The sequence below is a fragment of the Burkholderia sp. AU33423 genome (assembly GCF_002223135.1).
GTDB classification, from domain to species: Bacteria; Pseudomonadota; Gammaproteobacteria; order Burkholderiales; family Burkholderiaceae; genus Burkholderia; species Burkholderia lata_D.
The window spans coordinates 171,372-284,044 of record NZ_NKFH01000002.1 but is presented as its reverse complement, the minus strand read 5'-3'; the positions used below and the strand labels follow the sequence as shown (position 1 = coordinate 284,044).

At 67.6% G+C, this 112,673-nt stretch carries 115 protein-coding genes, 1 tRNA gene and 1 riboswitch (2 of these 117 cut by a window edge); of the genes, 63 read left to right on the top strand and 53 right to left on the bottom strand.

Features of this window, described 5'->3' with window-relative positions; translation table 11 throughout:
* Positions 1-934: the 5' portion of an NAD(P)-dependent oxidoreductase gene (locus CFB50_RS01380; RefSeq protein WP_256978690.1), read on the bottom strand. 23 nt of this gene lie to the left of the window's left edge; the window shows 934 of its 957 coding nt (coding positions 1-934); it begins with the start codon at positions 932-934; its stop codon lies beyond the left edge, outside the window.
* A 9-nt stretch (positions 935-943) separates the two neighbouring features.
* Between CFB50_RS01380 and CFB50_RS01375 the strand changes: the two genes are divergently transcribed.
* Positions 944-1,714, top strand: coding sequence for a Mut7-C RNAse domain-containing protein (locus tag CFB50_RS01375; RefSeq protein ID WP_089444779.1), 771 nt, complete (start codon positions 944-946; stop codon positions 1,712-1,714).
* Between the two features lie 81 nt (positions 1,715-1,795).
* On the opposite strand, the gene CFB50_RS01370 is transcribed toward CFB50_RS01375, so the two are convergent.
* A complete protein-coding gene (locus CFB50_RS01370; RefSeq protein ID WP_069246900.1) occupies positions 1,796-2,029 on the bottom strand; it encodes a hypothetical protein in 234 nt (77 codons plus the stop codon).
* Between the two features lie 347 nt (positions 2,030-2,376).
* Here CFB50_RS01370 and CFB50_RS01365 point away from each other — a divergent pair, with 347 nt between their 5' ends.
* From CFB50_RS01365 to CFB50_RS01350, 4 genes are read left to right on the top strand one after another with little or no spacing between them, the layout of a single operon-like run.
* Complete coding sequence (locus tag CFB50_RS01365; RefSeq protein WP_089444778.1) at positions 2,377-3,582, top strand: efflux RND transporter periplasmic adaptor subunit; 1,206 nt, start codon at positions 2,377-2,379, stop codon at positions 3,580-3,582.
* Between the two features lie 7 nt (positions 3,583-3,589).
* Complete coding sequence (locus CFB50_RS01360) at positions 3,590-4,288, top strand: ABC transporter ATP-binding protein (protein ID WP_089444777.1); 699 nt, start codon at positions 3,590-3,592, stop codon at positions 4,286-4,288.
* Between the two features lie 21 nt (positions 4,289-4,309).
* The gene (locus CFB50_RS01355) at positions 4,310-5,464 is read left to right on the top strand and encodes an ABC transporter permease (protein ID WP_089444776.1); all 1,155 of its coding nucleotides are present in this window, start codon (positions 4,310-4,312) and stop codon (positions 5,462-5,464) included.
* Positions 5,465-5,472: 8 nt separating this feature from the next.
* Positions 5,473-6,639, top strand: coding sequence for an ABC transporter permease (locus tag CFB50_RS01350; RefSeq protein ID WP_089444775.1), 1,167 nt, complete (start codon positions 5,473-5,475; stop codon positions 6,637-6,639).
* A 19-nt stretch (positions 6,640-6,658) separates the two neighbouring features.
* Here CFB50_RS01350 and CFB50_RS01345 read toward each other — a convergent pair whose 3' ends face one another.
* From CFB50_RS01345 to CFB50_RS01335, 3 genes are all read right to left on the bottom strand, one after another.
* Positions 6,659-7,990 carry a carotenoid oxygenase family protein gene (locus tag CFB50_RS01345; protein ID WP_089444774.1) on the bottom strand — a complete coding sequence of 444 codons (1,332 nt, stop codon included), beginning with the start codon at positions 7,988-7,990 and terminating at the stop codon, positions 6,659-6,661.
* Positions 7,991-8,007: 17 nt separating this feature from the next.
* Positions 8,008-8,619, bottom strand: coding sequence for a DUF2239 family protein (locus CFB50_RS01340; RefSeq protein ID WP_089444773.1), 612 nt, complete (start codon positions 8,617-8,619; stop codon positions 8,008-8,010).
* A gap of 128 nt (positions 8,620-8,747) precedes the next feature.
* Positions 8,748-9,479: a glutathione S-transferase family protein gene (locus CFB50_RS01335; protein WP_089444772.1), complete on the bottom strand. Its 732-nt coding sequence runs from the start codon at positions 9,477-9,479 to the stop codon at positions 8,748-8,750.
* A 39-nt stretch (positions 9,480-9,518) separates the two neighbouring features.
* Here CFB50_RS01335 and CFB50_RS01330 point away from each other — a divergent pair, with 39 nt between their 5' ends.
* The 11 genes from CFB50_RS01330 (at position 9,519) to CFB50_RS01285 (ending at position 20,724) form a co-directional block, all read left to right on the top strand.
* A complete protein-coding gene (locus CFB50_RS01330) occupies positions 9,519-10,505 on the top strand; it encodes a LysR substrate-binding domain-containing protein (protein ID WP_089444771.1) in 987 nt (328 codons plus the stop codon).
* 194 nt (positions 10,506-10,699) lie between these two features.
* Positions 10,700-12,040, top strand: coding sequence for an MFS transporter (locus CFB50_RS01325; protein ID WP_089444770.1), 1,341 nt, complete (start codon positions 10,700-10,702; stop codon positions 12,038-12,040).
* A gap of 63 nt (positions 12,041-12,103) precedes the next feature.
* Positions 12,104-13,501, top strand: a complete 1,398-nt coding sequence (locus CFB50_RS01320) for an enolase C-terminal domain-like protein (RefSeq protein ID WP_089444769.1) — start codon at positions 12,104-12,106, stop codon at positions 13,499-13,501.
* A 78-nt stretch (positions 13,502-13,579) separates the two neighbouring features.
* The gene (locus CFB50_RS01315) at positions 13,580-13,939 is read left to right on the top strand and encodes a hypothetical protein (protein WP_256978685.1); all 360 of its coding nucleotides are present in this window, start codon (positions 13,580-13,582) and stop codon (positions 13,937-13,939) included.
* 380 nt (positions 13,940-14,319) lie between these two features.
* The gene (locus tag CFB50_RS01310) at positions 14,320-14,712 is read left to right on the top strand and encodes a hypothetical protein (RefSeq protein WP_179254139.1); all 393 of its coding nucleotides are present in this window, start codon (positions 14,320-14,322) and stop codon (positions 14,710-14,712) included.
* Positions 14,713-15,492: 780 nt separating this feature from the next.
* The gene (locus tag CFB50_RS38475) at positions 15,493-15,816 is read left to right on the top strand and encodes a hypothetical protein (protein WP_144020620.1); all 324 of its coding nucleotides are present in this window, start codon (positions 15,493-15,495) and stop codon (positions 15,814-15,816) included.
* Positions 15,817-15,934: 118 nt separating this feature from the next.
* Positions 15,935-17,413, top strand: a complete 1,479-nt coding sequence (gene istA, locus CFB50_RS01305; RefSeq protein WP_373452940.1) for an IS21 family transposase — start codon at positions 15,935-15,937, stop codon at positions 17,411-17,413.
* Complete coding sequence (istB, locus tag CFB50_RS01300; RefSeq protein ID WP_060091270.1) at positions 17,406-18,203, top strand: IS21-like element helper ATPase IstB; 798 nt, start codon at positions 17,406-17,408, stop codon at positions 18,201-18,203. Before istA ends, istB begins: the two co-directional genes overlap by 8 nt.
* Positions 18,204-18,352: 149 nt before the next feature.
* The gene (locus CFB50_RS01295) at positions 18,353-18,850 is read left to right on the top strand and encodes a DUF4365 domain-containing protein (protein ID WP_089444767.1); all 498 of its coding nucleotides are present in this window, start codon (positions 18,353-18,355) and stop codon (positions 18,848-18,850) included.
* A complete protein-coding gene (locus CFB50_RS01290; protein WP_256978680.1) occupies positions 18,847-19,992 on the top strand; it encodes a hypothetical protein in 1,146 nt (381 codons plus the stop codon). The genes CFB50_RS01295 and CFB50_RS01290 overlap by 4 nt, the downstream gene beginning before the upstream one ends.
* Before the next feature lie 45 nt (positions 19,993-20,037).
* Complete coding sequence (locus CFB50_RS01285; RefSeq protein WP_144020619.1) at positions 20,038-20,724, top strand: DUF6988 family protein; 687 nt, start codon at positions 20,038-20,040, stop codon at positions 20,722-20,724.
* 266 nt (positions 20,725-20,990) lie between these two features.
* On the opposite strand, the gene CFB50_RS01280 is transcribed toward CFB50_RS01285, so the two are convergent.
* The 5 genes from CFB50_RS01280 to CFB50_RS01260 form a co-directional block, all read right to left on the bottom strand.
* Positions 20,991-21,066 (bottom strand) — tRNA-Ala (locus CFB50_RS01280).
* A gap of 66 nt (positions 21,067-21,132) precedes the next feature.
* Positions 21,133-21,495 (bottom strand): c-type cytochrome, encoded by a 363-nt coding sequence (locus CFB50_RS01275; protein WP_089444765.1) that lies wholly within the window; start codon positions 21,493-21,495, stop codon positions 21,133-21,135.
* Complete coding sequence (locus CFB50_RS01270; protein ID WP_089444764.1) at positions 21,492-22,289, bottom strand: BON domain-containing protein; 798 nt, start codon at positions 22,287-22,289, stop codon at positions 21,492-21,494. Before CFB50_RS01270 ends, CFB50_RS01275 begins: the two co-directional genes overlap by 4 nt.
* 17 nt (positions 22,290-22,306) lie before the next feature.
* Positions 22,307-22,891 carry an SIS domain-containing protein gene (locus CFB50_RS01265; protein ID WP_069246887.1) on the bottom strand — a complete coding sequence of 195 codons (585 nt, stop codon included), beginning with the start codon at positions 22,889-22,891 and terminating at the stop codon, positions 22,307-22,309.
* A 126-nt stretch (positions 22,892-23,017) separates the two neighbouring features.
* On the bottom strand, positions 23,018-23,446 hold the full coding sequence (locus CFB50_RS01260; RefSeq protein ID WP_179254141.1) for a YraN family protein: 429 nt from the start codon (positions 23,444-23,446) through the stop codon (positions 23,018-23,020).
* 46 nt (positions 23,447-23,492) lie between these two features.
* On the opposite strand from CFB50_RS01260, the gene rsmI reads away from it, so the two are divergent.
* Positions 23,493-24,374, top strand: coding sequence for a 16S rRNA (cytidine(1402)-2'-O)-methyltransferase (gene rsmI, locus CFB50_RS01255; RefSeq protein ID WP_089444762.1), 882 nt, complete (start codon positions 23,493-23,495; stop codon positions 24,372-24,374).
* Positions 24,375-24,482: 108 nt separating this feature from the next.
* Here the strand turns inward: rsmI and CFB50_RS01250 are convergent, their stop codons facing one another.
* Complete coding sequence (locus CFB50_RS01250; RefSeq protein ID WP_089444797.1) at positions 24,483-25,094, bottom strand: septal ring lytic transglycosylase RlpA family protein; 612 nt, start codon at positions 25,092-25,094, stop codon at positions 24,483-24,485.
* Between the two features lie 656 nt (positions 25,095-25,750).
* Between CFB50_RS01250 and CFB50_RS01245 the strand changes: the two genes are divergently transcribed.
* From CFB50_RS01245 to CFB50_RS01235, 3 genes are all read left to right on the top strand, one after another.
* Positions 25,751-26,395, top strand: coding sequence for an MBL fold metallo-hydrolase (locus CFB50_RS01245; RefSeq protein WP_069246884.1), 645 nt, complete (start codon positions 25,751-25,753; stop codon positions 26,393-26,395).
* The gene (locus CFB50_RS01240) at positions 26,392-27,051 is read left to right on the top strand and encodes an exonuclease (protein WP_069246883.1); all 660 of its coding nucleotides are present in this window, start codon (positions 26,392-26,394) and stop codon (positions 27,049-27,051) included. The genes CFB50_RS01245 and CFB50_RS01240 overlap by 4 nt, the downstream gene beginning before the upstream one ends.
* Positions 27,052-27,130: 79 nt before the next feature.
* Entirely contained in the window at positions 27,131-27,601 is a 471-nt protein-coding gene (locus CFB50_RS01235) for an Lrp/AsnC family transcriptional regulator (RefSeq protein ID WP_011882933.1), read from the top strand.
* A gap of 48 nt (positions 27,602-27,649) precedes the next feature.
* Here CFB50_RS01235 and CFB50_RS01230 read toward each other — a convergent pair whose 3' ends face one another.
* From CFB50_RS01230 to CFB50_RS01220, 3 genes are all read right to left on the bottom strand, one after another.
* Positions 27,650-28,807: a cation diffusion facilitator family transporter gene (locus tag CFB50_RS01230; protein WP_089444761.1), complete on the bottom strand. Its 1,158-nt coding sequence runs from the start codon at positions 28,805-28,807 to the stop codon at positions 27,650-27,652.
* Between the two features lie 241 nt (positions 28,808-29,048).
* Positions 29,049-29,342, bottom strand: a complete 294-nt coding sequence (locus CFB50_RS01225) for an H-NS histone family protein (protein WP_006491875.1) — start codon at positions 29,340-29,342, stop codon at positions 29,049-29,051.
* Between the two features lie 364 nt (positions 29,343-29,706).
* Positions 29,707-30,366: a HugZ family pyridoxamine 5'-phosphate oxidase gene (locus tag CFB50_RS01220; RefSeq protein ID WP_089444760.1), complete on the bottom strand. Its 660-nt coding sequence runs from the start codon at positions 30,364-30,366 to the stop codon at positions 29,707-29,709.
* A 237-nt stretch (positions 30,367-30,603) separates the two neighbouring features.
* Between CFB50_RS01220 and CFB50_RS01215 the strand changes: the two genes are divergently transcribed.
* Entirely contained in the window at positions 30,604-31,833 is a 1,230-nt protein-coding gene (locus CFB50_RS01215; RefSeq protein WP_069246880.1) for an MFS transporter, read from the top strand.
* Between the two features lie 89 nt (positions 31,834-31,922).
* Here the strand turns inward: CFB50_RS01215 and CFB50_RS01210 are convergent, their stop codons facing one another.
* The gene (locus tag CFB50_RS01210) at positions 31,923-33,065 is read right to left on the bottom strand and encodes a branched-chain amino acid ABC transporter substrate-binding protein (RefSeq protein WP_089444759.1); all 1,143 of its coding nucleotides are present in this window, start codon (positions 33,063-33,065) and stop codon (positions 31,923-31,925) included.
* Between the two features lie 417 nt (positions 33,066-33,482).
* Entirely contained in the window at positions 33,483-34,565 is a 1,083-nt protein-coding gene (locus tag CFB50_RS01205; protein ID WP_089444758.1) for an NAD(P)H-dependent flavin oxidoreductase, read from the bottom strand.
* Positions 34,566-34,788: 223 nt separating this feature from the next.
* Here CFB50_RS01205 and CFB50_RS01200 point away from each other — a divergent pair, with 223 nt between their 5' ends.
* Both CFB50_RS01200 and CFB50_RS01195 read left to right on the top strand, forming a co-directional pair.
* Complete coding sequence (locus tag CFB50_RS01200; RefSeq protein ID WP_089444757.1) at positions 34,789-35,481, top strand: dienelactone hydrolase family protein; 693 nt, start codon at positions 34,789-34,791, stop codon at positions 35,479-35,481.
* 81 nt (positions 35,482-35,562) lie between these two features.
* Positions 35,563-37,041 carry an amidase gene (locus tag CFB50_RS01195; RefSeq protein ID WP_089444796.1) on the top strand — a complete coding sequence of 493 codons (1,479 nt, stop codon included), beginning with the start codon at positions 35,563-35,565 and terminating at the stop codon, positions 37,039-37,041.
* An 88-nt stretch (positions 37,042-37,129) separates the two neighbouring features.
* Here CFB50_RS01195 and metF read toward each other — a convergent pair whose 3' ends face one another.
* The 9 genes from metF to CFB50_RS01150 form a co-directional block, all read right to left on the bottom strand.
* Positions 37,130-37,960 (bottom strand): methylenetetrahydrofolate reductase [NAD(P)H], encoded by an 831-nt coding sequence (metF, locus tag CFB50_RS01190; protein ID WP_069246875.1) that lies wholly within the window; start codon positions 37,958-37,960, stop codon positions 37,130-37,132.
* Positions 37,961-37,985: 25 nt separating this feature from the next.
* The gene (locus CFB50_RS01185) at positions 37,986-38,339 is read right to left on the bottom strand and encodes a phage holin family protein (protein WP_006477367.1); all 354 of its coding nucleotides are present in this window, start codon (positions 38,337-38,339) and stop codon (positions 37,986-37,988) included.
* Between the two features lie 162 nt (positions 38,340-38,501).
* On the bottom strand, positions 38,502-39,920 hold the full coding sequence (gene ahcY / locus CFB50_RS01180) for an adenosylhomocysteinase (protein ID WP_089444756.1): 1,419 nt from the start codon (positions 39,918-39,920) through the stop codon (positions 38,502-38,504).
* 32 nt (positions 39,921-39,952) lie between these two features.
* Positions 39,953-40,067, bottom strand: a riboswitch (S-adenosyl-L-homocysteine riboswitch).
* A gap of 108 nt (positions 40,068-40,175) precedes the next feature.
* A complete protein-coding gene (locus tag CFB50_RS01175; RefSeq protein WP_089444755.1) occupies positions 40,176-40,910 on the bottom strand; it encodes an RNA polymerase sigma factor FliA in 735 nt (244 codons plus the stop codon).
* A gap of 22 nt (positions 40,911-40,932) precedes the next feature.
* A complete protein-coding gene (locus tag CFB50_RS01170; protein WP_069246873.1) occupies positions 40,933-41,751 on the bottom strand; it encodes a nucleotide-binding protein in 819 nt (272 codons plus the stop codon).
* The gene (gene flhF, locus CFB50_RS01165) at positions 41,744-43,489 is read right to left on the bottom strand and encodes a flagellar biosynthesis protein FlhF (protein WP_089444754.1); all 1,746 of its coding nucleotides are present in this window, start codon (positions 43,487-43,489) and stop codon (positions 41,744-41,746) included. The genes CFB50_RS01170 and flhF overlap by 8 nt, the downstream gene beginning before the upstream one ends.
* A complete protein-coding gene (flhA, locus tag CFB50_RS01160; RefSeq protein WP_089444753.1) occupies positions 43,486-45,588 on the bottom strand; it encodes a flagellar biosynthesis protein FlhA in 2,103 nt (700 codons plus the stop codon). Before flhA ends, flhF begins: the two co-directional genes overlap by 4 nt.
* On the bottom strand, positions 45,585-46,784 hold the full coding sequence (flhB, locus tag CFB50_RS01155) for a flagellar biosynthesis protein FlhB (RefSeq protein WP_069246870.1): 1,200 nt from the start codon (positions 46,782-46,784) through the stop codon (positions 45,585-45,587). The genes flhA and flhB overlap by 4 nt, the downstream gene beginning before the upstream one ends.
* Before the next feature lie 343 nt (positions 46,785-47,127).
* Entirely contained in the window at positions 47,128-47,508 is a 381-nt protein-coding gene (locus CFB50_RS01150) for a DUF805 domain-containing protein (protein WP_069246869.1), read from the bottom strand.
* A gap of 57 nt (positions 47,509-47,565) precedes the next feature.
* On the opposite strand from CFB50_RS01150, the gene CFB50_RS38470 reads away from it, so the two are divergent.
* Positions 47,566-48,303, top strand: a complete 738-nt coding sequence (locus tag CFB50_RS38470) for a hypothetical protein (protein WP_144020618.1) — start codon at positions 47,566-47,568, stop codon at positions 48,301-48,303.
* Between the two features lie 81 nt (positions 48,304-48,384).
* Here CFB50_RS38470 and CFB50_RS01140 read toward each other — a convergent pair whose 3' ends face one another.
* The 16 genes from CFB50_RS01140 to flhD form a co-directional block, all read right to left on the bottom strand.
* On the bottom strand, positions 48,385-48,882 hold the full coding sequence (locus tag CFB50_RS01140) for a VOC family protein (protein WP_069246867.1): 498 nt from the start codon (positions 48,880-48,882) through the stop codon (positions 48,385-48,387).
* 167 nt (positions 48,883-49,049) lie between these two features.
* A complete protein-coding gene (locus CFB50_RS01135) occupies positions 49,050-50,288 on the bottom strand; it encodes a DUF3443 family protein (RefSeq protein ID WP_069246866.1) in 1,239 nt (412 codons plus the stop codon).
* A gap of 16 nt (positions 50,289-50,304) precedes the next feature.
* Positions 50,305-50,808 (bottom strand): DUF2844 domain-containing protein, encoded by a 504-nt coding sequence (locus tag CFB50_RS01130; protein ID WP_069246865.1) that lies wholly within the window; start codon positions 50,806-50,808, stop codon positions 50,305-50,307.
* A 260-nt stretch (positions 50,809-51,068) separates the two neighbouring features.
* Complete coding sequence (cheZ, locus tag CFB50_RS01125) at positions 51,069-51,800, bottom strand: protein phosphatase CheZ (protein ID WP_069246864.1); 732 nt, start codon at positions 51,798-51,800, stop codon at positions 51,069-51,071.
* 1 nt (position 51,801) lies between these two features.
* Entirely contained in the window at positions 51,802-52,197 is a 396-nt protein-coding gene (gene cheY, locus CFB50_RS01120; protein ID WP_039346818.1) for a chemotaxis response regulator CheY, read from the bottom strand.
* A gap of 67 nt (positions 52,198-52,264) precedes the next feature.
* On the bottom strand, positions 52,265-53,356 hold the full coding sequence (locus tag CFB50_RS01115) for a protein-glutamate methylesterase/protein-glutamine glutaminase (protein WP_069246863.1): 1,092 nt from the start codon (positions 53,354-53,356) through the stop codon (positions 52,265-52,267).
* Positions 53,353-54,078 (bottom strand): chemoreceptor glutamine deamidase CheD, encoded by a 726-nt coding sequence (gene cheD / locus CFB50_RS01110; RefSeq protein ID WP_069246862.1) that lies wholly within the window; start codon positions 54,076-54,078, stop codon positions 53,353-53,355. The genes CFB50_RS01115 and cheD overlap by 4 nt, the downstream gene beginning before the upstream one ends.
* Positions 54,075-55,058 (bottom strand): CheR family methyltransferase, encoded by a 984-nt coding sequence (locus CFB50_RS01105; RefSeq protein ID WP_069246861.1) that lies wholly within the window; start codon positions 55,056-55,058, stop codon positions 54,075-54,077. The genes cheD and CFB50_RS01105 overlap by 4 nt, the downstream gene beginning before the upstream one ends.
* 3 nt (positions 55,059-55,061) lie before the next feature.
* Positions 55,062-57,029 carry a methyl-accepting chemotaxis protein gene (locus CFB50_RS01100; protein WP_089444751.1) on the bottom strand — a complete coding sequence of 656 codons (1,968 nt, stop codon included), beginning with the start codon at positions 57,027-57,029 and terminating at the stop codon, positions 55,062-55,064.
* A gap of 37 nt (positions 57,030-57,066) precedes the next feature.
* Positions 57,067-57,582 (bottom strand): chemotaxis protein CheW, encoded by a 516-nt coding sequence (gene cheW, locus CFB50_RS01095; RefSeq protein ID WP_043185043.1) that lies wholly within the window; start codon positions 57,580-57,582, stop codon positions 57,067-57,069.
* A gap of 51 nt (positions 57,583-57,633) precedes the next feature.
* On the bottom strand, positions 57,634-59,844 hold the full coding sequence (gene cheA / locus CFB50_RS01090) for a chemotaxis protein CheA (protein ID WP_089444750.1): 2,211 nt from the start codon (positions 59,842-59,844) through the stop codon (positions 57,634-57,636).
* A gap of 33 nt (positions 59,845-59,877) precedes the next feature.
* Positions 59,878-60,255, bottom strand: a complete 378-nt coding sequence (locus tag CFB50_RS01085) for a response regulator (RefSeq protein ID WP_011350594.1) — start codon at positions 60,253-60,255, stop codon at positions 59,878-59,880.
* A gap of 24 nt (positions 60,256-60,279) precedes the next feature.
* A complete protein-coding gene (motB, locus tag CFB50_RS01080; RefSeq protein WP_069246858.1) occupies positions 60,280-61,305 on the bottom strand; it encodes a flagellar motor protein MotB in 1,026 nt (341 codons plus the stop codon).
* Between the two features lie 13 nt (positions 61,306-61,318).
* The gene (gene motA, locus CFB50_RS01075) at positions 61,319-62,179 is read right to left on the bottom strand and encodes a flagellar motor stator protein MotA (RefSeq protein WP_069246857.1); all 861 of its coding nucleotides are present in this window, start codon (positions 62,177-62,179) and stop codon (positions 61,319-61,321) included.
* 180 nt (positions 62,180-62,359) lie between these two features.
* Positions 62,360-62,914, bottom strand: coding sequence for a flagellar transcriptional regulator FlhC (gene flhC, locus CFB50_RS01070; RefSeq protein ID WP_011350591.1), 555 nt, complete (start codon positions 62,912-62,914; stop codon positions 62,360-62,362).
* A 92-nt stretch (positions 62,915-63,006) separates the two neighbouring features.
* Positions 63,007-63,327, bottom strand: coding sequence for a flagellar transcriptional regulator FlhD (gene flhD, locus CFB50_RS01065; protein ID WP_027788649.1), 321 nt, complete (start codon positions 63,325-63,327; stop codon positions 63,007-63,009).
* Between the two features lie 647 nt (positions 63,328-63,974).
* Between flhD and CFB50_RS01055 the strand changes: the two genes are divergently transcribed.
* Entirely contained in the window at positions 63,975-65,039 is a 1,065-nt protein-coding gene (locus CFB50_RS01055; protein WP_089444749.1) for a glycosyltransferase family 4 protein, read from the top strand.
* Positions 65,040-65,144: 105 nt separating this feature from the next.
* Here CFB50_RS01055 and CFB50_RS01050 read toward each other — a convergent pair whose 3' ends face one another.
* Positions 65,145-65,441 carry an H-NS histone family protein gene (locus CFB50_RS01050; RefSeq protein WP_021162849.1) on the bottom strand — a complete coding sequence of 99 codons (297 nt, stop codon included), beginning with the start codon at positions 65,439-65,441 and terminating at the stop codon, positions 65,145-65,147.
* A gap of 300 nt (positions 65,442-65,741) precedes the next feature.
* On the opposite strand from CFB50_RS01050, the gene aqpZ reads away from it, so the two are divergent.
* Positions 65,742-66,485 (top strand): aquaporin Z, encoded by a 744-nt coding sequence (gene aqpZ, locus CFB50_RS01045; protein ID WP_069246855.1) that lies wholly within the window; start codon positions 65,742-65,744, stop codon positions 66,483-66,485.
* Positions 66,486-66,603: 118 nt separating this feature from the next.
* Here aqpZ and CFB50_RS01040 read toward each other — a convergent pair whose 3' ends face one another.
* Together CFB50_RS01040 and CFB50_RS01035 are read right to left on the bottom strand one after the other, a co-directional pair.
* Entirely contained in the window at positions 66,604-67,428 is an 825-nt protein-coding gene (locus tag CFB50_RS01040; RefSeq protein ID WP_069246854.1) for a Cof-type HAD-IIB family hydrolase, read from the bottom strand.
* 136 nt (positions 67,429-67,564) lie between these two features.
* Positions 67,565-68,446 carry a BadF/BadG/BcrA/BcrD ATPase family protein gene (locus CFB50_RS01035; RefSeq protein WP_069246853.1) on the bottom strand — a complete coding sequence of 294 codons (882 nt, stop codon included), beginning with the start codon at positions 68,444-68,446 and terminating at the stop codon, positions 67,565-67,567.
* A gap of 142 nt (positions 68,447-68,588) precedes the next feature.
* On the opposite strand from CFB50_RS01035, the gene CFB50_RS01030 reads away from it, so the two are divergent.
* A complete protein-coding gene (locus CFB50_RS01030) occupies positions 68,589-69,191 on the top strand; it encodes a DNA-3-methyladenine glycosylase I (protein WP_069246852.1) in 603 nt (200 codons plus the stop codon).
* Between the two features lie 121 nt (positions 69,192-69,312).
* Here the strand turns inward: CFB50_RS01030 and rpsU are convergent, their stop codons facing one another.
* The gene (gene rpsU / locus CFB50_RS01025) at positions 69,313-69,525 is read right to left on the bottom strand and encodes a 30S ribosomal protein S21 (protein ID WP_006401410.1); all 213 of its coding nucleotides are present in this window, start codon (positions 69,523-69,525) and stop codon (positions 69,313-69,315) included.
* Between the two features lie 545 nt (positions 69,526-70,070).
* Here rpsU and CFB50_RS01020 point away from each other — a divergent pair.
* The 3 genes from CFB50_RS01020 to CFB50_RS01010 all read left to right on the top strand — a co-directional run bounded on the left by CFB50_RS01020 (position 70,071) and on the right by CFB50_RS01010 (position 72,831).
* Positions 70,071-70,889 (top strand): flagellin domain-containing protein, encoded by an 819-nt coding sequence (locus CFB50_RS01020; RefSeq protein ID WP_069246851.1) that lies wholly within the window; start codon positions 70,071-70,073, stop codon positions 70,887-70,889.
* A 193-nt stretch (positions 70,890-71,082) separates the two neighbouring features.
* Positions 71,083-72,501 carry a flagellar filament capping protein FliD gene (gene fliD / locus CFB50_RS01015; protein WP_069246850.1) on the top strand — a complete coding sequence of 473 codons (1,419 nt, stop codon included), beginning with the start codon at positions 71,083-71,085 and terminating at the stop codon, positions 72,499-72,501.
* A 33-nt stretch (positions 72,502-72,534) separates the two neighbouring features.
* Entirely contained in the window at positions 72,535-72,831 is a 297-nt protein-coding gene (locus tag CFB50_RS01010; RefSeq protein ID WP_069246849.1) for a flagellar protein FliT, read from the top strand.
* A gap of 240 nt (positions 72,832-73,071) precedes the next feature.
* On the opposite strand, the gene CFB50_RS01005 is transcribed toward CFB50_RS01010, so the two are convergent.
* From CFB50_RS01005 to CFB50_RS00995, 3 genes are all read right to left on the bottom strand, one after another.
* On the bottom strand, positions 73,072-75,558 hold the full coding sequence (locus tag CFB50_RS01005; RefSeq protein WP_069246848.1) for a tetratricopeptide repeat protein: 2,487 nt from the start codon (positions 75,556-75,558) through the stop codon (positions 73,072-73,074).
* Entirely contained in the window at positions 75,555-77,753 is a 2,199-nt protein-coding gene (locus CFB50_RS01000) for a tetratricopeptide repeat protein (protein ID WP_089444748.1), read from the bottom strand. Before CFB50_RS01000 ends, CFB50_RS01005 begins: the two co-directional genes overlap by 4 nt.
* Positions 77,754-77,994: 241 nt before the next feature.
* Positions 77,995-79,782: an O-linked N-acetylglucosamine transferase, SPINDLY family protein gene (locus CFB50_RS00995; protein ID WP_069246846.1), complete on the bottom strand. Its 1,788-nt coding sequence runs from the start codon at positions 79,780-79,782 to the stop codon at positions 77,995-77,997.
* Between CFB50_RS00995 and CFB50_RS38465 the strand changes: the two genes are divergently transcribed.
* From CFB50_RS38465 to CFB50_RS00965, 7 genes are all read left to right on the top strand, one after another.
* The gene (locus CFB50_RS38465) at positions 79,781-80,044 is read left to right on the top strand and encodes a hypothetical protein (protein ID WP_143750862.1); all 264 of its coding nucleotides are present in this window, start codon (positions 79,781-79,783) and stop codon (positions 80,042-80,044) included. The two genes, CFB50_RS00995 and CFB50_RS38465, sit on opposite strands and share 2 nt — an antisense overlap.
* Before the next feature lie 144 nt (positions 80,045-80,188).
* Positions 80,189-80,974 carry a class I SAM-dependent methyltransferase gene (locus tag CFB50_RS00990; protein ID WP_069246845.1) on the top strand — a complete coding sequence of 262 codons (786 nt, stop codon included), beginning with the start codon at positions 80,189-80,191 and terminating at the stop codon, positions 80,972-80,974.
* Positions 80,971-82,356, top strand: coding sequence for an NAD(P)/FAD-dependent oxidoreductase (locus CFB50_RS00985; RefSeq protein WP_069246844.1), 1,386 nt, complete (start codon positions 80,971-80,973; stop codon positions 82,354-82,356). The genes CFB50_RS00990 and CFB50_RS00985 overlap by 4 nt, the downstream gene beginning before the upstream one ends.
* A complete protein-coding gene (locus CFB50_RS00980; RefSeq protein WP_089444747.1) occupies positions 82,353-83,075 on the top strand; it encodes a WbqC family protein in 723 nt (240 codons plus the stop codon). The genes CFB50_RS00985 and CFB50_RS00980 overlap by 4 nt, the downstream gene beginning before the upstream one ends.
* 10 nt (positions 83,076-83,085) lie before the next feature.
* Positions 83,086-83,733: a class I SAM-dependent methyltransferase gene (locus CFB50_RS00975; RefSeq protein ID WP_069246842.1), complete on the top strand. Its 648-nt coding sequence runs from the start codon at positions 83,086-83,088 to the stop codon at positions 83,731-83,733.
* A gap of 56 nt (positions 83,734-83,789) precedes the next feature.
* Positions 83,790-84,947, top strand: a complete 1,158-nt coding sequence (gene rffA, locus CFB50_RS00970; protein WP_069246841.1) for a dTDP-4-amino-4,6-dideoxygalactose transaminase — start codon at positions 83,790-83,792, stop codon at positions 84,945-84,947.
* 2 nt (positions 84,948-84,949) lie between these two features.
* Positions 84,950-88,315, top strand: a complete 3,366-nt coding sequence (locus tag CFB50_RS00965) for a glycosyltransferase family protein (protein ID WP_089444746.1) — start codon at positions 84,950-84,952, stop codon at positions 88,313-88,315.
* 70 nt (positions 88,316-88,385) lie between these two features.
* Here CFB50_RS00965 and CFB50_RS00960 read toward each other — a convergent pair whose 3' ends face one another.
* Positions 88,386-89,933 (bottom strand): TIGR04222 domain-containing membrane protein, encoded by a 1,548-nt coding sequence (locus CFB50_RS00960; RefSeq protein ID WP_069246839.1) that lies wholly within the window; start codon positions 89,931-89,933, stop codon positions 88,386-88,388.
* 140 nt (positions 89,934-90,073) lie between these two features.
* The gene (locus CFB50_RS00955) at positions 90,074-90,259 is read right to left on the bottom strand and encodes a DNA-binding protein (RefSeq protein ID WP_179254137.1); all 186 of its coding nucleotides are present in this window, start codon (positions 90,257-90,259) and stop codon (positions 90,074-90,076) included.
* A gap of 374 nt (positions 90,260-90,633) precedes the next feature.
* Between CFB50_RS00955 and CFB50_RS00950 the strand changes: the two genes are divergently transcribed.
* The 20 genes from CFB50_RS00950 to CFB50_RS00855 all read left to right on the top strand — a co-directional run bounded on the left by CFB50_RS00950 (position 90,634) and on the right by CFB50_RS00855 (position 106,129).
* The gene (locus CFB50_RS00950; protein ID WP_069246838.1) at positions 90,634-90,840 is read left to right on the top strand and encodes a tail protein X; all 207 of its coding nucleotides are present in this window, start codon (positions 90,634-90,636) and stop codon (positions 90,838-90,840) included.
* A 16-nt stretch (positions 90,841-90,856) separates the two neighbouring features.
* A complete protein-coding gene (locus CFB50_RS00945; protein ID WP_069246837.1) occupies positions 90,857-91,201 on the top strand; it encodes a putative holin in 345 nt (114 codons plus the stop codon).
* Position 91,202: 1 nt separating this feature from the next.
* The gene (locus CFB50_RS00940; RefSeq protein WP_069246836.1) at positions 91,203-91,469 is read left to right on the top strand and encodes a phage holin family protein; all 267 of its coding nucleotides are present in this window, start codon (positions 91,203-91,205) and stop codon (positions 91,467-91,469) included.
* 3 nt (positions 91,470-91,472) lie between these two features.
* Positions 91,473-92,318 carry an N-acetylmuramidase domain-containing protein gene (locus CFB50_RS00935; RefSeq protein WP_069246835.1) on the top strand — a complete coding sequence of 282 codons (846 nt, stop codon included), beginning with the start codon at positions 91,473-91,475 and terminating at the stop codon, positions 92,316-92,318.
* Positions 92,315-92,755, top strand: coding sequence for an Rz-like lysis system protein LysB (lysB, locus tag CFB50_RS39855; RefSeq protein ID WP_083265822.1), 441 nt, complete (start codon positions 92,315-92,317; stop codon positions 92,753-92,755). Before CFB50_RS00935 ends, lysB begins: the two co-directional genes overlap by 4 nt.
* Entirely contained in the window at positions 92,643-92,879 is a 237-nt protein-coding gene (gene lysC, locus CFB50_RS39795) for an Rz1-like lysis system protein LysC (RefSeq protein WP_226207559.1), read from the top strand. The genes lysB and lysC overlap by 113 nt, the downstream gene beginning before the upstream one ends.
* A complete protein-coding gene (locus tag CFB50_RS00920) occupies positions 92,872-93,321 on the top strand; it encodes a phage tail protein (RefSeq protein ID WP_069246833.1) in 450 nt (149 codons plus the stop codon). The genes lysC and CFB50_RS00920 overlap by 8 nt, the downstream gene beginning before the upstream one ends.
* A gap of 581 nt (positions 93,322-93,902) precedes the next feature.
* Positions 93,903-94,589: a phage baseplate assembly protein V gene (locus tag CFB50_RS00915; RefSeq protein WP_069246832.1), complete on the top strand. Its 687-nt coding sequence runs from the start codon at positions 93,903-93,905 to the stop codon at positions 94,587-94,589.
* Positions 94,586-94,948, top strand: a complete 363-nt coding sequence (locus CFB50_RS00910) for a GPW/gp25 family protein (protein ID WP_069246831.1) — start codon at positions 94,586-94,588, stop codon at positions 94,946-94,948. Before CFB50_RS00915 ends, CFB50_RS00910 begins: the two co-directional genes overlap by 4 nt.
* Positions 94,945-95,859: a baseplate J/gp47 family protein gene (locus CFB50_RS00905; protein ID WP_069246830.1), complete on the top strand. Its 915-nt coding sequence runs from the start codon at positions 94,945-94,947 to the stop codon at positions 95,857-95,859. The genes CFB50_RS00910 and CFB50_RS00905 overlap by 4 nt, the downstream gene beginning before the upstream one ends.
* A complete protein-coding gene (locus tag CFB50_RS00900; RefSeq protein WP_069246829.1) occupies positions 95,852-96,394 on the top strand; it encodes a phage tail protein I in 543 nt (180 codons plus the stop codon). The genes CFB50_RS00905 and CFB50_RS00900 overlap by 8 nt, the downstream gene beginning before the upstream one ends.
* A 6-nt stretch (positions 96,395-96,400) precedes the next feature.
* Positions 96,401-98,965, top strand: coding sequence for a phage tail protein (locus CFB50_RS00895; protein WP_069246828.1), 2,565 nt, complete (start codon positions 96,401-96,403; stop codon positions 98,963-98,965).
* A gap of 17 nt (positions 98,966-98,982) precedes the next feature.
* Positions 98,983-99,681, top strand: a complete 699-nt coding sequence (locus tag CFB50_RS00890) for a tail fiber assembly protein (RefSeq protein ID WP_069246827.1) — start codon at positions 98,983-98,985, stop codon at positions 99,679-99,681.
* Positions 99,682-99,741: 60 nt separating this feature from the next.
* Positions 99,742-100,914, top strand: coding sequence for a phage tail sheath protein (locus tag CFB50_RS00885; protein WP_069246826.1), 1,173 nt, complete (start codon positions 99,742-99,744; stop codon positions 100,912-100,914).
* Between the two features lie 28 nt (positions 100,915-100,942).
* The gene (locus CFB50_RS00880) at positions 100,943-101,452 is read left to right on the top strand and encodes a phage major tail tube protein (protein WP_048251463.1); all 510 of its coding nucleotides are present in this window, start codon (positions 100,943-100,945) and stop codon (positions 101,450-101,452) included.
* Positions 101,453-101,526: 74 nt separating this feature from the next.
* Positions 101,527-101,907, top strand: coding sequence for a phage tail assembly protein (locus CFB50_RS00875; RefSeq protein ID WP_069246825.1), 381 nt, complete (start codon positions 101,527-101,529; stop codon positions 101,905-101,907).
* An 8-nt stretch (positions 101,908-101,915) separates the two neighbouring features.
* Entirely contained in the window at positions 101,916-102,029 is a 114-nt protein-coding gene (locus CFB50_RS00870; RefSeq protein ID WP_006484104.1) for a GpE family phage tail protein, read from the top strand.
* 15 nt (positions 102,030-102,044) lie between these two features.
* Positions 102,045-104,606, top strand: coding sequence for a phage tail tape measure protein (locus CFB50_RS00865; protein WP_069246824.1), 2,562 nt, complete (start codon positions 102,045-102,047; stop codon positions 104,604-104,606).
* A gap of 24 nt (positions 104,607-104,630) precedes the next feature.
* Positions 104,631-105,062 (top strand): phage tail protein, encoded by a 432-nt coding sequence (locus CFB50_RS00860; protein ID WP_069246823.1) that lies wholly within the window; start codon positions 104,631-104,633, stop codon positions 105,060-105,062.
* Positions 105,059-106,129, top strand: a complete 1,071-nt coding sequence (locus CFB50_RS00855; protein WP_069246822.1) for a phage late control D family protein — start codon at positions 105,059-105,061, stop codon at positions 106,127-106,129. The genes CFB50_RS00860 and CFB50_RS00855 overlap by 4 nt, the downstream gene beginning before the upstream one ends.
* Before the next feature lie 159 nt (positions 106,130-106,288).
* Here CFB50_RS00855 and CFB50_RS00850 read toward each other — a convergent pair whose 3' ends face one another.
* Positions 106,289-106,585 carry a hypothetical protein gene (locus tag CFB50_RS00850; RefSeq protein ID WP_069246821.1) on the bottom strand — a complete coding sequence of 99 codons (297 nt, stop codon included), beginning with the start codon at positions 106,583-106,585 and terminating at the stop codon, positions 106,289-106,291.
* 312 nt (positions 106,586-106,897) lie between these two features.
* Complete coding sequence (locus CFB50_RS00845) at positions 106,898-107,317, bottom strand: XRE family transcriptional regulator (RefSeq protein WP_069249199.1); 420 nt, start codon at positions 107,315-107,317, stop codon at positions 106,898-106,900.
* 162 nt (positions 107,318-107,479) lie between these two features.
* On the opposite strand from CFB50_RS00845, the gene CFB50_RS00840 reads away from it, so the two are divergent.
* The 4 genes from CFB50_RS00840 to CFB50_RS00825 all read left to right on the top strand — a co-directional run bounded on the left by CFB50_RS00840 (position 107,480) and on the right by CFB50_RS00825 (position 111,380).
* A complete protein-coding gene (locus CFB50_RS00840) occupies positions 107,480-107,695 on the top strand; it encodes a hypothetical protein (RefSeq protein ID WP_089444745.1) in 216 nt (71 codons plus the stop codon).
* Positions 107,696-107,875: 180 nt separating this feature from the next.
* A complete protein-coding gene (locus tag CFB50_RS00835) occupies positions 107,876-108,124 on the top strand; it encodes an ogr/Delta-like zinc finger family protein (RefSeq protein ID WP_048251455.1) in 249 nt (82 codons plus the stop codon).
* A gap of 189 nt (positions 108,125-108,313) precedes the next feature.
* Positions 108,314-108,580 (top strand): hypothetical protein, encoded by a 267-nt coding sequence (locus CFB50_RS00830; RefSeq protein WP_069246819.1) that lies wholly within the window; start codon positions 108,314-108,316, stop codon positions 108,578-108,580.
* Between the two features lie 7 nt (positions 108,581-108,587).
* Positions 108,588-111,380: a toprim domain-containing protein gene (locus tag CFB50_RS00825; protein ID WP_069246818.1), complete on the top strand. Its 2,793-nt coding sequence runs from the start codon at positions 108,588-108,590 to the stop codon at positions 111,378-111,380.
* Between the two features lie 419 nt (positions 111,381-111,799).
* Here the strand turns inward: CFB50_RS00825 and CFB50_RS39790 are convergent, their stop codons facing one another.
* On the bottom strand, positions 111,800-112,060 hold the full coding sequence (locus CFB50_RS39790; protein WP_069246817.1) for a hypothetical protein: 261 nt from the start codon (positions 112,058-112,060) through the stop codon (positions 111,800-111,802).
* Between CFB50_RS39790 and CFB50_RS39850 the strand changes: the two genes are divergently transcribed.
* A complete protein-coding gene (locus CFB50_RS39850) occupies positions 111,956-112,207 on the top strand; it encodes a DNA-binding protein (protein ID WP_231937762.1) in 252 nt (83 codons plus the stop codon). The two genes, CFB50_RS39790 and CFB50_RS39850, sit on opposite strands and share 105 nt — an antisense overlap.
* On the top strand, positions 112,120-112,673 hold the 5' portion of the coding sequence (locus tag CFB50_RS00810) for a tyrosine-type recombinase/integrase (protein WP_231937761.1). It continues 523 nt past the right edge of the window; only the first 554 of its 1,077 coding nucleotides appear in the window; the start codon lies at positions 112,120-112,122; the stop codon falls past the right edge of the window. The genes CFB50_RS39850 and CFB50_RS00810 overlap by 88 nt, the downstream gene beginning before the upstream one ends.

Below are 112,673 nucleotides of genomic sequence, written 5' to 3'. Positions count from 1 at the left end.
CGACTTCGCCGAGCACCGCGAAATCCTGCTCGCCGCCGCCGTGCGCAAGCGCGTCGAGCAGGTTGTCGCGCACGACGCTTGCCACCGGCAGCGGCACCGACACGGCGTCGCCGGCTTCCAGCGCGAGGCGAACGTCCTTCAGCCCGAGGCGGGCCTTGAAGCGCGCGGGCTCGTAGCGCCGCTCGGCGATCATCGAGCCGTAGCCTTCGTAGACGGGGCCCGGAAATACGCTGCCGGTGATCACGTCGAGGAAGTCGCGCATCGCGACGCCGTGTGCGCCCAGCAATGCAGAGGCTTCGCCGAGCGTCTCGATCGCCGACGCGAGCGTGAAGTTCGCGGCAATCTTCGCGACGTTCGCATGCTGCGGCAACGATCCGAACCGCCAGGTCTTCTGGCCGATCGCGTCGAACAGCGGCTGCACGCGGTCGATCGCCTCGGCCGGGCCGCCCGCCATGATCGTCAGGCGCGCGGCGGCCGCGACGTCCGGCCGGCCCATCACCGGCGCGGCGACATAATGGATGCCGCGCGACGCATGCGCGTGCGCGAGCGATTCGGCCAGCGCGACCGACACCGTCGCCATGTTGACGTGGATCAGGCCGCGCGGCGCCTGGGCGAGCAGCGCATCGTCGAAGATCGCGCGCGCCGCGGCGTCGTCGGCCAGCATCGAGAACACCGCGTCGCCGCGAAACGCGTCGGCCGGCGTGTCGACGATCTGCGCGCCGACGGCCGCGAGCGGCTCGGCGCGCTCGCGCGACCGGTTCCAGACCCGCACCGTGTGCCCGGCCTTCAGCAGGTTCGTCGCGATTGCCTGCCCCATTTCACCCAGCCCGATAAATCCGAGATCCATTTCCCGCTCCTTCGCTCCGTGAAGCGGGGAGTTAAACACAGATGCGTGGCGTCTGCAGGGCACACGGCCGGCCGAGCGCGGTGCCATACTGCCCGCATGGCGACCGCGACCTTCCGCTTCCACGACGAACTGAACGCCTTTCTCCCGCGCGCACGGCGCGACCGCGCGTTCGCGCACGCGTGTGCGCGCGACGCGACGGTGAAGCACGCGATCGAGGCGCTCGGCGTCCCGCATACCGAAATCGGCCGGCTGTGCGTAAACGATGCGCCGGCCTCGCTCGACCGGCCGCTCGACGACGGCGACCGGATCGAGGCCTTCCCGGAACGCGCGCAGCCGGCTGCGAACGGGGCCACCGCGCCACCACCGGCGCAATGGTGCTTCGTCGCCGACGCGCATCTCGGCGGCCTCGCGCAGCTGCTGCGCCTCGCGGGCTTCGACACCTGCTACGACAACCACTACCGCGACGACGAGCTCGCGGCGCTCGCCGCGCGAGACGGCCGGATCGTGCTGACCCGCGACCGCGAGCTGCTCAAGCGGCGCGCGGTCGAGCGCGGCTGCTACCTGCATGCGCTGCAGCCGGTCGACCAGTTGCGCGAGCTGTTCGAGCGGCTCGATCTCGCGCCGCACATGCGGCCGTTCCGGCTGTGCCTGCGCTGCAATGCGCCGCTGCATCCGCTCGACGCGGCGGCCGCCGCGCCGCGCGTGCCGGCCGGCGTCCGGCTGCGGCACCGGCGCTTCGCCGCGTGCGACGTGTGCCGGCGCGTGTTCTGGGAAGGCTCGCACTGGCGGCGCATGCGCACGGTGGTCGACGCGATGCGCGCGCCGCCGCCACCGCGGACGCCACCGTCCGGCGAACACGAGGCCTGAAAAAACAAAACCCCGCATGCGTGAACATGCGGGGTTTCGCGACCGGCGGCCGGCAATGCCGGCCGCGGCGCAATGCGCTTCTTAGTTCTGCGCGCCTGCGTCGTTCGTGCCGGCGGCCGATGCGGCGTCGGCCTTCGCCTTGCCCTTGGCCGAACCGTGGCGCTTCAGCTGGTGCTTCGGCTTGCTGTGATCCTTCTTGGCCGGTGCCGGAGCGGCAGCCGACGCGTCGGCTGCCGGCGCGGACGCCTGTGCGAATGCCGAAACCGATGCGAGTGCGAATGCTGCGGCGATGATCGAAGCGAGCGTCTTCTTCATTGTTCTTCCTTTAGCGGAGAAAAAATCAAACGTACCGGTAAGTAAAGATGCGAGGCATTCGCATCGGAGCCCCAGGCCGCGAAGCCGGCTTTCACCGTTCCACCGCGACAAAACCTGACGCACTGGTTCCATAACGCACCGTGTTCGCGGAAAGTTGACACGTTGCTTGCGCCCCTCGGGTTTCTCCGGGGGCGCACGCCATGCCCTTGCCTGCCGCCGCCGCGACGGCCGCCCCAACCCGCTCGCGCGCCGTCGGGGCGACGCTTATACTGGCGTCCATCCGTCCCTTTCCCCGGAAACCAGATCGCGGCCGGTCGCCAGACCGCCGCCGTCTCGAGGCGCTCAAATTGCCCGATCACAATCTGGACAAACTGAAGATCGACCGGCGTCCGCTCGCACCGGCGCCCCGTCGCCGCCGGTGGCTGCGCTATGCGGTGGCCGCCGCGCTCGTCATCGGCGCGATCGCCGCCGGCCTCGCGCTCACCGGCCGGCCGGCGGTCGAAACGACCGCCGTCACGTCCGCCTACCCGTACCAGAACGACACGCAACTCAATGCAACCGGCTACGTCGTGCCGCAGCGCAAGGCCGCGGTCGCGTCGAAGGGCCAGGGGCGCGTCGAATGGCTCGGCGTGCTCGAAGGCACGCGCGTGAAGCAGGACGAGATCATCGCGCGGCTCGAAAGCAACGACGTGCGAGCATCGCTCGCGCAGGCGCGCGCGCAGGTGCAGGTGTCCCGCGCGAACCTCGGCGTCGCGCAGGCGGAACTGAAGGATGCGGAGATCGCGTTGCGCCGCACGTCCGCGCTCGCGCCCAAAGGCGCTGTACCGGCCGCGCAACTCGACACCGACACGGCCCGCGTGAACAAGGCGCGCGCGACGCTCAACAGCGACCAGGCCGCGATCGCGTCCGCCGAGGCCAACGCGCAGGCCGCGCAGGTCGCGGTCGACCAGACGGTGATCCGCGCGCCGTTCGACGGCATCGTGCTCGCGAAGCACGCGAACGTCGGCGACAACATCACGCCGTTCTCGTCCGCGTCGGACAGCAAGGGCGCGGTCGTGACGATCGCCGACATGGAGACGCTCGAGGTCGAGGCCGACGTCGCCGAATCGAACATCGCGAAGATCCGCGCCGAGCAGCCGTGCGAGATCCAGCTCGACGCGCTGCCCGACATGCGCTTCGCGGGCCGCGTGTCGCGCATCGTGCCGACCGTCGACCGCTCGAAGGCCACCGTGCTCGTGAAGGTGCGCTTCGTCGACCGCGACGACCGCGTGCTGCCCGACATGAGCGCGAAGATCGCGTTCCTGTCGAAGCCCGTGTCGGCGCAGGACCGGCAGCCCGTGACAGCCGTGCAGGCAAGCGCGGTCGTGGAGCGCGACGGCCGGCCGGTCGTGTTCGTCGTGAAGGACGACGCCGTGCGCGCCGTGCCCGTGACGCGGGGCATGCGGATCGGCGAACTCGTCGCGCTCCGCGGCGTGAAGCCCGGCGACACGGTCGTGCTCGCGCCGGGCGCAAAGCTGAAGGACGGCGCGAAAGTGACCGTCGCGAAGAAGTAGCGCACGCGTGAACGACGCCCCGCCGCCCCTCGTCGAGATCAGCCACGTCGCGAAGTCGTACCGGCGCGGCAACCAGATCGTGCCCGTGCTGACCGACATCACGCTCGATATCCGCGAAGGCGACTTCGTCGCGCTGATGGGGCCGTCCGGCTCCGGCAAGAGCACACTGCTGAACCTGGTGGCCGGCATCGACCGGCCCGACAGCGGCGAGCTGCGCGTGGGCGGGCTCGACATCTCGCTGCTCGCGGAGGCGCAACTGGCCGAATGGCGCGCGGCGAACGTCGGCTTCATCTTCCAGTTCTACAACCTGATGCCGGTGCTCACCGCGTTCGAGAACGTCGAGCTGCCGCTGATGCTCACGCACCTGTCGCGCCGCGAGCGGCGCGAGCGCGTCGAACTCGTGCTCGACATGGTGAACCTCGGCGACCGGACGAGCCATTACCCGTCCGAGCTGTCGGGCGGCCAGCAGCAGCGCGTCGCGATCGCGCGCGCGCTGATCACCGATCCGGTGCTGATCGTCGCCGACGAGCCGACCGGCGACCTCGACCGCACGTCGGCCACCGACGTGCTCGCGATGCTGCAGCGGATGAACGCCGAGCTCGGCAAGACGATCATCATGGTGACCCACGACGCGCATGCGGCGGCCGCCGCGCGCTCGCTCGTGCATCTGGAAAAAGGGGAGCTGATCGATGGGCAGGCCGGCTGACCCGTTGCGGGAGCGCGCGCGATGTACGTGCTGAAGCTGATCGCGCGCAATGCGCTGCGGCACCGGCTGCGCACGCTGCTGACCGTGCTCGGGCTCACCATCGCCGTACTCGCGTTCGGGCTGCTGCACACCGTGGTCGACGCGTGGTACGCAGGCGCGGCCGCCGCGTCCAGCGGGCGGCTCGTCACGCGCAACGCGATCTCGCTCGTGTTTCCGCTGCCCGTGAGCTACGAGAACCGGATCCGCGGCGTCGAAGGCGTGACGGCCGTGGTCCGCTCGAACTGGTTCGGCGGCATCTATCGCGACCCGAAGAACTTCTTCGCGAGCTTCGCGGTGTCAGAGAACTACCTCGACCTGTACCCGGAATTCATCCTGCCGGCGCAGCAGCGCGCCGACTACGACCGCGACCGCCGCGGCTGCCTCGTCGGCCGCCAGCTCGCGACGCAGTTCGGCTTCAAGGTCGGCGACGTGATCCCGCTGAAGGGCACGATCTATCCAGGCACGTGGGACTTCGTCGTCCGCGGCATCCTGGACGGCCGCGACGACTCGACGATCACGCGGCAGCTGGTGTTCCACTGGGATTACCTGAACGAGACGGTGCGCAAGCGCACGCCGAAGCAGGCCGACCAGGTCGGCGTGTTCGTGCTCGGCGTCGCGAACCCCGACGACGGCGCGTCGATCGCGCGCAACGTCGACGCGGTATTCAAGAACTCGCTCGCCGAGACGCTGACCGAAACCGAGCAGGCGTTCCAGCTCGGCTTCGTCGCGATGTCGAACCAGATCATCGCGGCGATCCGCCTCGTGTCGTACGTGGTGATCCTGATCATCATGGCCGTGATGGCCAACGCGATGGCGATGAGCGCGCGCGAACGCACGGCCGAATACGCGACGCTGAAGGCGCTCGGCTTCGGCCCCGGCTTCCTCGCGCTGATCGTGTTCGGCGAATCGGTCGTGATCGCGGTGGCCGGCGGCGGGCTCGGGATCCTCGCGACGCCGCCCGCCGCGAGCCTGTTCAAGCAGGCGGCCGGCGGCATCTTCCCGGTATTCAAGGTGTCGACCGAGACGGTCGTGCTGCAGGCCGCGTGCTCGGTCGCGGTCGGCTTCGCGGCGGCGATCGTGCCGGCGTGGCAGGCGGCGCGCGTGCGCGTCGTCGAAGGCCTCAGGGCAATCGGTTAGGTTTGCACATGGCGATCCCGCTCAACTACATCGCGCGCAACCTGTGGACCCGGCGGCTCACCACCGCGCTGACCGCCGGCGGGATGGCGCTCGTGATCTTCGTGTTCGCGACCGTGCAGATGCTCGACGCGGGGCTCACGAAGACGCTCGTGTCGACCGGCGAACCCGACAACGCGGTGGTGATCCGCAAGGGCGCCGAAACCGAGATCCAGAGCTCGATCGACCACCAGCAGGCCAATGCGCTCGAGATGCACCCGGCCGTCGCGCTCGGCCCCGACGGCCGGCCGCTCGTATCGAAGGAAGCGGTCGTGCTGATCTCGCTGGTGAAGACGTCGTCGGGCAAGCCGTCGAACGTCGTGATCCGCGGCGTGTCGCCGGCCGGCCTCGCGCTGCGCCCGCACGTGAAGCTCACCGCCGGCCGCCTGTTTGCGCCCGGCTCGTCGGAAATCATCGTCGGCAGCGCGATCGCGAAAGGCTTCAGCGGCACGCAGCTTGGCGACAGCCTGCATTTCGCGCAGCGCGACTGGACCATCGTCGGCATCTTCGACGCGGGCGGCAGCGGCTTCGATTCGGAGATCTGGGGCGACGTCGACCAGCTGATGCAGTCGTTCCGGCGCACCAGCTATTCGTCGATGGTGCTGCGCATCCCGAGCGCCGACGGCTTCGCGCGTTTCAAGGCCGACATCGACGTCGACCCGCGCCTCACCGACGAGGCGAAACGCGAACAGACCTTCTACGGCGACCAGTCGAAGGCGCTGTCGACGTTCATCAACATCCTCGGCATCACGCTGTCGACGATCTTCTCGATCGCCGCGATGATCGGCGCGATGATCACGATGTATGCGTCGGTCGCGAACCGCGTCGCCGAGATCGGCACGCTGCGCGCGCTCGGCTTCAGGCGCACCAACGTGCTCGCCGCGTTCCTGCTGGAAGCGCTGCTGCTCGGCTTCGTCGGCGGCGTCGCGGGGCTCGCGTGCGCGTCGCTGATGCAGTTCGCGTCGTTCTCGACGACCAACTTTCAAACCTTCGCCGACCTGTCGTTCCGCTTCGTGCTGACACCCGCGATCGTCGTGAAGACGCTGCTGTTCTCGCTGGTGATGGGGCTCGTCGGCGGATTCCTGCCGGCGATGCGCGCCGCGCGGCTGAAGATCGTCGACGCGCTACGCGCGCAGTGACGCGCGCCGCCGCTCACGTTCAACGTTCGCGGGGCACCCACGCGCCGTGGAACCCGGCCGGCACGCGGCGCGGCAGGTGCACGGTGGCAACCGGCTCCGCATCGATCGCGCGCGCATCGAGGATCACGACGTCGCTCGTATCCGTCGCCGCGCGGTAGACCATCACGAGCAGCCAGCCGTCGTCCTCGTCGGTGCCGCCCGGGCGCGGCACGAACACGGGCTCGCCGTTCTGGTCGCCGGGCGGCACCGCGTAATGCGTCGTCGTGCCGCGCACGTGGTCGAAGCGCATCACGCCGCGCATTTCCGCGTTGTTCGGCTGCTCCACGGCGTACAGATAGCGGTAGCGGCGCCCCGTCCGGCTTTCGTTGATGCGCGGCAGCTCGATGCCGCCGTCGGCGAGCGGCCCTTCGTCGATCAGCCCGTTCGCCGTATCGATCACGTAGCGCCACAGCTCGCCGACCGGGTTGTCGGCGAAGCGGCCCGTGCCCGCGTCGAGCCGCAGGAACGACGGATAGCGCACCGCATCGAGCACGATGCACGACGCATCGCAGTCGTATGCGTTCACGACGTGCAGGATGAAGCACGGCTCGACGCCGAACCAGCGCACCGCGCCGCCGTGGCGCGGGATCACGCCGATGCGCGCGGGCCGGTCGTCGTGCCAGCGCAGCGGCATCCGGTGGCCCAGCTTCAGCAGCGAGAAGTCGTAGCCGACGTTCAGGTCGAGCAGCAGGCTGCGGGTTTCGGTGATCGCGAGGTCGTGCATCATCGACGGCGCGCTCAGGTCAATCTCGAGATCGACGCGCTGCACGCCCTGCGCGTCGGCCACGCCGTAGCGCAGCCACGGTGCGCGCCAGTCCGCGCGGAACGCGATCAGCTCGCCCGTCACCGGATCGACCTTCGGATGCGCGGTCATCCCGCCGCCGAGGCCCGCGTGCCGCGCCGGCACGCCGAGCGACTCGAGCGCGGCCGTGATCGCGAACGGCGCGCCGCCCTCCGACAGCGCGAGCAACTCGCCAGCATGCTGCAGCACGTTCACGTTCGGGTTGGTGTCGGGCAGTTGCGATGCTTCTTCAGGGGCATGCACGGCGGCCCAGCGCTGCGTGCGCGCCCAGCGGTTCCGGTAGCCGGTCGCGCGGCCGCCTTCGAACGTGATCGCGTGCAGCATCGCGGCTTCCGGCCACCACGACAGCATGTCGCTCCCGTCGAAGCGGCCGCCCGGCGGATTCGGGCCGTTGCGCAGCAACGTGCCGGCGAGTTCGTGCGGGATCGCGCCGCTCACGCGCAGGTCGACGAGATCGACCTCGTCGGCAACCGGCGCGAGCGCGCCGCGGTTCAGATCGAATGCGGTCATGGCGTCCGATGCTCCTGTCAGCAGTCTTCGGTGGACGGCGGCAGCTCGCCGCGCGCCAGCGCGAGCGCGTGGTCGCGCACGTCGTCCGGCCAGCCGGCGATCAGCTCGGCGACGCGTGTCAGGTCGTTCGCATACAGCGCACGCGCGGCCTCCTCGAAACCGGGCAGGTCGCCCGCCATCGCCGACATGAAGTGGTAGGTGCGCGCCTGCGCATCGCGTCGCCGGTCGGCTTCCGCGTGTGTGCGTCGTGCGTCCTCGACGAGCTTGCGCAACGCGACCGACGCGCCGCCGGGCTGCGTGGCCAGCCATTCCCAGTGACGCGGCAGCAGCGTCACCTCGCGCGACACGACGCCGAGCTTCGGCCGGCCGCGGCCGCGCTGTTCGCCCGTGCCGGCGCCGGCCGTATCGCCCGGCGGCGGTGCGTAGCGCGCGCGGATTTCGTCCGCCGTGCCGCGCAGGTCGAGGTCGATCGAGCGGCCCGTCGCATCGTCGAAGATCAGGATCGTGCCGGGCATCGCATCGCCGGCGGCCTGCCGGACCGCGAGCGCGACCGTCGCGAGCGGGCCCGACGCGAGCCGCCGGTGGCCGTCGAAGGCCGTGTAGGAAGGGAGCAGTGTGGTGGTGGTCATCGTGATCGCCCGTGGGCTGGAATCGGAATGACGCTATTTTTATCCGGGTATAAATTGGATGTCAATATCATCCGGGTAAAAAATATGACGCCAGCGCATTCCATTCCTTCGGGCGATCACGACGCCAGTCAGATCGCGCGGGCCGGAATCGCGATGCCGCGTGCGCTTGCCAGTGCATCGTCGACCGATACATGCCCTTCGAACGCCGACGACGCGGGCAGCGGCAGGTTTTCCTCGATCGCATGCGCGAACTGCACGCCTGCATCGTCCGCGAGCCGCGCACGCAGCGCGGCAACACGCGGAAACGCTTCGGGCTCGAACACCGCGTGATAGTCGGCCCAGCGCGCGATCCCGGTGAAGTACGCGTCGGCCAGCGTGCGCCGTGCGCCCAGCAGCCACGGGCCTTCACCGCGCTCGAGCATCGCCTCGAGCTGCCGGTGCGCCTTCAGCACCTTGCCGCGGCCGTACGCCTGCAACGCCGCTTTCTCTGCGCCTTCGGTGTCGTGTTCGTACACGTACCAGAGCGCACCGAACGCGTTGAAGAACGTCGTGTTCAGCCACGCCAGCATCCGGTTCAGCCGGTCGAAATCCGCGCTGCCCTGGCGGAACGCAAGGCCGCTGTCGAGCGCCTGCGCGCCGATATGGCCGAGGATCGCGAGGCTTTCGGTCAGCACGTCGCCGTTCGCGGTCACGAACGCCGGCGTCTCGGCGACGGGGTTCAGCGCGAGGAACGCGTCGCTCGTCACGATGCCCGGCATCGTGATGCGCGACAGCCGGTACGGGCGGCCGGTCCATTCGAGCGCAACGATCGAGCCGAACGAGCAGCCGGCGGGAATGCCGTAGAGAAGAATGGGGGACATCGGAGATTCCGCAGAAGTTGAACGAGCAGTCATGCTCCCATGGCGAACGATGACGCAGTAGCCGCTAAAATCGAAACCCATCGTTTCTCCATGTGGACACTGGAAGTGAACCTGAACGATCTCTACCTGTTCGTGCAGGCGGTCGACGCCGGCAGCATGTCGGCCGCCGCGCGCCGGCTGGACCTGCCGAAATCGACGGTCAGCAAACGCGTGGCCGAGCTCGAGCGCACGCTCGGCGCGCGGCTCGTGCATCGCACGTCGCGCAGCTTCCGGCTCACGCCGGTCGGCGCCGAATTCTTCGAACATGCCCGCGCGGCCGTGATCGAGGCCGAAAGCGCGCGCGACGCGGTGCTGCGGCAAGCCGCCGAGCCGGCCGGCGTCGTGCGGATCACGAGCTCGGTGCCGGTCGCGCAGCACATCCTCGCGCCGTGCCTGCCCGCGCTGGCGATCGCGCACCCGAAGCTGCTGCTGCAGATTCACGCGAGCGACCGCCTCGTCGACATCGCGCAGGAAGGCTTCGACATCGCCGTGCGCAGCCATTTCGCGCCGCTGCCCGATTCCGCGCTCGTGCAACGGCCGCTCGCGGCATCGCCGATCGTCGCCGTGGCGTCACCGGCCTATCTCGCGCGTGCCGGCACACCGGCCGCGCCCACCGATCTCGCGCAGCATGACGGGCTGCAACCGGCCCAGCAGCCGTGGCGGCTGCAACGCGGCGAGGACACCGTCGACGTGACGCCGCGCCTGCGCCTGCAGGCCGACGAATCGACGCTGCTGCTGCAGGCGGCGAACGCCGGCCTCGGCATCGCCTGCCTGCCCGACTGGATCGCCGGCGCGGCGCTCGCGTCCGGTGCCCTCGTGCGCGTGTTGCCCGGCTGGCGCGCCGGCACCGTCACGACGACGCTGCTGATGCCGCATCGGCGCGGCCAGTTGCCCGGCGTGCGCGCCGCCGTCGAGTTTCTCGCGCAGCACGTGGCGCACCATCACGGCACCGCCGCGGACGACGCCCGTGCTTGGGCGATCGTCTGACCGATCGATTCAAATCGTGAATCGATCAAGTCAGCAATTGGCATGAAGGCCCAAATTTCGCCATGACAGAATGGCCCGGACGCCCTGCCCTGCGGTAGCGGCGTCCGGCCTCCGGCCGGCAGCACCCACACGAATGGCGCGCATCGACGCGCCCGCCGCACGACGGCACCTTCCGCCCTTCGGAGGAGACAGTCATGAATCCGCTTCAAGCGCTGCCGGCGTCCGCGTCGGCAACGGCCCGGCGCACGCGCGTGCGCTGGCTGGTGCTGGCCGTCCTGTTCGCGGTCACGACGATCAACTACGCGGATCGCGCGGCAATCGCGATCGCCGGCCCGAGCCTCGCCCGCGCGCTGCACCTGAGCCACGTGCAGATGGGCTTCATCTTTTCCGCGTTCGGCTGGTCGTACGTGATCGCGCAACTGCCGGGCGGCTGGCTGCTCGACCGCTTCGGATCGCGCATCGTCTACGCATTCAGCATCTTCTTCTGGTCGCTGTTCACGCTGCTGCAAGGCGGGATCGGCTTCTTCGGCGGCGCGGCCGCGTTCGCGCTGCTGTTCGGGTTGCGCTTCCTGGTCGGCGCGGCCGAGGCGCCGTCGTTCCCGGCCAACAGCCGGATCGTGTCCGCATGGTTCCCTGCGCCCGAGCGCGGCACCGCATCGGCGATCTTCAACGCCGCACAGTACGCGGCGACCGTCGTGTTCGCGCCGCTGATGGGCTGGCTCGTGCACGCGTTCGGCTGGCAGTCGGTGTTCGCGGTGATGGGCGTGCTCGGCTTCGCGTTCGTCCTGGTGTGGAACCGCACGATGTACGACCCGAAGGACCACCCGACCATCAACCGCGCGGAACTCGACTACCTCGCCGACGGCGGCGCGCTCGTCAACATCGACCAGGCGACCGGCGGACGCGACGGCGGCCCGTCGATGCGCCACGTGAAGGCGCTGCTGAAGAACCGGATGCTGATCGGCGTGTACGTCGCGCAGTACTGCATCAACGCGCTCACCTATTTCTTCATCACGTGGTTTCCCGTCTATCTCGTGCAGGCGCGCGGGATGTCGATCCTCAACGCGGGGCTCGTCGCGTCGATCCCGGCCGTGTGCGGGTTCCTCGGCGGGATTCTCGGCGGCGTCGTGTCCGACGGGCTGCTCAAGCAGGGCCGCTCGCTGTCGGTCGCACGCAAGGTGCCGATCGTGTTCGGCATGCTGCTGTCGATGTCGATGATCGTCTGCAACTACACCGATTCGCACGTGCTCGTCGTGCTGTTCATGGCGCTGTCGTTCTTCGGCAAGGGGCTCGGCGCGCTCGGCTGGGCCGTCAACGCCGACACCGCGCCGCGCCAGATCGCGGGCTTGAGCGGCGCGCTGCTCAACACGTGCGGCAACCTCTCCAGCATCACGACGCCGATCGCGATCGGCTACATCGTCGACCGCAGCGGCTCGTTCAACGGCGCGCTGGTCTATGTCGTCGCGCACGCGCTCGTCGCCGTGATCTGCTACCTGTTCGTCGTCGGCGAGATCCGCCGCGTCGAGCTTCAATGAACGTGCACGGGCCGCGCCGGCGCAGCCTGCGGCCCGTGCCCCACCGGAACCAGGAGCGAACCGATGTCCGATTCCCGCCGTGCCGGCACTCCGCACGTCACGCGCATGCAGGTGATTCCCGTCGCCGGCCGCGACAGCATGCTGCTCAACCTGTGCGGCGCGCACGCGCCGTACTTCACGCGCAACCTCGTGATCCTCGACGACAACAGCGGACACACGGGCGTCGGCGAAGTGCCGGGCGGCGAAGGCATCCGCCACGCGCTCGAGCGCATGACGGATCGCGTGGTCGGCCAGCCGATCGGACGCTACCAGGCGACGCTCAACGCGGTGCGCGCGGCGCTGTCCGGCGCGGGTCCGGGTGCGGGCCGCACGATCCGGCACGAGGTGACGTCGGCCGGCGAAGCCGCGGTGCTGCGCCAGCCGCACGAGATCAACCTGCGGCTCGACAACGTGATCACCGCGATCGAAGCCGCCCTGCTCGACCTGCTCGGCCAGCACCTCGACGTGCCGGTCGCGGCGCTGCTCGGCGAAGGCCAGCAGCGCGACGCGGTGCCGATGCTCGCGTACCTGTTCTATATCGGCGATCGCGGCCGCACCGACCTGCCGTATCGCGACGAGGCGAATGCTTCGGATGCCTGGTTCCGGTTGCGCAACGAGGAAGCGCTCACGCCGGCCGCGATCGCGCGGCAGGCCGAAGCCGCGGTCGATCGCCACGGCTTCGCCGATTTCAAGCTGAAGGGTGGCGTGATGGCCGGTGCCGACGAGATGGAAGCGATCGCCGCGATCAAGGCGCGCTTTCCCGATGCGCGCACGACGCTCGACCCGAACGGCGCGTGGTCGCTCGACGAGGCCGTCGCGCTGTGCCGCGGACAAGGCCACCTGCTCGCGTACGCGGAGGATCCGTGCGGGCCGGAAGGCGGCTATTCGGGCCGCGAGGTGATGACCGAATTCCGCCGCGCGACGGGGATCCCGACCGCGACCAACATGATCGCGACCGACTGGCGGCAGATGGATCATGCGGTACGGCTGCAGGCCGTCGACATCCCGCTCGCCGACCCGCATTTCTGGACGATGCAGGGCTCGGTGCGGCTCGCGCAGCTGTGCCGCGACTGGGGGCTCACCTGGGGTTCGCACTCGAACAACCACTTCGACGTGTCACTCGCGATGTTCACGCATGCGGCGGCCGCCGCGCCCGGCACGATCACCGCGATCGACACGCACTGGATCTGGCAGGAAGGCGATGCGCGGCTTACACGCGAGCCGCTGAAGATCGTCGGCGGCCAGGTCGCCGTGCCGGAGCGGCCGGGGCTCGGGATCGAGCTCGACCTGGCGCAGGTCGAGGCCGCGCATGCGCTTTATCGGCAAGTCGGCGGCACGGCGCGCGACGACGCGATCGCGATGCGCTATCTCGTGCCGGGGTGGACGTACGACCCGAAGCGGCCGAGTTTCGGGCGGGGGTAAGGGTGGCGGCGGGCAGCGGCCGGTTGTTGCCAAACACCGGAAACGCCCGCATCCTGCTGGCTGCCTGAACCTGCCCGCGTGGCGACCGGTTCGGCGGCCCGTCCACCCGAAAAAGAACCGCCCGTCATGACGTCTTCCGATCCGACACCGCGACAGCTCATCGTCTACATCCTGTATTCGGTGCTGGGCCTGCCCGCGAGCATGACCGCCGCCGGTTACGGCGCGACTCTGATGACGCGGAACGTGTCGAACTTCGAAGGCGGCGCCGGCTACGCGGCGCTCTGGTGGATCATCCTGCTGACCTGCGCGTTCTACGCGCTGTCGTTCGTCGTCTTCGCGCTGCTGCGGAAGAGAACGGTGATTCTCGCGGTCATTACGGTGGCGTTTGCCGCGTTGGCGGTGCCGACGTTCAGGGTCGCGCACGAACTGCTGACCTGACTGACCGGCCGCCGGTCGACCCACCCCGCCACGTCGAGTGCGGCGCCTGGGTCCGGCCTGCCATCGCTGACCCACAAAAACAAAAAGGCCCGATCTTGTGAGACAGGGAGCAAATCCTTGCACGCACTCGGACTCATCTCTTTGCACTCCAACCGCAGAAATCAATGGCCTCTGTAAAACGAATGTCGAGCAGGTGGAAGCAATTCTCTGCACTTTGTCGTAGCTGCACTGATTTCGTTGCACTTTGTCCACTTGGCGTGGTGGTGGGTATGGCGCGCTTCTGATGCAGGTCCCACTCGATACAGGTATGGTTACGTGGAATGGCAATCAGTCGACACGGGCTGCAGATGTGCATGCAGCGTACCTCTAGGCCAACCGCCATGGATCCCGATACCGCTCCCGCCTCAACGCCGCCGAGTAGCGTCGATCAATTCATCTCGTCCTTGAATGATCGGGGAGGCGCGAATCCACTGATCTCAGCACGACGCTTCGCCGTCGCCTTGCATATCGACATGCCAACGCTCGCGCAGTTGGCCGGCGTAGACCGCAATGCCGTTAGATCTGAGCGTATGCAGAGATTTCTTCAGGACGCGATCAAAGTCATCCAAGCTGCGGCTGATGTCTCCGGAGACGTACAGCGTGCGCTCTTTTGGTATCGCAACGAGCCGCTCTCTACCTTCGACGATAAGACAGCTGAACAGCTCGTGTCAGATGGGCGCACCGGCGATTTACTCCGCTACATCTCAGCGCTTAGGGAAGGAGCCGCCGGGTAGTACGTTGCGCTTCCGCACCTAGCAACCACTCTCACACTAGCGCGGATCCACGCCTGGTGACAGAAAACAGGGAACGGGGCATATCGGTCTGGACGTTGTTCCGCGGTATGTTTCCGTCCCACCTCTTCAGTGCGCTGGCGATAAGTCGGCATTTTCCTTTCCGCCATCACGCCGATAGTCGATCACGGGAAGCTTGCCTGCGCGAGTTGGGCAAGCAATGCCGCTCGACTATGGATGGACCCATTCGCCGCTTAGATCGCCGGTCTCTCGAATCGTCCCCCCAGCTTGCTCTCGAGACCGGGTGCTGCAGTTGCCACTCACGACTACCACCCGCTCTTCTAGGTGGCTCCGCAAGCCCCGCCAAATTATCCTATAGCACACATTACCCAATACAATCAATGACTTAGTTTGACGCCACGAGGTTCTGCACGCTATCGTCTCATCTTCGTGCCTCCTACAACAGCACGACGGCGCAGTCCACGCTACAGCCTGCGCAAGACTCAATTCAATCGGACCCCTAATCAACCAGGAGGAAGCCCAAAGTGGACATTTGACCTCGTGCGGAAACACAAAGGGCCCAGCCGTTGACGCGGCTGAGCCCTTCGAAAAACTGTGCATCCATGAACGGTGGATAGGCACATTCTAGCGGCCGACAGCATGCTGTCAAGGCCACCGGGAGTGTTTTTCTCGTCGTTTCCGCCCCCTTTATTTCATCGAGCCCCTCGCCTTGCATGTCGGCAGGCGAGGCGGGGCAACGCGTCCTCTTCACAGGAGGTTTTCGTGTTCAACGACGACGAACTACAAACGCTGTTTGACGAACTGGGTACACCGGTTCAAGGACAGAAAGCAATCCGCTGGATCCGTTCCAACTCCCCGGTTCGAAGGACAGATGGCGGGAGCATCAGTAATTCGGTGAGGTATTGCAGCTTGAAGATGGGAACAACTGTGGACTGCGAGGCATATCACACCGAATATGCTGCCGCGGTGACGTGGGATCACGACGATGAAACCATCGAATTCTATGGGCAACCCTACCACCTAACCATCGTACAAACCGCACCGAGCGGACGGCGGTCCAGCTTGTTGATGTCCGCGCAGAACTGACCCACTAGAGCTGGAAATTTTCATCGAATTTTGACCCACGTGATTGAATGCTCTGCTCAATCTTTGAGCAGGGGATACAAAGGTGATCACGGTGGGTATATTGGCCAAGATCAGGCGGATGTATTTCCGCGAGAAGGTCCCGTTGCGCGAGATTGCGCGGCATACGGGCCTGTCCCGAAACACGGTGCGCCGCTGGCTGCGGCAGACTGATGCCGTCGAGCCGAAGTATCCGAAGCGCGTCAGCCCGAGCGTCATCGACGACTGGGCCGCACAGCTGACAGGTTGGCTGCGTGCCGACAGTCATCGCCCGAAGCGTGACCGGCGCACCGCCCGGTTCATGTTCGAGGCGATCCGCGCCGAGGGTTACGCCGGCAGCTACGGCCGGGTGAGCGCGTTCGTGAGGCGTTGGCACGAGGAGCAGGCTGAGGCGCCTCGCAGGCAGGCCTTCGTGCCGCTCGCCTTCGAACCCGGCGAAGCCTTCCAGTTTGACTGGAGCTGCGAATACGCTTTTATTGGCGGGCTGCGGCGACGCCTGGAGGTCGCCCACGTCAAACTTAACTCCAGCCGCGCGTTCTGGCTCGTCGCCTATCCCACACAGAGTCACGAGATGCTGTTCGATGCGCACGCCCGCGCGTTCGCCGCGTTCGGCGGCGTGCCGCGGCGCGGCATCTACGACAACATGAAGACCGCCGTGGACAAGGTTGGCCGCGGCAAGGAGCGTGCGGTCAACGCGCGCTTCGAAGCGATGTGCAGTCACTACCTGTTCGAGCCGGAGTTCTGCAACCGGGCTGCAGGCTGGGAGAAAGGCATCGTCGAGAAGAACGTTCAGGACCGGCGACGTCAGATCTGGCACGAAGCAGCGCTACGGCGCTGGGAAACGCTGGAGGTCCTGAACGAATGGGTCGCTGGTCAGTGTCGTGAGGCGTGGCACATGCGGCACCCGCAGTGGCCTGAGCTGACGGTCGAGGATGTGCTGCAGGACGAGCGTACCCGGCTGATGCCCAATCCACGGCCGTTTGACGGCTACATCGAGCAGACCCTGCGAGTCTCGTCGACCAGCCTGATTCACTTCCAGCGCAACCGCTACAGCGTGCCCACCGAGTACACGAACCAGCTGGTGAGCGTGCGCTGCTATCCGGCATATCTCAGCGTCGTCGCCAACGCCCAGGAGATCGCACGCCACGAACGCAGCTTCGAGCGGCACATGACCTTCTACGATTGGCGCCACTACGTCACGTTGGTCGAGCGCAAACCCGGCGCACTGCGCAACGGCGCGCCGTTCATCACGATGCCGCAGCCGCTGCAACTGCTGCAGCGGCATCTGCTGAAACACCCGGGCGGCGATCGCGTCATGACGCAGGTGCTCGCTGCGGTGCGCGAACACGGGCTCGATGCGGTGCTGCTCGCCGTACAGGCTGCGCTGGATTCAGGACGCCCCAGCGCAGAGCACGTCCTGAACGTGCTGAGCCGGCTGAAGGCGCCCGTCACGAATGGCAGCCTCGCCACGACGAAACTCCAGCTCAAGGAAGAGCCCGCGGCCGACGTGAGCCGTTACGAGACGCTGCGCGCCAACCCACCGGAGGATCGTCATGTCTAACGATATCGCGGCCCAGCTCAAGGGTCTTAAACTGCACGGCATGGCGAGCACGTGGCCGGAGCTGCTCGCGCAGTCGCGCCACACGGACTTCGAGCCGGAGCGCTTCATGAAGCAGCTGTTGATGGCTGAAACCGCCGAACGGCAGGTGCGCTCGATCGCCTATCAAATGACCGCTGCGCGCTTCCCGGCCCACCGCGACCTGAAGGGCTTCGACTTCGCGCAGGCACACGTCGACGAAGCGCTGGTGCGCGAACTGAGCGAGCTGTCGTTCCTCGAAAGCGCGCACAACGTCGTGTTCATCGGTGGTCCGGGCACTGGCAAGACGCACCTCGCCTCAGCGATCGGAATCGAAGCCGTACAGCGCCACGGCAAGCGTGTGCGCTACTTCTCGACCGTCGAGCTGACCAACGCCCTGGAGCAGGAGAAGTCCATCGGCAAACAAGGCCAGATCGCCCACAAGCTGATGTACGTCGATCTGGTGATTCTCGATGAGCTGGGCTATCTGCCGTTCAGCCAGACCGGTGGTGCATTGCTGTTCCATCTGCTCTCAAAGCTTTACGAGCACACGAGCGTCGCGATCACGACCAATCTCAGCTTCGGCGAGTGGGCGAGCGTGTTCGGGGATGCAAAGATGACGACAGCGCTGCTGGACCGCGTCACCCATCACTGCCACATCGTTGAAACGGGCAATGAATCGTGGCGCTTCAGGACCAGTTCTGCCAAGGCGAAGACGACAAGAAAGAGAGCAGCAAAACCAGCGGGTAACGAAGAGTTATCCACACCGGAATAGATGTACTACGCTGTCTCGGGGTGGGTCAGATTTAGATGAAATCGGTGGGTTAAGACTCGGTGGAAATCAACAATGCCCCGTTACAATGATAAAAACATTACAGATGCCGCATTTTTTGGCATAGGGCCAACTGAGGGGATCGAGGTCCAATGGACATCGCGAAACAAAAGGAACAATTCAACAAGGCATACGTCCGCGCCATCGCCGCGCAGGCCGGGTTCAACCCTTCCGAACTCGAAGTGGACGACGACAGCGTCGACCTTGAACTAAGCGGACGTGGTTTCACGGGTGTACTTCGCAACCCCAAGGTGCAGTTCCAACTCAAGTGCACGTCGCAAGACTTAGTCTCGGGTAGCGTCATAAAATTTCCGCTGTCGCGCAAAAACTACGACGACCTACGTGGCACCGATGTGGTCTGTCCGCGATATCTAGCCGTGCTGCTTGTTCCAGACGATCCAACTTATTGGGTGGAGCATCATACCGAGCACATGAGCATGCATAACGCATGTTTCTACGTGTCGCTACGCGACCAGCCGAGTACGACGAACAGCACCACTGTGACGGTTGACATACCACTGTCTCAGCGGCTCACGACAGATAGCCTCATGCATCTCATGACGCTTGCCAGCAACCGGGAGAGCGCATGATGAACCGCAACGACTTTCTAAAGCAGCTAGCCGACATCACAACCGATCAACTCGCAGCCTACTTGACACTCACGGGTTGGAGGAAAGACTCGGACCTTGGCGCCCTTGCATCCGTATGGCACAGACCCGAGCCTTCCGCAGTGGATGCCGAAGTGCTACTGCCAACATCAGCTCAGCGAGCAAAGGACTTCAACAACCGCCTAATCGATGCCGTTAACTCCATCGCTGACTTCGAGCGGCGCGCACCGCTGGATATAGTTTCCGACGTGACGGGCCACTTCGCTGATCACATTCGGGTGCGTGTGTTTCACTTCGATGTAGAGGGCGGCACCATCCCGCTCGACGACGGAGTATTGTTGAACGAGCGAGCACGCGACCTAATGGAAGCTGCAGCGTGCGCGTCAATGTCAAAACGCCGCCAGTTCAGTGGGCGCAGGCCAGACGAGGCAACGGCGTACTTGAAGTCACTGCGTCTGGGTCAGACAGAAATAGGCAGTTACATCATCAACATCATCGCTCCCGTACCGCAACATCAGACTACTCAACTGGATCTCGCGTCCGTTCCGATGACCAACCTGGTCACAGCCACATTGTCGTCCGGCCTGCGTGCGCTCGACAACGCGATCGAGACCGTGGCGAACGGCGGCAATCAGATCGTGCTTGACGAAGCCGTAAACAACGGCGCGAGCGCGAACCTGTGCGATGCCTTGGTTGGACTGAGCGGTACTGACAGGAAGCGCGGATTTGAAGTGACGATTGCACCGGCCGGCGGCAATGCAACGCCAACCCCACCGGTAACATTCATATTCGATCGCGATAAGGTGGAGCGCGTGGCAGATGCCGCCGCATACTACAAGCGCGAGGATTACACACTTTACGATCGCACTATCACCGGTTCTGTCGAGAAACTCGATCGCGCGTTGGAGGATGAGAGCGGCACGGTCACGATCGCCGCTACGATCAACGGACAAACGAAACACGTGTCGGTCGAACTCGATAAGGATAACTACCAGCGGGCCATCAACGCTCATGGTGATAAACACCTAGTACAGTGCCGCGGCGACGTGCGGGTCACCGCTCGTACAGCACGTCTCACGAATCTGCGGGACTTCACTGTCATACAGAACGGCGAGTTGCTGTGACGATCGCGGTCGCCGACCACATCCCTTCGAAGCAGGCGACACTAGTTGCCCATCGAACACTGCGTATGTGGATTCGGCGCAACCTCCAACGATCTATCGACTGAATATATGCAAACTGCCTCGGAACACGCGGCGCTAATAGATCTCGTCAGATGGATCGACGCTCAGACAGCCGGACTCACTCTTCCGGCCGATGAGCGATCACAACTCGCCATCGGGTGCCTTGACGTCACACTCGAACATCAAGCGGCTATCGCTCTTTTGCATTCCTCAGAACTCTACGGTTCGATGATGGCGCTGCTGAGAATCCTGTCGGAGTCGCTGGTCAGAGGTCTCTGGCTTCACGCCTGTGCAACCGACACAGAGCTAGCCAATTTCAAGAAAGGCCGTTTGGAAAAGTCGTTCGGCACGCTTATTAAGGAGTACGAATACTCAACTGGAGCATCGGAAGGCGTCTTGTCAGGATTCAAGCTATCCGCGTGGACTCAGATGAACGACTTCACCCATACCGGCTTTCTGCAGGTGAGCCGTCGCCATAAGCCTGGCCGCGTGGAGGGAAACTATCCAGACCACGATCTCAGGGTGGCTCTTGGTGTCGCCGGCGCTCTAGGTTTGGTGGCCGCGGGGCAACTCATTGTGCTCGCAGAACGGCACGACCTCTTACCGCTATTTCTGGAGAAGATGTCCGAATACGCCGGATCAAAGAAATCAGACGTTCCAGAATCGCAGTAAGCCACGCCGGCGGCGAAGTGGTGTGTGCCAACGCTTACAGCTCTCGACACCCCAATTGCACGGCAGTCCGACACGGGTCTAGACCAGATCCAGCAGAGGGTCGCCCCAAGTAGACCATCGCAAGTCGCGTAAAAACAACAAAGCCGGCTCGAGGCCGGCTTTGTACGCGAAGCATAAGGCTGCACTTTGTAAACAGAAGCATATCTTTGCACCCAGTGCAAAATTATCCTTCCTGTCTCACTTGCGATCGGGCCTTCGAATTCCGTTGGTGGAGCGGAGGAGGATCGAACTCCCGACCTTCGCATTGCGAACGCGACGCTCTCCCAGCTGAGCTACCGCCCCAACAGTCAACCATCATACACACGCATTTCCGCGCTTGGCAATAGGGGTTGAATCGTCCCTGAAACCTTATTTTGACGGCGCGCCAGCCAGCACCCATTCGACCACCGAACGCACATCGGCGTCGCTCATGCGCGGGTGCGCGGGCATCGGAATGGCGCCCCAGACGCCCGAGCCGCCCTCCTTCACCTTCTTCGACAGCTTGGCCACGGCCTGCGGATCGGACTTGTAGCGGGCGGCGATATCCTTGAACGACGGGCCCACGAGCTTGCGGTCGACCGCGTGGCAGCCCATGCACGCGTTGCCGCGCGCGACCTTCAGGCCGTCGCCGACATCCGCGTGCGCGACGCCCAGCGCGCCAACCACGAGCACCGCGGCCGCGGCGCCCTGCACCATCCACTGTTTCATCTGCTTCATCTGCATGTTCTTCATTGCGACGGGGCCTTCGCGTTGCCCGGGTGCACGTTCGACGAATTCGAGATCGGTGCGGGCGGCTGCAGCGGCGCGGACTGCACCGACGCGTCGGGCACGGCGCCCACCGTCGCGGTATCCGCCGGCGCGGCGGCCTGCGCACCGGACGCGCCGCTTGCGGGCGACGCGTTCTGCAGCGCCTGCGCGTCCTGCGGCTTCACGTACTGGAACACCTTCACGACCTTCTCGACGCCCGGCACCTGGCTGGCGGCTTCCGCGCCGCGATTGCCCTCGTCGACCGTCACGAGCCCCATCAGATAAAGGTTGCCGCGTTCGGCGACGACCTTGTAGTAGTTCGACGAGATGCCCTTCGTCGCGATCAGCTCGGACTTCACGCGCCCTTCGAGGTACGAGTCGTTCGCGCGCGACGACAGCGACGACGCCGGCTCGACCGACAGCTCGTTGACGATGCCGTTCACGTTGTTGATGCCGCGCACGATTTCCTCGGCGCGCTGCTTCGATGCATCGTTCGGCACTTCGCCCGTCAGCAGCACGCGGCGGTTGAACACCGTCACGTTCACGTGCGACTGGTCGGGCAGCCCGTTATTGATCTGCGTGAGCGACTTGACCTGGATCTCGCGATCTTCCGTCTGCGCGCCGAGCGTCCGGCGATCGGTCGCGATCAGCGCGCCGCCGCCGGCCGCTGCGCCCACGACCCCGAGCACACAACCTTGCAGCGACACGGCGAGACCCGCCGTCAGCGCAGCGAGCAGCGTGGTTCTGACGAGCGTCTGTTTGACGCGGCTTTGATTCATCGACGGCTCTCCTTCGTTCAATCCTCACCCAGCAGCATCGCGTCGATGCCGTCGCACAGGCAGTGGATGGTCAGCAGATGGACTTCGTGGATGCGCGCCGCGCGAACGGCGGGCACGCTGATCGGAATATCGGTATCGGACAGCGCGGCGGCGACCGCATGGCCGTCGCCGCCCGTCAGCGCGACGACGGTCATCTCGCGCTCGTGCGCTTCGTCGATCGCCGCCAGCACGCGCGGCGACGCGCCAGCCGGATCGAGCACCAGCAGGATGTCGCCGGTCTGGCCGAGCACGCGCACCTGCTGCGCGAACAGCTGATCGGCGGACACTGCGCCCGCGAGGCCGCCCTGCGACGCATCGGTGGCCAGCGCGATCGCGGGCAGGCCCGGGCGCTCGCGCTCGAAGCCGCCGACGAGCGACACGGCGAGGTAATGCGCGGCGGCGGCCGACGGGCCGTCACCGCACGCGACGATCTTGTTGCCGTTCGCCAGCGCGGCGAACATCGCATCGACCGCGGCTGCGATCGGCAGCGACAGCGCGTCGGCCGCTTCTGCATGAAGCGCGGCACTGTCGCGGAAATGTTGCTGAATACGTTCGACTGACATCGATTCCTGGTGAACTGGGCGCGTGGCACGCATCGCGCGACATCGTGGGTGCGGCGAGTTTACCGTACTCCGGCACCCTCTCCGGGGGTCCGGCAAGAACTCTTTACATCTCGTCACAGCTCACCGCTACGCATCGTCGGCACGAAATGCGTCGCGCAACCACACGAGCCGGCCGGCCTCGAACGCGACGACGTCGAAGCGGCACGCGGCGCCGGCGCCGTGCCGCGCCCAGAACTGGAGCGCGGCCGCCACCAGGCGACGCCGCTTGCGCCAGCCGACGCTCGCGGCCGCGCCGCCATGCCGGACGCTGCGCCGCGCGCGCACCTCGACGAACACGAGCATGCCGTCGGGCTCGCGCATCACGAGATCGAGCTCGCCACCGCGCATCGTGACGTTCGCCGCGACGAACACGAGGCCACGACGTTCGAGAAACTGCCGCGCACGCAGCTCGAACGCCGCGCCGACCGGTTTGGATCGCGCCGCATCCGAAAAGTTGTCGCCGGCGCGCACCAAACCACGCCCGTCGCCCGGCCGGGCGGGCGCCGCGTGGCACAATGCCGTCCTTGTTCCGCTTGCGCCGCGATTGCGCGCATTGCCTGCCATGACTGCCCTCCTCGAACTCGCGCACACGCAGCACTACCCGGACGCCGCGCTTTACGTGGTCGCCACGCCGATCGGCAACACCGCCGACATCACGCTGCGCGCGCTGCACGTGCTCGGCCTCGCCGACCGCATCGCGGCCGAAGACACCCGCAACACGGGCCAGCTGCTCGCCCGCTACGGGATCTCGAAACCGCTCCTCGCCGTGCACGAGCACAACGAACGCGAAGCCGCGCAACGCGTGATCGAACTGCTGCGCGGCGGCGAACGCGTGGCCTATGTATCGGACGCCGGCACGCCCGGCATCTCGGACCCCGGCGCGCGGCTCGTCGACGCGGTGCGCGCCGCCGGCTTCGCGGTGATCCCGCTGCCGGGCGCGAGCGCGGCGGTGACCGCGCTGAGCGTGGCCGGCGACTGGGCCGGCGCGTTCACGTTCGCGGGCTTCCTGCCGCCGAAGGCGAAGCAACGCGCGACCGCGCTGCAGGCGCTGGTATCGCACCCGTATGCGCTGGTGTTCTACGAGGCCCCGCACCGGATCGCCGAAACCGTCGCCGCGCTCGCCGACGCATTCGGCCCCGCGCGCCGGCTGCTGATCGCGCGCGAGCTCACCAAGCTACACGAGCAGTTGTTCCAGGGCACCCTGGCCGAAGGACAGACCTGGCTCGCCGGCGATGCGAACCGGCAGCGCGGCGAGTTCGTGCTGGTGGTCGAAGGCGCACCGGCGACGAGCGGCGAAGCCGACGACACCGCGCACGACGCGCTGCTCAAGCTGCTGCTGGAAGAGGTGCCGGTGAAGAGCGCGGCCAAGCTCGCGGCCGCGCTGACGGGCGCGTCGCGCAACACGCTGTATGCGCGTGCGCTTGTGCTGAAGGACGAAAGCTGACACGCGAGGCGGCCGGCACCGGGAAGCCGGCGCCGGCATCGCGCCGCGCACGAAAGACAAAGGGCTGCCCTCGGGCAGCCCTTTTGCATGAGCGGTCGAGCCGCTGCGTTACTTCGCCGAGACCGACGCGAACATTTCGTCGCGTGCCTCGCGCGCTTCCTGCGGCGACAGCCCTTCGATCTTCACACGGCCCGTGCCGGCGTGCACGAGGCCGATCAGCTTCGCAGCCGCATACGACAGGTCGAGCACGCGGCCGCGCTTGTACGGCCCGCGATCGTTGACCTTCACGACGACCCACTTGCCGGTCGACGAATTCGTCACCTTGATGTACGACGACAGCGGCAGCGTACGGTGCGCGGCCGTGAGCGCGTTCATGTTGAAGCGCTCGCCGTTCGCGGTGCGGCGGCCGTGGAAATCCCGCCCGTACCACGATGCGCGGCCCGTCTGGCGGAAATCGGACACATCCTTGCCGTCGATCGGCTCGGCGTCCGCCAGCGACGACTTCTTCGCGTCCTTGCTGTCGGCAGCCGGCATCGACGCCAGTGCGGAATCAAAACTGAGTTGCTGCTTGTCGCTATCAGCCTTCGCGGCGGCGGCCGTCTTGTCGACGGCGTTCTTCTGGTTCGCGCTGCTGGTGGTCTGGCTGGGTGGCACCGCACAGCCCGTCAGCGCAAAAAACAATGCAATGGTCCCGAATCGACTCGGAAAACGTAAATTCATCGACGTGTCGCCTTCTGGTTCGGGCCGCTCCTTCATCACGCCGATTCACGGCGCAGACACGCGGCCCGGACGGCAAATGCGTGCACGCCCCGCTCGGATGCGAGCAGGCGGCTAGCATGGGCGCGGCTTTCGTCTAGGCCGCAACCGTCCTGATTAGTTTTCACGTCTGGCGCAACCTGTCCCCAACAGCCTGACCAGACCCCACATGCCGCCATCGAACATGGCTTCACGTTCGCGCGCGTCGAAACGACCGACTCACAGGAACGGCGGCACAGGCCTCATCCGGCGGCGCGGCAGCAGGGCCGCAGGCGGGCGCGCAGCACCCGGCCGGACAAGACGTGAGCACCGAAAGCTCGGTGCCTGGATACACCGCCGGACTCCCCGGCGGCTGATGCTTGACGGTGCCTCCGACGCCCCTTTTTAACGGGGCCGAAACACCAGCGAATTGCGTGAAATTCACGCTCAATGGGGCGCATTATACATAAACCAAAAGGCTGTCTCGAAAAGCACCCTTCGGGGACCATTGATTCTCACTATGGCTGTAACAATCGACATGCTCCGGGAATGCCCGGGGCGTGCACCGCGACGCGCGTCGCGCGACCGGCAAGCGGCACGCGCGACCGGTACAATCGCTCCTTTTAGCCGCCGGTGCCTCCATGAAAGTCACGCTCATTCCGGTCACGCCGTTCCAGCAGAACTGCTCGCTGCTCGTCTGCGAGAAGACGGGCCGCGCCGCCGTCGTCGATCCGGGCGGTGATCTCGACCGGATCGAACAGGAAGTCGCGCGGCAGAACGTGCAGGTCGAGAAGGTGCTGCTCACGCACGGGCACATCGATCACTGCGCGGGCGCGAAGACGCTCGCGACGCATTACGGCGTACCGATCGAGGGGCCGCAGGAAGAAGAGCGCTTCTGGATCGAGAAGCTGCCGATGCAGAGCGAACGCTTCGGCTTTCCGGCCGCCGAAACCTTCGAGCCGGATCACTGGCTGAACGACGGCGACACCGTGCGGTTCGGCGACGAAACGCTCGAGGTCTATCACTGCCCGGGCCATACGCCCGGCCACGTCGTGTTCTTCAGCCGCGCGCATCGCGTCGCGATCGTCGGCGACGTGCTGTTCGCCGGCTCGATCGGCCGCACCGATTTCCCGCGCGGCAACCACGAGGATCTCGTCCGGTCGATCAAGGAGAAGCTGTGGCCGCTCGGCGACGACGTGACGTTCGTGCCGGGCCACGGCCCGGTGTCGACGTTCGGCGACGAGCGCCGCACGAACCCGTTCGTGTCCGACAAGGTATTCGGATGAACCAGACCGCCATCCCGGAAATCTACGTCAGCACCGATGTCGAGGCCGACGGCCCGATTCCCGGCCCGCATTCGATGCTGAGCTTTGCCTCGGCCGCCTATACCGAGGACAAGCAGCTGATCGCGACGTTCTCGGCCAATCTCGAAACGCTGCCGGGCGCGCAGGCGCACCCGGTGCAGGAAGCGTGGTGGAAGACCGAGCCCGAAGCATGGGCCGCGTGCCGAAAGGACCTGCAGGCGCCCGAAGCGGCGCTGCTCGCGTACGTCGACTGGGTCGAGGCGCTGCCCGGCAAGCCGGTGTTCGTCGCGATGCCGGCCGGCTTCGACTTCACGTTCATGTTCTGGTACATGATGCGCTTCGCGGGCCGCTGCCCATTCTCGTGGTCGGCGCTCGACATCAAGACGCTCGCGTTCGCGATGACGGGCCTGCCGTACCGAAAGGCGATCAAGCCGCGCTTTCCGAAGCACTGGTTCGACGACCATCCGCATACGCACGTCGCGCTCGACGACGCGATCGAGCAAGGCGCGCTGTTCTGCAACATGCTGGCCGACCTGCGCCGCCAGCAGGCTGCGCTCGCCGGCCTCGCGGTGTCGGACACCGATCGGTCGGAACACGCAGGCGCGGGACAAAATCCCACGGATCCGCGAGCAAATTAGCGAATCTCGCTCAACAACGCGACGCCAGATTGCCTTTCCTTTCCCGGCCCTCTAACATTCAGCATGTTGTAGCTGCCGCATGGAGGCGCAGGTGACGCTCGATTCCTTTTCGCAAAAAATCCTTCGCCTGTTGCAGCTCGACGCGCGCCGTTCGGTCCAGGAAATCTCGGACCAGGTCGGCCTGTCGAGCACGCCGTGCTGGCGCCGCATCAAGGACATGGAACAGTCGGGCGTGATCCAGCGCTACACGGCGCTGCTCGATCGCGAGAAGCTCGGCCTGCACGTCTGCGCGCTCGCGCACGTGCACCTCACGCGCCACAACGAAGGCGGCGTCGAGCAGTTCGAGCGCGAGATCTCGACCTGCCCGGAAGTCACCGAGTGCTACAGCACGACCGGCGAAGCCGATTACATCCTCAAGATCGTCGCGCCGGACATCAAGGCCTACGACGTGTTCCTGCACGAACGCATCTTCAAGATCCCCGCCGTGTCGCAGGTGCGCACGAGCGTCGTGCTGCGCGAGATCAAGTTCGACACGCAACTGCCGCTGTAACGCGCAAGCGCGCGCCGGCGGCCTTCCATCTCGTGTGCCCGCGGCGGGTCACGCCTGCGCGGGCACCGTGCGCGTGAAGCCGATCCGGCGCGCGCCGAACTCGCGCTTCAGCGCGTCGGCGTCGAGCCGGCCGGCCAGTGCCGCGTCGGTGTCGTGCGGATCGCAGGCAAGCGTCACGTCGATCTCGAGCCCCGTACTCAGGTAATGCAGGTTGATGGCCGCCGCATGCAGCCCGCGCTGCGCGAGCGCGGCCTCGAGCCGGGCCACGATCTCGCCGCGCGGCGGCAGCGCGAGCGCCGGACGGCGCGCCGCGTCGTTCTCCGGATCGACGTGAATCAGCGCGTCGAGCACGCGCGGGTCGGTCAATACGCGCGCACGCGCGGTCTCGGCGATGTAATGCCCTTCGGAGACGGAGATTTTCGGATCGACGAGGATGTGCGCGTCGACGAGCGCGGCATCGCCCATCTTGCGCGTGCGCAGGTCGTGCACGTCGCGCACGCCCGGCGTCGCCGCGAGCAGCGCGCGGATCTCGGCCGTATCGGTCGTATCGAGCGCGCGGTCGGAGAGGTCCTGCAATGCGTCATAGCCGAACGTCCAGCCCATGCGCGCGACCATGAAGCCGACGATCGCCGCCGCGATCGGGTCGAGCAGCCGCACGCCGGCCAGGCTGCCGACGATGCCGATCGCGACGACGAGCGACGATGCGGCATCCGAACGCGCATGCCATGCGTTCGCGACGAGCATCGCCGAGCGGACACGCCGCGCTTCGCGCAGCATGTAGCGAAACAGCGCCTCTTTCGACACGAGCACCGTCAGCGCGACGAGCAGCGCGGAAAAATGGACCGCCGGAATGTTTTCGAGATTAACGAGACGGTCGCCGGCCCGCCATAGCATGCCGACGCCGACCGCAATCAGGATAGCGCCGAGAAACAGCGAGGCGACGGTCTCGTAGCGGCTGTGGCCGTAATTGTGGTCGGCATCCGGCGATGCGCCGCTATGCCGATTCGCAACCAGCACGACAAAATCCGAGATCAAATCGGAAATCGAATGCACCCCGTCGGCAATCAATGCCTGCGAATGTGCAATCGTGCCAACGACGATCTGAAATGTCGCAAGCACGACATTCAGCACAATACTGACGAACGTGCTCTTGCGCGCAACCGCGTGCTTATCTGTGCTCTGCGCGTCGCCGGAAAACGTGGACATGAAATATGAGATATCGGTGTGCGAAACCCGATTCTATCAAGGGCGCCCCGCGAACTCCGCCAATACCCACAAATTTCTTATTCAAATCAATCGCTTATGCGAACGGGTCGCATTTCCATTCACACCGGATCATTACATTTTCATGACGGCGCCATGTGGCTGGCGGCCGCTGAAAACAAAAAAGCCGCGCTCCTCAACGGACACGCGGCTCTTTTGAAGCGCAGGCTACTTAAACGAGCGTTTAAATCGCAAACTGTTCGCGGTTCTTGCCGGCGATCCAGCGCGGCGGCTTGCCGCGGCCCGACCACGTCGCGCCCGTTTCCGGATCGCGATATTTCGCGGCGACGCCTGCGCGCGGACGGCCAACCTTACCTGCCTTCGCGCGGCTGAGACCGAGTTCGGCGAGCGAAAAGCCGTAGTCGGCAATTTTCTGCTTCACGTCATTCAGCACTTCAGCGTATTCACGCGACTTTGCTTCTTCGATTTGCTTCTCCAGCTTCTCCCGCTGGGCCAGCAGGTCCTTGTAAGAAGACATAGTTTCCCTTTCTATCTGACCAATGGCGCCGATCTGCAGCCAGCTCACCATTCTTGAAATATATGTGCCTCGGATTTTCGAAGGCAGAGATTAGCACAAAAAAGATTTGATAGAAGCGAGATTCACGAAAATCCCGAGATCAATTGGAATTCACACGTGTCATTTTGACCGGTCGCGGCCTTTTCTCAAATTTTTACGTTCCTACACAGAGATTAGGACATTAGCGATTGTCTATAAGGTCTATCAACATACGCAATTACCCTGCATTTGAAAATTAGAAGCTTTCATCGGACGACAGTTTTACGAAAATCGGATGGCGCGACTCGCTAAACGGCAAAGCGCGGACCGGCCGGTATCCGCGACGTCACGTCACATCCCGAGCGCACGCAATCAGCCGCTCGCGCAATTCGCCTGCATCGGCCAATGGCGTATCAAACGGCGTACGCACGCGGCGGCCGTCATGTCGCCAGTCGGCGCCGTGGCGATCGACGCCGAGCAATTCGAGCCCGTCTCGGCGCGCAGCGCCGGCATCGTACGCGTCCCATAACGCCTGCTCCTCGTCGAACGCGAGCGGCGGCAGCGCATCGAGATGCGTGCCGTCGACCCAGCCCATGCGCCCGAACCCGCCGATATAGCGCAGCCGCTCGACGTCGAGCGCCCAGAACGTGAAATCGCCGAGCGCGAGATAGCGCGCGGCGTCCGGCTCATAACGACCGTAGCGCGCGGTGACGTGCGGATCGTCGCCGAGCGGCACGAACCGGCCGAGCAGCGTCGCGCGCTCGGCGTTCAGCACGTCGCCGTCGGGCGCGTCGACGACGAGGAAGCCCGCGCGCGGATCGGCGGCCAGGTTGCGCGTGTGCTCCGCGAGGCCGCTCACGAGGATCACGGGACGATGGCTTGCATCGGGTGCAAACGGGACGACCGTCGGATACGGGAAACCCTGCGGATCGCGCGAATGGGTGGCGAGCGTGCCGAGCGCGCAGCGGTGCAGCAGATGCACGGTGAGAGCGGGATCGATGTTCAAGAGGACTCCTGCGGTCGAAAGGCGGCGCGCCGGGCACGCCATGCGCTTCGATGTTACCCGCGGGCGCGGCGCGCCGCGCATCGGTCGAACGGCCTATGCAGTCGATACGGCCGAACGCGGGTCACCGGGAAATCGCCGGATCATCGGCCGAACGGCCAACGCCCGGCAGGATCGTAAGCGGTTCGATAGAATCTGACGGATCCGACGGGCGCCGCGTGCGTCCGTGCATTTCTTTTGATGAGCGTCACCGTGTCCGAATCCTCCTCCCCCGAATCGTCGTCCCCGTTCGCCGCGCCGCCCGACGCGCATCGCGTGCTGTCGCTACCGGCCCGCCAGCGGGCGCGCGCGGCGTCGATGGCGCTGTTCTTCGTCGCCGGCATGATGTTCGCGTCATGGGGCGTGCACGTGCCGACCGTGCGCGACAAGTTCGCGCTGAGCCCCGGGCTGCTGTCGATCGCGCTGTTCGCGGTCGCCGTCGGCTCGATTACCGCGATGCTGACCATCGCGCGCTGGATCGCGCGCGTCGGCTCGCGCACCGCGTGCCTCGCGGGCGGGCTCGTGATGTCGGCCTGCGCGGCGCTGATCCTCGTCGTGCCCGACTATCCGTTGCTGCTGGCCGTGCTCGCGCTGTTCGGCTTCTCGATGGCGACGCTCGACGTCGCGATGAACGCCGAGGCCAGCGCGGTCGAAATTGCGATCGGCAGGCCGATCATGTCGTCGCTGCACGGCATGTTCAGCATCGGCGGGATGGCCGGTGCGGCCGCCGGCGGCGCGCTGCTGTCGGCCGGCATGGCGCCGGCCGTGCATCTCGCGCTCGCGGCGGCGACCAGCGCGACGGTGCTGGTGATCGCCAGCCCGGCCGTGCTGCCGCATGTGCCACACCACGAACATGCGCACGGCGGCGGCAACCGCTGGCGCTCGCCGGCGTTGTGGATGCTCGGCGGCATCGCGCTCGTCGCGCTGATCGCCGAAGGCGCGATGTACGACTGGGCGACGGTCTACATGCGCGACGTCGTCGTGGCGAGCCCCGCGCTCGCCAGCGCCGCCTATGCCGCGTTCTCGGGCGGGATGGCCATCGCGCGCTTCGCGGGCGACGCCGTGCGCGCCCGCTTCGGCGCGCCGCAGCTCGTGTTCGCGAGCGCGTCGCTCGCCTGCGCGGGGATGATCGGCGCGCTGCTGCTGCCGTATTCGGCCACGGTGCTGACCGGCTTCACGCTGATGGGCCTCGGCCTCGCGAACATGATGCCGGTGCTGTTCGCGGCTGCCGCTCGCGTGAAAGGCATCCATGCAGCCGAAGGGCTCGCGCACGTGGCCGGGCTCGCGTATTTCGGCATGCTGTTCGGTCCGGTCGTGATCGGCGCCGTCGCGCAGGCGTCGAACCTGACGATCGGGCTGTCCGTCGTCGCGCTGTGCGCGGCGCTCGTCGCGGCCGTCGCGCCGAAGGTGCTCGCGCGGCTGAAGATCTGACGGGGGCGCGGCAGCCGCCGGCCCCAAAAGAAAGCGCGCATGCGTTGCCGCATGCGCGCTTTCACCCCTTCTGTTGACCGCTTGTATCGTTACATCTTCACTTCGTCGAGCAGCGACTTCTTGCCGCCCTTGTAGTTGTACAGCGAGATCACGCCGTGCTGCAGGTCGCCCTTCGAGTCGAAGGTCGTCGTGCCGATCACGCCCGAGTAGTTCGTCGCCGGCATCGCGGCAAGGATCTTCGCCGGATCCGTCGAGTTCGAGCGCTTCATCGCATCGACGATGATGTACACGGCGTCATACGTGAACGGTGCGTAGATCTGGATCGGCTGGCCGAAGCGCTTCTCGTACTTCGACTTGAACGCCGCGCCGCCCGACATCTTCTCGAGCGAAGCACCGGCTTCCGAACACACCACGTTGTCGGTCGCGTCGCCGGCCAGGTCGGCCAGCTTTTCCGTGCACACGCCGTCGCCCGCGAGGATCTTCGCGCGCAGGCCGAGCTGCTTCGCCTGCTTCGCGAACGGGCCGCCCGTTGCGTCCATGCCGCCGTACATGATCGCGTCCGGATTCTCGCCCTTGATCTTGGTCAGAATCGCGCGGAAGTCGACCGCCTTGTCGTTCGTCGCGTCATGCGACATCACCTTCAGGCCGAGCGCCTTGGCCTTCTTCTCGAACTCGTTCGCGAGACCCTGGCCGTACGCGGTCGAATCGTCGACCACGGCCACGCTCTTGATGCCCTTCGAGTGCGCGTAGTTCGCGAGTGCCGGACCCTGCTGCGCATCGGTGGCCACCACGCGGTACGTGGTCTTGAAGCCCTGCTGCGTGTAGGCCGGGTTGGTCGCCGACGGCGAGATCTGCACGATGCCCGCATCGCTGTAGATCTTCGAGGCCGGGATCGACGTGCCCGAGTTCAGGTGGCCGACCACCGCGACGACCTTGTCGTCGACGAGCTTCTGCGCAACCTGCGTGGCCTGCCGCGGGTCGGCCGCGTCATCCTGCGGGTCGAGTTGCAGCGTGATTTTCTGGCCGCCGACCGTGAGACCCTTGGCGTTGATCTCTTCGACTGCGAGACGTGCGCCGTTTTCGTTGTCCTTGCCCAGGTGTGCAATGCCGCCCGTCAAGGGCGCGACGTGGCCGATCTTGACGACTTGATCGGCCGCTGCGTTGCCCGCAGCTGCAGCGCACAGCATCGCGGCCGCGGTGATCGGCAACAGCTTTTGCATCTTGATATTCATGTAAGTCTCCAGTTTCGGTCCCAATAAAACGCCATCGCCCGGTGCCCCGCTGCCATCCCTGTGTTTGCAATCACTGGACGATTCGCCGGTTGCATCGTTCATGCACTTGGCCTCAAGCACGTGAAAACCGCCGCTTTTAGCGGCCGCCCGTCCGTACTTGCGCGCAAGTGTAGGTGATCAAATTAATTTGTGGGACTTTTTTGGGGTAGTGGTAACACTACCGATATGCACGCTTTGGAATGACGATTCGAATATCGCCGCGAGCCCCGCCGGATAAGGGTTTCCGCTAATTCCAGGTGGCTTGCTGAAAGGTCGTTTTAAAACATTCCGGGGGCATTTCGATTCGGTATTTTGTGCCCGTGATCATTGAATGAAACGCGCGTGACAACGCGCGTTTCGTCGTCCGATATGAACGATTCAGGCAGCCGCCGCACGCCATTCGCCATCGAGCGCGGCGACGAGCTGCGACGTCGTCAGCGCATCGCCGCGCCGTCGTGCGAGCGGTGCGCCCTGCCCGGCCCACAGCGACAGGTAGTCGCCGTCGTTCGCGCGCGCGGCGGCCTGGCGCAGCGGCTGCGTCAGCGCGTTCTGCACCGGGTACGGCGCGGCGTCGGCCACGCGTTCGCCGAGCCGGGCCATCAACGTGTTGCGCAGCCCGCGCGCGTGGCGGCCGGTGATCGCGCGGGTGACCTGCGTCGACGTGTCGGCGCTCGCGAGCAGGCGCGCCTTCCAGTCGGCCGCGATCGCGCTTTCCGTGCAGGTGAGGAACGCGGTGCCGAGCTGTGCGCCCTGCGCGCCGAGCGCCAGCGCGGCCGCGATCCCGCAGCCGTCCATGATGCCGCCCGCGGCGAGCACGGGCAGGCCGGTCGCGTCGACCAGTTGCGGCACGAGCGCGAACGTGCCGATCAGCGCGTCATCGGCGGAACCGATGAAGGTGCCGCGATGGCCGCCCGCCTCGGCGCCCTGCGCGGAGATCGCATCGGCGCCGGCCGCCTGCCACGCAAGCCCTTCGGCGACGTGCGTCGCGGTGCCGATCACATAGGTGCCGGCGGCATGCAGGCGTGCGACGTCGGCCGCGTCGAGCACGCCGAACGTGAAGCTCGCGACCGGTACGCGCAGCGCGACGAGCACATCGAGCTGCGCGCGGAAATCGGGCGCGTAGCGCGCGGGCGCCGTGCCCGGCGGCAGGCCGAGCGTTGCATTCAGCGGGTCGATCGCCGCCAGTGCGCGCGCGACGGTCGCCGCGTCGGGCGCGGCTTCATCGGGCAATACGAACAGGTTGATCGCGAACGGCCGATCGGTCGCCGCACGGATCGCGGAGACTTCGGCCTCGATACGTTCGGGCGCGAGCGCGCCGGCGCCGAGGCTGCCGAGCGCACCGGCATTCGAGGCGGCGGCGACCATCGCGGTCGTGGTCGCGCCGACCATCGGCGCCTGCACGAGCGGCAGGCGCAGACCGAAGCGTTCGGAAAAGGATGTGGAAAACGAGCGGGCAGACATGGCGAATCCTTCGATGACGGTGCGCGAAAGCGCTTTGTAAAGGCCGGCACATCGACTCTATCGAAGCGGCGCAGCGCCGAAAAATGAATAATCGAGATCGAAACGATCGCTGCGCGAGAAGCGCTCGCGTGCGCTGCAGCATCGGACGATCGGTGGCACACTAGGCCGCCCTCTTTTCACCCCCGGGGCGCCTCGCGCACCCCGTTCGCCAGGAGTTCAGAACGTGACTGCCCAATGGATCGACATCCCCGCCGGTAACGACAGCTTCGGCGGCTATCTCGCGCTGCCCAAGCGCGGCAAAGGCCCCGCCGTCATCATCATCCAGGAGATCTTCGGCGTGAACTCGCACATCCGTGCGGTCGCCGACCAGTACGCGTCCGACGGCTTCGTCGCTCTCGCGCCGGACGTGTTCTGGCGCACGCAGCCGCGCGTCGAGCTGACCTACGAAGGCGCGGATCGCGACAAGGGCATCGAGCTGATGAAAAAGACCGACGTGGGTCTCGCGGTCGCGGACATCGGCGCGGCCGCCGATGCCTTGCGCGCGCGCCCCGAAGTGGCCGGCAAGGTCGCCGCGATCGGCTACTGCTTCGGCGGCCAGCTCGCGTACCGTGCGGCCGCGACCGGCAAGATCGACGCGGCCGTGGCCTACTACGGCGGCGGCATCCAGAACGCGCTCGACCTCGCCGGCAAGGTCACGCAGCCGATCCTGTTCCACTACGCGGAAAACGACCACGCGATCCCGCCCGCGGCCGTCGACCAGGTGAAGGCCGCATTCGCCGGCCACGGCAACGCGTCGTTCCACGTGTACCCGGGCGCCGAGCACGGCTTCAACTGCACGGACCGCGCGTCGTACAACCAGCGCGCGTCGGCGCTCGCACACGGCCGCACGCTGACCTTCCTCGCCGAGCACCTCTAAAAACGGCCGGCCGCGGGCCCCGTACACCGGGCCCGCGTTATGCTGCTGTCATCGCCACGAGTCACAACGGGGATGACAGCGATGCACTCGGACTATCTCGCGCACGACGCGATCAGCCTTGCCACACTGGTACGCGAACGCAAGGCGAGCCCGCGCGAACTGCTCGACGCCGCGATCGGCCAGGCCGAAGCCGTGAACGGCGCGATCAACGCGATCGTGCTGCAGGACTACGACGCCGCGCGCCAGCGTGCGGCCGCCACACCCGACGGCGGCGCCGACGCGCCGTTCGCCGGCGTTCCCTATCTCGTGAAGGATCTCGGCGCGGCGGTCGCCGGGCTGCCGCTGTCGATGGGCAGCCGGCACTACCGGTATTTCGTGCCCGCCGACGATTCGCCGGTGATCGCGCGCAGCCGCGCGGCCGGTCTCAACGTGTTCGGCAAGACCAACACGTCGGAGATCGGCCAGATGCCGTACACGGAACCCGAACTGTTCGGCGCGTGCCGCAACCCGTGGAATCTCGATCACACGCCCGGCGGCTCGAGCGGCGGTGCGGCGGCGGCCGTCGCGGCCGGCATCGTGCCGATCGCGCATGCGTCCGACGGCGGCGGCTCGATCCGCATTCCGGCGTCGTGCTGCGGGCTGTTCGGCCTGAAGCCGAGCCGCAACCCGGTACTCGTCGACCTGCCGTCGAACGGCGAGCTGGTCGTCCAGCATGCGGTCACGCGCAGCGTGCGCGACAGCGCGCTGCTGCTCGACGTGACGACCGGCCAGACCTTGCCGGCCGGCGCGCCCGGCACGTTCCTCGGCGAGCTCGACACGCCGCCCGGCCCGCTGCGGATCGGCCTCGTGCTCGACCCGATGCTCGCGCCGGCGCTCGCCGACGACACGCGCGCGGCGCTCGACGACGCGGCCGCGCTGCTCGAATCGCTCGGCCACCATGTCGAGCCGGCGACGCTGCACGTCAACTACGCGCGCGCCGCCGAAACCTTCCTCACGTTGTGGGCGACGATCGCCGAGGAGATGGTGCTCGGCGCGCGTGCGCTGACCGGCCGCACGCCGAAGCGCGGCGAATTCGAAGCCGCGACGTGGGCGATGGCCGTGGTCGGCCGGCGCCTCGCGCGCACGCGCCTGCCGGACGTGCTCGAATGGCAGCGCCAGCTCACCGTGCAGGTAGCCGGCCTCGTGTCGCGCTACGACGCGATCCTGTGCGCGTCGCTCGCGGGCCCGCCGGTGAAGATCGGCGAATTGCAGCCGACGCCGTTCGAAGCGGCGCAGATGAAGGTGCTCGCCGCGCTGCCGGTGAAGCCGCTGCTGAAGGAATTGCTCGCGAAGTCGTCGGAAAAGGCGTTCACGTGGGCCGGCTGCACCGAGCTGTTCAACCTGACCGGCCAGCCGGCGATGTCGGTGCCGCTCTACTGGAACGCGCGCGGGCTGCCGATCGGCGTGCAGTTCGCCGCGCGTCACGCCGACGACGCGCTGCTGCTCCGGCTCGCCCGGCAGCTCGAACAGGCGCGGCCGTGGTTCGAGCGCCGCCCGCCGCTGATGCAGGCGCAGCGCTGACGCACGCGGCCGCGCACCGCCGTCATCGAAAAAAAGCCCCGCCGGCACAACCGGCGGGGCTTTGACGCATGCAATCGCGTGAGCTCGCTTACATGACGAGCCGTTCACAGATCGTCCGCGTCGCGGCCGCCGTGTTCAGCGTATAGAAATGCAGACCCGGCACGCCCGCGTCGACCAGACGCTGGCACAGGCTCGTGACGACGTCCGCGCCGAACGCCCGGATCGACTCGCGATCGTCGCCGAAGCTCTCGAGCCGGCGTGCGATCCAGCGCGGCACTTCGGCGCCGCACATCTCGGAGAAACGCATCAGCTGCGAGAAGTTCGTGATCGGCATGATGCCCGGCACGATCGGCACCTCCACGCCCAGCTTGCGCGCATCGTCGACGAAGCGGAAATACGCATCGGCGTTGAAGAAGTACTGCGTGATCGCGGAATTCGCGCCGGCTTTCACCTTGCGCGCGAAATTCTCGAGATCGGCCTTCGGCGAGCGCGCCTGCGGGTGGTACTCCGGATAGCCGGCAACCTCGATGTGGAACCAGTCACCGTGCTCGGCGCGGATGAAGCTGACGAGCTCCGACGCATAGCGCAGTTCGCCGACTTCGCCCATCCCCGACGGCAGGTCGCCACGCAGCGCGACGATGTGGCGGATGCCGTACGAGCGGTACTGGTCGAGGATCGCGCGCAGGCTGTCGCGCGACGAACCGATGCACGACAGGTGCGGCGCGGCCTCGAGGCCGTCCTTCTGCATGTCGAGCACCGTATCGAGCGTGCCCTGCTGCGTCGAACCGCCGGCGCCGAACGTGCAGGACACGAATTTCGGCTTCAGCGGCAGCAGTTGCGCACGCGTGGCGCGCAGCTTCTCGACGCCTTCCGCCGTCTTCGGCGGGAAGAATTCAAACGAGAGTTCGATCGTTTTCATGATTCTGAGGGACCAAGCCCATGCCTCAGCCGATGTCGCGCTGACCGAAGATCAGGGCGGACAGCAGCCACGACACGATGCTGTACAGGATCGAACCGAAGAACGCGGACCAGAAGCCCGACACCTCGAAGCCCTTCAGCAGCGACGACGCGAACCAGAAGCACAACGCGTTCACGACGAGGATGAACACCCCGAGCGTGACGATCGTGACGGGCAGCGTCAGCAGGATCAGCACCGGGCGGATCACCGTGTTGATCAGGCCGAGCACGACCGCGATGATCAGCGCCGTGCCGAAGCTCTTGATGTGGATCGACGGCACGAGGTACGTGATGATCAGCAGCGCGAGCGCGTTGATGACCCAGGTGAGGATGACGCTCATGGAGTGCTCCGGTTCGGTTGTCGATCGGTACGATCAGTGGCCGCCGCCGGCTGCCGCGGGTGCCCGAAGGCGCGCCGCGGCAGCCGGCGATCCCGCGCCGTGCCGCGGTACCGGGTGCGCGCCAGCGACGCGCGCACGGCACCGCGGCAGCGGCGCAGCGGATCAGTAGCGGTAGTGGTTCGGCTTGAACGGGCCGTCCTTCTGCACACCGATGTACGAAGCCTGCTCGTCCGACAGCACGGACAGGTTCGCGCCGATGCGCGCCAGGTGCAGGCGCGCGACCTTTTCATCGAGGTGCTTCGGCAGCACGTACACCTTGTTCTCGTACTCGTTGCCGCGCACGAACAGCTCGATCTGCGCGAGGGTCTGGTTTGCGAACGAGTTCGACATCACGAACGACGGGTGGCCGGTCGCGCAGCCGAGGTTCACGAGGCGGCCTTCCGCCAGCAGGATCACGCGCTTGCCGTCCGGGAAGATGATGTGGTCGACCTGCGGCTTGATGTTTTCCCACTGGTACTGGCGCGTCGACGCGACGTCGATTTCCGAGTCGAAGTGACCGATGTTGCAGACGATTGCGTTGTGGCGCATCGCCTTCATGTGATCGTGGTTGATCACGTGGTAGTTGCCGGTCGCCGTCACGAAGATGTCGGCCTTGTCGGCCGCGTATTCCATCGTCACGACGCGGTAGCCTTCCATCGCCGCCTGCAGTGCGCAGATCGGGTCGATTTCGGTGACCCACACGGTCGCGCCCAGGCCGCGCAGCGATTGCGCGCAGCCCTTGCCCACGTCGCCGTAGCCCGCGACGACCGCGACCTTGCCCGCGATCATCACGTCGGTCGCACGCTTGATGCCGTCGACCAGCGATTCACGGCAGCCGTACAGGTTGTCGAACTTCGACTTCGTGACCGAATCGTTCACGTTGAACGCCGGGAACGGCAGGCGGCCGTCCTTTTCCATCTGGTACAGGCGGTGCACGCCGGTCGTGGTTTCTTCGGTCACGCCCTTGATGTGCGCGAGGCGCGTCGAGTACCAGGTCGGGTCCGCGTCGAGGTGCTGCGCGATCGACTTGTACAGCGCGACTTCTTCCTCGTTGGTCGGCTTAGCGATCACCGAACGGTCCTTCTCGGCCTTCGCGCCGAGGATCAGCAGCAGCGTTGCGTCGCCGCCGTCGTCCAGGATCATGTTCGCGAATTCACCGTTCGGCCATTCGAAGATGCGGTGCGAGAACTCCCAGTATTCGTCGAGCGATTCGCCCTTGAACGCGAACACCGGCGTGCCGGCTTCGACGATCGCGGCAGCGGCGTGGTCCTGCGTCGAGAAGATGTTGCACGAGGCCCAGCGGACGTCCGCGCCGAGCGCCTTCAGCGTCTCGATCAGCACGCCCGTCTGGATCGTCATGTGCAGCGAACCGGCAATGCGCGCGCCCTTCAGCGGTTGCTGTGCCTTGTATTCGTCACGGATCTGCACGAGGCCCGGCATTTCGGTCTCGGCGATGTTCAGTTCCTTGCGGCCCCAGCCGGCCAGCGCCATGTCGGCGACGACGTAATCGTTGGTAGCTTTGGAATCGATAATGGCGTTCATCACGCCCTCCTTTCTAAAAAGTTTCTAGATTGGTGACGTGAGCGCCGTTCAGGAAGCGGGGCCGACGCGGTTGTGCCGCACGACTGCTTGGTGAAGCCTTCCGAGCCTGGCGGACACAGGAGGTCCGTCGCAACGCTCCTCGGAAAGCGGAGAGGATTGTAGCAAATCGGCGCGCGGAATGCGCAAGCATGCACACATACGGCGCGCACCCGGCACCAGCGCGCGGCGCCGGCGCGCGCGGCCGTCAGGAAAGGGTCAGGACTCCGCGCCGACCCACGCCTGTTCGCGCAGCCGTGCGCGCAGGCGCGCGACCGCCTGGCTGTGCAGCTGGCACACGCGCGATTCGCTCACTTCGAGCACCGCGCCGATCTCGCGCAGATTCAGACCCCGTTCGTAGTACAGCGACATCAGCAGCTTCTCGCGCTCCGGCAGCCGCTCGATCGCCTCGACGAGCGCTTCGCGCAGGTGCTCGTCGAGCAGCGCCGACAGCGGATCGGTGTGATCGACGCGGTAGCGGTCGAGGAACGGTTCGTCGTCGGCCGCGCGGTCGAAATCCTCGTAATAGATCAGCTGGCTGCCGTGCAGGTCCTGCAGCATCCCCTGGTATTCGTCGAGCGGCATGTTCAGGTGCTGCGCGATCTCGGTCTCGCTCGCCGAGCGGCCAAGATGCTGCTCGACCTGGTGCACCGCGTGCTCGACCTCGCGCGACGTCTTGCGCAGGCTGCGCGGCAGCCAGTCGTTGCTGCGCAGCTCGTCGAGCATCGCGCCGCGGATACGCTGCGTCGCGTAGGTCTCGAACTGCGCGCCCTGGTCCTCCTTGTAGCGGCCGGCCGCGTCCATCAGGCCGATCATGCCGGCCTGGATCAGGTCGTCGAGGTCGACGCTCGCCGGCATCTTCGCGACGAGCTGCAGCCCGAGGCGTCGCACGAGCGGCGCATATTGCGCGAGCACGTCGGCCTGGGACATCTTTCCTTGAGCGTTGTACATCATGGCTCTCTCCTTCCGGTGGCGCTCATGCGGCGTGGGCCGCCCCCGCCTCATACGACGGCTTGCCGCCCGCGTGCACGGCGCGGCCCGCACCCGGACGCGGGCGCATCGGCCAGTACAGCAGGTCGGCGGCAATCTGCCGGTAATCGCGCGCGGCGGCCGACGACGGGAACGCGTCGACCGCGGCACGCGTCAGTTCGCGCGCATGCTCGACGAGCGGATCGGCGCTCACGCAGCCCGCGTCGGCGATCGACACCGTCAGGTAGCGGCTCGCGACGCCCGCGAGGTTGTCGAACGCCGTCTTCGCGTCCGCGTGGCTGCCGACGTGATTGGTCAGCACGCGGAACTGCGCGAACGCGTGCGCAAAATGCAGCCGCTTCATGCACGCATACGCCTCGGTGATCGCCTGCGCGGCGACCCGCGTGACGACCAGCACGTCGTGCGCTTCGCGTGCGAGCGCCGAGAACGAACCGTCGGCGCCGAGCTGCGCGTCGACGAGGACGATGTCGGCCGGCCCGTCGATGAAATCGCTCAGCTGCGCGTCGGTGTAGCCGGTGCGCGCGAGCCGCGCCGCGGCGCACAGGCCGAAGCCGGCCGCGACCCGCGCGCGCTCGCCGTCGCGCAGCCACGCGCCCGCCAGCGTCGCGCTGGCCGAATGCACGTCGGCACGCTCGTCGACGACGAGCACATCCTTGCCGAGCGACGCGAGCGCCGCCGCCAGGTTCACGACGGTGGACGTGCAGCCGACACCCGCCGGCCCGCCCGCCACCGCGACGATGCGTGACGCGCGCCCGGCCAGCAGGCGCCGCAGCCCTTCGGCCTGGTCGATGATTTGTTTATCCAAATCGCACCTCGTGCAGCTCGGCGGTGGAACGTGCGGTCAGTGCGGAAAGCAGCGTCGGCATGTCCTCGTCTTGCGGCACGAAGGGCGAGCCGTCGCGCGGTACACAGAACGCGCTCTTCAGCAGGAATTTGGTCGACGCGACGTACAGGTTCTCCGGCACTTTCTGGCCGGTCGACACGTAATGGATCGGCAGCTTGTAGCGGATCACCGTGTCGAGCACGCCGCCGAGGTGGGTCGCCTCGTCGAGCTTCGTGAGGATGCAGCCGGCCAGGTCCGGGTGCTCGCCCGCGCTGCGGTACGCCTGCACGACTTCGTTGAGCGTGTCGCCGTGGCTGGTCGCGTTGAGCAGCAGCAGGCGCTGCACCGGCGCATTCGCCCCGTGCAGCATCGCGATCTGGTCGGATACCGCGCGGTCGCGCTGGCTCATGCCGATCGTGTCGATCAGCACGATGTGCTTGTTGCGCAGCTCGGACAGCGCGAGCGCGAGGTCGCCCGCATCCTTCACCGCGTGCACGGGCACGCCGAGGATCTTGCCGAAGATGCGCAGCTGCTCGTGGCCGCCGATCCGGTAGCTGTCGGTGGTCAGCAGCGCGACCTTGCTCGCGCCGAAGCGCATCACGCAGCGTGCGGCCAGCTTCGCGGTGGTGGTCGTCTTGCCGACGCCCGTCGGCCCCATCAGCGCGAACACGCCGCCGCGCTCCATCAGCGCATCTTCGCTGTCGAGCACCGGCAGGTTCGACGCGAGCACCGACCGCGCCCATTCGGCGGCCTGTTCGAGGGTCTGCGCGCCGTCGCCGGCCGGCATGTTGTCGACCAGCATCCGCACGAGCTGCGCGGAGAAACCGGCCGCGAACAGGTGCTTCGTCAGCGCGCCGTGCACGGCGCTGCGACGCTGGCGGTCGTGCCACATCAGGCTGTCGAACTGCTCTGCCATCATCCCGCGCAGTTCGCCGAGCTCCTGCATCACCGTATCGTTGACGATCCGCTCGATGCGCGACTTCACGGCATCGGCCACCGCGGTGGCCGCGTCGGCGGACAGGCGCGTGCGCTCGGCCGCCATCGCGGCATGCATCGCGCTCGTGTTCGTGTCGGGCGCGCGGGTGGCGGCGGCCGGCATCCGGCGTTCGGCGTCGCGCACGATGTCGCGTGCCCAGTTGGGCGGCGTCGCGCTCGCGGCGGCCTGCGGGGCAGGCGCGCTCGCTTGCGGCGCGGCGGGCGTCGCCTGCGCACGCGCCATCAGCGCGTCGCGCTGCTGCGTCAGGCGCTTCGCGTGCTCGACGAGCCACGGCGCGGGCTCGGAGGCCGCGGCCGGCGTGGGAGCGGCGGAAGACGGCGCTGCCGCAGCCGGCGCGTCCTCATCGAATGCCGAAGGTTGCGCCGTCGCCTCGTCCGCGTCGGCGCTTGCACCGAACACCGACGAGAACACGTCCGGCAGCCCGCCTTCGCCTGCTGCGTACGGATTGACCGTCGGGCGGGCCAGCGCCGCACCCGGGCGCGACACGATGCCCGGCACGGCGGCAGCCGGCACGGATTCCGGCGTGCGCGACGCGGCGATGCGCGGACGCGCCGCGGCCGGCGGCGTCACGGCGGCCAGGTCCGAATCTGCCAGGGCGACGATTTCCACGCTGCCGTCATCGAGCGTGCGGTTCGACAGCACGACCGCGTCGGCGCCGAGCGCCTCGCGCACCAGACGAAGTGCGTCGCGGCTCGTTGCGCCGGTGAATTTGCGAATGTTCAAGCGGAACCCCCGATGACGTTAACGACTTTGATCGTGCGTGTGTCCGGCACTTCGGCATACGACAGCACTTTCAATTGCGGCAGGCTGCGGCGCAGGAAACGCGCGAGCATCGCGCGCAGCGCGTGCTGCACCAGCAGCACGGGCGGCAGCCCGAGATTCTGTTGACGCAGCATCGCCTGTTGCGTGCCGGTCAGAAGGTTGTGCGCGAGGCCGGGTTCGAGGCCCGGGTTCGCGCCGGTGGCGAGCGCCTGCGACAGCACGCGCTCGAGATTCGAGTCGAGACCCATCACCTGCATCTCGCCGGCGCCCGGATACCACTGCTGCGTGATCGCGCGGCCGAGCGACAGCCGCACCGCGGCCGTGATCTCGAACGCATCGCCGCGGCCCGCGTGTTCGGACACCGCTTCGAGGATCGTGCGCATGTCGCGGATCGGCACGCCTTCCTCGAGCAGGTTCTGCAGCACTTTCTGCAGCGTGGTGAGCGAGATCGTCTTCGGCACGAGGTCCTCGACGAGCGACGGCGCATCCTTGCCGGTGCGCTCGACGAGCGACTGCACTTCCTGGCGGCCGAGCAGCTCGGCCGCGTGCTGGACGACCAGATGGTTCAGGTGCGTCGCGACGACCGTGCTCGCGTCGACCACCGTGTAGCCGTACACCTGCGCCTGTTCGCGCATCGCGACGTCGATCCACACGGCCGGCAGCCCGAACGCGGGATCCTGCGTGACGGCGCCGGGCAGCGCGGCAGTCACCTGGCCGGGGTTGATCGCGAGCCACTGGCCCGGGAACACTTCGCCGACGCCGATCTCGACGCCCTTCAGCGCGATCCGGTACGCGTTCGGTCGCAGCTCGAGGTTGTCGCGGATATGGATGACCGGCGGCAGGAAGCCGATTTCCTGCGCGAATTTCTTGCGGATGCTCTTGATGCGCTTGAGGAGTTCGCCGTCGCTGTTCTTGTCGACGAGCGGGATCAGGCGGTAGCCGACTTCCAGCCCGAGCGGGTCGATCAGTTGCACGTCGTCCCAGGTCGCCTCGTGGCTGTCCGACGGCAGCGCTGCGGGCGGCGCGATGTCGGTCAGGTCGCCGGCCGCCTTGCGGGCCGCCGCGCGCTTGGTCTGCGTGCGGGCCAGCCAGATCGCGCCGCCGCCGAGTGCGAGGAACGCGAAGTGCGGCATGCCCGGGATCAGGCCCATCAGCACGATGATCGCGCCGGTGATGTTCAGCACGCGCGGGTTCGTGAACAGCTGGCCGGTGATCTGCGTGCCGATGTCCTCGTCGGTCGCGACGCGCGACACGATCACGCCGGCCGCGGTCGAGATCACGAGCGACGGGATCTGCGCGACGAGGCCGTCGCCGATCGTCAGCAGCGTGTAGTTGGTGCCGGCGGCCGCGAACGTCATGTCGTGCTGGACCATCCCGACGATCAGCCCGCCGATCACGTTGATCGCCATGATGATCAGGCCGGCGATCGCATCGCCGCGCACGAACTTCGACGCGCCGTCCATCGACCCGTAGAACTCGGCTTCCTGCGACACGGCCAGGCGGCGCTTGCGCGCCTGCTCTTCGTTGATGAGGCCCGCGTTCAGGTCGGCGTCGATCGCCATCTGCTTGCCGGGCATCGCGTCGAGCGTGAAGCGCGCGGACACTTCGGCGATCCGCCCCGCGCCCTTCGTGATCACCATGAAGTTGATGATCATCAGGATCACGAACACGACGATGCCGACCGCGAAGTTGCCGCCGACCAGGAAGTGGCCGAACGCCTCGATCACCTGGCCGGCCGCGTCCGGGCCCGTGTGGCCTTCGAGCAGCACGACGCGCGTCGATGCGACGTTCAGCGACAGGCGCAACAGCGTCGAGAACAGCAGCACGCTCGGGAACGCCGCGAAGTCGAGCGGCTTCATCGTGTACATGCTGACGAGCAGCACCATCACGGACAGCGCGATGTTGAACGTGAACAGCAGATCCAGCAGCATCGGCGGCAGCGGCAGGATCATCATCCCCAGGATCATGCAGATGAGGATCGGGCCCGCGAGCGCGCGCAGGTTCGTGCCCGCGAACGGGTTCGGGCGCTTCGCGAACAGGCCGGTGGTCGGGGTGCTCATGCTGCGGTCCCTTGCTTGCCGAGGGTGTCCTCGGCTTCTTCACGTTCGTCGTCGGCGGCGACCGACGTCCCCTTGTCGAGTTCGGCCGGCACCTCCAGATCGACCGGCATCGCCGGGAACGCGCCGCCTTCCGAACGGAAGCGCTTGAGCTGGTAGACCCACGCGAGCACTTCGGCGACGGCCGAGTACAGCGAGCCGGGAATCTCGCGTTCGAGTTCGACGTTGTGATACAGCGCACGCGCGAGCGGCGGCGCTTCGAGCAGCGGCACGTTGTGTTCCGCCGCGAGTTCGCGGATGCGCGCGGCGACGAGGTTCACGCCCTTCGCGACCACCTTCGGCGCGCGCATCTCGCCGTCCGTGTATTGCAGCGCGACGGCGAAGTGCGTCGGGTTCGTCACGACCACGTCGGCCTTCGGCACGGCCGCCATCATCCGGCGGCGCGCGATCGCGCGCTGCTGCTGGCGAATCCGCCCCTTCACGTGCGGATCGCCTTCGTTCTCGCGATGCTCGCGCTTCACTTCTTCCTTCGTCATGCGCAACTTCTTGTCGTACTGCCAGATTTGGTAAGGCACATCGAGTGCGGCCACCACCAGCATCCCGGCGACCGTCGTGCCGCAGCACACGGCGATCAGGTGCAGCGCATCGGGCAGCGCCACGCCGAGCGGCTGCGTCGCGAGGGCGAGCAGCTCGTCCTTGCTGCGCCAGATCGCGATGCCGCCGATGCCGCCGACGACCAGCGTCTTCGCGAACGACATCCCGAGCTGGATCGGCCCCTGGATCGAGAAGATCCGGCCGAGGCCCGAGATCGGGTTCAGGCGGTCGAACTTCAGCTCGAACGTCTTCGACGAGATCAGCCAGCCGCCGAGCGCCATCGGCGCGAGCAGCGCGGCGACGCCGGTGAGCGCGAGGATCGGCAGCAGCGCGGCGAAGCCTTCGAGGCTCGCGCTGCCGGCCGCCGACAGCATCCGGTTCGTGTCGAACGCGGTCGCGCGATCGAACGTGAACGCGCCGCGCAGCATCGCCTGCAGATGCCCGCCCGACGGGCCCGCAAGCAGCCACGCGCCGTAGAACCCGGCCGCGAGCAGCGCGAACGAAGCCAGCTCGCGCGAACGCGCGACCTGCCCCTCCTCGCGCGCCTTCTCGCGGCGCCTGGGAGTGGCGGCTTCGGTCTTGTCGAGATCGCTCTCGTCTGCCACGGGGCCTCCAGTCGGGTACGGCGGAATGCCGCTTTCCAGTGACACCGATTATTCATGGAGGCGTCAAACGCCGATCGGTCGAGCAAAGCCGGGAAAGGGGGGTATTTCGGGGAATCGGGAGAGCCGGCGCGAACGGGGCTGGACGGGAGACGGAACGGTGTGCGGCGCGGCGGAAAAACGTGCCGATCGTTGCGATCGCAAGGTGTCGGCTCCGGACGAAGCGACGACGACGACGTGAAGCGGGGAAAAGGCGAGGAAACGGTGAGGCAGTGAAGCGTTGCCGCGGATGCGACGCGAAATCGGGCCCCGACGCGGCGGCGTCGCGCGTCGGGGCAGGTGTCGGTCAGGCCGCCACGATCGGGTCCGCGCCGAAGCGGTTCGGACCTTCGGTGCCGCGCGAGCACATCCACACGAGCAGCAGGATGGCGCCGACGATCGGGATCAGCGCGAGCAGCAGGAACCAGCCCGAGCGGCCCGTATCGTGCAGCCGGCGCACGCTGACCGCGATGCTCGGAATGATCAGCGCCAGCGAAACCAGGCCGATCACGACGAGCAGCAGCAGCGTGATCAGGCCGGCGTCGCGGCCGGCCGCGCCGATGATCTGCGCGGCGATCGACAGCGCACAGGTCAGCAGCGCGAAATACCAGTATTCGGCACGACGCGCACGGCCTTCGAATGTCGCGTATTTATTGAGTGCGGAACGAACGGCTTCGGAAAAATTCATTTTATTACCCTCCTGTTTTATATAGACGACCCCGGAAACAACGCCGGCATTATATGTTTGAATTTCGCGGGACTCCATCTCTTTTCACGTACTGGCCAGGGCGTACCGGGCCACCTCGCCCGCCCGTACGGCGCCGGCACGGCGCGGGTATGGCTGCAACAGCGGAATGCCGTGCCATCGGCTTGCATGCCGCGTCATTTTAATAATCTTGAAGACCTGACAGAAACGACAGCCCCCGATAATCCAGCATTTGATTACATCCGAATGAAATCGGTTGCAATTGATAATCGGCAGCCCGTGTACCGCATTCGATTACCCGGCCGGCATTACGCGGGCATGCAAAGCGCGCTACGCTTCGCCATGACTTGCCGATTCCGCTCGAACCGCACCATGCTCCGTCATCCGCTCGCTCCGTTGCTGTCGCTTGCCTGCGCGCTGACCGCCGGCTGCGCGGGCACGCCGGCCCTGCCGCCCGGCGCGCAGGCGCCTGACGCGCCGCACCCCGGCACGATCGCCCTGCACCATGCGTGGAACGGATCGACGCAAACCCTGCGCGCGCAGGATTTCCCCGCGAGCTTCACCTTGCGCTGCGTCGACACGCGTGGCGAGCCGGTGGAACGCGCCCGCGCGGCCTGGTGCGTGCCGGTCGTCGAGATGGAATCGATGTCGGTCGATGCCGCCGGGCGCCCGGTCGCGCCAGCCGATGCCGTCCGGATCGAAAGCACCGCGTACGGGCCCGGCCACCGCGTCCTCGACCACACGAGCCTGATGCGCGACGGCCGGCCACCGGCCTAGCGCCCGTTCCGGCCGCTCACGGGTTTGCGCGGCCCCTGGCGCCGGTTCGCCGGTTCACGCCTACAACGGGCTACCCGCCTCCTAGCCGGCCGCCGCGCGCTGCAGCGCGTCGAGATCGAGCTTCTTCATCGTCATCACCTGCGCCATCACGCGCTCCGCACGCGCCGGATCGCCCGTCATCAGCTCGCTCATCTGCGCCGGCACGACCTGCCACGACACGCCGAAGCGGTCGCGCAGCCAGCCGCACTGTTGCGCACGCTCGTCGCCGCCTTCCGACAGGCGCGCCCAGTAGTGGTCGATTTCGTCCTGGTCCCGGCAGTTGACGACGAACGACACGGCCGGCGTGATCTGGAACACGGGGCCGCCGTTCAGCGCGACGAATGCCTGCCCGTCGAGCTCGAACGCGACGGTCATCACCGCGCCCTCCGCGCTGCCGGACGCGTGCGCGCCGGCCTTGCCGTAGCGCGCGACGTGCACGATGCGCGCGTTGTCGAACACCGATACGTAGAAACCGGCGGCCGCCTCGGCGTCGCGGTCGAACCACAGAAACGGCGTGATGCGTTGTATGCGCGGGGTCATGGCGCTGTCTCCTCGATGTCGTGCCGGCACGGGTGCCGGTATTACATCGTAGGCGCTGTGCCCGCGCGCGGTGGCCCGCCGGTCGGACCCGTCGTGCCGCGCACGGCCGTCGAATAAAAAAGGGGGCGATCGCTCGCCCCCTTGGTCCTGCATCCCGCCGTGCCGCGTCAGAACGCGACGAAAGGCGCCGCGCCGCCGCTCGCGGTCTTGTCCATTCCGAAGTAGATCGTCTTGCCGTAGAAGTGCGGCATGCCGATATCGAGCCAGCCGGACGAACCGAACGGGCCCGCGATGTCGTTGAACGCGAACGTCGACGGGTTCGCGAACAGCGAATCCGCGTTCACGACGGGCATCGAGACCGTACCGCTCACGCCGTTCTGGCCGGTCAGCGTCGCCGAGTAGGTGGTCGACGCCGTCGGGCAGTAGAACTGCGTGTTCTTCGAACAGGCCGTCTGCGACGAATCGTTGAAGAAGTAAGCATTCGAACCCGTATCGAAGAACGCGGTCACGTTGCGGCCGAGGAACGTCGCGCTGACGTCGCCCGTCGTGGTCGACGTCATCACGGTCTTCCCGGTCAGGGCGGGCAGGCCGAACGTCAGCGTCCCGGTCGCACTCGCCTGCCCGTTGTTCGAGATGGTCGGCATGCTCACGCTCACCCCGCTGCTGTCGGCGAAGCGATGCACCGGGTTGGCCACCTGCTGCGCCACCGGCACGAGCGCGACCGTGCAGCTCGCGTTGTCGCCGTTCGGGCATGCGTAGTAGTTGTTGTTCGTCGACGTCGACGTGGCGCAGGTCGTGCCGCAGTCGACCGGTGCCGGCCCGATGCCGAGGATCCCGTTCGCGCCGAGCGCGCTCGCCGAGTTGGCCGACGCGCCGCCGTTCGTGCACGAACTCGGCACGTTCGTCGTGCCGAGGTCGCCGATGATCTGCACGGGCAGCGAACTCGCCTGCTCGGAGCCGATCGACAGGTCGACCGTGCGCACGGACCCCCACGTATAGCTCGACACGAACTTGCCGCACTCGGCGACCGGCGCGCCGCCGCTCGTCACCTGCGGGAGGCTGCCGAGCACGCCCGACACGGCGCTGCCGACGAGCCGCAGCCCGTAGGACGCGGTATCGACGAGCACGTTGTTGACCACCTGGCAGTTCGACGTGCCCGGCACGCAGACCTTCAGGCTGACGGTCGGGATGTTGATCACGTTCGCGACGCCGGCGTTGACGGTGATGACGGCCGTGTTCCCGGAATTGCCGTCCGAGCCGCCGTTACCGTTGTTGCCGCCGTTGCCGTTGTTGCCGGAACTGCTGCCGCCGCCGTCTCCGCCGCCGCATGCCGTCACGAGGACGGCCGTCGCCGCCGCGAGGCCCAGCACGCCGAGCCAGCGCTTGAATGTACGAGGAATTTTCAAGATCGCTCTCCCGCTGTCACTGGATGTCGGTGCCGGTCAGGCCGGCTGGCAGCGCCGCCGGCAGCCACGCCTGGCCCGAGAAGGCGCCCATGTGGCCGCCTGTCCGGATCACGAGGCCGCTGGTGTCGACGGACACGGGCGCGCGCCAGCCGCCCGCCTTGTGCGCCACCTGGACGCCTGCGGTGTACTGCGGGAAATAGCTGCCGAGCAGCGACGCGAGATCCGGCATCGTCGGCCCTTGCCACGCGAGGCCGAACACGCTGCCGGCGGCCGACGTGTATTCGTGGATGACGGTGCCCGATCCGAGCGTGATCTCGCGAACGGTATAGGCGGCCGTGCTCGTCTGCATGCCGTCTGCCGAGCGCATCGCGCGCTGCAAGGCGCGCACGGTTGCGGCCCGATCGTCCGCCGGCGGCGACATCGGCGCGCCGCCCAGTTCCGCGTATGCGTGGACGCTCCACAGCACACCCATTGCAGCCGTCGCGTGCGCGACGGCCCAGCCCAAGCGTTTCAGCTTCACGTTCCCCCCCAGGGACTGGCTTCGTTGCCGGCGGTGCGGCCATCGCGCCCGCGCCACCTGCCAACGTATGAAATCGTATGAATGACGCTACGTTGCTGCTGACGCGTAGTATGCCTGCTGCGTGTGCCGAAGTGTCAATTTGACGCAGGATCACCCTGCGCCACGCGGGAGCCGCGTGCGCGTGAAGCAGTGCGGGGGGACGGTGTGATGCGTGCATCGGGCGCCGCCGCGACAGGCGGCGCCCGATGCACGCGGCAGGGTCAGAAGCCCAGGCTGGCGAGCAGGTCGTCCACCTGCCCCTGGTCCTGGACCACGTCGGTTTTGCCTTCCGGCGCGATCTGCGGGCCGTTCAGCAGCGACTCGGGGCTGCCGGTCGAGCTGATCTGCTCGGCCGCGAGCGCGGCCGCGGTGGCCGCGAACTGCTCGCGCCGCTCGGGCGCGATGTTCTCGACGAGCACCGTGAGGAGCTGCTGCTCGATCAGGTAGACCATGTCCATGATCTTCTTGATCACCTGCCCGGTCAGGTCCTGGAAATCCTGCGCGAGCATGATCTCGAGCAGTTGCGCGCTGGTTGCCGAAGCCGACTCGGGCAGCGTGCGCAGGAACGTGCGCGTATCGTCCATCAGCTCGCGCACTTCCGCGTGCTCGATCGGTGCCGCGTACCACTGCGCCCAGCGCGCGTCGAGCGCCTCGGCCTCGTTCTGGATGCGCTCCTGCATCGGCTTCGCGACCTCGATCGCGTTCAGCACGCGCTCGGCGGCCTGCTCGGTCATCGTCGCGACGTAGCGCAGCCGGTCGCGCGCATCGGGCACGGCTTCCGCCGCCCGCTCGACATGCTTGTCGAGCCCGAGCTCGCGCATCGAATCGCGCAGCGCGCGCGTGACATGGCCGATGCGCGCGAGGATGCGGTCGCTCGCGAAATCGGCGCCTTCGGCGTGGCCGTCGGCACTGAACCCGGCGCCGGTCAGCGCGGCATGGATCGGCTCGTTCACGTCAGCTCCCGGTCTTCGCCATCTTGTCGATGATCTTGTTCAGCTTCTCGTCGAGCGTCGCGGCCGTAAACGGTTTCACGACGTAGCCGCTCGCGCCGGCCTGCGCGGCCGCGATGATGTTCTCCTTCTTCGACTCGGCCGTGACCATCAGCACCGGCAGGTGCGTGAGCGTCGCGTCCGCGCGGATTTCCTTCAGCATCGCGAGGCCGTCGAGGTTCGGCATGTTCCAGTCGGAGATCACGAAGTCGAAACCGCCGCCGCGCAGCCGCGCCAGGCCGGCCGCGCCGTCCTCGGCCTCGTCGACGTTCGAATAGCCCAGTTCCTTGAGCAGGTTGCGGACGATCCGGCGCATCGTCGGGAAATCGTCCACCACCAGGATTTTCATGCTCTTGTCCATCGTCGTTCCTTTCCAGATTCGTTTCCGTCGGGACGCGTATCGTGGCACGCGCCCCGTGACATTCCATTCAAACGCGCTGCACGCGGTCGCCCATCGTCGCCAGGCGCGCCATCACGCGACGGCTCATCTCGGCGAGCGGCACGATCTCGTCCGCGCCGCCGAGCGCGATCGCCTCGCGCGGCATCCCGAACACGATGCAGCTTGCTTCATCCTGCGCGAACGTGTGAGCGCCCGCGCGTTTCATTTCCAGCAGGCCGGCCGCCCCGTCGCGGCCCATCCCGGTCAGGATCACCCCGAGCGCGTTCTTGCCCGCGTGCGTCGCCGCCGAGCGGAACAGCACGTCCACCGACGGACGGTGCCGGTTCACCGGCGGCTCGTCCGACAGTTGCGCAATATAGTTCGCCCCGCTTCTCGCCAGCAACAGGTGCGCGTGGCCCGGTGCAATATACGCGTGGCCCGGCAGCACGCGCTCGCCGTGCTCGGCTTCCTTCACCGCGATCCGGCACAGGCCGTTCAGCCGCTGCGCGAACGACTTCGTGAAGCCCGGCGGCATGTGCTGCGCGATCAGCACGGCCGGCGCATCCGGCGGCAGCGGCGTCAGCACTTCGCGGATCGCCTCGGTGCCGCCCGTCGACGCGCCGATGATGATCAGCTTCTCGGTACTGACGAGCGGGTTGTTGATCATCGGCGCGGCCGGGTGGCTGTCCGCCGTGCGCGCGACGGCCTGCGGCTGCGGCGCCTGGCGCACGCGCGCCCGCGACGCCGCGCGGATCTTGTCGGCGAGCTTTTCCGCGTAGTCGAGCATCCCGTCGCGAATCCCGACGCGCGGCTTCGTGACGAAATCGACCGCGCCGAGTTCGAGCGCACGCAGCGTGATTTCCGAGCCGCGCTCGGTCAGCGACGACACCATCACGACCGGCATCGGCCGCAGGCGCATCAGCTTCTCGAGGAAGTCGAGCCCGTCCATGCGCGGCATTTCGACGTCGAGCGTGAGCACGTCGGGGTTGTGCTGCTTGATGAGCTCGCGTGCGACGAGCGGATCGGGCGCGGTCGCGCACACCGTCATGTCGGGCTGGCTGTTGATGATCTCGGTCATCAGGCTGCGGATCAGCGCCGAATCGTCGACGCACAACACTTTGATCTTCTGCACTGCGGTCATGCCTCCTGCTTTCTTGATAGGTTCACCGCCCGCACGCCGCCGGCCGGCGCCGCGCTGCGCGCGCCGAACAGCTCGATGCGCGGCCGCGCCGGCTGCGGCGGGGCCGGACGCTTCGCCGCGAACAGCTCGACCTGCGGACGCGGCCGTGCGGTGCGGGCGCGATCGGCCTCGCGGGCGAGCGCGGCTTCGCGCTCGGTGACGCCCGGCACCTGCAGCCGCAGCTTCTTCACCGCCGCGCGCCCCGTGGCCGCCATGAACGCGACCTTGCGCGGGTGCACACCCTGCAGGTCTTCCGCCGTGATGCGGATGCGTTCGAGCGCCAGGTAGCGGCGCACGAAATCCGCGTTGCGGTCGCCGATGTTGATCGTCGTCATCCCGGCCAGCACGGCGGCGCCCCCGAACACCTTCGCCTCGAAGCGTTCGCGGCGCCCGCCGGCCTTGATCATCTCGTTGATCAGCACTTCCATCGCATACGCGCCGTAGCGCATCGATTCCGACGCGGCCGCGCCCGGATCGGCGCCGTCGTCGGGCAGCATGAAGTGGTTCATCCCGCCGATGCCCGCGTACGGGTCGTGCAGGCACGCGGCAACGCACGAGCCGAGCACGGTCATCAGCACCATGTCCTCGGACGTCGTGTAGAACTCGTTCGGCAGCAGCTTCACGCCGGGACGGCCGAAGTGGTTGTCGAAGTAGCGATTGGTGGCGATCGGCAGGGCGCTCATCCGCGCTCTCCAAGAGCTGATGCGGCGCCCGCGGCATGCATGCGCGCGGGAGACGGCATCGCGGACGCCTGCGCGCCCCGCGGCCGCGTGCCCTGTGCGGCGTCGCGGGTCAGTTCGTACACCGTCTGCCCGCGCAGCCGGAATGCCTGCGTGACATACGTGAAGTTCTCCGAATGGCCGGCGAACAGCAGCCCGCCCGGCTTCACGAGCGGCTCGAAGCGCGACAGCACCTGCCCCTGCGTCGGCTTGTCGAAATAGATCATCACGTTGCGACAGAAGATCGCGTCGAACGGCTTCGCGATCCCGTAATCCGCATCGGTCAGGTTCAGCTGCTCGAAGCGGATCATCGCGCGCAGCTCGGGGCGCACCTTCACGCGGCCGGCCTGCGCGCCCGTGCCCTTCAGGAAGAAGCGCTTCAGTCGCTCCGGCGCCAGGTGCTTGACCTGATCGTACGTGTAGATGCCGGCTTCGGCCTTCGCGAGCACCTGCGTGTCGAGGTCGGTCGCGAGGATCGACGCGCCGCGCGCGGCCGATTCGCCGAGCGCCTCGATCAGCGTGATCGCGATCGAGTAAGGCTCTTCGCCGGTCGACGCCGCCGAGCACCAGACCGAGACCGGCGCCGGCCGCCCCTTCACGAAATCCGACAGGATCGGGAAATGGTGCGACTCGCGGAAGAACGCGGTCAGGTTCGTCGTCAGCGCATTGGTGAACGCTTCCCACTCGAGCGGATCGTCTTCCTGCTCGAGCAGGTCGAGGTAGTCGCGGAACGTGTCGAGGCCGCGTGCCCGCAAGCGGCGCGCGAGACGGCTGTACGCCATGTCGCGCTTGTGCTCGGACAGCGAGATTCCCGCGCGTTGATGGATCAGCGCGCGAATGCGTGCGAAATCCGCGCTGGTGAACGCGAAGTCGCGCCCCGGCTCGCCCGCGCGAGGCGAGGCATCCGGTACATCGGGTCGAAACGGCGCGCGCGCGTGCGGCATGGTTTAGAAGGTCTCCCAATCGTCGTCGGACGTGCCGGCCGTGGCCGCCGCCGGCTTCTCGCCGTTCAGCGCCGGGCGCACGAGCGCGGGCTTCGCGGCCGGCTTGTCGGCCGGTGCGGCGGTTTTCGCGAGACGCGGCCCGTAGCCGCCCGCGGCCGTGCCGCGGGAAGCCGGGGCCTCCTTCTGCGCGTGCGCGCCGGCATCGGCCGCGCGCTTCGGTTCGTGACCCGCGCCCGACGCAGCCGCGGCGGCGGCACGCGTCGCCGGCGCAGCACGCCGTGCCGGTTGTGCGGTGGCCTGCGGGGACGGCAGCGCGGCGACCGGCGCCGCGTCGAAACGCGGCTCCGACGTCAGCGCCGGCGCGGGCTCATGCGCGACCGGCCGCGCGACACCGCGCGACGGCGCGAGCGCGATGCCGCCCATCACGCGCCAGCCCGACACGATCGCCTTCATCTGGCGCGTCTGCTCCTCGAGCGATGCGGCCGCGGCGGCCGCCTGCTCGACGAGCGCGGCGTTCTGCTGCGTGACCGAATCCATCTGGCCGACCGCGCGGTTGACCTGCTCGATGCCGGTCGACTGCTCGTCCGACGCGGCGCTGATCTCGCCCATGATGTCGGTCACGCGGCGCACGGCCTGCACGATCTCGTCCATCGTCGAGCCGGCGCGCGACACGAGCGCCGACCCGCTTTCGACCTTCTCGGCCGAATCGCCGATCAGCTGCTTGATTTCCTTCGCGGCGCTCGCGCTGCGCTGCGCGAGCGAGCGCACCTCGCCCGCGACCACCGCGAAGCCGCGGCCCTGTTCGCCCGCACGCGCGGCTTCGACCGCCGCGTTCAGCGCGAGGATGTTGGTCTGGAACGCGATGCCTTCGATCGTGCCGATGATGTCGACGACCTTGCCCGAGCTCGCCGCGATGTCCTGCATCGTCGACACGACCTGGCCGACCACCTCGCCGCCCTGCGTCGCGATGTCCGATGCATTCACCGCGAGCTGGCTGGCCTGCCGCGCGTTTTCCGCGTTCTGCCGCACGGTGCCCGTCAGTTGCTCCATGCTCGACGCGGTTTCCTGCAGCGACGCGGCCTGCTCCTCGGTGCGCTGCGACAGGTCGGTGTTGCCGGTCGAGATCTCGCGCGCGCCGACGTCGATCGACTCGGTCCCGCGATGCACGGCCTGCACCATCGTCGTGACGGCGTCCTGCATCCGCTTGATGCCGCCGAACAGGCGGCCGATCTCGTTGGTACTGAATACGTTGACCGGCTGCGTGAGGTCGCCGCCGGCGATGCGCTCGAAGTGCGCGATCGCGTCTTCCAGCGGCTGCACGATCAGCCCGCGCAGCGCGAAGCGGATCGCGATCACGACGACGAACGCAATCGCGATGCCGGCCGCGATCAGCCCGATCATCAGCGAGATCTGCGATTGCGTCGTGGCCTGGCGATCTTCCGCGCGCTTTTGCAGCGAGGCGACCACGGCCGCCGCGGCCTGGTCGTACGCGACGAACATCGGGCTGATCTTGGTATCGGCGACCGCGTGGTACGCGGCCATGTCGCCCGCGCGCGCGGCTGCGAATTCGGGCTCGACGCCTTCCTTCACGATCGTCGTGTAGCGGGTGGTCAGGTCGTCGACGAGCGCCTGCTCGACGCCGAGCTTCGGCGTCGCCTGGAACGCCTGCCAGTTCTGGTTCGACTTCGCGTACAGCTCCTGCGCGCGGTCGAGCACCTTGGCCGCTTCGGCCGTGTTGCCGGCTTCCGTCAACGAGCGGAAGCGGTCGAGCGACACGCGCGCGCGCAGCAGGTACGACGAGGTATCGTCGAGCGAGTGGATCGCCGGCAGGTCGACGTGCGCGATCGCGTCGAGCGAGCGGCTCGCGTGATTCAGCGCGACCAGGCCGAGCCCGCCGACGGCTGCGGCCAGCGCCACGAGGATGAGTCCGACCGCCGTGAGCGTCGTGCGGATCGACCAGTTATGCAACATTGCAGATTCTCCCGAAATTCCTGCGCGCGCGGCGCGCTTACCCGCCGAGCGTCTCGATCAGCGCCATTTCACGGCTCGACATCAGCTTCTCGATGTCCATCAGGATCAGCATCCGGCCGTCGACCGTGCCGAGGCCCGTCAGGTACTCGGTCGTCAGCGTCGCGCCGAATTCCGGCGCCGGCATGATCTGGTCGGTCTGCAGCGTCAGCACGTCCGACACGCCGTCGACCACCATCCCGACCACGCGATGCGCGACGTTCAGGATGATCACGACGGTCTGGTGGTCGTACTCGACGCGGCCGAGATGGAACTTGATCCGCATGTCGACGATCGGCACGATGATCCCGCGCAGGTTGATCACGCCCTTGATGAATTCCGGCGCGTTCGCGATGCGCGTGACGCTGTCGTAGCCGCGGATTTCCTGCACCTTCAGGATGTCGATCCCGTATTCCTCGTCGCCGAGCGTGAACACGAGGAACTCCTGGCCCGTCGCGTCGCCTTGTTCCGCGTCGCGGCGGCTCGTAGCCGCGTTCGCCGCGGCCGGATTGATCATTTGGACTTCAGCAGACACGTTTGCCCCCAATCGGTTGAATGGCGAGTGACATCAGAACATCGCGAGCTCGGCGCCGGCACGGGCGCCGTGCATCGCACGGGTTTCGCGGTTCAGCGCCGCGACGTCGACGATCAGTGCGACGCTGCCGTCGCCGAGGATGGTCGCCGCCGAGATGCCGTGCACCTTGCGGTAGTTGGTTTCAAGGTTCTTCACGACCACCTGCTGCTGGCCGACCAGCTCGTCGATCAGCATCGCGAAGCGGCGTCCCTCGGTTTCCATGATCGTGACGATCCCTTGCGTCGGGTCGGTGCGCGCGTCCTCGACCGAGAACACCTCGTGCAGCGCGACCAGCGGCAGGTATTCGCCGCGCACGCGCACCACGCGCTCGCCGTTGCCGACCGTGTAGATGTCGTCGTTCGACGGCTGCAGCGACTCCATCACGAAGTTCAGCGGCAGGATGAAGATCTCGTTGCCGACCTTCACCGACATCCCGTCGAGGATCGCGAGCGTCAGCGGCAGCACGATCCGCGTGGTCGTGCCGCGGCCGGCCACCGACGTGATTTCCACGTGGCCGCCCATCGACTGGATGTTGCGCTTCACGACGTCCATCCCGACACCGCGGCCCGACACGTCGGTCACCGTCTCGGCGGTCGAGAAGCCCGGTGCGAAGATCAGCTGCCAGACTTCGTCGTCGCTGATGTTGTCGGACACCTGCATGCCCTGCTTCGCGGCCTTCGCGAGGATGCGTTCGCGGTTCAGGCCCGCGCCGTCGTCGCTCACCTCGATCACGATGTTGCCGCCGTGATGCGCGGCCGACAGCACGAGCTGGCCGACCGCGTCCTTGCCGGCGGCCACGCGCTTGTCGACCGTCTCGATCCCGTGGTCGAGGCTGTTGCGCACGAGGTGGGTCAGCGGATCGATGATCCGTTCGATCAGGCTCTTGTCCAGCTCGGTCGCCTGGCCGAACGTCACCAGCTCGACCTGCTTGCCGAGCTTGCCGGCGAGATCGCGCACCAGACGCGGGAAGCGGCTGAACACGTAGTCCATCGGCATCATGCGGATCGACATCACGGCTTCCTGCAGGTCGCGCGCGTTGCGCTCGAGCTGCGCCATCCCGTTGAACAGGCGGTCGTGCAGCGCCGGATCGAACGCGCTCGCGGTTTCCGCGAGCATCGCCTGCGTGATCACGAGCTCGCCGACCAGGTTGATCAGCTGGTCGACCTTCTCGACACCGACGCGGATCGAGCTGCCTTCGGCGCCCGATGCCGCCGCGGCGGCCGGGCGGGCGCGCTTGTCGTCGTGATGCGCGGCGGCCTGCGGCGCGTGGTCGGCGTGCGCCGGCTGGGCCGGCTGCGGTGCCTGCGCTTGCGCGGCGGCGGCCGGCTCGGCGGGCGCCGCCGGTGCCGATGCGGCCGGTTGCGGTGCCGCGGCCTGCGGCGCGAATACCTCGGCGCGCGCCGGTTGCGCGGCAGCCGGTGCGGCCGGCGCCGTGCCGCGCCCGACGCGGATCTGGCTTTCGTCGATCACGAAGCAGCACACGGCGACGATGTCGTCGGACGGCACGTCCGATTCGACCCACAGCGTCAGGTCGGCGCCCACTTCCTCGCGACCGACGATCCGGCCGAGGTTGCCGAGTTCTTCGGTGAGCAGTTCGCGATCCTTCGCGTCGACGCCCACGAGCGTGATCTTCAGGTGCGGGCCGCCTTCGCCTGCGTCGCCCGCCGGATGCGCGGCCGCGACGGCCTGCTCGATCACGTGGTCGGGCACGCGGTCATCGCTGGCAGCCGGTTCCGCGGCCGGCGCAGCCGGTGCGGCGACGGCAGCGACCGGCGCCACGGGCGCAGCGGCTGCGGCTGCCGGCGCACCCGCGCCGCTCTCGGCCTTCAGCCGTTCGAGCTTCGCGCAGATCGTCGCGGCGGCGGCCGCGTCCGGTTCGGCGCTCGCGCGGTAGTCGACGAGCTGGTCGGACAGCACGTCCTTCGTCTCCAGGAACGCGTCGACCATTTCCTTGGTCAGCGTCAGCTCGTGGTTGCGTGCGCGGTCGAGCAGCGATTCGAGGATGTGCGTCGTATCGGTCAGCGCGGAAAAGCCGAACGTCGCCGCGCCGCCCTTGATCGAATGCGCGGCGCGGAAGATCGCGGCCAGATCCTCGGGGTCGGGCGAACCGACGTCGAGGTTCAGCAGCAACTGCTCCATCTGCGCGAGCAGCTCGTCCGCTTCGTCGAAAAATGTCTGGTAGAACTGAGTGATGTCGAGAGTCATGCCCGGTCCCGGGTTGAATGCGTCGCGTGAATGTCAGGAGGCGGCCGGCTCGGACAGCGTCGCGACCAGGTCGACCAGCACGGCGGGGTCGATCGGCTTCTCGATCCAGCCGGTCGCGCCCGCGTCGCGTGCGGCGTCCTTGAACGCGTCGCTGCCTTCGGTCGTCAGCACGAGGATCGGCGTTTCCGTATAGGCGGTCAGCTTGCGCAGCGCGGCGATCACTTCCAGCCCGCTCTTGCGCGGCATGTTCTGGTCGGTCAGCACCAGGTCGTACGGCACGGTGGCCGCCAGGTCGAAGCCGGCCTCGCCGTCCGGCGCCACCGTCACGTCGTAGCCGGCCTGCATCAGCGTTGCCTGAAGCAGCGCACGCATGGTCGCGGAGTCGTCGATGGCGAGAATGGTTCGGATCATGTCTGTCTCGGAATCTCGTAAACGTCAGGGTTTCGGCACGGCGACGGCGGACGCCGCGAGCGCCGGGCGCGCTGCCGGCGCCGGGGCCAGCTGCTGCGCGAGCTGCTGCGAGCCGGCCGCATCGGCCGACAGCGTCGTGGTCGTCGCATCGTCGCGCATCAGCGCCTCTTCGGATTTGCGGTTCAGCACGATCACGCTGATCCGGCGGTTTTCCGGATCGAGCGGGTCGGCCTTGTTCAGGTTCTGCGTCGACGCGAGGCCGAGCACGCGCAGCACCTTCGCCTCGCCCATGCCGCCGGTGATCAGCTCGCGGCGCGACGCGTTCGCGCGGTCGGCCGACAGCTCCCAGTTGCTGTAGCCGCCCTCGCCGCCCGCGTAAGGCACCGCGTCGGTGTGGCCCTGGACGATGATCCGGTTCGGCACGTCGTTCAGCGTCTTGCCGATCTCGCGCAGGATGTCGCGCATGTACGGCTCGACGTGGTCGCTCGACATCGCGAACATCGGCCGCTTCTGCGAATCGACGATCTCGATGCGCAGCCCCATCAGCGTGGAATCGATGCGGATCTGCTGCTTGAACTGTCGCAGCGTCGGATTGGCCTCGATCGCGGCCATCAGCTTGATCTGCAGGTCGTGCAGGCGCGTCTGCTCGAGCCGGTCCTGCGCGGCCTGCGCGGTCTGCGCCTGCGAGCGGGAATGCTCGTCGCCCATCTTCGCGAGGCGTTCGGCCAGTTGCGTCGTGCCGTCGGTGCGGCGCAGCGTGCCGGCGTCGACGCTCGACAGGTCGCGGCCGCCGCCGTTGATGATGCTGGAATCCTGCGAGCTGCGGTCGCCGCTGCCGAACAGCGCGGCCTTCAGCGGCGTGTTGAAGTATTCGGCGATCCCCTTCAGCTGCACCGGCGTGACCGAGCTCAGCAGCCACATCAGCAGGAAGAACGCCATCATCGCGGTCATGAAGTCCGCGTACGCGAGCTTCCATGCGCCGCCATGGTGGCCCTTCTTCGCCGGGGCCACGCGCTTGACGACGATTGCACGATCCTTGCTCTTGCTCATGGGGCGCTCCGCATCACTTCGCCTTCACGCGGCGCACGTGTTCTTCGAGCTCGGAGAACGACGGGCGCTCGGTCGAGAACAGCACCTTGCGGCCGAACTCGACCGCAATCGCCGGCGCATAGCCGTTCAACGTCGCGAGGATCGTCACCTTGATGCACTGGAACATCTTGGTCGACTCGGCGACGCGCTGCTCCGCGAGGCTCGCGAGCGGCCCGATCAGCCCGTACGACAGCAGGATCCCGAGGAACGTGCCGACCAGTGCCTGCGCGATCATCGCGCCGAGCACCGCGGGCGGCTTGTCGGCGGACGCCATCGTGTGCACGACGCCCATCACGGCCGCGACGATACCGAACGCCGGCATCGCATCGCCGACGCGCATCAGCGCATGCGCGGGGCCTTCGCCTTCCGCGTGGTGCGTCTCGATCTCCTCGTCCATCAGGCTCTCGATCTCGAACGCGTTCATGTTGCCGCCCACCATCAGGCGCAGGTAGTCGGTCAGGAATTCGACGATGTGACGATCGGCGAGGATCTTCGGGTATTGCGTGAAGATCGGGCTCTTTTCCGGATCGTCGATGTCGGCCTCGAGCGTGAGCGTGCCTTCCTTGCGTGCCTTCGCGAGCAGCACGTAAAGAAGCGCCATCAGCTCCATGTAGACATCCTTCGTGTATTTCGAGCCCTTGAAGAGCGTCGGCAGCACGCGCAGCGTGGCCTTGATGGTCTTGCCGCCGTTGCCGAGGATGAACGCGCCGACACCGGCACCCACGATCATCAGGATCTCGATGGGCTGGATCAAGGCGCCCAGATGCCCGCCTGCCAGCGCATAACCGCCGAAGACGGACAACAACGTCACGAGTGTTCCCACGATAATCAGCACTGCCTGTCCCTCACGAATGACCGGCGGGGAGACCGCCGTTAAACAGGTTTACGGCAGTCGGCAGGAAAACTTTCGCGGGCGGCCAGGCGGCGGCCCGACGGTGTTTACCAGCAATATGCAGACGATTCGCGCCATCCCGGCGCGGCCTGAACGCCCCGCCCGGCCCTGCCCGGCTGGCGCTCAGGCTGCGGCGGCGGCCAGTTCGGCGCGCGCGGCGGCGGCCTTGCGGGTCTTGCCCGCGCGCGACGGCGGCTGGCAGAGGCCGCAGACGAAACCTTGATGCGGATCATGCGCATGCGCGACGAAGTGGCCGCCGCAGCGCGTGCACGGGGTCATCTGCAGCATCCCCGAATCGAAGAAGCGCACGAGCGTCCACGCGCGCGTGAGGCTCAGCGCGGCCTCGTCGCCGGACAGGTTCACGTGCTCCTGATAGAGCCGGTACGCCTTCACGATCGACTGGATCGGCTCGCAGCGGCCGTGGTCCTGCATGAACCGGTAGATGTTGTAGAACAGCGACGAGTGGATGTTCGGCTGCCACGTCATGAACCAGTCGGTCGAGAACGGCAGCATCCCCTTCGGCGGCGACACGCCCTTCAGTTCCTTGTACAGCTTGATCAGACGGTCCCGCGACAGGCTCGTCTCCGCTTCCAGCAACTGCAGCCGGGCGCCCAGTTCGATCAGTTCGATAGCGAGGGTGATTTCCTTCACCTCGATCACGACGCTTTTGCTTGCCATGGTGAAAACCGTCCGCTTGACGTTATTCGGATGGATGGCCAATACGCTGCCCACCGGCGCGGCACGCCGGGACAAACGCAAGGCGGGATGGATCAGCGGACGCCTTCGACCTGCTGCCCGGCCATCAGGATGGCCGAGTGGGCGTGCGCGACGACATCGCTGCGACCCTTGTCGGCGAGCGACGAGAGCAGCGCGTGATCATCGAAGCGGAAGCGGCACAGCATCTGGTTCGACGCGGCGAGCTTCACGGTCTGTGCGAGCGTGAGGTTCCCGAGCACGTCGGCGAGTTCCTGGGAAATGCCCATGCGGAACATGCCCATCGCTTTGTCTTCCCGCAGCAGGCGTTGCGCGAGGAGGAGGTACGACAGGTTGACCTCTTTGATCTCACTGAGCATTTCGCTGGTAGCGCTCATGATTCCCCCGTTAAAGTGCTTTGGCCATTCGTGTTATGAAAACGTTTGCTCGATCAGAGCGCTCTTGGCACTCAGTCGGCTCGTTTATAGTCTTACAGGGCGAATTTTGGCTAAACGGCATTTATGCCGGTATCAGCGAAGTGGCGTATGCCGTGCAGGATTTCTCTGTAAACCGTGTAGGAATTTTTCCGACAAGGCGAATTGAAAGGTGCAAGCGGGGAAGCGCGTGGCAGCAAGGATTCGGCTGCGATGGGTCCGATGTACCGAAAGGCTTGCCGGCAAGGCTGCCGACAATCGGATCGGTAAAAATTATAGTGCTTTTTCACGAAGACGCAACAATAGTTGCGTCTATCTCCATTTCTGTATCCGCGCCCTTTTTATCGGGGTTTTCGCGTATTTCATCGTGTAACAAGCCTTAAGTGTTTGAAAAAACACTCGAACCCCCCAGGGCGATATCGATAATGGACTCCAATGGGCGGCGGCGCGAGCCGTGCCGGCCCGCCCCGCAGCTTGCCGTCCGGCGCCCCGCGCACCCCGCCCAGGGCACGGCCACGTACCGCCAACCGCGTACGCCGGCGAGTTCCGCAACCTTGCACGGGATCCGCATCGGCGCCCCCGCGCCCCCGGATCGAAACAGGAGAACATCCATGCGAATTGCCCAGATCGCGCCGCTTTATGAAGCCGTTCCGCCGAAACTCTACGGCGGCACCGAGCGTGTCGTGTCCTACCTCACCGAGGCGCTCGTCGATCTCGGCCACGATGTGACCCTGTTCGCCAGCGGCGACTCCGTCACGTCGGCCCGTCTCGAGGCGGCCTGGCCGCGCGCACTGCGGCTCGACCCGTCGATCCGCGATTCGATGGCGCCCCATATGCGGCTCCTCGAAAAGGTCGCCCGGGTCGCGCACGAATTCGACGTGCTGCACTTCCACCTCGACTACCTGCCGTTCCCGCTGATGTCACGCCTCGTCACGCCGTACGTGACGACGCTGCACGGCCGCCTCGACCTGCCGGAACTGCAGCCCGTGTTCGACGCGTTCCCGGACGCGCCGGTCGTGTCGATCTCGAACAACCAGCGCAAGCCGCTGCCGCAGGCCGCGTGGGCCGGCACCGTGTATCACGGGCTGCCCGACACGCTGCTCACGCCGCAACCGGGCGTGAAGCCCGAATACCTCGCGTTCCTCGGCCGGATCTGCCCGGAAAAGCGCGTCGACACCGCGATCCGGATCGCCGCGCAAAGCGGGCTGCCGCTGAAGATCGCCGCGAAGGTCGACAAGGCCGACGCCGACTACTTCAAGGAAGTGATCGAGCCGCTGCTCGACCAGGCGCACGTCGAATTCATCGGCGAGATCAACGAGGCGCAGAAGCCCGCGTTCCTGTCCGGCGCGAAGGCGCTGCTGTTCCCGATCGACTGGCCGGAGCCGTTCGGCCTGGTGATGATCGAGGCGATGGCCTGCGGCACGCCGGTCGTCGCGTTCAACCGCGGCTCGGTGCCCGAAGTGATCGAGGACGGCTTGACCGGCTTCATCGTCGAGGACGTGCAGGGCGCGGTCGGCGCGCTGCACCGGATCGACAGCCTGTCGCGCACCGCCATCCGCGAACGTTTCGATACGCGCTTCAGCTCGAAGGCCATGGCGCAGCGGTACGTCGAAACTTACGAATCGCTTTGCACGGGAGCCCGTCAACCGGCATTGCGCCGGGTCGCCGGCGCCTGACACGGAATTCCGCAAGGAAATATGCCGTAATCCAATCCGCGCCGAAATTGGCGCGGATAACAAAAGAGCCGCATCTCGATGCGGCTCTTTTGTTTGGGCTTTCGGTCATTCGATGAGGAAACGGTCGCGGTTTTTACCGACGATCCAATTCGGCGGCTTGCCGCGCCCGCTCCAGGTCGCGCCCGACTTCGGATCGCGGTATTTCGGGGGCAGCGGTGCCTTCTTCGGCGGACGCCCGCGCTTCGCTCGCTCCGCGAAGCCCAGATCCTGGGCAGTCAGCCCATATTCGGCAATCTTTTGCTGGACCTCCGCAATCACCGCCGCCACTTCCTGGCGGCGCACATCGTCCGCCTGGGCCTGCAGATCGGCGATCTGCGCCTTGAGTTTCGCGTATTGAGACATTTTTTGACTCCCCTTTTTGATGATGCGGCCCCGGCGAATCCGGCCGGGACACCAACATCCGTTACGCCATCCGCACTGCCGCCCTGCCCTTTGAAATGAATGCTGTCATCTTTAACCGATTCGGCTATATCGAGAATGCGGACTTATTCTAATAAAAGGCATTCGTCAGCCATTCAAATTTAACAATCGTTGACCCTCCCCGACCCGATTCATTTCCTATAATCCAGACCAATTCCGGATGACGATTTAAATCCGTCGCGTCGTCCGGTTGTCTTCAATCCACTTGAACGAGGTCCTTACATGAATCTTTCTCAGCGTCTCGCTGCAGAGGTATTCGGCACGTTCTGGCTGGTGCTCGGCGGGTGCGGAAGCGCCGTGCTGGCCGCCGCCTTTCCGGGCCTCGGCATCGGCTTTGCCGGCGTCTCGCTTGCCTTCGGCCTGACTGTGCTGACGATGGCATTCGCAATTGGCCACATTTCGGGCTGCCACCTGAATCCGGCGGTGAGCGTCGGCCTGACGGTCGCCGGCCGCTTCCCCGCACGCGATCTCGTGCCGTACATCGTCGCGCAGGTGGTCGGCGCGACGCTCGGCGCATTCGTGCTGTACCTGATCGCGACCGGCAAACCGGGCTTCGACGTCGTCGGCAGCGGCTTTGCGACGAACGGCTTCGGCGAACGCTCGCCCGGCCACTACGCACTCAGTTCGGCGTTCATTTGCGAAGTCGTGATGACGGGCTTCTTCCTGTTCGTGATCCTGGGCGCCACCGACAAGCGCGGCGTGCCGGCCGGCTTTGCGCCGATCGCGATCGGTCTGTGCCTGACGCTGATCCACCTGATCTCGATCCCGGTCACCAACACGTCGGTGAACCCGGCCCGCTCGACCGGCCCCGCGCTGTTCGTGGGCGGCGATGCGATCGGTCAGCTCTGGCTGTTCTGGGTGGCACCGATCATCGGCGCGGTACTCGCCGGGATCATCTATCCGCTGGTCGCGGGGCGTGACGACGCCGTCGACCTGCTGCCGGCATCGGCTCGCACAAGCGAATAAAACACTACGGGGTCAAGCGAGCAGAGCAGCGAGCCTCACGCTGTCAAAGAAGATCGAGGCAGGTAATTTCGACGGGCGCCACTGGCGCCCGTTTTTCATTTCCGCCCCGGCAGGACGTTCAGGATGCGGCGACGTTGTCTTCGAGCGAGAACAGCGTGCGCAGGTGGCGGGCGACGCCCGCATCGAAGTTGTTGCCGATCCGCGGGATGTGCGGGAGCCGCGCGACCAGGTCGGGATTCGCGTTGTTCATCATGAACGCGTGGCCGGCGGTTTCGAGCAGGTCGATATCGTTCATGTTGTCGCCGAACGCGATGCAGTGGCCGGTGTCGACGCCGAGCCGTGCGAGCACCGAGCGCAGCGCGCGGCCCTTCGACACGTTCGCGGTCATCACTTCGAGGCAGTCGGGCAGCGAGTACGTGACGTACAGCGCATCGCCGAAGCGCACGCGCATCTGCTCGGCGACGACCGCCAGATCGGCCGGATCGCCGATGTACAGCACCTTCGCGATATCCGCGCCGTCGTGCGCGGGCATGTCGATCACGTCGTAGCGGAAGCCCGAATCCTGGTGGAATTCGAGCAGGTGCGACGCATCGCGGTCGATCAGCCAGCCCTGGTCGGTAAACAGGTTGACGATCACGCGGCCGTGCGCGCCGACGACCTCGGGCTGCACGAGGCCGCGGACGATTGCCGGATCGATGTCCTGCGCGTGGATCGTCGTGTCGTCCGGCGCATGCACGCGCGCGCCGTTCGACGTGATCAGGTACGGCCGGATGCCGAGCACGTCGCGAATGCCCGCGACGTCCGCGTAATGGCGCCCGGTGGCGATCACGAACTGCAAGCCGTCACGGTCGAGCCGGCGGACGGTATCGATCGTGTACGGATCGAGCTGGTGGTCGCTGTTCAGCAGGGTACCGTCGAGATCGGTGGCGATGACTTTGTACATGGGACAGAAGAATGGCGCTCAGGGCTCTGCGGAACGGCCATTTTAACGTCGTACCCGGTTGCCCGCCGGGCGGTTCCCGGTCGATTGCCGCCAGCGGCGCGGTTGCGGTGCGCCTTCCTCCCACCTCGACACGCCGTCAGCGCCCCTCCGCCGCCCGCAGCGCCTGCAGCGCGAGCCGCAGCGCGCCGTGCGCGGAATCGTCGAGCGGCGCGCGCAGCCGGGCGGCATGGCGCGCCGGCACGGCCGGTGCGAGGGCGTCCGCCAATCCGCCGCACAGCGCGACCGGCAGCGCCTGCTGCGGATCGAGCGCGTCGATCATCTTGCCGATCTCGTCGCCCGCCTGCGCGATCAGCGCGCCCGCGACCGGATGCGAACGATGCGCGAGCACGATCGGCGCAAGCCGCGCGTAGATCGTCTGGTTCGCATCGCACGACCACTGGACGAGCGCGTCGCGATCCTGGGCGCCCGTTTCCGCGAGCAGCGCGTTGGCGAACGCATCGCGCGGCACGCGGCCGTCGAGCGCCTGCTGTGCATACGCGAGCGCGCGCACGCCGAGCCATGCGCCGCTTGCCTCGTCGCCAGACGGGAAGCCGAAGCCGCCCGCGATCCGGCACGCGCCGGCCGCATCGAGCGCCGCCGCGATGCTGCCGGTGCCGAGCGCGACGATCAGCCCCGGCGCGCCGCCGTGCGCGCCGACGACGGTCGTATACGCGTCGCTCTCGACCGCGAGCGCGCCGAGCGGCGCCTGCGCGCGGAACGCGGCCAGCCACGCCGCATTGTTGACGCCCGCGAGCCCGCAGCCGAGCGCGCACTGCGACCAGTCGAATGCATAACCGGCCTGGGTGAACGCATCCGCGCAGGCCGCGCCGATCGACGCCCACGCGCGCTCGATGCCGAGCCCGAGCCCCGACGGGCCGCCGCGCCCCTGCGCAAGCTCGCGCCCGTGCCGGTCGGCCAGCACCGCGCGCGTGCCCGTGCCGCCGCCGTCGATGCCGATCGCAAAAAGTAATGCCGCCATGCCTTCATCCCGCTGATTCGAACAGGCGCCAAGCTTAACCGGATCGGCGCCGCGCGCCCATCTGCCGTTCGGCCGGCTGTTCCGTGAAAAGGGCTTCCGCTATGCTGACGCGATCGAATCGATACGGAAAGCGAGGCAGACGATGTCGCAGCGGTGCAACTGGGTGAAGACGGAAGCGGATGCTCACTATCACGATACCGAATGGGGCGTGCCGTCGCACGACGATCGCCACCTGTTCGAAATGCTGATCCTGGAAGGCGCGCAGGCCGGGTTGTCGTGGTCGACGATCCTGAACAAGCGCGCGGGCTATCGCGAAGCCTTTGCGGATTTCGACGTCGATGCCGTCGCGCGCTTCACGCCGAAGCGCATCGAGAAGCTGCTGGAGAATCCCGGCATCGTGCGCAACCGCGCGAAGGTCGAATCGGCGGTCACCAATGCGCGCGCCGTGCAGCGCATCCGCGAAGAGCACGGGTCGCTCGCCGCGTTCCTGTGGTCGTTCGTCGGCGATACGCCGATCCAGAACGCGTGGCAGTCGTACCGCGACGCGCCCGCGTCGACCGAACAGTCCGACGCGCTCAGCAAGGCATTGAAGGCGTATGGCTGCAAGTTCGTCGGTTCGACGATCTGCTATGCGTTGATGCAGGCCACCGGCATGGTCAACGATCACGAGGTTGACTGCCCGTGCCACGCGCAATGCGCGGCGCTCAGCGGCAAGCAACCCGCACGCCGCCGTAAGGCGGGCTGACGGCGCGGGGCGCACCGGAGCCGCCACGGCCCCGGGATTTTTCCCGGACCCAAAAGCAAAACGGCGGAGCGGCTTCTTTCGAAGCACGCTCCGCCGTTTCGCGGCGAACCGTAAGACGCTCTTAGTGGAGCTTCTTCGGCAGCATCTGGCTGCGCAGGCGCTTGTGCAGGCGCTTGACGGCTGCTGCCTTCTTGCGCTTGCGGACTGCGGTCGGCTTTTCGTAGGACTGGCGTTCGCGCAGTTCAGCGATCAGGCCATTTTTTTCGATAGCACGGCGAAAGCGGCGAATCGCCACTTCGAACGGCTCGTTTTCTTTCAGAAGAATCGTCGTCATGTCGTTCCTAAATTGCTTAAACGGTCAAAAACGTAGCGGCCAAGCGCCACGCACCGGCCATCCGAGCGTCCCCACAAACAGGCGAAACGAGCGGAAATACGGCCTCGGAGGCCGGAAAAGAGAGGCGGAAAGCACCGCGAGTACGCTTCACAACCGCGTGCAGCGCCGCGTTTGACTGCCAGCAGACATGCCGAAAACGGCAGAGGCTTGACAGAAATCTCAATTCAGCCCGCCATCATAGCAGAGAATCACAGACAAAACCACCCTTTTGCATCTCCCGGTGCGTCGCTCCGCGTGGCGTGGCCGACCGCCCCCGTCGAACGGAGCCGGGTGCCGCGCCTGCCCGCAGCCCGGCCGGCCAAGCCGGGCGGGCCTTTCGGCCGACAACCATCCTTCCGTCCCGAATTTACCCAAACATCCCTCTAAAGTTTTCGCCGGGTGCCGCCGTCAACCAGGAAAGGCGGGGCAGCGCCAGTCGCGATAAAGCGCAACGCCGAAATCAGAACCTGTCTGTATCCCAGCCATTTTCTAACACGAGGAAGCAAATGCTGAACATCAACACCAACATCCTTTCGCTGACGACGCAGACGAATCTGTCGGGCTCGCAAAGCGCACTGTCGCAAGCAATCAACCGCCTGTCGTCGGGCAAGCGCATCAACACCGCTGCTGACGATGCAGCAGGCCTGGCGATCTCGACGTCGCAAACGGCGGCAATCAATGCGCTGACGCAAGGTGTTGCAAACGCGAACAACGGCATCTCGATGATCCAGACCGCCAACGGCGCGCTGCAATCGACGGTCGACAACCTGCAGCGTATCCGTACGCTGGCGCAACAAGCGGGCGACGGCTCGCTGGATTCGAGCGCTCGCGCGAACCTGCAAGCTGAAGTGTCGACGCGTCTCGGCGAAATCGACCGTGTCGCATCGCAAACGACGTTCAACAGCCAGACCATCCTGGGCGGCGCCGGCAGCGTCACGTTCCAGATCGGCGCAGCAGCGAACCAGGTCGTTACCGTCGACTTCGGCACGGCGAACTGGAACAGCACGGGCATGAGCGTGAACACCCTGAGCGTCGCCTCCCAGTCGGGCGCGCAATCGGCGATCACGGCGATCGACGCGGCACTGAAGCAAGTCAACACGTTCCAGGCAACGCTGGGCGCAGCACAGAACACGTTCCAGGCTGCGATCTCGACGACGCAAACCCAGGCAACCAACATGACCGCCGCTCGCTCGCAGATCACCGACGCGGACTTCGCGACGGAAACGGCGAACCTGAGCAAGGCGCAAGTGCTGCAACAAGCTGGTATCTCGGTTCTGGCGCAAGCGAACTCGCTGCCGCAGCAAGTCCTGAAGCTCCTCGGCTAATCGAGCAGCACCCGCGGCGGGCCACGCGCCCGCCCGCCTCCGGGCCCGGCGGCGTCGCCATGCGACGCATCGCGACGCCGCCGAAACCGCCCGGATCAGAATTCTCCAGGGAGGCACGCCTCCCTCTTTGCATTGAACCGCGGCGCCCCGCCGCATCGCGCACGTTGATTGCGCGGACGACCGGAGCAACGGCATGGCCACCACGACCCCCGTCAGCAGCACGGACATCAGCACCATCCTGGCGAACGCAGGTCAATCGATCATCAGCGGCGCGACCAATTCGTCGCTCGACGTCAATACGCTCGTCACGACGCTGGTGAACGCGAAGACGGCCGGGCAATTGCAGACCCTGCAGACCCGCCAGACGAACGACAATACGCAGCTGTCCGCGATCGGCCAACTGAAGGGTGCGCTGTCCGCGCTGCAGACCGCGCTCACCGGCCTCTCGGACGGCACCGCGCTCGGCAGCCTGGCCGCGACGGCGAGCGGCACGGGCATCGCGACGACGATCAAGAGCGGCAGCGGCGCGGTGGCCGGTTCGTATTCGGTCAATGTCACGCAGCTCGCGACCGCCAACAAGCTGTCGTCGGCCGGCGTGACGTCGGCGGACACGATCTCGGCCGGCTCGCTGAGCATCACGTTCGGCAGCAACCCCGCGTTCAACGTCAACGTGGCGGCCGGTGCGTCGCTGTCCGACATCGCGTCGTCGATCAATTCCGCGTCCGGCAATGCCGGCGTCACCGCGTCGGTCATCACCGGTTCGGACGGCCAGCATCTCGTGATGCAGTCGAACGCCACCGGCGCGGCCAACACGATCTCGATCACGGGCACGGGCGTCAACTCGAAACTGACGTCGGGGTACACGACGGTCACGCCGGCCGCCGACGCGAAGCTGACGATCGACGGCACGCCGGTGTCGAGCGCGTCGAACAACGTGTCGGGCGCGCTGACGGGCGTCACGCTGGCGCTGTCGCAGGCCGCTGTCGGCACGACGCAAACCGTCACGCTGTCGCAGGACACGGCCGCGGCGACGACCGCGATCAACAATTTCGCGACCGCATATACCAACTTCGTGAATACCGCGAAATCGCTGACGAGCTACGACCCGACGGCGAAGACCGCCGGCCCGCTGCTCGGCGACGCGATGATGAACACGATCAGGAACACACTCGCGACGACGCTCAGCAGCGGCGTCACGACGGGCGGCACGACCTATGCGCTCGGCAGCATCGGCATCAACGTGGACTCGACCGGCGCGATGTCGGTCGACACCGCCGCGCTGACCACCGCGCTCAAGTCGAATAGTTCCGCGGTGACGGCGATCTTCAACCAGACGAACGGCATCGCCCAGGCGCTCAATGCGAACATCAACTCGTACACGCAGACGTCCGGCCTGATCGATCAGCGCACCAACGCGATCAACGCCGATCTGAAGAGCGTGCAGAGTCAGGCGACGCAACTGCAGACCTACTCGGACCAGCTGACCAAGCAATACAATGCGCAGTTCACCGCGCTGAACACGCTGATGGCGACGATGTCGAACAACACCCGCTACCTGACCCAGCTGTTCGGCGGCCAGAACAGCGCCGGCGCGATGGCCAACAACAAGTAAGCCTTGGCCGCACCGCCCCTTCGGAGCCGAACCATGACGAACGACACCCTGTCCCGCGCCTTCGATCTGACCCGTGCCATGCAGTCGGCGGCCGATGCACGCGACTGGGTGCGCGTCGCGGCCCTCGTCGACGAACGCTCGCCGCTGCTGATGAACCTGTCCGGCGAGCAGACCCCGGACGTGCTGGACCAGGTACGGCAGATCATGGCGATCGACGCGTCGATCACGGAGCATGCGCAGACGGACCGTGACCGCCTGGCTGCGGAATTTGCGCAGTCCCAGGAGCGGATCAAGGCCGCGAGCCAGTACCAGAAGGCCGGCATGCTGTGACCGGCCGGGCGTCTCGCCCGCCGCGCATGTCGAATTAAAAGACGCCGCCAGTCGAGCGGTCCGTTGTCGCCGTACCGTCGAGCCGCTTCAATGCGGCTTTTTTTTCGCCGGCAGGCGGAGCGCGAGCCGGATCGCGCCGGCTACGCCCGCGTCGCGCGCTCGACGGCCGCGTCGATCATCTCGGGCGGCCGGCCCGACGATGCGCGAGCGCGGCTTCCAGCCGTGGCGCGATCCCGCTCGTCACGCGTCCCGGGGCGCCGTCTCGCCGGCCGCGTAGCGGGTCCACATGCCGTGCAGCGCGTCCTCGAGGTTGCGTGCGAAGCGCGACGCATCGCACAGCGGCGACGCCAGCGCGCGCTCGCGCAGGGTTGCACGCAGCGTCGCCAGCCCGTCGCGGTCGCGCGCGAACGCGACGGCCTTCGCGAGGTACGCCGCCTCGTCTTCCGCGATCCAGTCGCCCATGCCCGCCGCGTGCAGCAGGCTTTCGCAAATGTGCGTGACGAACCGGCTGCCCTTCATCCCGAGCACCGGCACGCCCATCCACAGCGCTTCGGCCGTGGTCGTGCCGCCCGGGTACGGGAACGGGCTCAGCGCGATGTCGATGCGGTTATACGCGGCAAAGTATTCCGCACGCGGCGAACCGCCTTCGAGGATCAGCCGATCCGCGCCGATGCCATGCCGCGCGAAGCGGTTGAGCGTCGCCTGGTTCACGTCGTCGGCGCCGAGCTCATGGGCCTTCAGCAGCAGGCGCGCGTCCGGCAGCGCGTGCAGGATGCGCGACCACAGCGCGACGACCTCGTCGCTGATCTTGATCAGCTTGCCGAAGCAGCCGAACGTGACGCCGCCATGAGTCGCCATCGGCAGCGGGCCGACCGCGACATCGTATGGCGGCGGCGTGAAGCACAGGTAGCTGTCCGGCAGCCGCCACGGCCGCTCGGTGAAGTGATGCGCCTCGTCGGCCGGCAGCGTATGCGCATCGCCGATGAAATAGTCGATCGCGCGGCAACCGGTCGTCGCGAAGAAACCGAGCCAGCTCGCCTGCACCGGCGCGGGCTTGTGCCCGAAGATCGGCAGGCCGCTCCAGTTGGTATGGCCTGCCATGTCGATCAGGATGTCGATGCCGTCGTCGCGAATCAGTTGCGCGGCCTCCTCGCGGCCCAGGCTGACCACCTTCTTCCAGCTCGCGAAGTTCGGCCTGAGCCGCGCGGTCACGTCGTCCTCGCCGACGAAGGTCACATAGGCATGCGGCTCGATGCGCGACCGGTCGATCCGCGCGAGCACGCTTTCAAGGAAGATGCCGACCGGGTGCTGGCGCAGGTCGCCCGACACGAAGCCGACGCGCAGCGGCCGCCCCTGCGCCTGCGCGACGCGCTGCGCGCGGTCGTGCTCGAACGGAAGCGCATCGCGCTCGAGATGTTCGCCGTAGCGGCGCGCCTCAGCGACCCACTCCTGGGGCTCGAACGCGGGCGAACTCGACATGTTGAACAGCATCCGCGAGTACGCGCGATGCAGGTCGTGCCGGATCGCCGAGCGGAACGCATCCAGCGCGCCAGCGAGATCTCCTTTCGCCCACAGGATGTCGCCGAGCGTCATCTGGACCTTCAGCGGATCGATGCCGAGCGCCCGCGCGATCTCGGTGTGCTTCATCGCCTCGTCGAACTTCTCGAGCCGAAACAGCGCGGCGGCGAGGTTGTGATGCGCGTCGGCATCGTCGGGGTTCAGGTCGATCGCGTGCCGGTGGCTCAGCTCCGCCGCAGCCAGCAGGTTGAGGTTGTGATACGCGAAGCCGAGGAAATTGTACGCATCGGCCAGTTCGGGATCGAGCTCGATCGCGTGCCGGCACGCCTGCACAGCCTGCCCGTATTCGCCCTGCTGGTTGCGCAGGTCGCCGAGCCAGGCCCACGCCCGCGCATGCGCGGGATCGATCGCGATCGCCCGCTCGAGCAGTTCGACCGCCTTGTCGAACTCGCTCATGCGCTGCAGCAGCCTGGCCAGTACGCAGTGCGCGTCCGCGTCGCCCGGATCGAGTCCCTCGCGCGCATGGTCGACCGCACCCCGCAGATCACCTGCCGCGCGCAGCGTCTCGCTCAGGCCCTGGTGCGCGACACGGAAGCCCGGTTGCAGCGCGATGGCGCGACGATAGGCATCCGCGGCATCGTCGAATTTCTCCTGCGCATGCAGCGCGTTGCCGAGATTGCAGTACGCATCCGCGTATTGCGGCTGGTGCGCGACCGCCTTGGCGTAGCTCGCCGCCGCCGCTTCGTGCTCGCCCAGGTCCTGCAGCGCGTTGCCGAGATTGTTGTACGCCTCCGCGTAACCGGGCCGCAGCTCGATCGCACGCGCGCAGCTCTCCATCGCAGCCGCCGGCTCGCGCGCGTCGCGCAATGCATTGCCGAGGTTGTTGTGCGCCTCCGGATAGTCCGGCCGCAGCCCCACCGCGCGCCGGTAGTGCGCGATCGCGTCGTCGAGCCGGCCGCTTTCGCGCAGCATGTTGCCCAGGTTGTTGAAGTACGACGCGTCCGGCCGCGCGACGAGCGATTGCTCCATCAGCGCAAGCCCCGCGTCGTACTGCTTCAGCTGGCACGCCAGCAGCCCGAGGAAATGCAGCGCATCCGGCTGGCCCGGCTGCGCGGTGAGGATCGCGTCGTACAGCGTCTTCGCTTCCGCGAGACGCCCCGCCTGATGATGCGCCAGCGCGGACTGCAGCGTGTCGTGGATATCGTTCATGCTTCGTGTTCCGAGTTCGTATAGCGTTGCCACATGCCGATGAACGCCGCTTCGAGATGCGCCGCGAACCGGCGCGCGTCGCACAACGGCGACGCGAGCAGCTGCGCGCGCAGCCCGGCGCGCAGCGTCGCGAGCTGCTCGCGATCGCGCACCGCCGCGATCGCCTTCGCGACGTAGGTGTCCTCGCCGTCAGCGACCCATTCGCCCATGCCCGCCGCGTGCAGCACGCTTTCGCAGATGTGCGTGACGAACCGGCTGCCCTTCATCCCGAGCACCGGCACGCCCATCCACAGCGCTTCGGCGGTGGTCGTGCCGCCCGGGTACGGGAACGGGCTCAGCGCGACGTCGATACGGTTATATGCGTCGAAGTATTCCGCGCGCGGCGAACCGCCCTCGAGGATCAGCCGGTCCGCACCGATGCCATGCCGCGCGAAGCGCGCGACGGTCGCGTCGCGCACGCCCTCGCGGCCGAGCTCGTGCGCCTTGAGCAGCAGCCGCGCGTCAGGCAGCGTGTGCAGGATGCGCGACCATGCACGCACGACGTCTTCGCCGATCTTCACGAGCTGGCCGAAGCAACCGAACGTCGGATGGCCGCGCGCCGCCATCGGCAGCGGGCCGACCTCGACGTCGCAGGCCGGCGGCGTGAAGCACAGGAAGCTGTCCGGCAGCCGCCACGGCTGCTCGACGAAGTGATGCGCTTCGGCGTCCGGCAGCGTGTAGCGGTCGCCGATGAAGTAGTCGATCGCGTCGCAGCCGGTCGACGCGAAGAAGCCGAGCCAGCTCGCCTGTACCGGCGCGGGTTTCCAGCCGAACACCGCCAACCCGCTCGACTGCGTATGGCCCGCGAGGTCGACGAGGACGTCGATTTCGTCGTCGTGAATCATCCGCGCAGCCGCCTCCGGACCCAGCGCGGCGATCGAGCGCCAGGCGCTCGAGTGCGGCTTCAGTTTCGCGGTGATCGCGTCCTCCACGTCCGTGGTCACATACACGCGCAGGTCGATGCGCGTGCGGTCGAGGTGCGCAAGTACGCTTTCCAGGAAGATGCCGACCGGATGCAGGCGCAGGTCGCCGGACACGAAGCCGACACGCAGCGGCCGCCCCTGCGCGCGCGCCGCCCGCTCGCGCGGATCGTGCGCATGGCGCGTCGAACGCGCGGCCAGGTGCCGGCCGTAGCGCCGCGCGTCGGCCAGGTAGTCGGCGGGGTTCACGCAAGCGGACGCCGCCGCGCTGAACAGCAGCCGGTTCAGCACGGTCGCTGCGACGTCGTCGGCGTCGTCGCACACCAGCGCAAGCGCATCGCGATACGCGTGGACCGCGGCATCGACGTTGCCCTGTGCGCGCAGGATGTCGCCGAGATTGACGTGCATCAACACGGCCGGCGGGCCGGCCTGCAACGCCTGCCGGCAATACACGAGCGCCTCGTCGAGCCGCTGCAGCTTCAGCAGCACGACGGACAGGTTGTGGCACGCGCCGGCGTCCGCCGGATTCAGCGTGACGGCCGTGCGATGGCTCGCTTGCGCCTCGTCGAGCCGGTCCAGTCCGTGATACGCGTTGCCCGCGTGGTTGTGCGCTTCGCCAAGGTTCGGCGCGAGCCGGATCGCGTCCTGCGCATGCACGAGCGCTTCCGCGCAGCGCAGCTGCCGGTGACGCACGGCGCTCAAGTTCGCGTGGGCCATCGCCATCGACGCGTCCAGCTCGATCGCGCGGCCATAGTGCGTGGCGGCGCCATCGAGGTCGTCCAGGTCTTGCAACGCGTTGCCAAGGTTGTTGTACGCCTGCGCATAGCCGGGGCGCAGCTCGATCGCGCGCGCGCAGCTCTCCATCGCAGCCGCCGGCTCGCGCGCGTCGCGCAATGCATTGCCGAGGTTGTTGTGCGCCTCCGGATAGTCCGGCCGCAGCGCCACCGCGCGCCGGTAGTGCGCGATCGCGTCGTCGAGCCGGCCGCTTTCGCGCAGCATGTTGCCCAGGTTGTTGAAGTACGACGCGTCCGGCCGCGCGACGAGCGATTGCTCCATCAGCGCAAGCCCCGCGTCGTACTGCTTCAGCTGACACGCCAGCAGCCCGAGGAAATGCAACGCATCCGGCTGGCCCGGCTGCGCGGTGAGGATCGCGTCGTACAGCGTCTTCGCTTCCGCGAGACGCCCCGCCTGATGATGCGCCAGCGCCGCCTGCAATGCCTGTCCTGTTCCGTCCATCTCGTCTGCTTTGCTCATTAGGAATGCGGATCGTGTCCGAAGTCGATCCGCCTGCCGCCGTGCCCGATCATCACGGCCGACGCCGCAATCCCATCGCGTGCTATCCCGACGACGGTGTCGCGCACGCGCCACCGGTCGGAATGACGATCGCGGCGGCCGGCGCGGTGTTCAGCGCGAGGGGCGCCATGTTCCGCTTGCCGCCGGCGTGGAAATGCCCACGCACGTCACGTCGTGAGCGGCCTCACACGGATGCGCCCGGCGCGGCTTCGACGTGCTGCGCCCACATGCCGTGCAGTGCGTCCTCGAAGTGGCGCGCGAAGCGGGGCGCGTCGCACAGCGGCGACGCGAGCACCTGCGCGCGCAGCGTCGTGCGCAGCGCCGCCAGCTCGGCGGGCTGGCCGACCTGCGCGACGGCCTTCGCGACATACGCGTCGTCGTCGTCCGCGATCCACTCGGGCAGTTGCGCCGAATGCAGCAGGCTCTCGGCGATGTGCGACAGGAAGCGCTCGCCGCGCCGGCACAGAACGGGCACGCCCATCCACAGCGCTTCGGCGGTCGTCGTGCCGCCCGGATACGGGAACGGGCTCAGCATCAGGTCGACGCGCCGGTACGCGGCCAGGTATTCGGCGCGCGGCGAGCGGCCTTCGAGGATCAGGCGCTGCGCGTCGATGCCGTGCGCCGCGAAGCGCGCGGCAAGCGCCTGCTGCTCGCGCGGATCGTCGAGATGCTCCGCCTTCACGAACAGCTTCGCGCCCGCGACCGATTGCAGCACGCGCGACCAGACCGCGACGACGTGATCGGTGATCTTAGCGAGCTTGCCGAAATAGCCGAAGGTCGGATGGCCGTTCGCGAGCATCGGCAGCGCGCCGACGTCGATCGGCTCGGCCGGCGGCGTGAAGCACAGATAGCTGTCCGGCAGATGCCACGGCCGCTCGGTGAAATGCGCGGCCTCGGCGGGCGGCAGCACGTGACGGTCGCCGATCACGTAGTCGATCGCGCGCACGCCGGTGCTCGCGAAATAACCGGGCCAGCTCGCCTGCAGCGGCGCCGGCTTCCACGCGAACAGCGGCAGGCGGTTGTAGACCGTGTGGCCCGCCGCGTCGAGCAGCACGTCGATGCGGTCCGCGCGGACACGCGCGGCCGCCGCTTCGTCGCTCAGGCCGGCAATGCAGGTCCACGTCGCGAAGGCCGGCTTGAGGCGGGCGGTCACGTCGTCCTCGACGTCGCGCGTCGGGTACGCATGCATCTCGATCCGGTTCGCGTCGAGATGCTTCAGCATGCTCTCGATGAAATAGCCGACCGGATGCGCCTTCAGGTCGCCCGACACGATGCCGACCTTGAGCGGCCGCCCGGCGCGGGCGGTCAGGTCGACGAGCCAGTTCGTCCACGGCGTCGCGCACCGCGTGACGACTTCGTCGTAGCGCGCGGCCTCGGCGAGATAGGTGTCGTGGTCGAACGCTTCGCTGCAGTGGCTCGCGAACAGCAGGTTGCTGCGCGGCTCCGGCAGTTCGGGGCGCAGCGCGACCGCGTGCCGGTAAGCCTCGAGCGCGGCCGGAATCTCGTTCAGGTCGAACAGCGCATTCGCAAGGTTGTTGTAGGCCTGGCCGTTGTCCGGCTTCAGCGCGATGGCCTGGCAGAACGCATCGACGGCCGCGCGGGCGTCGCCGGCGAGCCGCAGCGCGTTGCCGAGGTTGTTGTACGCATCGACGTAGTCGGGTCGCAGCTCGATGGCGAGACGGAAGCACTCGGCGGCGGCGGCGTGACGGTTGTCCGCCTGCATCACGTTGCCGAGGTTGTAGTAGTACATCGCGTCCGGCCTGACCTCGATCGCCGCCATGATCAGGTCGGATGCCTCCTGATAGCGCCCGTACTGATGGCCGATCAGGCCGAGGAGGTGAAGCGCGTCCGCGTGCCGGGGATCGGTGTCGAGGATCCGCCGGTACAGCGTCTCGGCCTCTTCCAGCCGGTCGGCCTGATGGTGCGCCAGCGCCTGTTCGATCGTGGCGGCGGCGGGGGAGGTGGGCATCATGAGCTATGTCGTCCTGGTAGCCAATACGGGATTCGAATCGCGGCCGGCACCGCTGCGTCGGCGCACGCCTTCGCCCGCGGACGCACGCACCGACGGTCTCCGACGTGTCCGAATTCTCCTCGCGCACGCCGCGTTCCAATTTGGCGAGCAGGTGCTGGAATTGGTCGCTATTCCTGCTACTGCATGCCGCACCCGCGGGCGCCCCGAATTCGCGCCGGACACCCGCGCATCCATCGAAATGCGGGGTGAAACCACCCGCTAATCCGACATTCGATCCTGGCGGCGCTCGATAGACTTGATCGCAGAAAGATGTCCGACTTGCGACGTTCGGACGGTTGCGCATTCCGATGCCACCGCGCCGACACGCGCTCGTCCGGTCACACCCTTTGTGCCTGGAGCCCTGTGTATGCACGAATCAGCGATCATCACCAACGCAGATGGCGATCAGCTCGCGGCGCGCCGCGAACTGTTCGACCTGATGCAGACCTACCCCGCGACGCGCGAGGAACTGGAACGGTCGCTCGGCCTGTTCGTGCGCGGCTCGCTCCTCGCACGCATTCTCGCGACCTTTGAGATCTATCAAAAAATCGTGCCGCTGCCGGGCGCGATCCTCGATCTCGGCACGTGGCGCGGGCAGACCGCCGTGCTGTGCGAGAACTTCCGCGCGATTCTCGAGCCGCTGAACTTCCAGCGCCGCATCCACGCATTCGATACGTTCACGGGCTACACGGGCTTCGCCGAGCACGACACGCGCGACCGCAAGCTGTTCTCCGACGGCACGTACTCGCTGTCCGGCGAGTACGCCGACCTGCTGCGCAAGCTGCTGAACCTGCACGAGCGCAGCAACGCGATGGGGCACGTGCATGACAAGCACCACGTGTGGGAAGGCGACTGCCGCGACACGCTGGCGGCGTTCGACGAAGCGCATCCCGGCGAGATGGTCGCACTTGCGTGGTTCGACCTGAACGTGATCGAGCCGACCCGGCACGCGTTCGACGCGGTGATGGAGCGGCTGGTGCCCGGCGGCGTCGTTGCGTTCTGGCAGCTCACCCGCGGCGGCCAGCTGCCCGCGGAAGGCGTCCATTACCTGCGCGACCTGCTCGGCAACCGTCCGCACCAGATCCACAAGGCGGCGGCCTATCCGTCGCTGTGCTACCTGTCGTTCCCCGAGGGTGGAGGCGCACGCAAATGAAAATCGCCATCCTCGGCAACGGCATTCTCGGCCTGATGACGGCCCGCGCATGGCAGCGGGCCGACCCGGGCGTCGAGCTCGTGATCGTCGGCCACGCGCATCGGCCCGGCTCGGCCACGCGCGCTGCGGCGGCGATGCTCAATTCGTTCACCGAGCTGGAAGGCGATTCGCTCGGCACGCCGATCGACCGCTTCAAGTTCGAGCTGAGCCGCGGCGCGACGGCGGCCTGGCCCGCCGTATTCGCTGAAATCTGCACGCCGGAGCGCGCGATCGCGCACGGCTTCGGCACCTTCGTGCTGAACAACGCGGCGACCGACGCGCTCGACGACGAGAACTTCGCGGCCATGCAGCGGTTCTGCCGCGAATTCGAGGAGCCCTGCGAGGCGGTCGATCCGTCAGGCATCCCGAACTATCATCCGGACCCGCGCTATCGCGCGCTGAAGGCGGTCTTCCTGAAGCGCGAAGGCTGGGTCAATCCGAAACAGTTTCTCGACGCGCTGACCGAGTCGGTCGCGCAAGCCGGCAACGTGCGCTTCATCGACGCCGAGGTCGAGCGGCTCGACACCGCGGCCGGACGCGTCACCGGGGCGCGCCTGTCCGATGGCAGCATGCTCGGCGCGGACCGCTTCATCCTCTGCAACGGCGCCAACGTGACGCGCGTACTGCAGGCGAGCCTGCCCGAGCTGCCGGTGCAGCGGATGTTCTACGGCGTCGGCATGTCGGTCGAACTGCAGAGCGCGGAGAACGTGCACACGCACTGCGTGCGCACGACCAACCGCGGCCTCGCGTGCGGTGTATATTCGGCGCCGCACGGGCCTGACCGGACCCTCGTCGGCGCCAGCAACTACATCAGCCCGGTGCCGCACGAGCACGGCCACGCCGGCAGCGCGTACACGCTGCTCAAGTCCGCGATGGACCAGATCAACACCCGCTTCTCGCGCGCGAGCCTGGTCAACGTCAACGTCGGCTGGCGGCCGACGACGTCCGACCTGTATCCGCTGTTCGGCGAAACCAGCGTGCGCGACCTGTGGATTCTCGGCGGCACCAAGCGCGACGGCTTCCACCTGTCGCCGGTGCTGAGCCGCGATCTCGTCGCGGCGATGCGCGGCGAGCCGATCGATCCGCGCTACGCGGAACTCGCGCCCGAACGCCCGCTGATCCGCAACATGACGCGCGAGGCCGCGATCGCGAAGACGGTACGCCATCAGATCAATGCCGCGTACCAGCACGACTTCGTGCCGGCGCGCAACCGCATGGTCGAACAGCTCCAGAACGCGATCCGCGCGGACCTGGAGGCGCTGCACGACAAGCTGGGCGCAACGGACTGGGGCATTCCGCCCGAGCTCGTCGACATGTACCGGTACGGCCACATTCCGGCATGAGCGGTGCAACCATGAACCGCGACGCGAAGCGGGTGGCGATCGTCCAGTCCAACTACATTCCGTGGAAGGGCTACTTCGACCTGATCGCCGCCAGCGACGAGTTCATCCTCTACGATGACGCGCAGTACACGCGCCGCGACTGGCGCAACCGCAACCAGATCAAGACGCCGCAGGGCGTGCAATGGCTGAGCGTGCCGGTGAAGGTGAAGGGCAAGTATCACCAGTCGATCCGCGAAACCGAGATCGACGGCGCCGACTGGGCTCCGCTGCACTGGAAGGCCCTGCAGCAGAACTACGCGCGCGCGCCGCACTTCGCGCGCTATGCGGACGAGCTCGAAACGCTCTACACCGGTCGCACCTACGGGATGCTGAGCGAGCTGAATTTCGCGATGCTGACGTGGGTCCTCCGGCAACTGGAGATCGGCACGCGCGTGTCGTCGACGTCGGACTATGCGCTGCACGGCGACCGCACCGAGAAGCTGCTGAACCTGTGCGTGCAGGCGGGCGCGACCGAGTATCTGTCCGGCCCGGCCGCGCGCAGCTACCTCGACGAGAACCTGTTCGCCGATGCCGGCGTCGCGGTGCGCTGGTTCGACTATCCGACCTATCCCGAGTATCCGCAGCAGTGGGGCGACTTCGTCCACGGCGTGACGGTGCTCGACGTGCTGTTCAACTGCGGTCCCGAAGCGCGCCGGTACGCGCTGACCTCGAAAGACTGAGGTGATGTCCATGAGCGAATCCCGGCATGCGAGCCTGCTGGAAGAAGTGGCCGCGTACTACAGCGCGCGGCTGGCGGAGCACGGCGCGACCGCGCGCGGCGTCGACTGGAACGGCGAAACCGGCCAGTTCCTGCGCTTCGAACAACTGACGAAGATCCTGCCCGCGTCCGGCGGCCACTCGGTGAACGACATCGGCTGCGGCTACGGCGCGCTGGTCGATTTCCTGAAGGCGCGTGCGCTGCCGGACGGCTTCGCGTATGCGGGCTACGACATCTCGTCCGACATGGTCGACGCCGCGCGGCAGCGCTACCGCGACGACGCGAACGTCGCGTTTCATGTCGGCGCAGTGCCGCAGGCCGCGTCGGACTACGGGATCGCATCGGGCATCTTCAACGTCAGGCGCGGTCACGGCGACGACGCGTGGCTCGACTACATCCACGCGACGCTCGACACGCTGCACGCGACGAGCCGGCTGGGCTTCGCGTTCAACTGCCTGACGTCGTATTCCGATCCGCCGTTCATGCGCCCGGACCTCCTGTACTACGCGGACCCGTGCGCGCTGTTCGATCGCTGCAAGCGCCGCTATTCGCGCCACGTCGCGCTGCTGCACGACTACGGCCTGTACGAATTCACGATTCTCGTCCGCAAGGACATCTGAGCGGCGCCGCGCGCGAGCCGCGCGGCCAAACGTCCCCCTTACCGCGGAGCCTGACCATGTTCGGCCCACCCAATCTCGACTGCATTCCGTTCGGCCGCCCGTTCGTGGTCGGCAAGGAGCTCTACTACATCGCGAAAGCGGTCGAGCAGGGCGGCCTCGCCGGCGACCAGGCGTTCACGAAGCTCTGCCACCGCTGGCTGGAAGCGCGCGTCGGCTGCCAGCGCGCGCTGCTCACGCACTCGTGCACGGCCGCGCTCGAGATGGCCGCGATCCTCGCCGACGTGCAGCCCGGCGACGAAGTGATCATGCCGTCCTACACGTTCGTGTCGACCGCCAACGCGTTCGTGCTGCGCGGCGCGACGCCGGTGTTCGTCGACATCCGCCGCGACACGCTGAACCTCGACGAGACGCAGATCGCCGCCGCGATCACCCAGCGCACGCGCGCGATCGTGCCGGTGCACTACGCGGGCGTCGCATGCGACATGGACGTGATCGGGCAGCTCGCGGCGGACCACGACCTGTGGGTGATCGAGGACGCCGCCCAGGCGCTGCAGTCGACGTGGAACGGCAAGCCGCTCGGCAGCCTCGGCCACCTCGCGTGCCTCAGCTTCCACGAGACCAAGAACGTGATCTCGGGCGAAGGCGGCGCGTTGCTGGTCAACGACCCGCGCCTCGTCGAGCGCGCGGAGATCATCCGCGAGAAGGGCACCAACCGCAGTCAGTTCTTCCGCGGGCAGGTGGACAAGTACACCTGGGTCGACGTCGGTTCGTCGTTCCTGCCGGGCGAGCTGATCGCGGCGTTCCTGTACGCGCAGTTCGAGCACGCGGACGTGATCACCGCGCAGCGGCGCGCGACCGTGCAGCGCTATCAGGATGCGCTGCAGCCGCTGCACGCGGACGGGCTGATCGAGCTGCCCGCGATTTCGCTCGCCGAGCGCGGCAACGGCCACATGTTCTATTTCCTCGCACGCGACCTCGCCGAACGCACCGAGCTGCTGCAGCAGATCCGCGCGGTGGGCGTGAACGCGGTGTTCCACTACGTGCCGCTACACAGTTCGCCGGCCGGCCAGCGCTACGGGCGCTGCGGGTCCGGCATGGCGGTGACGGACCTCGTCGCCGACCGGCTCGTCCGGCTGCCGCTGTACCACGACATGACCGAAGCCGAACAGGATCGCATCCTCGACGTGGTCTTCAATTTCTACCGCACCCGATAACGATGACGACTCCCCAACCTCGCTCGGCGCACGGCAGTTCGCGCATCTTTACGCGACTCGACCACCCGTACTACATACACGCGCCGAATTTCCGGCAAACCTCCGGCGGGATCCGCGCGATGCACTACCTGTGCCACGTGCTGAACCTGCTCGGCCACGAAGCGTACGTCTGCACGCCGGTCGTGCATCCTGAGCTGCGCACGCCGCCGCTGACCCACGACATCGTGCAGGCGCACGCCCGCGCGAATCGCAGCCCGATCGTCGTCTATCCGGACGTCGTCGCCGGCAATCCGTTCAACGCGCGCTGCGTCGTGCGCTACCTGCTGGCCGAGCCCGGCCGCATCAACGGCGAACCGATCAGCCTGCAACCGAACGACCTCATCTTCACGTTCGGGCCGTCACTGGTACCCGAAGATTGGAAGGCGGACCTGCTGCGCATGCCGCTGGTCGACACGCGCATCTTCAATAGCGACGGTGTCGACGATGCCCGCCGCAACGGCACGGCCGTCTTCATCAATCGCCACCTGCGGCGCGGCGGCACGCTGCATCCGGTCACCGCCGAGTCGATCGAAATCTCGACCCGCGTGCCGGAACGTTCGGCGCACGAACTCGCGGCGCTGTTCCGACAGGTCGAGTGCGTGTACATGTACGAATGGTCCACCGCCGTGTTCGAAGCGCTGCTGTGCGGCTGCCCGGTCGTGTGCATCATGAATGACGCGTCGCTGTCGGAGCCGACCCGGTGGGTGATGGACGGCAAGGGCATCGCGTGGGGGCTCGACGAACACGAGATCGCCCACGCGAAGGCCACCGTTCACGAAGCGCGCAGCGTCTACCTGAAGGAAGAGGAAACCTTCTGGCAGCAGTTGCGGAACTTCGTCGAGCGGACCCAGGCCCACGCGGACAAACTGGATGCGCAGGCCGTCGCGACCGCCGCCGCCCAGGGACAGCCCGCGTCCGCGCCGCGCTCGTGCATCGCGGTCGTCACCGCCGAACCGGCCGACCACGCGCGCACCAGCCTGCGCTTCGCGCAGCCGTTCGCGCGGCTGGACCGCGAATGGGCGCTGACTTTCCCTGTCACGCAAGCCGGCATCGATCCCGACGCGCTGCAGCGCGCGGACCTGATCGTGCTGCAGGGCGACACGCCGGGCCTGCTGTCCCCCGCCACGCTGGAACACCTGTTCTCGCTCGGCAAGCCGGTCGTCCTCGAGATCGACGCGCCGCTCGACACGCTGCTCGCCGACATTCCCGGCGCGACCGACAACGCGCGCCGCAAGGCGGGCATCCGCAGCGCCGTGCAGCGCGCGCATGCGCTCGTCGTGCCGTCGGAAGCGCTGGTGCGGCAGTACCGTCATGTCAACGCATCGGTCCACGCGCTGCCGACCGGCGTCGATCTCGAGCGTCTGCACCGCGCGGCGCCCGGCGTGCGCGACCACGTGAACCTCGCGGTTTCCGGTACCGGTCTCGACGGCGTGCGTCTCGAGCAGGTCCGCCAGGCGCTGGCCGAACTCCGCCGCCGGTTTCCGGGGAAGCTCCGGGTGTCGTTCGTCGGCGCGGCGCTGCCGGCCGGCTGGGACCGCGAACCGGATGTCACGCTGATCGCGGAGCCTGCCCCTTACGACAGCTACGCCGACGCGCTGAAGCGCGCGGACCTCGACATCGCGCTAGTCGCGGCGCCGGTCACGTTGCGCGACGATGCGCCGCCGCGTGCATGGCTCGAATCCTCGGCGGCCGGCGCGGCCACCGTGCTCGTCGCCACGCCGGCGCAAGGCTGCCCGGTTGTCCACGGCCGCACGGGCTGGCTCGTCGCCGACACCACCGACGCGTGGATCGACGCGATCGCGCACCTGATCGAGCATCCGCAAACCCGCGCGCAACTCGCCGCGGCCGCGCAGGATGCGATCCGCGCGCAGCACGACATCGGCCGCAACGCCGCGCGCCACGGTGCGCTGTACGCGCGGCTGCTGGCGGAGAACCGGACGCTGGCGCCCGTCGCCGCGACTGCGGACGCCGCACCGCGCCGCAAGCGCCTGATCGTGTATTCGATCGATCCGGACGCATGCGCGTCGTCGCGAATTCGCCTCACGCTGCCGTTCGGTCTGCTGAACGACGAATGGGAACTCGTCCCGGGCTTCCGGGACGGCCAGATCGACAGCAGCGCGCTGGCCACGGCCGACGCCATCCTGCTGCACCGGCTGACGCCCGGCATGCTGACGGGCAACGACCTGTATACGATCTTCAGGCATGAAAAGCCGGTGATCTACGAGACCGACGACCTGCTGACCGACCTGCCGGCCACGCATCCGCTCGCCGCGCAAGGCGGGATGGCCCGCGCGGGGATCGAGCTCGTGCTGCGCAACGCGGACGCCGTGATCGTATCCACGCCGTACATCGCCAGCCGCTACCGGCTGTCGCACCCGCGCGTTCACGTGCTGCCCGACAGCGTGGACTTCGACCGGTTCTACCGCCCCGTGGCGGCGCGCGGCGACGACTGCGTGACGATCGGCATCGCCGGCGCGTCGCTGCGCGCCGACAACTTCGCGCTCGTCGACGCGGCGCTGCAGGCGATCTGCGCGCGCCATCCCGGCAAGGTCAGGGTGAGTTTCGTCGGCGCGGACCTCCCGCCGGGCTGGGCCGGCCACCCGGCCGCCGGGTGCGAGCCCGAGCTTCACGACTACGACGCGCACGCACGACGCCTGCCGGAACGACGCTGGGACATCGCGCTGCTGCCGCTCGCCGACCACGACTACAACGCCGGCACGAGCACGATCCAGTGGCAGGAATACGCGGCGGCCGGCATCGCCTCGATCGTCAGCGACCGGCCGGCCTATCGCTTCGCGCTGCACGACGGCTGCGACGGCCTGCTGGCCCCGGATGCGCCGCAGGCCTGGGTCGACGCGCTCGACCGGCTGATCGCGAACCCGGCGTTGCGCCGCGGGCTCGCGCGCACGGCGCAGGCGAAGGTCCGCAAGCATCACGCGCTGCAGCAGGCGCTGCCGCGCTATCGCCATGTGTATCAGCAGTGCATCGACAAAGGCGCTGTCGGCACCCCGCCCGGCCGGCCGGATGCGCCGATCCCCGGCGCGCTGATCCTGGACGCCGAGGGTGACCTAGACAAGGTCCGGCTGAGCCTGCAGGAAATCGCAAGGCGGCCGGAACAGGATCTGCTGGCGGTCGTGGTGACCTCGTCGCAGGCGCCGCTGCCCGAATGGACCGACAAGGTGCGCTACCTGCACGCGCCCGCGCACGAGTACACGGCCACCGTCGAGCAGCTCTGCGCACTGCCGGCGTTCGACTGGACGCTGATCGTCGAGGCGGGCGACGGGCGTGCCGCGCAGGCACGCACGCCCGCCGATGCCGCGATCGCGTAGTTCGGCGGGCGCCGTGCCACCTGCCTGACGCTGGCGGCCCGGCGCGCTATCGCGGCAGCGCGCCCTGTGCTCAGTTGCTCGAACAGCCGCCGCAACTGCTCGAGCTGCATGAGCTCGACGAACTGCACGAACTCGAACTGCTGCTGTCCCCGGCGTCCGAGTCGAACGAACCGCTCGACCCGCCGGTTTGCACGGCAACGGGCGGCGGTGCCATCAGCACTTTCGAATGCGCGGCCCACACAGTGCTGGCGAGCGCGCCGGCGCCGAACAGCGCGGCCGTCCACAAGAGCCCGTCCGGCGTCGCGCGGTCACCCCGGCGTTGGTCGCGGTGCTCGTCGAGCGCCGCCTCGCCGCTGCGCGTCATGCCGCCGCACCCGAAGCCGGGCAGGCGTCCGACCATGAAGTGGTACGCGACCATGAACGCCGCCATGACAATCATCAGCAGCAGCACGGGCCGGCCGCGGCTCAGGCCGACCGCGAGCTTCGCCGCGCCCGCGCCGAACACGAGCAGCAGGATCGCGCGCGCGGCCATCCGCGTCGCCCGCATCTCGCCCGGCGCCCAGAGCCAGCCTTTGCGCTGCAACGCTGCGGCGCAGTCGGCTTCGCGCCACGCGAGACGCTGACGAAACGCGTGGCAGCTCGTCTCGCCACCGGGTTGCCGCCTCAGCCATTCCCAGTCGGCGCCATACGCGCCTGCGTGTCGCGGATCGTCGATCCGCACCCGCGCGCCGTGGACCTTGCTCATCCGCAGCTCGATCGCACCGGCATGCGCGAGCGACAGCATCGCGACCTGCGCCATTCGCGCACCGCCGCCCGCGAGATACGCCGCTTCCTCCGCGCTCAGGTCGGGTGACGATTCGGGGGCGCGCGGTCCCCACGCACGGTGGCGGTATTCGATCCACTGCAGGCCGGCGATCAGCAGCAGCGCGGCGACGCAAAGCGGCACGTAGAACAACCCGAGAAAGTCCGGCCCCGAGAAGTCCAGCACATTGAAATCGCTCGCGCTCGCGCAGGTCGCCGCGACGCTGATCGCCGCCGTCGGCCACGCGAACTTCGCGAAGCGCCGCCAGCGTCGCGGGCGCGCGGCGGGCTCGCTCGACGGGCCGTCGCGCAGTTCTGCGCGCTGCACCGGGGCGTCGGCGAGCACGGCCGGCTCGGCCACGGGGCGCGGCCAGATCGCTTCGGGCGGCTCGCAGCCGAACAGCCGGCGATAGCTGTCGAGCGTGTCGCGATAGCGCTGCGCGTACACGGCGGCCTCGTCCGGCGCGCCCGTGCCGGGCATGTGATGCAGCCGCGCGCGCAGCACGCCGGCGCAGAAGACGTCCCAGTATTCGAGCGTGTACTGCAGGTGGAAATGCCACGCGGCATCGACTGCGACCGACGGCGTGACCGGATGTCCGGCCGCCTGCGCGAGAAACGCGAAGCGCTTGTATTCGTCGATCACGGCCAGCGCGTGCGCATGCGACCAGCCTTCGGCTTCGGCAAGGCGGAGGCTGTACGGCAGCGGCGCGGTCGGGTCGTCGGGGGAATAGGCGTGCAGACGCGCGAGCAGCGCCTGCTGCGCATCGGTCAGCGCGCGGGCATCGACTGCGGTCGAGGTAGACAGGATGGCAGCCATCGGGAGTCGGCGCGATGCGCGGACGGCCGCCGCGATCGTCGCTTGGAGTGTCGTTGCGGGCGATTCTCGCACAACGGCGAGGCAACCCGACATCGGCACGCCGGCTGTCCGGGCGGCCGGCGCGTTCGCCGGCCCGCGCGTCAGAAATCAAGCTGCGCCAGCGTGATGCCGAGCGCGGCCGCGATCTTCCTGCGCACCGACTTGCGCAGCTTCTCGCGTTTTTCGCGTTTTTCGCGTTTCGCGTAGTCCGAGCGACTGATGCCGATCCGCTGTGCAACCCCTGCCTTCGGAGTTTTACCTACGTTCCTCCCGCCCTTGCCCGGCAAGGGCTCGACACGCGTCGCACAGCGCAAAACCAAGGCTGCACAAGGTCAATCAAGGCCGCCCCGGCTCACGCCAGCTGCAATCCGGCTGCACGGCTCGTGCCGCACCCGCCCGTGACGTGCCCATCAAGCACCCATCAAGCACTCCCCACGGACAGCGTAAGGCCCGATGCCCGTCGCGACACGCGCCGCGCTGCGTCTCCGCACAGGCCACGCATGCGTGTCGTTGAACGCCGCCCGGCGAAGCTCGACCATGGGAACCCTCTCCACTGCCTTACTGCCCGGGACCTCGCCATGGCAAGCAGCACGACATCGACAAGCCTCCACCCCGCGCCGGCCGGCGACTGCGACGCGCTCCCGCATCGGGAGCGCCGGCCATGATCGTGCGCACCTTGCAGGGCGACACCGTCGACGCGCTGTGCTGGCGCCACTACGGCCGCACGGACGGCACCGTCGAAACGGTGCTCGAAGCCAACACCGGGCTCGCCAGCCTCGGCGTCGTGCTGCCGGCCGGCACGCCCGTCCATTTGCCGCCGCTCGACACCGCCACGCGCGCCCGGCCGTTGCTGCAACTGTTTGACTGACCCTGGAATCGCCCGCATGGCCGAACCGAACCTCACCACCGCCGCGATGCTGTCCGCCGCGATCGGCGTCGCCGGGCTCGCGCCCGGCATCGACGGCAACGCGCTAATCGGCGCGTTCACGGGCGCCGCGCTCGTGGTCGTCACGTCGAAGGAAATCGGCGTCGCACGGCGCGCCGCGTACCTGCTGATCTCGCTCGTGATGGGCTATCTCGCCGCGCCGGAAATCGTCGGCGCCACCCCGATCCATTCGACGGGCGTCGCCGCGTTCTTCGCGGCCGCGCTCGTCATCGCCGTCACGCTGCAACTCATCGAACGGGTCAAGACGCTGGACCTGCTCGCGCTGTTCCGCAAGGGGGGATGACATGCCGCTCCCGCTCGTGCTGATCGCGCTCTGCGCCCACGTCGCCGTGCTCGTGCGCGTGCTCACCTACCGGCGCAACGGCGCGCGGCACCGGCATCGCGCGTCCTGGTTCGCCTGGATCGTCGTGGCGGTCGCCGGCGGCGCATCGATCGAATTGCTGCTGCATGCCGGCTCCGTCGGCTTCTTCGAAACGGCGACCGCCGTCCTGCTGGCGATGTCCGTCTGCGGCACGCGCGGCAACGTCGCCCGCCTGCTCAGGAGTGAATGAATCATGAAGACCCGCCGCCTCGGCGACCACGGCGACGACGTCGGCCTGCTGCAACGCCGGCTGATCCGCGCCGGCTATCCGGTGCAGGTCACGCACCTCTACGACGCGGCGACCGAAGCCGCCGTGATCGCGCTGCAACGGAACACCGGCCTCGTCGACGACGGCATCGCCGGCCCGAAGACCTGCGCCGCGCTGGCCACCGGCCGGCGCGATCCGACCCACCTCGCGCTCGCCGATCTCGAACGCGCCGCACGCACGCTCGACGTGCCGCTCGCGTGCATTCGCGCGGTCAACGAAGTCGAGTCGCGCGGCGCCGGGTTCCTGCCCGACGGCCGGCCCGTGATCCTGTTCGAACGCCACGTGTTCTGGAAGCGGCTGCAGGCACGCGGCATCGATCCCGCACCGTTCGCGGCGCGGCAGCCGGACATCGTGTCGCGCACACGCGGCGGCTATCGCGGCGGCGCCGCGGAATACACGCGTCTCGCGACGGCCGAGTCGATCGATGCCGGCGCCGCGTGGGAATCCGCGAGCTGGGGCGCGTTCCAGGTGATGGGCTATCACTGGGCGCGCCTCGGCTATGCCGGCATCGACGAATTCGTCGCGTGCATGGAAAGCGGCGAAGCCCGGCATCTCGACGCCTTCGTCCGTTACATCGCGGCCGACGACGCGCTGCGCCGCGCGCTCGCCGCCCGCCAGTGGGCCGCATTCGCACGCGCGTACAACGGCCCCGACTACGCGGCGAACCTCTACGACGTGAAGCTCGCGCGCGCCTATGACCGCTATGCGTCGCAACCGGCCGCGTCGACGCTGGGCGGATCCGCATCGGCCGGCGCCCCGTCCGCCGCATGAACGGGCTCGCCGCGAAATTCGCCGCCTGCATCGCCGCGCTTGCCGCGTGCGCCGCCGCGGCGCTATACGTGCACGCGCTGCGCGCCGACCTGGGCGCCGCACGGCAGCAAATCGTCGACGCACGACAGGCGCTTGCCGGGCGCGACGACGTCATCGCGCGCATGCGGCAGGACACCGCCGAGCGCGCCCGACAGCAGGCCCGGCTCGACCGCTCGCAGGCCGCGATCGCATCGAAGCTCGACGCCACCCGACTTGAAAACCGGAGATTGACCGATGAAAACGCCACGCTTCGCGCCTGGGCTGGCACTCGTCTGCCTGACGACGTTGTCCGCCTGCAAGCCAATCCCGCTCTCACCGGCGCCGACGCTTACGTCGAATACGTGCCAGGCAGTGAGCCCCTGCACGCTGCCGATGCTCGCGCCCCGCACCAACGGTGAGCTCGACGCCGCGCTCACGCTCGCGAAGGCCGCGTGGGCGACCTGCGCGGCGCAGGTCGACATGATCGCGGCATGCCAGGCCGGCACACCCGCAACCCGCCACGGAGCGCATCCGCATGATTAAGCCAGACAGCCTGCGGCGGGCGCTCGTCGCCGCCATCCCGTCACTCGGAACCGAACCGGGCGCGCTGACCGTGCTCGTCGAGCAAGGATCGATTGCGACCACCGGCACGCTGACGCCGTCGTTCGAATACCGGTACACGGCCCACGTGCTCGCGACGAATTTCTCCGGCGACACGGATCCGGTGTTCGTCGCGATCGTCGAATGGGTCCGCAAGAACCAGCCGGATCTCGTGACGAATCCCGCCGCACGCACGAGCGGCATCACCTTCGAGGTCGGCGTTCGCGACTCGGCGGCAGTCGACCTGTCGATCCGGCTGGCGCTGACGGAAAGCGTCAACGTCGCAACCGGGCCGGACGGCCGGCACGTGATCACCCACGTCGACGACACGCTGGTCGATCCGGCCAACACGCTCACCTGGGTCGCGCTGCCGCAGATCAGGTAAGCCCGGTAAGCCCACCTTCACGCACACGGCATCGGAGTCGCGTGCGGTCGAGAGAACGCCGTGCGCCGTGAGTGCGCGGTGTTCCGCAACATTCAATCGTCCCTGCATCGGCTGCGCGTCGCAGCCGGCCATCTCGTTTCGGCCGCCTCGTTTCGCCCACCGCAACGAATCCGCACGCCGCGATCGCAACGCCGATCGGCCGCTTCCCCGCTCGCGCATTGCCGTCGAATCAGCCGGTGCAGGCGATGCGAGCTGCATTGACAGCATCACCCGTGGCGGCACCTCCATGTGCCCCTTGCACCAACGTCCCGTCTATGCGGCTCTCCGCCGCGACACCCCCATCTGCATTTCGTCGCCACGCAACCCGTCGCACCTCCGCCGAGTCGCCGCTGCGCCGTCGATCCGCTCACGCATTCCAGCCTCGCAACCCCATCGCCAGGGCGCACGACGCCATCCTCACGCTGACCGGTGATGCGATTCTCGACGCGCGCGTTCATGCCGGCATCCGGTGCGCGCTGTCCTCGTTGCGACGACACAGGCCATCGCTCGCGCCCTGGCTGCCGGACCGTCACCATGGCTGCATGGACGCAAATGAAATTCAACGGCAGGCACGCAACGCGGTGCGCAAAGGAACGATCCTCGCGGTCGACCATGCGGCCGCGTTGTGCCGCGTCTCGGTCGGCGACGCCGACTCCGACGGCAGCGGCCTGCAGACCAACTGGATTCCGTGGGTTGCCGGCACCGCCGGCGGCACGCGCGACTGGCTGCCGCCGACACCGGGCGAACAGGTCGTGCTGCTCTGCCCGATGGGCGATCCGGCGCAAGGCGTCGCGCTGCGCGGCGTCTATTCGAATGCCGCACCGGCCCCTGCCTCGAGCCCGGACACCCACGCACGTGTCTATCCCGACGGCGCGAGCATCACGTACGACCACGCCGCGCATGCGCTCACGGCCGAGCTGCCCGCCGGCGCGACCGTGCGCATCGTCGCGCCGGGATCGGTCATCGTGCAGACCCGCGACGCCACCGTGAAGGCCGAGCGCATCACGTTCGACGCGCCGCAGACGACCTGCACCGGCGCGATGACGGTCAAGGGCCCGTTCGCGTTCGAATCCGGCATGACCGGCACCGGCGGCACCGGCGGCGGCGCCACGATGCAGATCGACGGCGCGGCCACCTTCACCCGCGAAGTGAAATCCCAGGGCATCAGCCTCCCGCATCACACGCATCGCGAACAAGGCGATGGACAACTCGTGAGCGCACCGCAATGAAAGGCATGAACGCGAACACCGGCCGCTCGATCTCGGGCCTGGACCACTTCTACCAGTCGATCGGCAGGATCGTGACGACGCCGCTCGCGTCGTGCGTGAAACGCCGCACGTTCGGATCCGAGCTGCCCGACCTGATCGACGCACCCGGCAACGGCACCGTGCGCACCCGGCTGTACGCGGCCGTCGCGACGGCGCTCCTGCGCTGGGAGCCGCGCCTGACGCTCACCCGCGTCGTGCTCGCCGCCGACGACGCGAATGCGGCCACCGGGTCGGTCTATCTCGACATCGAAGGCTGGACCGGCGAGAACGGCACGGCCGTATCGACCCGCGTGCCGATGACGAACGGGAGCCCGGCATGAGCGTGACGCCGATCGACCTCTCGCAGCTGCCGTCACCCGACGTCGTCGAAACGATCGACTACGAAGCCCTGCTTGCCGCGCGCAAGGCACGCTTCGTGTCGCTCTACCCGGCCGACGAACAGGCCGAGATCGCCGCGACGCTCGCGCTCGAATCGGAGCCGGTCGTGAAGCTGCTGCAGGAAAACGCGTACCGCGAGATCGTGCTGCGGCAACGCGTGAACGACGCCGCGCGCGCCGTGATGCTCGCCTACGCGGTCGGCACGGACCTCGATCATCTCGCGGCGCTGTTCGGCATCCGGCGCCTGACGATCACGCCCGCCGATCCGGAACACAACGTCGCGGCGGTCATGGAAAGCGATACCGACCTGCGCGCCCGCACGCAGCTCGCGCCGCAGAGCCTGTCCGTCGCCGGCCCCGAAGGCGCGTACGTTTCGCACGCACGCAACGCGGACGGCCGCGTGCTCGACGCGTCGGCCGTCAGCCCGGCCCCGTGCGAAGTCCTCGTCTCGGTGCTGGCGCGCGATGGCGACGGCACGGCGGACCCTGCACTGATCGCCGCGGTGGCGGCCGCGCTGCAGGCCGACGACGTGCGGCCGCTGACCGACAAGGTCACGGTGCGCGGCGCGGAAATCCTGCGCTACCAGGTGCGCGCGCGGCTCGTGTTCTTCGCCGGGCCGGATCGCGCGGTGGCGCTCGCGGAAGCCAACCGCGCGATGAAGAAATACACCGAATCCATGCACCGCCTCGGGATGGAAGTCACGCTCGACGGGATCTACGCGGCCGCCCGCGCGGCCGGCGTGCAGAAGGTGATCCTCGAAAGCCCGTCGGCCGGCCTGCCGGCGACGAAGCAGCAGGCGCCGTATTGCACCTCAATCGAGCTGATCGACGGCGGGGTGTACAGCAATGAATGACGTCCTCCCGCCGAATGCGACGCGGCTCGAACGCCGGCTCGCCGCGACGAACGCGCGCATCGACGACGTGCCGACGCCGCTCGCGACGCTGATGAACCCGGACGCGATCCGGTCCGACCTGCTGCCGTGGCTCGCGTGGCACCTCGGCGTCGATGCGTGGAAGGACTACTGGCCCGAGTACGTGAAGCGTGCCCGGGTCGGCCAGGCGATTCCGATCGCGCGCCGCAAGGGCACCGCCGCCGCGGTGCGCGAAGTCGTCGCGGCCTTCGGCGGAAACATCGTCCTGCGTGAATGGTTCGAGCAGCGCCCGCCGGGCCGGCCCGGCACGTTCGACCTCGTGATGACCGTCAGCGGCCAGGAAGGCAACCCGCCGACCGCCGAATACGTCGCCGACATCCTCGCGGAAATCGACCGGACCAAGCCCGTACGGGCGCACTACACGTTCACGCAGGGCTTCGAGATGCGGGGCCGACAACCGGTCGGCGCCGCCGCGCGCGTGGCGGCCTATCGCCGCCTGAACCTCACCGACTACTGATCGCACATGGCAACCCAGATCATCATCACCGACGCCGGCCGTGCCGCGCTCGTCGCCGCCGGCAACGGCGGCACGAATGCCCACCAGGTCGTGGAAATCGGCCTGGCGAACGCGCCGTTCGTCGCCGACAAGGGGCTCACGAAGCTGCCGAACGAGCTGAAGCGGATCCAGTCCTTCGGCGGCGCCAACGTCGCGCCGGACACGATTCATACGACGCTCAAGGACGACTCGACGGACCAGTACTCGCTCTATGGGTTCGGCCTCTACCTCGACAACGGTGTGCTGCTGGCCGCGTATGGCCAGACGACGCCGATCATGGAGAAGTCGCCGGCCGCGTTGCTGCTGCTGTCGTCCGATATGCAGTTCACGGCGATCGATGCGACGAAACTCGTATTCGGCGACGCGTCGTTCCTCAATCCGCCGGCGACCACGGAGCGGCAAGGCGTGGTCGAGCTGGCGACGCAGGCGGAAGTGAACGCGGGTGCGGATGATACGCGTGCAGTGACGCCGAAAACCGCGGCGTCGCGCTACGCGGCGTTGACCGGGGCGAGATTCACCGGGCCGGTCGTCACCGAGTTCGACGCGGGTCCGGATACCGCACACGTCACGATTCGTCCGCCGACCGGCAAGAACGGCCGGGAAAGCCGCGTACGCCTGCATGGCACGTTTGGAGGCAACCACGCCGATATCGGGACGCGCCTGATCGCGACGGTTCGGGCGGGCTTCGACAACGGGGCGTGGGGACGCGAGTACGTCGATCTGTGGGTCAACAAGACCGGCAACGACGCCGAGATAGACGCGAACCAGGCGCGCGCCCTGCGCATCGCGTACGGCGGCCGGATGCTCGTCGGCGACGTCAAGAATGACGACGGGAGCTCGCGGCTGCAGGTCGACGGCAACTCTCGCACGTATGGCACGAGCGTCTCCGGAGGCCAAGGCACCGTCAAAGCCTGGGTTTCTGCCGACGACGCCAATGGCTACTTCCGCACCGCAGGCAACGCAACCATCGGTTCGGAAAACGCCAACGGCTCCTGTGACATCGTCGCGGGCAATGCAGCGCGCGTTCGCGTGCTGCCGTCTGGTCGCATGTTGGTTGGGACGTCTGTTGATGACGGCCGCAACGTAATCCAGGCCGCCGGAAGTGCCTCGTTCAAGGGCGCGGTAACCTCGCGCGACATGGACGCCAACGGTGCGCATTTCCGAATGGTCTACGGCGACTACGGCGCCTTTTTGCGCAACGACGGTACAAACGTTTACTTGTTGTCGACCAAGAAAGGCGATCTGGACGGCCAGTGGAATGATTTCCGCCCGTTCGCCTGGTCGCTCGCCGACGGGACGGTCCGGATCAATGGCAGCGGGGCAATGACCTATATCGGCGGCGAACTTTCCGTCGGGATGAGCAATGCCGAAGCGCATATCAGGCTCGGCTCCGCCGCCGGATATATCTATGGCAACGCCGGATCGGTTGGCTGGTGGGGAGGTAATGCTGGCGCATTCCAGTATTTCTCGGAGGACCGAACTTTCCGGGTAGACGGCAAACCGGTATGGCACACCGGCAACCTCCCGAATCCGATCCAGTCGACCGGCTTCGCGATGTCGGCCGGCGCACAGATTCTCGCAGCCGAAGGCACGCCATCCGCGCCCGGCATTACGTTCATCAACGACGGCAAACCAGATACGGGCCTGTACCACATCAACGACGGCTCGTTCGGCGTGACCTGCAACTCGATCCCGCAGGTTTCGTTCACGCCGGGCGGCACCGTCTTCCAGACACCCGTGCAGGGCCCGACACCCGCAACGGGCGATCGCTCGAAGGCGCTCGCCACGACCGAATGGGTACTGGCAGCACTCTCGACGGCGACGGTCGGCCAGATCGTATTCGAGCCGCGCACGCTGCCGCGCGCCGGGTTCCTGAAAGCGAACGGCGTGCTCGTCAATCGTGCCGACTACCCCGCTCTTTGGGCCTATGCGCAGGCCAGTGGCACGCTCGTCTCGGACGATGAATGGCGCAACGAACGCTGGGGCTGCTTCTCCACCGGCGACGGCACGACGACGTTCCGCCTCCCGGAGCTGCGCGGCGAGTTCATTCGCTGCTGGGCAGACGGTCGCGACGACATCGATGCTCAACGCGGCATCGGCTCGTATCAAGGCGCCCAGAACCGATCGCACACACACGGCGCAAGCGCGGCCGCAGTCGGCGACCACGTGCACTCCGCGTGGACCGACTCACAGGGCTGGCACGGCCACCATGGCTGGACCGCCGGCGTAGGCGATCACCAGCACGTGTCGCCGTGGGGCGAGAACCCGTCCGTCTACCGCCCGCCATGGGGAACCTGGGGGTCCGGCAACACGGGCTCCGGCAGCAGCGACGGCGACAACGTGTGGGGGATGACGAGTCCGGCCGGGGGGCACAACCACGAATTCAACACCGAAGGCGCCGGCACTCACGGCCACAACGTCGGCATCGGCGGCGCCGGCAATCACAGCCACGCCATCACCGTCAACGCGGACGGCGGGAACGAAGCACGGCCGCGCAATATTGCGCTGCTCGCGATGATCCGCGCTTACTAACTCTCGGACTCCAATCTATGTTGATTCACCACTACAGCTCGCAGACCGGCGAATACCTGAGCAGCGGCCAGCCCGACGCCGATCCGCGCAACCCCGAACGCTGGCTCGTGCCGTCATGGGCGACGTTCGACGAGCCGCCGGCGCGCACGCCGACGACCTGGCCGTTCTATCGCGACAACGCGTGGACGCTGTTGCCGGACTTCCGCGGCCGCCTCTGCTATCGCACCGACACGGGCGAACCGGTCGAGATCGCGACTGCCGGCAAGACGCCCGACGAACTCGGCCTCACGACCGAACCGCAACCGTCGCCGCGCCACGCATGGATCAACGGCGCGTGGGCCGTTCCGGCTGCGCTGCTCGAACGCGAAAAACGCGACGCCGCGATGGCCGAGTTCGAGCGACGACTCGAAGCCGCACGCAAGGCGAACGCCGGCAAGGCCGATGCCTATGCCGCGGGCCTGCTCGACGACGAGGGCGTCTATTACTTCAAGGCCTGGTCGGCCTACCAGATGGCACTCGTTTCGGTCGTCCAGTCCGACACGTTCCCCGATGCGGTGACGTGGCCGACTACGCCGGCGCCGTACGTACCGCCTCCGCCTTCGCAGCCGGAACCGCAGCCGCAGCCGGAACCGAAGCCGGAGCCACAGCCGGCCCCCCAACCCCAGCCCGACGAGCCAAGCGCACCTGCAGCTCCGGTCGCGGACCCCGCGGCCTGATCCGCACGGGATTTCTCCCGTTCTCTTTCATCTGATCTGCACACACAGGAGCCACACACCATGCCGCAGGATTACCACCACGGCGTACGCGTCATCGAAATCAACGAGGGCTCGCGCCCGATCCGCACCGTGTCGACGGCCGTCGTCGGCATCGTCTGCACCGCGTCCGACGCCGATGCCACCGCCTTCCCGCTCGACACGCCCGTCCTGCTGACCAACGTTGTCGCCGCACTCGGCAAGGCCGGCACTAAAGGCACGCTGCGCCGCACGCTCGACGCGATCGGCCGGCAGACCAAGCCCGTCACGATCGTCGTGCGCGTCGCCGAAGGCAAGGACGCCGCCGAGACGGCGACCAACGTGATCGGCACGGTCACCGCCGACGGCAAGTACACCGGCATGAAGGCGCTGCTCGGCGCGCAGGCGCGCTTCGGCGTGAAGCCGCGCATCCTCGCGACGCCGGGCCTCGACACGCAACCCGTCGCCGCGGCGCTCGCGTCGATCGCGCAGTCGCTGCGCGCGTTCGCCTACGTATCGGCCAACGGCTGCAAGACGAAGGAAGAAGCCGTCACCTATCGCAAGCAGTTCAGCCAGCGCGAACTGATGGTCGTCTGGCCGGACTTCCTCGCGTGGGACGACACGACCAACAAGACCGTCGTCGTGCCGGCCACCGCGTACGCGGCCGGCCTGCGCGCGAAGATCGACAACGACACGGGCTGGCACAAGACGCTGTCGAACGTCGGCGTGAACGGCGTCACCGGCATCAGCGCCGACGTGTCGTGGGACCTGCAGGATCCGGCGACGGACGCGGGCTTCCTCAACGAGCAGGACGTGACGACGCTCGTGAACCGCAACGGCTTCCGCTTCTGGGGTTCGCGCACGTGCTCGGACGATCCGCTGTTCGCGTTCGAGAACTACACGCGCACCGCGCAGGTCATCGCCGATTCGATCGCCGAAGCGCAGATGGCCATCATCGACGGCCCGCTCAACCCGTCGCTGCCGCGCGACATCATCGAAACGATCAACGCCAAGTTCCGCGAATGGATCTCGCAGGGCTACCTGATCGGCGGCTCGGCCTGGTACGACCCGGAGCCGAACACGACCGACGTGCTGAAGTCCGGCAAGGCGTATCTCGACTACGAATACACGCCGGTTCCGCCGCTCGAAAACCTGATGCTGCGCCAGCGCATCACCGACCGTTACCTCGCCGATTTCGCCGCGCGCGTCAGCGCGTAACGACCGGCCTCACCAGGAGTCAAACACGATGGGTATGCCTCGCAAACTCAAGGGATTCAACCTGTTCCAGAACGGCGAGAACTTCGTCGGCCAGGTTGTCGAAGTCACGCTGCCGAAGCTCACGCGCAAGATGGAGGACTACCAGGGCGGCGGCATGAGCGGCCCGATCAAGGTCGACTTCGGGCAGGAAGGGATCCAGCTCGAATGGACCTGCGGCGGCTTCATGCGCTCCGTGCTCGGGCAATACGCGATCACGAAGCACGACGGCGTGCTGCTGCGCTTCGCCGGCGGCTACCAGTCCGAGGATTCGACCAACGTCGACGCGATCGAGATCGTGATCCGCGGCCGCCACAGCGAAATCGACCCGGGCACCGCGAAGTCGAAGGAAGACACCGCGTTCAAGGTCACGACCGTCGCCAGCTACTACAAGCTGTCCGTGAACGGCCAGGACGTGATCGAGATCGACTTCGTCAACATGATCGAGAAGGTCAACGGCAACGACCTGTTCGCGGCGCTGCGCAACGCGATCGGCCTGTAATCCGCCGCCCGGCCGGTCACGCCGGCCGGGCCCTTCCTCGCCCTTCCCCCCGCTTGATCACCGACAGGACCACCATGAATCCGATGCAACCCGACCCGGCCGCGAACGACTCGCAGGCCGATGCGTCCGCCGTCACCGCCGTCGCCGCGCCCGACCAGGACGATCCGGCCACCCACACGCTCGACACGCCGCTCGTGCGCGGCAACCAGACGATCACGTCGATCACGCTGCGCAAGCCGAAATCGGGCGAACTGCGCGGCGTATCGCTGTCCGACCTCGTCAGCCTCGACGTCGTCGCGCTGTCGAAAGTGCTGCCGCGCATCAGCTCGCCGATGCTGACCGAAGCCGACGTCGCCGGCATCGACCCCGCCGACCTCGTGCAGCTGGGAGGCATCTTCGCCGGTTTTTTAATGCCGAAGGCCGTGAAATCCCGACTGGCCTCCCAGACCGCGTAGAAGACCCGATGGCAGACATCGCGACGGTGTTCGGCTGGACACCGCCCGTGATGGATGCCTTCAGCCTGGCCGAGCTGATGGACTGGCGCGAGCGCGCCCGAGTACGCGCCGGCGCCCAATGAGCGAAACGATCGACGATGGACAACACCACGAAACTGCGCGTCATGTTCGACATGGTCGACAACATGACGAAGCCCCTGCAAATGATGCTGACCGGCAACAAGGGGCTGGCCGATTCGCTGCGGGCCACCCGCCGCGAGCTGGATGACATGGCGAAGACGCAGAAGCGCATCGGCGAGTTTCGCGAGATGCGCAAGGGCCTCGCCACGACGGCATCGGACCTCTCGGCGGCACGCGCACGCGTCGACACGCTCGCCCAGTCGCTGCGCGCGACCCGCTCGCCGTCGCAACAGATGATCAGTGACTTCAACAAGGCGCAACGCGCGGCCGAGAACCTGGCGTCCGCGCACCACTACCAGGCCGGCCGTGTGCAAGCCATGCGCACCCAGCTCGCCGGCGCGGGCATCGACACGCGCAACCTGTCGCGGGACGAGCGCAACCTCCGCGCGACGATGGCGTCGCGTGCGTCGATGATCGACGCGGGGGTGCGCGGGTACGACACCCGGCGCCAGCAGCAGGCCGATGCCCGGCGCGCCAGGATCGACGCACTGCGCGGCGTCGGCGAGAAGTGGGCGAAGCGCGGCGAGACGGTCAAGGGTGTCGGCAAGAACATGCTCGGCATGCTGTCCGATCCACTCGACGCCGCGAAGCAGGCCGAAAGCGAAACGCTGCGCATGCGTGCGGCGGGTGCGTCGGCCGACGCGGTGAAGTTCGCGCGCGCGCAGCAGGCCCCGGGGCTGTCGACCATCGACAACCTGAGCCTGATGCGCGAGTCGCTGTCGGCGGTGGGCGGCGACGAGCAACGCGCACGGGTCGTCATGCCTCTGCTCGAGAGCATGAAATTCGCGAACGAGGCGCTGTTCGGCAAGGAAGGCGCGAAGAAGAACGTCGACCAGATCATGAGCATGGTGAAGGTGATCGACCTGCGCGGCGGCACGAAGGATGACGCGGCGTTCCCCGCCGAAGCAAACATCGTGCAGAAGATGCAGACGGCGACCGGCGGCAAGGTCAGCGGCGACGAGTGGAACAACTTCGCCGAATCGGGTGGCAACGCGGCCAAGAAGTTGCGCACGGACGCGTTTTATTACCAGATGCAGCCGCTCATCGAAAAGCTGGGCGGCAAGTCGGCCGGCGCAGGCCTGGCCGCCCTGTCCGGCAGCGCGCTCGAGGGCAAGGCGTCCGCACTCGCCGCGCAACGGCTGGCGGCGCTGGGCCTCGTCGATCCGAAAGGGCTCACGCACCGGAAAAACGGTGCGATCGCCGGGCTCAAGCCGGGGGCGCTGGCGGGCAGCGACATGCTGCAGGCGTCGCCGCTCGAATGGCTTGAAAAGGTGCTGCTGCCGAAGCTCGCCGCCAAGGGCATCACGAGTCCCGACAAGATCAAGGCCGAGCTGGCGAAACTGTTTCCCGACAAGGCCGCGGGGAACCTGCTCACCACGATGTACGACCAGCGCGAGCAGATCCACGACACCGAGCGGCAGAGCGCCGCCGCCGACGGCATCACCGGCATGCGGGCGAAAGCCGCGGATTCAACCGCGGGCCGCGAGCTCATCGTCCTCGCGCAGTTGCGCGACCTGAAGCTCGAGATCGGCGAGAAGATCACGCCGATGTACAACGCGGCACTGGACGTCACGGCCACCGTGCTCGAGAAGATCGTGAAGTTCGTGCGCGAACACGGCACGGCCACCCGCATCCTCGCCACGGCGTTCGCCGGGCTGGGCGGCGTACTCACCGTCGTGGGCACGCTGGCAAGCGTCTTCGGCAACGTGCTCGGGACAGTGAACGTGCTCCGCTTCGCGACGTCGATGGTCAGCGCGTTCAGGCTCGTCGGGCAGGCATTCATGGTGCTCGGCCGGCTGGCGCTGGCGAATCCGCTGATGGCCGTGATCACCGTGATCGCGGGGGCCGCCATCTACGTCTGGCAGAACTGGGACACGCTCGGCCCGAAGTTCCTCGCGCTGTGGGAAGCCATCAAGGGCGCGTTCGGCGCGGCCGGCGACTGGATCACCGCGAAATGGGACGCCACCGTCGAGTGGGTGAAGACCGCGATAGGCGGCATCGGCGACTGGTTTGGCGACATCGGCACGCGCTTCCAGGAAATCGGCGCCAGCCTGGTGTCGGGGCTCGTCGACGGCATCAAGAGCCGCTTCGTCGCGGTGAAGGAGACGGTCGGCGGCCTGGGCAGTTCGATGCGCGACTGGGCCAAGGAAAAACTCGGCATAAAGGCTTCGACCACGCCCGACGACGCCACGGCCGGCGCCCCGTCACTCATGGCCCGCACCGCCGCCGCGCTCACGACCACCGCCGCGCTGGTCGGCCCGCCCGCATTCGCCGCGAGCCCCGCGATCGCCGCTGCCGCCCCGCTCGAGCGCTACAACCTGTCGCTCGACTACCGTGCACCGCTCACGGCGCCGGCCGCCGCTGCCGCCAGCGCCGCGCCCGCGAGCGGCCCCGTCACCATCAACATCGCACCGCCGCCCGGCGCCGACGCGGCCGAGATCGCGCGCATGGTGCGCGCCGAGCTCGAACGCGCCGAACGCGCGAAGGCGTCGCGCGCCGGCTCGCGCCTGTCCGATTGACCATTCGTTGAAGGAAACCCGCCCATGATGATGTCGCTCGACCAGTTCGTTTTCAGCCTGGCAACCACGCCGTACCAGGAGCTCCAGCGCCAACGCAACTGGAAGCACCGCACCAGCTCGCGCATCGGCGTGCGCGATGCGAGCCAGTTCACCGGCGCCGGCGACGACACGATCACCCTGTCCGGCATCGTCGCCCCCGACAACGGCATCGGCGAGATCGCGTCGATCGAGGCACTCGCCCGGATGGGCGACGCCGGCGACGCCTACGTGCTCGTCGACGGGAACGGCAACGTGTACGGCGCGTACGTGATCGACAGCCTCAACGAGACGGCCACGTATCACACGAAGGAAGGCATCGCCCGCAAGATCGCGTTCACGCTGACGCTCAAGCGCGTGGACGACGGCGTGCTAGCCGAGCCGCAGCAGGACGACGAAAGCGGAGCGGACGAGCAATGAGCACGCTGGAACGCAAGCCGGGCGATGCGCAGGCCCGCGCGGGTCGCGTGCAGCCGCAGGCCGACTATCGGATCACGCTCGACGGCCGCGACCTGTCGCGCCTGATCGCGCCCAACCTCATCAGCCTGTCGCTGTCGGAATCGCGTGCGGACGAGGCCGACATGCTCGACCTGGTGCTCGACGACGCGCGCGGCACGTTCGCGATTCCGAAGCGCGGCGCGAGCATCAAGCTGTCGATCGGCTGGGTCGGCGAGCCGCTCGTCGACAAGGGCGCGTTCACGGTCGACGAAGTCGAGCACGGCGGCGCACCGGACGTCATCACGATCCGCGCGCGCTCGGCATCGATGACGAAGGGCATGCACGAGCGCCGCGAGAAAAGCTGGCACCGGCAGACGATCGGCGCGATCGTGCGCACCATCGCGACGCGCCACGGGCTCACGGCCGCCGTCGACGCCACGCTCGCCGCGACGCGGATCGACCATGTCGACCAGACGCAGGAATCCGACATGTCGTTCCTGACGCGCCTCGCCAGGCGCTACGACGCGGTGATGACCGTGAAGGACAAGCGCCTGCTGTTCACGCCGATCGGCAGCGGCAAGACCGTCAGCGGCAAGCCGCTCGACGTGCTGGCCATCACCCGCGCGAGCGGCGACCAGCATCGCTACCACATCGCGCAGCGCGACGATTACACGTCGGTGCGCGCGCACTATCACTCGAACGGCAGCGCGCGGCGGCTGTCGGTGGTCGTCGGCGACGCGAAAGGCAAGAACGTCAAGGTGCTGCCCGAGGATTACGCGACGGAAGCCGAGGCCCGGGCGGCCGCGCAGGCCGACTATGCGCGCACGCAGCGCGGCCAGTCGACGCTGAGCTACACGCTCGCGCTCGGCCGGCCCGAGCTGTTTCCCGAAATGCCCGTCACCGTGACGGGGTTCAAGCCGGAAATCGACGAGACGCCGTGGCTCGTGAAGAAGGCGACGCATACGATCGGCGACGGCGGGTTCACGACCGCGCTCGAGCTCGAGGTACGCGACGCGCCAAAGAAGTCGGGGCGAACCGGCAAGCGCTGACGGGTGAAGTAACGGCCAGGGCCGCGATCGCAGGCACGCGATCGCGGTGGCGAATTCAGGATCTCGGTGGGCGGGGCGAGGCAGTGCGCGGGATGCGCGGCTCGGGTTCGACGCAGCGGCCGGAGCGAATGCCGGCCGGCGGGGATGAGAGGTGGTGCTTCAGCTCGATTGCTGACGCCCGCCGAGCGTCATGCGCGTGTCCCGCGCGTCGCCGCATTGCTGCAACGTGGCACGCGCATTGCGCAAATTGGCCATCGCCTGCAGCGCGGCCTCGAGCACCTGCCCGACCGACTGCATCGCGCTGTCGATCGCGGCGTGTGCGTCGGCCCGTTCGTCGTCGGTCAGGTCCTGACGATATCGCGGCGGGCCCATCGTCAATCCGCGCGTGTCCGCGCGGTGGTCGGCGTGCGCCGACGCGCCGATCGTCCCGATGTCGTGCTTCCTGTTGGTGTCCATTTTCCGGTCTCCGCAAACTCAGTCATCCACCGGGGGCCGCCTGACACGACGGGTCGCCTCGGAACGCCCCGCCGCCAGCTCACCGGCTTTCAGAATGCTAAACCAATACTGTATGGATATACAGTGATTCGTCCGATTTTATCCGATGGCACGGCGCGGCGCGCTCGGCGCACCGCTGTGGAATCGGAAAACGGAAAGGGGGCAGGCCGCCCGCGCCACCGGACGCGCCGCCGCTCGAATCGTGCAGCCTGCGACCGCATGTAGCGCGCTGCCGGCATGCGCAGCGGCGCGTGCGTCGGGTCGCGCGGCCGCTTATTTCTTCGGTTGCTTCGCCGCGCGTTCGGACTTCAGCCGTTCGACCTCGGCCATCGCGCGTTCGACGTTTTCCGCCGTGCGCTGATCGAGTGCCGCACGGCGATTCTCCGGCAGGCGCTTCGCGCGCCGCGCCGGCGCCGCCTGCACCATCGCGCCCGTGCTGATGCAGCTGGCGAGAAACGCGTGCAGCGATGCCTTGCCGGCGTCGTTGAGCTGCCGGTACATCGCCAGCACGTCGGCTTCGTCCGCGTCGCGGCCGCCGGCCTCCGACGCCGGTTCGCCTGCGGCGGACCGTTCGCCGGTCAGCACGTAGCCGATATCGACACCGATCTCTCGAACGGCCAGCAGATAGGACGCGTCGGGAGAGCGCTCATCCGACTCGTACGCCGACTGCGAGCGCCTCGCGACTCCGCCCACGGTCGCAAACTCGTCCTGGCTGAGCCCGATCCGCAAGCGCTCGTCCCGCAAGCGACTCCCGATTTGTGTCATAAATTACCCATTAACAATTGACGCGCTGTTTTTTGCTCATTACACTGGCCTTACCGTAACGCAAGACTATCTCGACAAAGTATACCGACCATGACTACTCCCAAAGGCCCGCACCGTTCGCCGCGCGGCACGATGTCGGACAAACCCGTCTATGTGGGGCTGACGCCGGTCGAGCGCGGTGAGCTCGAGCAACTCGCGGCGCAGCGCAACCGCTCGATCTCGAGCATGGCGCGCGAACTGATCCGCATCGGCGCGAGCCACCTGCGCGCGATCGCGACACCGCGCTCGCGCACCGCCGGCCGTTGAACCGGGCGCCCTCATGTTCCGCACCGTCGAACGCGCCCGACCGTCCGTGCCCGCAGCGTCGATTGTGAGCCGCGCGCACGCCCGCACCAATCCGCCGATCGGCCAGCGATGCAGCCGGATCGCCCGCGCAGCCCGCTGCCCGTCCGGCCCTGCGCAGACTCTCGCCCGGAGCACGCCCCCATGCGAATCCTGAACCGTTGCCCGCACTGCCGCACCCGCGCCACCGCGCGCAGCAGCCGCGAAATGTCGCTGACGTTCCGCGAAATCACGTTCCAGTGCGCGAATCCGGAGTGCGGCCACACGTACGTCGTCAACATGGAATTCGCCCGCACGCTGTCGCCGTCCGCCGTCCCGAACCTCGCGTTGCAGCTGCCGCTCTCGCCGCACGTCCGCGAACGCCTGGCCGCGCAGCTCGAGCTGCCGGTCTGACGCCCTAACCCCTCGTTCCCGCGTTTCCCTCGCATCGTGCCTGAACGGCGCGAGGGATCGTCTTTGCCATTGAAAAGGACACCTCATGATCCCGATCCAAGCGGGCCGCGCCGTCCGATGCTCCGCCAGCCCGGCGATTGTCCGCCACCCTGCGCAATGCGTACGGGTCTATTACCAGGAGGCGCGCCCATGAACCGCTACGCCACCGAACCCGCGCCGCATGACGTCGCACTGCGCGCCGCGATCGCTGCAGCCGCCGACACGCTGAGCTTCGACGCCCCGCCGGACAGCCCCGAGCGGCAACGCACGCTCGGCCGCTTCGTGTCGGCGCTCGCCGATCGCCTCGCGCTCGGTTTCCCGCAATCCGCCGCCGCGCTGCGCGCGCTCGCCGGTTCCCCAGCCGCGATGGGCCATCCCGCACCGCCCGCACCACCGCAACCCGAACGGCAGCAATGACCCAGACATGGCCTCGATCGACGAACTGAAACGACACATCGACCTGCATGACCTCGCCGGCCGCCTCGGCCTGAAACGGGGCCGCGGCGGCGACCGCGCGCTCTATCACTCGCCGCAGCACGCGGACCGCAGCCCGTCGCTGTCGATCTATGCGAATCACCCGAAGTACGGCACCGGCTGGCGCGATCACAGCGCCGACGCCGGCGGCTCGTGCATCGACCTCGTGATCCACGCGCGCGGCGGCACGGTGGCCGACGCCGTCCGCTATCTCCACGACGCTTACGGTCTCCCGTCCGAGCGCCCGGCCCCCGCCGAGCGCCGCGAGAAATCCACCATCGAGTACATCGCCGACCGCTGCACGGCCGAGCGCGATCGCGTGCGCGACTATCTCGGCGGCCGCGGCATTTCCGCCGCGGCGCTCGACGCGGCGTTCGCGGCGCGCACGCTCGGCTTCAATACGTGGACGAGCCCGAAGATCGCTGCCGGCGACGTCGGCCACGGCGGCCCCGCCGCCGCGTTCGTGGTGCGCGCGCCGGGCGATGCGCGCGTCGTCGCGGTCGACATGCGCTACGTCGACCCCGCGCTCAACGGCGGCGTCAAGACGCAGACCCAGGGCGACAAGGCCGGCTACGGCTGGACCGCCGACGCACGCCGGCTCGACCGCGCGAAACGCGTGATCATCGTCGAAAGCGCGATCAACGCGCTGTCGATCGACACGTGCGCGCTGCCCGGCACGGCCGCGCTCGCGCTGCGCGGCCTCGCGAACGTCGAGCGCATCGACTTCACGTTCCTGCGCGGCAAGCAGGTCACGATCTGCCTGGACAACGACGAGCCGTTCGCGGAAGGCCACCCGCGCGCCGGGCAACGCCCCGGCCCCGAGGCCGCGTGGGCACTCCATGAACGGCTGACCGCGCTCGACATCAGCGCCGTGCTGGTCGACCAGTCGGACTGGCTGGCGGATCTGGCGGACGGCGACGCCGCGCGCACGCCGATCAACGACGTGAACGACTACCTGCAGCTGCGCGGCCCGGCCGACCTGGCGCGCGCGCTCGACCAGCTCGAGCCGTGGCTCGTCGCCGGCCTGCCCGGCGACGCATCGCGCCGCGGCCGGCCGCGCATCTTCCTGCCGGCGCACGATTTCGCGCAGTACTGGCGGTTTCGCGTGCGGCCCGACTTCACGAGCTACATCACCAAGATGGATCGCAACGAGGAATCCGGCGTCGACACGCCCGTGATGACCGACCTGTGCGGCTTCCGCATCGCCGGCATCAGCCGCGTGGCCGTCGCGAGCGCGACGTCGACGATGACGGGTGACGCCGACCAGGCGCCCACCGTCTACTTCGCCGTGTCGGTGCAGGCGCCGCGGCACGGTGCGCAACTGATCCGCCGCGTGATGCTCGACGATCAGCTGCACAACGTCGACCAGTGGAGCAAGTTCGGCCCGATCTGGGCGCCGGCGCCGTTCAAGCGGATGGTGAACATCCTCGAGCGCGGCGCCGACCTCGGCGCGCGCCGCGCCGCGAACTTCGTCGGGCTCGCGTGGCGCGACGGGCGGCTGATCGTCAACGAAGGCCCCGACTGCTACTTCACCGAAGCGGACAAGCAGTGCCCGTATCACAACCTCACGTTCCCGGGCGGCCCGGTGAGCGACGCGCGCCGCGTGATCGCCGCCTACCAGACGACGTTCCGCCAGAACGCCGCGACGATCCCGCTCGTGTGGGCGCTCGGCGGCCACCTGAAGGCGCTGCTCGGCTTCTGGCCGCATCTCACGATCCAGGCGAACAAGGGCGCGGGCAAGTCGACGCTCATCAAGCGGCTCGAACGCTCGCTCGCGTTCACGATGTTCTCGGGGCAATCGCTGCAGACCGAATTCCGCTTGCTGACCAGCATCAGTCACACGAGCCACCCGGTCGGCTGGGAAGAACTGTCGGCACGGCGGCAGGACGTGATCGACAAGGCGGTCGGGCTGCTGCAGGAGAACTACCAGTACACGGTGACGCGGCGCGGCACCGACATGACCGAATACCTGCTGTGCGCGCCGGTGATGCTCGCCGGCGAGGACGTGCCGGTGCGCAGCCTGCTCGGCAAGCTCGTGCGCACGACGCTGACCGGCAAGCGCGGGCCGCTGCTGCCCGACGACCTGCCGCGCTTCCCCGTCCGGCAATGGCTCGAGTTCCTGACCGGCCTCGACCGGCGCACCGCGCTCGACCAGTACGCGACGCTGCGCGACAAGGCGCTCGCCGGCTGCCGCGCGAGCGGCGAGGACGACGGCGCGCGGCGCATGGCCGGCAACTACGCGGCGATCGGCCTCGCGTGGCGCTACCTGTGCGAATTCGCCGGCATGGACCCGAGCGAAGGCGAGTTCCCGCGCGACCTGATCGCCGAGATGAACGGCCACGTCGCCGAAACCAGCGCCGACCGCGAGCCGTGGGTCTGGATCATGGAAACGGTGCTGTCGGAAATCGACGGCGGCAACTACAAGCATCCGTACACGTTCGACACCGTCGACGGCGAATTCTGCCTGCTGCTGCGCACCGGGCACGTGATGGATCACCTCGCGCACACGAGCGCGCTGCGCGACAAGTGGAACGGCCTGCCGGTGAAGTCCGATCGCGTGTTCAAGGCGCAGCTCAAGCACGCCGGCGTCGTGGTCGGCGAGAAGGAGGTCGAGCGCCGCATCTACATGCGCCGCGTACCGTACCTGACGCCGGTGTCGCTCGAGCGCCTGGCCGCATTCGGCCTGCACGTGTCGGTGCGCGAGGACCTGGCGACCGATGCGCTGCAGGGAGGCCGCGCATGAGACGCGCCCTGTCCGGTCCGTCATCGTGCGGCGGCGCCCGTCGGGAGCCGGCGGGCAGCGCACGCGAGTCGTGGTTATCGCGGCTGCCGGCACGCAAGTCCTTGATTCCTGAAGAAACTGCCGCCTTGCGTCGCGCCGGGTTCGCCACGTGTCATGCCGCTTTTGCCATGAGTCCGGCTGGCGCGCCGGCGGCAGCCCCTTCTTCTTTCTCTCTCTTCAACTCATTGAAGAAAAAGAAGAAAGAGACCCGGGAAGCCGCTGCGACGCGCCGCCATCGCGCACCACGAGTCGGGGCCGCATTGCCATCGGTCGCAGGCGATGCAGCGATTTCGCGCCACGGGTTCCGCGCGGCCGCCACGCCTGAATGATGGCAACCGATGGCCAACAAAACGCTTGAACATCAACGTGTTATGCACTCTTCACACGCAAACCACCATTCCACGAGTTGCGCTGCGTGCCCGCCCGGCGCGCGGCCTGCCGACAGCGCGCATCCGGCCACCGTCGACCTGGCCGGCGCCGCGACGCTGCTCGGCGCCCATCCCGAAACGGTGCGCCTGAAGGCCCGGGCCGGCGCGCTGCCCGGCCGCAAGGTCGGCAAGCGCTGGATCTTCTCCGTCGCCGCCCTGCAGCGCTACCTCGCCGGCGAATGGCTCCCGCCAGTCGCCCATCTCGATCAGCAAGAGGAAACCCGCCCATGTCGCTCTACAAGCGCAAGACCAGCCCCAACTGGCAATACAAGCTGTACCCCCCTGGCGGCGGAACGCCGATACAGGGAAGCACTGGCACCCGCGACAAAGCGCAGGCCCAGGAATTCCACGACCGGCTGAAGGTCGACCTGTGGAACCAGGCGCGGCTCGGCACGAAGCCGCGCCATTCGTGGAACGACGCGGTCGTGCGCTACGTCGGCGAACGCGCGGGCCTCGCCAGCCTGGAAACGTCGAAGATTCACCTGCGCTGGCTCGACCGGCACCTGTCCGGCGTCGCGCTCGCCGACATCGACCGGAACCGCATCGACGCGATCGCACTCGCGAAGCGCCAGGAACCGCGCACGGTGCGCACCCGGCACGGCATCGTCGAGACCGACCGGGCCGTCAGCGACGGCACCGTGCGACGCGTGATCGGCGTGCTGAAGTCGGTGTTGAATGCGGCGGTCGAATGGGAATGGCTGGAGCGCGCGCCGGTCACGAAACGCGCGAAGATCGTCTCGAAACGCATCCGCTGGCTGACCCCGGCCGAAGCGGAGCGGCTGCTCGCCGAACTGCCCGCGCATCTCGCCGACATGGCGCGCTTCAG

Excerpts from the sequence above, each read along its gene's own strand:
- CFB50_RS01375 (WP_089444779.1), top strand. The coding sequence starts at position 944 with ATGGCGACCGCGACCTTCCGCTTCCACGACGAACTGAACGCCTTTCTC.
- CFB50_RS01370 (WP_069246900.1), bottom strand. The coding sequence starts at position 2,029 with ATGAAGAAGACGCTCGCTTCGATCATCGCCGCAGCATTCGCACTCGCA.
- CFB50_RS01355 (WP_089444776.1), top strand. The coding sequence starts at position 4,310 with ATGTACGTGCTGAAGCTGATCGCGCGCAATGCGCTGCGGCACCGGCTG.
- CFB50_RS01350 (WP_089444775.1), top strand. The coding sequence starts at position 5,473 with ATGGCGATCCCGCTCAACTACATCGCGCGCAACCTGTGGACCCGGCGG.
- CFB50_RS01345 (WP_089444774.1), bottom strand. The coding sequence starts at position 7,990 with ATGACCGCATTCGATCTGAACCGCGGCGCGCTCGCGCCGGTTGCCGAC.
- CFB50_RS01340 (WP_089444773.1), bottom strand. The coding sequence starts at position 8,619 with ATGACCACCACCACACTGCTCCCTTCCTACACGGCCTTCGACGGCCAC.
- CFB50_RS01335 (WP_089444772.1), bottom strand. The coding sequence starts at position 9,479 with ATGTCCCCCATTCTTCTCTACGGCATTCCCGCCGGCTGCTCGTTCGGC.
- CFB50_RS01330 (WP_089444771.1), top strand. The coding sequence starts at position 9,519 with ATGGCGAACGATGACGCAGTAGCCGCTAAAATCGAAACCCATCGTTTC.
- CFB50_RS01325 (WP_089444770.1), top strand. The coding sequence starts at position 10,700 with ATGAATCCGCTTCAAGCGCTGCCGGCGTCCGCGTCGGCAACGGCCCGG.
- CFB50_RS01320 (WP_089444769.1), top strand. The coding sequence starts at position 12,104 with ATGTCCGATTCCCGCCGTGCCGGCACTCCGCACGTCACGCGCATGCAG.
- CFB50_RS01310 (WP_179254139.1), top strand. The coding sequence starts at position 14,320 with ATGGATCCCGATACCGCTCCCGCCTCAACGCCGCCGAGTAGCGTCGAT.
- istA (WP_373452940.1), top strand. The coding sequence starts at position 15,935 with ATGTATTTCCGCGAGAAGGTCCCGTTGCGCGAGATTGCGCGGCATACG.
- istB (WP_060091270.1), top strand. The coding sequence starts at position 17,406 with ATGTCTAACGATATCGCGGCCCAGCTCAAGGGTCTTAAACTGCACGGC.
- CFB50_RS01295 (WP_089444767.1), top strand. The coding sequence starts at position 18,353 with ATGGACATCGCGAAACAAAAGGAACAATTCAACAAGGCATACGTCCGC.
- CFB50_RS01290 (WP_256978680.1), top strand. The coding sequence starts at position 18,847 with ATGATGAACCGCAACGACTTTCTAAAGCAGCTAGCCGACATCACAACC.
- CFB50_RS01275 (WP_089444765.1), bottom strand. The coding sequence starts at position 21,495 with ATGAAGAACATGCAGATGAAGCAGATGAAACAGTGGATGGTGCAGGGC.
- CFB50_RS01270 (WP_089444764.1), bottom strand. The coding sequence starts at position 22,289 with ATGAATCAAAGCCGCGTCAAACAGACGCTCGTCAGAACCACGCTGCTC.
- CFB50_RS01265 (WP_069246887.1), bottom strand. The coding sequence starts at position 22,891 with ATGTCAGTCGAACGTATTCAGCAACATTTCCGCGACAGTGCCGCGCTT.
- rsmI (WP_089444762.1), top strand. The coding sequence starts at position 23,493 with ATGACTGCCCTCCTCGAACTCGCGCACACGCAGCACTACCCGGACGCC.
- CFB50_RS01250 (WP_089444797.1), bottom strand. The coding sequence starts at position 25,094 with ATGAATTTACGTTTTCCGAGTCGATTCGGGACCATTGCATTGTTTTTT.
- CFB50_RS01245 (WP_069246884.1), top strand. The coding sequence starts at position 25,751 with ATGAAAGTCACGCTCATTCCGGTCACGCCGTTCCAGCAGAACTGCTCG.
- CFB50_RS01240 (WP_069246883.1), top strand. The coding sequence starts at position 26,392 with ATGAACCAGACCGCCATCCCGGAAATCTACGTCAGCACCGATGTCGAG.
- CFB50_RS01235 (WP_011882933.1), top strand. The coding sequence starts at position 27,131 with ATGGAGGCGCAGGTGACGCTCGATTCCTTTTCGCAAAAAATCCTTCGC.
- CFB50_RS01230 (WP_089444761.1), bottom strand. The coding sequence starts at position 28,807 with ATGTCCACGTTTTCCGGCGACGCGCAGAGCACAGATAAGCACGCGGTT.
- CFB50_RS01225 (WP_006491875.1), bottom strand. The coding sequence starts at position 29,342 with ATGTCTTCTTACAAGGACCTGCTGGCCCAGCGGGAGAAGCTGGAGAAG.
- CFB50_RS01215 (WP_069246880.1), top strand. The coding sequence starts at position 30,604 with ATGAGCGTCACCGTGTCCGAATCCTCCTCCCCCGAATCGTCGTCCCCG.
- CFB50_RS01210 (WP_089444759.1), bottom strand. The coding sequence starts at position 33,065 with ATGAATATCAAGATGCAAAAGCTGTTGCCGATCACCGCGGCCGCGATG.
- CFB50_RS01205 (WP_089444758.1), bottom strand. The coding sequence starts at position 34,565 with ATGTCTGCCCGCTCGTTTTCCACATCCTTTTCCGAACGCTTCGGTCTG.
- CFB50_RS01195 (WP_089444796.1), top strand. The coding sequence starts at position 35,563 with ATGCACTCGGACTATCTCGCGCACGACGCGATCAGCCTTGCCACACTG.
- metF (WP_069246875.1), bottom strand. The coding sequence starts at position 37,960 with ATGAAAACGATCGAACTCTCGTTTGAATTCTTCCCGCCGAAGACGGCG.
- CFB50_RS01185 (WP_006477367.1), bottom strand. The coding sequence starts at position 38,339 with ATGAGCGTCATCCTCACCTGGGTCATCAACGCGCTCGCGCTGCTGATC.
- ahcY (WP_089444756.1), bottom strand. The coding sequence starts at position 39,920 with ATGAACGCCATTATCGATTCCAAAGCTACCAACGATTACGTCGTCGCC.
- CFB50_RS01175 (WP_089444755.1), bottom strand. The coding sequence starts at position 40,910 with ATGATGTACAACGCTCAAGGAAAGATGTCCCAGGCCGACGTGCTCGCG.
- flhA (WP_089444753.1), bottom strand. The coding sequence starts at position 45,588 with ATGAGCACCCCGACCACCGGCCTGTTCGCGAAGCGCCCGAACCCGTTC.
- CFB50_RS01150 (WP_069246869.1), bottom strand. The coding sequence starts at position 47,508 with ATGAATTTTTCCGAAGCCGTTCGTTCCGCACTCAATAAATACGCGACA.
- CFB50_RS01140 (WP_069246867.1), bottom strand. The coding sequence starts at position 48,882 with ATGACCCCGCGCATACAACGCATCACGCCGTTTCTGTGGTTCGACCGC.
- cheY (WP_039346818.1), bottom strand. The coding sequence starts at position 52,197 with ATGGACAAGAGCATGAAAATCCTGGTGGTGGACGATTTCCCGACGATG.
- CFB50_RS01115 (WP_069246863.1), bottom strand. The coding sequence starts at position 53,356 with ATGACCGCAGTGCAGAAGATCAAAGTGTTGTGCGTCGACGATTCGGCG.
- cheD (WP_069246862.1), bottom strand. The coding sequence starts at position 54,078 with ATGAGCGCCCTGCCGATCGCCACCAATCGCTACTTCGACAACCACTTC.
- CFB50_RS01105 (WP_069246861.1), bottom strand. The coding sequence starts at position 55,058 with ATGCCGCACGCGCGCGCGCCGTTTCGACCCGATGTACCGGATGCCTCG.
- CFB50_RS01100 (WP_089444751.1), bottom strand. The coding sequence starts at position 57,029 with ATGTTGCATAACTGGTCGATCCGCACGACGCTCACGGCGGTCGGACTC.
- cheW (WP_043185043.1), bottom strand. The coding sequence starts at position 57,582 with ATGATCAATCCGGCCGCGGCGAACGCGGCTACGAGCCGCCGCGACGCG.
- cheA (WP_089444750.1), bottom strand. The coding sequence starts at position 59,844 with ATGACTCTCGACATCACTCAGTTCTACCAGACATTTTTCGACGAAGCG.
- CFB50_RS01085 (WP_011350594.1), bottom strand. The coding sequence starts at position 60,255 with ATGATCCGAACCATTCTCGCCATCGACGACTCCGCGACCATGCGTGCG.
- motB (WP_069246858.1), bottom strand. The coding sequence starts at position 61,305 with ATGAGCAAGAGCAAGGATCGTGCAATCGTCGTCAAGCGCGTGGCCCCG.
- flhC (WP_011350591.1), bottom strand. The coding sequence starts at position 62,914 with ATGGCAAGCAAAAGCGTCGTGATCGAGGTGAAGGAAATCACCCTCGCT.
- flhD (WP_027788649.1), bottom strand. The coding sequence starts at position 63,327 with ATGAGCGCTACCAGCGAAATGCTCAGTGAGATCAAAGAGGTCAACCTG.
- CFB50_RS01055 (WP_089444749.1), top strand. The coding sequence starts at position 63,975 with ATGCGAATTGCCCAGATCGCGCCGCTTTATGAAGCCGTTCCGCCGAAA.
- CFB50_RS01050 (WP_021162849.1), bottom strand. The coding sequence starts at position 65,441 with ATGTCTCAATACGCGAAACTCAAGGCGCAGATCGCCGATCTGCAGGCC.
- aqpZ (WP_069246855.1), top strand. The coding sequence starts at position 65,742 with ATGAATCTTTCTCAGCGTCTCGCTGCAGAGGTATTCGGCACGTTCTGG.
- CFB50_RS01040 (WP_069246854.1), bottom strand. The coding sequence starts at position 67,428 with ATGTACAAAGTCATCGCCACCGATCTCGACGGTACCCTGCTGAACAGC.
- CFB50_RS01035 (WP_069246853.1), bottom strand. The coding sequence starts at position 68,446 with ATGGCGGCATTACTTTTTGCGATCGGCATCGACGGCGGCGGCACGGGC.
- CFB50_RS01030 (WP_069246852.1), top strand. The coding sequence starts at position 68,589 with ATGTCGCAGCGGTGCAACTGGGTGAAGACGGAAGCGGATGCTCACTAT.
- rpsU (WP_006401410.1), bottom strand. The coding sequence starts at position 69,525 with ATGACGACGATTCTTCTGAAAGAAAACGAGCCGTTCGAAGTGGCGATT.
- CFB50_RS01020 (WP_069246851.1), top strand. The coding sequence starts at position 70,071 with ATGCTGAACATCAACACCAACATCCTTTCGCTGACGACGCAGACGAAT.
- fliD (WP_069246850.1), top strand. The coding sequence starts at position 71,083 with ATGGCCACCACGACCCCCGTCAGCAGCACGGACATCAGCACCATCCTG.
- CFB50_RS01010 (WP_069246849.1), top strand. The coding sequence starts at position 72,535 with ATGACGAACGACACCCTGTCCCGCGCCTTCGATCTGACCCGTGCCATG.
- CFB50_RS01005 (WP_069246848.1), bottom strand. The coding sequence starts at position 75,558 with ATGAACGATATCCACGACACGCTGCAGTCCGCGCTGGCGCATCATCAG.
- CFB50_RS01000 (WP_089444748.1), bottom strand. The coding sequence starts at position 77,753 with ATGGACGGAACAGGACAGGCATTGCAGGCGGCGCTGGCGCATCATCAG.
- CFB50_RS38465 (WP_143750862.1), top strand. The coding sequence starts at position 79,781 with ATGAGCTATGTCGTCCTGGTAGCCAATACGGGATTCGAATCGCGGCCG.
- CFB50_RS00995 (WP_069246846.1), bottom strand. The coding sequence starts at position 79,782 with ATGATGCCCACCTCCCCCGCCGCCGCCACGATCGAACAGGCGCTGGCG.
- CFB50_RS00990 (WP_069246845.1), top strand. The coding sequence starts at position 80,189 with ATGCACGAATCAGCGATCATCACCAACGCAGATGGCGATCAGCTCGCG.
- CFB50_RS00985 (WP_069246844.1), top strand. The coding sequence starts at position 80,971 with ATGAAAATCGCCATCCTCGGCAACGGCATTCTCGGCCTGATGACGGCC.
- CFB50_RS00980 (WP_089444747.1), top strand. The coding sequence starts at position 82,353 with ATGAGCGGTGCAACCATGAACCGCGACGCGAAGCGGGTGGCGATCGTC.
- CFB50_RS00975 (WP_069246842.1), top strand. The coding sequence starts at position 83,086 with ATGAGCGAATCCCGGCATGCGAGCCTGCTGGAAGAAGTGGCCGCGTAC.
- rffA (WP_069246841.1), top strand. The coding sequence starts at position 83,790 with ATGTTCGGCCCACCCAATCTCGACTGCATTCCGTTCGGCCGCCCGTTC.
- CFB50_RS00965 (WP_089444746.1), top strand. The coding sequence starts at position 84,950 with ATGACGACTCCCCAACCTCGCTCGGCGCACGGCAGTTCGCGCATCTTT.
- CFB50_RS00960 (WP_069246839.1), bottom strand. The coding sequence starts at position 89,933 with ATGGCTGCCATCCTGTCTACCTCGACCGCAGTCGATGCCCGCGCGCTG.
- CFB50_RS00950 (WP_069246838.1), top strand. The coding sequence starts at position 90,634 with ATGATCGTGCGCACCTTGCAGGGCGACACCGTCGACGCGCTGTGCTGG.
- CFB50_RS00945 (WP_069246837.1), top strand. The coding sequence starts at position 90,857 with ATGGCCGAACCGAACCTCACCACCGCCGCGATGCTGTCCGCCGCGATC.
- CFB50_RS00940 (WP_069246836.1), top strand. The coding sequence starts at position 91,203 with ATGCCGCTCCCGCTCGTGCTGATCGCGCTCTGCGCCCACGTCGCCGTG.
- CFB50_RS00935 (WP_069246835.1), top strand. The coding sequence starts at position 91,473 with ATGAAGACCCGCCGCCTCGGCGACCACGGCGACGACGTCGGCCTGCTG.
- lysB (WP_083265822.1), top strand. The coding sequence starts at position 92,315 with ATGAACGGGCTCGCCGCGAAATTCGCCGCCTGCATCGCCGCGCTTGCC.
- CFB50_RS00920 (WP_069246833.1), top strand. The coding sequence starts at position 92,872 with ATGATTAAGCCAGACAGCCTGCGGCGGGCGCTCGTCGCCGCCATCCCG.
- CFB50_RS00915 (WP_069246832.1), top strand. The coding sequence starts at position 93,903 with ATGGACGCAAATGAAATTCAACGGCAGGCACGCAACGCGGTGCGCAAA.
- CFB50_RS00910 (WP_069246831.1), top strand. The coding sequence starts at position 94,586 with ATGAAAGGCATGAACGCGAACACCGGCCGCTCGATCTCGGGCCTGGAC.
- CFB50_RS00905 (WP_069246830.1), top strand. The coding sequence starts at position 94,945 with ATGAGCGTGACGCCGATCGACCTCTCGCAGCTGCCGTCACCCGACGTC.
- CFB50_RS00900 (WP_069246829.1), top strand. The coding sequence starts at position 95,852 with ATGAATGACGTCCTCCCGCCGAATGCGACGCGGCTCGAACGCCGGCTC.
- CFB50_RS00895 (WP_069246828.1), top strand. The coding sequence starts at position 96,401 with ATGGCAACCCAGATCATCATCACCGACGCCGGCCGTGCCGCGCTCGTC.
- CFB50_RS00890 (WP_069246827.1), top strand. The coding sequence starts at position 98,983 with ATGTTGATTCACCACTACAGCTCGCAGACCGGCGAATACCTGAGCAGC.
- CFB50_RS00885 (WP_069246826.1), top strand. The coding sequence starts at position 99,742 with ATGCCGCAGGATTACCACCACGGCGTACGCGTCATCGAAATCAACGAG.
- CFB50_RS00880 (WP_048251463.1), top strand. The coding sequence starts at position 100,943 with ATGGGTATGCCTCGCAAACTCAAGGGATTCAACCTGTTCCAGAACGGC.
- CFB50_RS00875 (WP_069246825.1), top strand. The coding sequence starts at position 101,527 with ATGAATCCGATGCAACCCGACCCGGCCGCGAACGACTCGCAGGCCGAT.
- CFB50_RS00870 (WP_006484104.1), top strand. The coding sequence starts at position 101,916 with ATGGCAGACATCGCGACGGTGTTCGGCTGGACACCGCCCGTGATGGAT.
- CFB50_RS00865 (WP_069246824.1), top strand. The coding sequence starts at position 102,045 with ATGGACAACACCACGAAACTGCGCGTCATGTTCGACATGGTCGACAAC.
- CFB50_RS00860 (WP_069246823.1), top strand. The coding sequence starts at position 104,631 with ATGATGATGTCGCTCGACCAGTTCGTTTTCAGCCTGGCAACCACGCCG.
- CFB50_RS00855 (WP_069246822.1), top strand. The coding sequence starts at position 105,059 with ATGAGCACGCTGGAACGCAAGCCGGGCGATGCGCAGGCCCGCGCGGGT.
- CFB50_RS00850 (WP_069246821.1), bottom strand. The coding sequence starts at position 106,585 with ATGGACACCAACAGGAAGCACGACATCGGGACGATCGGCGCGTCGGCG.
- CFB50_RS00840 (WP_089444745.1), top strand. The coding sequence starts at position 107,480 with ATGACTACTCCCAAAGGCCCGCACCGTTCGCCGCGCGGCACGATGTCG.
- CFB50_RS00835 (WP_048251455.1), top strand. The coding sequence starts at position 107,876 with ATGCGAATCCTGAACCGTTGCCCGCACTGCCGCACCCGCGCCACCGCG.
- CFB50_RS00830 (WP_069246819.1), top strand. The coding sequence starts at position 108,314 with ATGAACCGCTACGCCACCGAACCCGCGCCGCATGACGTCGCACTGCGC.
- CFB50_RS00825 (WP_069246818.1), top strand. The coding sequence starts at position 108,588 with ATGGCCTCGATCGACGAACTGAAACGACACATCGACCTGCATGACCTC.